At 38.3% G+C, this 115,343-nt stretch carries 105 protein-coding genes and 1 riboswitch (2 of these 106 only partly in view); of the genes, 47 read left to right on the top strand and 58 right to left on the bottom strand.

Annotated features, from left to right (window positions below; translation table 11 throughout):
• The 6 genes from QF042_RS01990 to QF042_RS01965 form a co-directional block, all read right to left on the bottom strand.
• Positions 1 to 935, bottom strand: partial view of a RagB/SusD family nutrient uptake outer membrane protein gene (locus tag QF042_RS01990; protein WP_307524823.1) — the 5' portion only. Its footprint begins 547 nt before the window's first position; 935 of the gene's 1,482 nt are visible here — the first part of the coding sequence; the start codon lies at positions 933 to 935; the stop codon falls past the left edge of the window.
• 16 nt (positions 936 to 951) lie between these two features.
• Positions 952 to 4,221, bottom strand: a complete 3,270-nt coding sequence (locus QF042_RS01985; RefSeq protein WP_307524822.1) for a SusC/RagA family TonB-linked outer membrane protein — start codon at positions 4,219 to 4,221, stop codon at positions 952 to 954.
• 355 nt (positions 4,222 to 4,576) lie between these two features.
• Positions 4,577 to 5,065, bottom strand: a complete 489-nt coding sequence (locus tag QF042_RS01980) for a lipid-binding protein (protein ID WP_307524820.1) — start codon at positions 5,063 to 5,065, stop codon at positions 4,577 to 4,579.
• A 24-nt stretch (positions 5,066 to 5,089) separates the two neighbouring features.
• Entirely contained in the window at positions 5,090 to 6,586 is a 1,497-nt protein-coding gene (locus QF042_RS01975; protein WP_307524818.1) for a SusD/RagB family nutrient-binding outer membrane lipoprotein, read from the bottom strand.
• A 12-nt stretch (positions 6,587 to 6,598) separates the two neighbouring features.
• Entirely contained in the window at positions 6,599 to 9,811 is a 3,213-nt protein-coding gene (locus QF042_RS01970; RefSeq protein ID WP_307524816.1) for a SusC/RagA family TonB-linked outer membrane protein, read from the bottom strand.
• Between the two features lie 175 nt (positions 9,812 to 9,986).
• Positions 9,987 to 12,482: a M14 metallopeptidase family protein gene (locus tag QF042_RS01965; RefSeq protein WP_307524814.1), complete on the bottom strand. Its 2,496-nt coding sequence runs from the start codon at positions 12,480 to 12,482 to the stop codon at positions 9,987 to 9,989.
• Between the two features lie 84 nt (positions 12,483 to 12,566).
• Here QF042_RS01965 and murF point away from each other — a divergent pair, with 84 nt between their 5' ends.
• The gene (gene murF, locus QF042_RS01960; RefSeq protein ID WP_307524811.1) at positions 12,567 to 13,868 is read left to right on the top strand and encodes a UDP-N-acetylmuramoyl-tripeptide--D-alanyl-D-alanine ligase; all 1,302 of its coding nucleotides are present in this window, start codon (positions 12,567 to 12,569) and stop codon (positions 13,866 to 13,868) included.
• Positions 13,869 to 14,148: 280 nt separating this feature from the next.
• Here murF and QF042_RS01955 read toward each other — a convergent pair whose 3' ends face one another.
• The 5 genes from QF042_RS01955 to QF042_RS01935 all read right to left on the bottom strand — a co-directional run bounded on the left by QF042_RS01955 (position 14,149) and on the right by QF042_RS01935 (position 20,286).
• Positions 14,149 to 17,007, bottom strand: coding sequence for a TonB-dependent receptor (locus QF042_RS01955; protein WP_307524809.1), 2,859 nt, complete (start codon positions 17,005 to 17,007; stop codon positions 14,149 to 14,151).
• Between the two features lie 165 nt (positions 17,008 to 17,172).
• Entirely contained in the window at positions 17,173 to 17,664 is a 492-nt protein-coding gene (locus tag QF042_RS01950; protein WP_307524806.1) for a gliding motility lipoprotein GldH, read from the bottom strand.
• Positions 17,633 to 19,135: a regulatory iron-sulfur-containing complex subunit RicT gene (locus tag QF042_RS01945; protein WP_307524804.1), complete on the bottom strand. Its 1,503-nt coding sequence runs from the start codon at positions 19,133 to 19,135 to the stop codon at positions 17,633 to 17,635. Before QF042_RS01945 ends, QF042_RS01950 begins: the two co-directional genes overlap by 32 nt.
• Position 19,136: 1 nt before the next feature.
• Positions 19,137 to 19,928, bottom strand: a complete 792-nt coding sequence (locus QF042_RS01940) for a hypothetical protein (protein ID WP_307524802.1) — start codon at positions 19,926 to 19,928, stop codon at positions 19,137 to 19,139.
• Complete coding sequence (locus QF042_RS01935; protein WP_307524800.1) at positions 19,873 to 20,286, bottom strand: hypothetical protein; 414 nt, start codon at positions 20,284 to 20,286, stop codon at positions 19,873 to 19,875. Before QF042_RS01935 ends, QF042_RS01940 begins: the two co-directional genes overlap by 56 nt.
• A 575-nt stretch (positions 20,287 to 20,861) precedes the next feature.
• Here QF042_RS01935 and ruvX point away from each other — a divergent pair.
• From ruvX to QF042_RS01900, 7 genes are all read left to right on the top strand, one after another.
• Positions 20,862 to 21,278 carry a Holliday junction resolvase RuvX gene (ruvX, locus tag QF042_RS01930; protein WP_025141594.1) on the top strand — a complete coding sequence of 139 codons (417 nt, stop codon included), beginning with the start codon at positions 20,862 to 20,864 and terminating at the stop codon, positions 21,276 to 21,278.
• Positions 21,279 to 21,285: 7 nt separating this feature from the next.
• Complete coding sequence (locus tag QF042_RS01925) at positions 21,286 to 21,924, top strand: O-methyltransferase (protein ID WP_307524796.1); 639 nt, start codon at positions 21,286 to 21,288, stop codon at positions 21,922 to 21,924.
• 78 nt (positions 21,925 to 22,002) lie between these two features.
• Positions 22,003 to 22,680, top strand: coding sequence for a glucosaminidase domain-containing protein (locus QF042_RS01920; protein ID WP_307524794.1), 678 nt, complete (start codon positions 22,003 to 22,005; stop codon positions 22,678 to 22,680).
• Between the two features lie 187 nt (positions 22,681 to 22,867).
• Positions 22,868 to 23,710: a glucosaminidase domain-containing protein gene (locus QF042_RS01915; protein WP_307524791.1), complete on the top strand. Its 843-nt coding sequence runs from the start codon at positions 22,868 to 22,870 to the stop codon at positions 23,708 to 23,710.
• A 48-nt stretch (positions 23,711 to 23,758) separates the two neighbouring features.
• Positions 23,759 to 24,511 carry a hypothetical protein gene (locus tag QF042_RS01910; RefSeq protein ID WP_307524789.1) on the top strand — a complete coding sequence of 251 codons (753 nt, stop codon included), beginning with the start codon at positions 23,759 to 23,761 and terminating at the stop codon, positions 24,509 to 24,511.
• Positions 24,508 to 24,831, top strand: coding sequence for a hypothetical protein (locus QF042_RS01905; protein WP_307524787.1), 324 nt, complete (start codon positions 24,508 to 24,510; stop codon positions 24,829 to 24,831). The genes QF042_RS01910 and QF042_RS01905 overlap by 4 nt, the downstream gene beginning before the upstream one ends.
• Positions 24,832 to 24,925: 94 nt before the next feature.
• A complete protein-coding gene (locus QF042_RS01900; RefSeq protein WP_307524784.1) occupies positions 24,926 to 25,930 on the top strand; it encodes a DUF3078 domain-containing protein in 1,005 nt (334 codons plus the stop codon).
• A gap of 1 nt (position 25,931) precedes the next feature.
• On the opposite strand, the gene QF042_RS01895 is transcribed toward QF042_RS01900, so the two are convergent.
• Complete coding sequence (locus QF042_RS01895; protein ID WP_307524782.1) at positions 25,932 to 26,663, bottom strand: hypothetical protein; 732 nt, start codon at positions 26,661 to 26,663, stop codon at positions 25,932 to 25,934.
• A gap of 231 nt (positions 26,664 to 26,894) precedes the next feature.
• Between QF042_RS01895 and QF042_RS01890 the strand changes: the two genes are divergently transcribed.
• On the top strand, positions 26,895 to 27,746 hold the full coding sequence (locus tag QF042_RS01890) for a helix-turn-helix transcriptional regulator (protein ID WP_307524780.1): 852 nt from the start codon (positions 26,895 to 26,897) through the stop codon (positions 27,744 to 27,746).
• A gap of 89 nt (positions 27,747 to 27,835) precedes the next feature.
• Here the strand turns inward: QF042_RS01890 and QF042_RS01885 are convergent, their stop codons facing one another.
• Positions 27,836 to 30,286, bottom strand: coding sequence for a DUF5916 domain-containing protein (locus QF042_RS01885; RefSeq protein WP_307524778.1), 2,451 nt, complete (start codon positions 30,284 to 30,286; stop codon positions 27,836 to 27,838).
• 191 nt (positions 30,287 to 30,477) lie between these two features.
• On the opposite strand from QF042_RS01885, the gene ffh reads away from it, so the two are divergent.
• The 5 genes from ffh (at position 30,478) to QF042_RS01860 (ending at position 35,869) form a co-directional block, all read left to right on the top strand.
• Positions 30,478 to 31,815, top strand: coding sequence for a signal recognition particle protein (ffh, locus tag QF042_RS01880; RefSeq protein ID WP_307524776.1), 1,338 nt, complete (start codon positions 30,478 to 30,480; stop codon positions 31,813 to 31,815).
• A gap of 383 nt (positions 31,816 to 32,198) precedes the next feature.
• Positions 32,199 to 33,737 (top strand): YifB family Mg chelatase-like AAA ATPase, encoded by a 1,539-nt coding sequence (locus tag QF042_RS01875; protein ID WP_307524773.1) that lies wholly within the window; start codon positions 32,199 to 32,201, stop codon positions 33,735 to 33,737.
• A 79-nt stretch (positions 33,738 to 33,816) separates the two neighbouring features.
• Complete coding sequence (locus QF042_RS01870) at positions 33,817 to 34,542, top strand: hypothetical protein (RefSeq protein ID WP_307524771.1); 726 nt, start codon at positions 33,817 to 33,819, stop codon at positions 34,540 to 34,542.
• 54 nt (positions 34,543 to 34,596) lie between these two features.
• Positions 34,597 to 35,214, top strand: coding sequence for a hypothetical protein (locus QF042_RS01865; protein WP_307524769.1), 618 nt, complete (start codon positions 34,597 to 34,599; stop codon positions 35,212 to 35,214).
• A 283-nt stretch (positions 35,215 to 35,497) separates the two neighbouring features.
• Positions 35,498 to 35,869, top strand: a complete 372-nt coding sequence (locus tag QF042_RS01860) for a hypothetical protein (RefSeq protein WP_307524767.1) — start codon at positions 35,498 to 35,500, stop codon at positions 35,867 to 35,869.
• A gap of 55 nt (positions 35,870 to 35,924) precedes the next feature.
• On the opposite strand, the gene QF042_RS01855 is transcribed toward QF042_RS01860, so the two are convergent.
• Positions 35,925 to 36,179, bottom strand: coding sequence for a hypothetical protein (locus tag QF042_RS01855; RefSeq protein WP_307524765.1), 255 nt, complete (start codon positions 36,177 to 36,179; stop codon positions 35,925 to 35,927).
• 94 nt (positions 36,180 to 36,273) lie between these two features.
• Here QF042_RS01855 and QF042_RS01850 point away from each other — a divergent pair, with 94 nt between their 5' ends.
• Positions 36,274 to 36,624 carry a hypothetical protein gene (locus QF042_RS01850; protein WP_307524763.1) on the top strand — a complete coding sequence of 117 codons (351 nt, stop codon included), beginning with the start codon at positions 36,274 to 36,276 and terminating at the stop codon, positions 36,622 to 36,624.
• Positions 36,625 to 36,706: 82 nt separating this feature from the next.
• Positions 36,707 to 38,089, top strand: a complete 1,383-nt coding sequence (locus QF042_RS01845) for an MBL fold metallo-hydrolase RNA specificity domain-containing protein (RefSeq protein WP_307524761.1) — start codon at positions 36,707 to 36,709, stop codon at positions 38,087 to 38,089.
• A 244-nt stretch (positions 38,090 to 38,333) separates the two neighbouring features.
• Here QF042_RS01845 and QF042_RS01840 read toward each other — a convergent pair whose 3' ends face one another.
• Positions 38,334 to 39,581, bottom strand: coding sequence for a glutamate-5-semialdehyde dehydrogenase (locus QF042_RS01840; RefSeq protein ID WP_307524759.1), 1,248 nt, complete (start codon positions 39,579 to 39,581; stop codon positions 38,334 to 38,336).
• Positions 39,582 to 39,708: 127 nt separating this feature from the next.
• On the bottom strand, positions 39,709 to 40,788 hold the full coding sequence (proB, locus tag QF042_RS01835; protein WP_307524757.1) for a glutamate 5-kinase: 1,080 nt from the start codon (positions 40,786 to 40,788) through the stop codon (positions 39,709 to 39,711).
• 292 nt (positions 40,789 to 41,080) lie between these two features.
• Here proB and QF042_RS01830 point away from each other — a divergent pair, with 292 nt between their 5' ends.
• The 4 genes from QF042_RS01830 (at position 41,081) to def (ending at position 45,785) form a co-directional block, all read left to right on the top strand.
• Complete coding sequence (locus QF042_RS01830; protein ID WP_307524756.1) at positions 41,081 to 43,231, top strand: S9 family peptidase; 2,151 nt, start codon at positions 41,081 to 41,083, stop codon at positions 43,229 to 43,231.
• 137 nt (positions 43,232 to 43,368) lie between these two features.
• On the top strand, positions 43,369 to 43,821 hold the full coding sequence (locus QF042_RS01825; protein ID WP_307524754.1) for a hypothetical protein: 453 nt from the start codon (positions 43,369 to 43,371) through the stop codon (positions 43,819 to 43,821).
• A 26-nt stretch (positions 43,822 to 43,847) separates the two neighbouring features.
• Entirely contained in the window at positions 43,848 to 45,080 is a 1,233-nt protein-coding gene (locus QF042_RS01820) for a pitrilysin family protein (protein ID WP_307524752.1), read from the top strand.
• Positions 45,081 to 45,224: 144 nt separating this feature from the next.
• The gene (def, locus tag QF042_RS01815; RefSeq protein WP_307524750.1) at positions 45,225 to 45,785 is read left to right on the top strand and encodes a peptide deformylase; all 561 of its coding nucleotides are present in this window, start codon (positions 45,225 to 45,227) and stop codon (positions 45,783 to 45,785) included.
• A 234-nt stretch (positions 45,786 to 46,019) separates the two neighbouring features.
• On the opposite strand, the gene QF042_RS01810 is transcribed toward def, so the two are convergent.
• From QF042_RS01810 to QF042_RS01800, 3 genes are read right to left on the bottom strand one after another with little or no spacing between them, the layout of a single operon-like run.
• Complete coding sequence (locus tag QF042_RS01810) at positions 46,020 to 46,655, bottom strand: hypothetical protein (protein WP_029274883.1); 636 nt, start codon at positions 46,653 to 46,655, stop codon at positions 46,020 to 46,022.
• A gap of 53 nt (positions 46,656 to 46,708) precedes the next feature.
• Positions 46,709 to 46,954 (bottom strand): NifU family protein, encoded by a 246-nt coding sequence (locus QF042_RS01805; RefSeq protein WP_307524747.1) that lies wholly within the window; start codon positions 46,952 to 46,954, stop codon positions 46,709 to 46,711.
• A gap of 34 nt (positions 46,955 to 46,988) precedes the next feature.
• Complete coding sequence (locus QF042_RS01800) at positions 46,989 to 48,065, bottom strand: Mrp/NBP35 family ATP-binding protein (RefSeq protein WP_307524745.1); 1,077 nt, start codon at positions 48,063 to 48,065, stop codon at positions 46,989 to 46,991.
• 131 nt (positions 48,066 to 48,196) lie between these two features.
• Here QF042_RS01800 and QF042_RS01795 point away from each other — a divergent pair, with 131 nt between their 5' ends.
• From QF042_RS01795 to QF042_RS01785, 3 genes are all read left to right on the top strand, one after another.
• Positions 48,197 to 50,356, top strand: a complete 2,160-nt coding sequence (locus tag QF042_RS01795; RefSeq protein WP_307524743.1) for a transglycosylase domain-containing protein — start codon at positions 48,197 to 48,199, stop codon at positions 50,354 to 50,356.
• Positions 50,357 to 50,600: 244 nt separating this feature from the next.
• Positions 50,601 to 51,143, top strand: coding sequence for a hypoxanthine phosphoribosyltransferase (gene hpt, locus QF042_RS01790; RefSeq protein ID WP_307524741.1), 543 nt, complete (start codon positions 50,601 to 50,603; stop codon positions 51,141 to 51,143).
• Between the two features lie 55 nt (positions 51,144 to 51,198).
• The gene (locus QF042_RS01785) at positions 51,199 to 51,858 is read left to right on the top strand and encodes a phosphatidylserine decarboxylase family protein (RefSeq protein WP_307524739.1); all 660 of its coding nucleotides are present in this window, start codon (positions 51,199 to 51,201) and stop codon (positions 51,856 to 51,858) included.
• A 515-nt stretch (positions 51,859 to 52,373) separates the two neighbouring features.
• Here QF042_RS01785 and QF042_RS01780 read toward each other — a convergent pair.
• The 13 genes from QF042_RS01780 to QF042_RS01720 all read right to left on the bottom strand — a co-directional run bounded on the left by QF042_RS01780 (position 52,374) and on the right by QF042_RS01720 (position 61,978).
• Positions 52,374 to 53,546: a mechanosensitive ion channel family protein gene (locus tag QF042_RS01780; protein ID WP_307524736.1), complete on the bottom strand. Its 1,173-nt coding sequence runs from the start codon at positions 53,544 to 53,546 to the stop codon at positions 52,374 to 52,376.
• A gap of 70 nt (positions 53,547 to 53,616) precedes the next feature.
• Positions 53,617 to 53,964 (bottom strand): 50S ribosomal protein L19, encoded by a 348-nt coding sequence (gene rplS / locus QF042_RS01775; protein WP_025141628.1) that lies wholly within the window; start codon positions 53,962 to 53,964, stop codon positions 53,617 to 53,619.
• Positions 53,965 to 54,195: 231 nt separating this feature from the next.
• Positions 54,196 to 54,684 carry a hypothetical protein gene (locus QF042_RS01770; protein ID WP_307524734.1) on the bottom strand — a complete coding sequence of 163 codons (489 nt, stop codon included), beginning with the start codon at positions 54,682 to 54,684 and terminating at the stop codon, positions 54,196 to 54,198.
• Between the two features lie 37 nt (positions 54,685 to 54,721).
• Positions 54,722 to 55,195, bottom strand: coding sequence for a hypothetical protein (locus QF042_RS01765; protein ID WP_307524732.1), 474 nt, complete (start codon positions 55,193 to 55,195; stop codon positions 54,722 to 54,724).
• A 12-nt stretch (positions 55,196 to 55,207) separates the two neighbouring features.
• Positions 55,208 to 56,056 carry a WG repeat-containing protein gene (locus QF042_RS01760; protein WP_307524730.1) on the bottom strand — a complete coding sequence of 283 codons (849 nt, stop codon included), beginning with the start codon at positions 56,054 to 56,056 and terminating at the stop codon, positions 55,208 to 55,210.
• Between the two features lie 121 nt (positions 56,057 to 56,177).
• Positions 56,178 to 57,959 carry a 7TM diverse intracellular signaling domain-containing protein gene (locus tag QF042_RS01755; protein ID WP_307524728.1) on the bottom strand — a complete coding sequence of 594 codons (1,782 nt, stop codon included), beginning with the start codon at positions 57,957 to 57,959 and terminating at the stop codon, positions 56,178 to 56,180.
• Positions 57,937 to 58,572 (bottom strand): response regulator transcription factor, encoded by a 636-nt coding sequence (locus tag QF042_RS01750; protein WP_307524727.1) that lies wholly within the window; start codon positions 58,570 to 58,572, stop codon positions 57,937 to 57,939. Before QF042_RS01750 ends, QF042_RS01755 begins: the two co-directional genes overlap by 23 nt.
• 63 nt (positions 58,573 to 58,635) lie before the next feature.
• On the bottom strand, positions 58,636 to 59,310 hold the full coding sequence (gene trmD, locus QF042_RS01745; RefSeq protein ID WP_056850557.1) for a tRNA (guanosine(37)-N1)-methyltransferase TrmD: 675 nt from the start codon (positions 59,308 to 59,310) through the stop codon (positions 58,636 to 58,638).
• 102 nt (positions 59,311 to 59,412) lie between these two features.
• The gene (locus QF042_RS01740) at positions 59,413 to 59,847 is read right to left on the bottom strand and encodes a hypothetical protein (RefSeq protein WP_307524722.1); all 435 of its coding nucleotides are present in this window, start codon (positions 59,845 to 59,847) and stop codon (positions 59,413 to 59,415) included.
• Between the two features lie 59 nt (positions 59,848 to 59,906).
• On the bottom strand, positions 59,907 to 60,107 hold the full coding sequence (locus QF042_RS01735) for a helix-turn-helix transcriptional regulator (protein ID WP_307524720.1): 201 nt from the start codon (positions 60,105 to 60,107) through the stop codon (positions 59,907 to 59,909).
• Positions 60,097 to 60,549 carry a hypothetical protein gene (locus QF042_RS01730; RefSeq protein WP_307524718.1) on the bottom strand — a complete coding sequence of 151 codons (453 nt, stop codon included), beginning with the start codon at positions 60,547 to 60,549 and terminating at the stop codon, positions 60,097 to 60,099. Before QF042_RS01730 ends, QF042_RS01735 begins: the two co-directional genes overlap by 11 nt.
• Before the next feature lie 129 nt (positions 60,550 to 60,678).
• Complete coding sequence (gene rimM / locus QF042_RS01725) at positions 60,679 to 61,206, bottom strand: ribosome maturation factor RimM (RefSeq protein ID WP_307524716.1); 528 nt, start codon at positions 61,204 to 61,206, stop codon at positions 60,679 to 60,681.
• A gap of 199 nt (positions 61,207 to 61,405) precedes the next feature.
• On the bottom strand, positions 61,406 to 61,978 hold the full coding sequence (locus tag QF042_RS01720) for a 30S ribosomal protein S16 (RefSeq protein WP_307524714.1): 573 nt from the start codon (positions 61,976 to 61,978) through the stop codon (positions 61,406 to 61,408).
• A gap of 144 nt (positions 61,979 to 62,122) precedes the next feature.
• On the opposite strand from QF042_RS01720, the gene QF042_RS01715 reads away from it, so the two are divergent.
• Entirely contained in the window at positions 62,123 to 62,644 is a 522-nt protein-coding gene (locus QF042_RS01715) for a 5'(3')-deoxyribonucleotidase (RefSeq protein ID WP_307524713.1), read from the top strand.
• 60 nt (positions 62,645 to 62,704) lie between these two features.
• On the opposite strand, the gene QF042_RS01710 is transcribed toward QF042_RS01715, so the two are convergent.
• Entirely contained in the window at positions 62,705 to 65,770 is a 3,066-nt protein-coding gene (locus QF042_RS01710; protein WP_307524711.1) for a VIT domain-containing protein, read from the bottom strand.
• Positions 65,771 to 65,946: 176 nt separating this feature from the next.
• On the opposite strand from QF042_RS01710, the gene QF042_RS01705 reads away from it, so the two are divergent.
• Positions 65,947 to 66,270, top strand: coding sequence for a heavy metal-binding domain-containing protein (locus QF042_RS01705; protein ID WP_025141635.1), 324 nt, complete (start codon positions 65,947 to 65,949; stop codon positions 66,268 to 66,270).
• Positions 66,271 to 66,355: 85 nt separating this feature from the next.
• Here the strand turns inward: QF042_RS01705 and pfkA are convergent, their stop codons facing one another.
• From pfkA to QF042_RS01685, 4 genes are all read right to left on the bottom strand, one after another.
• Entirely contained in the window at positions 66,356 to 67,339 is a 984-nt protein-coding gene (gene pfkA, locus QF042_RS01700) for a 6-phosphofructokinase (protein WP_307524707.1), read from the bottom strand.
• Complete coding sequence (locus QF042_RS01695; protein WP_307524705.1) at positions 67,332 to 69,011, bottom strand: protein-disulfide reductase DsbD; 1,680 nt, start codon at positions 69,009 to 69,011, stop codon at positions 67,332 to 67,334. Before QF042_RS01695 ends, pfkA begins: the two co-directional genes overlap by 8 nt.
• 148 nt (positions 69,012 to 69,159) lie before the next feature.
• On the bottom strand, positions 69,160 to 69,609 hold the full coding sequence (locus QF042_RS01690) for a protein-disulfide reductase DsbD domain-containing protein (RefSeq protein WP_307524703.1): 450 nt from the start codon (positions 69,607 to 69,609) through the stop codon (positions 69,160 to 69,162).
• A 7-nt stretch (positions 69,610 to 69,616) separates the two neighbouring features.
• Entirely contained in the window at positions 69,617 to 70,393 is a 777-nt protein-coding gene (locus tag QF042_RS01685) for a biotin--[acetyl-CoA-carboxylase] ligase (RefSeq protein ID WP_307524701.1), read from the bottom strand.
• A 44-nt stretch (positions 70,394 to 70,437) separates the two neighbouring features.
• Here QF042_RS01685 and rsfS point away from each other — a divergent pair, with 44 nt between their 5' ends.
• The 3 genes from rsfS to QF042_RS01670 all read left to right on the top strand — a co-directional run bounded on the left by rsfS (position 70,438) and on the right by QF042_RS01670 (position 73,567).
• Positions 70,438 to 70,812 carry a ribosome silencing factor gene (rsfS, locus tag QF042_RS01680; RefSeq protein WP_307524699.1) on the top strand — a complete coding sequence of 125 codons (375 nt, stop codon included), beginning with the start codon at positions 70,438 to 70,440 and terminating at the stop codon, positions 70,810 to 70,812.
• Positions 70,813 to 70,840: 28 nt separating this feature from the next.
• Positions 70,841 to 72,856, top strand: coding sequence for an ATP-dependent zinc metalloprotease FtsH (gene ftsH / locus QF042_RS01675; RefSeq protein WP_307524697.1), 2,016 nt, complete (start codon positions 70,841 to 70,843; stop codon positions 72,854 to 72,856).
• 66 nt (positions 72,857 to 72,922) lie between these two features.
• Positions 72,923 to 73,567, top strand: coding sequence for an LUD domain-containing protein (locus tag QF042_RS01670; RefSeq protein WP_029274908.1), 645 nt, complete (start codon positions 72,923 to 72,925; stop codon positions 73,565 to 73,567).
• A 1-nt stretch (position 73,568) separates the two neighbouring features.
• On the opposite strand, the gene QF042_RS01665 is transcribed toward QF042_RS01670, so the two are convergent.
• The 5 genes from QF042_RS01665 to QF042_RS01645 form a co-directional block, all read right to left on the bottom strand.
• On the bottom strand, positions 73,569 to 74,657 hold the full coding sequence (locus QF042_RS01665) for a lipid A-modifier LpxR family protein (RefSeq protein WP_307524694.1): 1,089 nt from the start codon (positions 74,655 to 74,657) through the stop codon (positions 73,569 to 73,571).
• Between the two features lie 41 nt (positions 74,658 to 74,698).
• Positions 74,699 to 75,625, bottom strand: coding sequence for a hypothetical protein (locus QF042_RS01660; protein ID WP_307524692.1), 927 nt, complete (start codon positions 75,623 to 75,625; stop codon positions 74,699 to 74,701).
• Positions 75,626 to 75,669: 44 nt separating this feature from the next.
• Positions 75,670 to 76,449 (bottom strand): serine protease, encoded by a 780-nt coding sequence (locus tag QF042_RS01655; RefSeq protein ID WP_307524691.1) that lies wholly within the window; start codon positions 76,447 to 76,449, stop codon positions 75,670 to 75,672.
• Between the two features lie 89 nt (positions 76,450 to 76,538).
• On the bottom strand, positions 76,539 to 77,105 hold the full coding sequence (locus QF042_RS01650) for a hypothetical protein (protein WP_307524689.1): 567 nt from the start codon (positions 77,103 to 77,105) through the stop codon (positions 76,539 to 76,541).
• Between the two features lie 53 nt (positions 77,106 to 77,158).
• The gene (locus QF042_RS01645; RefSeq protein ID WP_307524687.1) at positions 77,159 to 77,530 is read right to left on the bottom strand and encodes a hypothetical protein; all 372 of its coding nucleotides are present in this window, start codon (positions 77,528 to 77,530) and stop codon (positions 77,159 to 77,161) included.
• Positions 77,531 to 77,679: 149 nt separating this feature from the next.
• Here QF042_RS01645 and QF042_RS01640 point away from each other — a divergent pair, with 149 nt between their 5' ends.
• From QF042_RS01640 to QF042_RS01630, 3 genes are all read left to right on the top strand, one after another.
• Positions 77,680 to 79,557, top strand: a complete 1,878-nt coding sequence (locus QF042_RS01640) for a 7TM diverse intracellular signaling domain-containing protein (RefSeq protein ID WP_307524685.1) — start codon at positions 77,680 to 77,682, stop codon at positions 79,555 to 79,557.
• The gene (locus tag QF042_RS01635; protein WP_307524683.1) at positions 79,557 to 80,210 is read left to right on the top strand and encodes a response regulator; all 654 of its coding nucleotides are present in this window, start codon (positions 79,557 to 79,559) and stop codon (positions 80,208 to 80,210) included. The genes QF042_RS01640 and QF042_RS01635 overlap by 1 nt, the downstream gene beginning before the upstream one ends.
• A gap of 78 nt (positions 80,211 to 80,288) precedes the next feature.
• Entirely contained in the window at positions 80,289 to 81,365 is a 1,077-nt protein-coding gene (locus QF042_RS01630; RefSeq protein WP_307524681.1) for a 3-oxoacyl-ACP synthase III family protein, read from the top strand.
• Here the strand turns inward: QF042_RS01630 and QF042_RS01625 are convergent.
• From QF042_RS01625 to QF042_RS01615, 3 genes are all read right to left on the bottom strand, one after another.
• Positions 81,362 to 82,849, bottom strand: a complete 1,488-nt coding sequence (locus QF042_RS01625) for a tetratricopeptide repeat protein (RefSeq protein WP_307524679.1) — start codon at positions 82,847 to 82,849, stop codon at positions 81,362 to 81,364. The genes QF042_RS01630 and QF042_RS01625 overlap by 4 nt on opposite strands.
• A 174-nt stretch (positions 82,850 to 83,023) precedes the next feature.
• Positions 83,024 to 83,767 (bottom strand): zinc ribbon domain-containing protein, encoded by a 744-nt coding sequence (locus QF042_RS01620; RefSeq protein ID WP_307524678.1) that lies wholly within the window; start codon positions 83,765 to 83,767, stop codon positions 83,024 to 83,026.
• Positions 83,767 to 84,864, bottom strand: coding sequence for a Nif3-like dinuclear metal center hexameric protein (locus QF042_RS01615; RefSeq protein ID WP_307524676.1), 1,098 nt, complete (start codon positions 84,862 to 84,864; stop codon positions 83,767 to 83,769). Before QF042_RS01615 ends, QF042_RS01620 begins: the two co-directional genes overlap by 1 nt.
• A 348-nt stretch (positions 84,865 to 85,212) precedes the next feature.
• Here QF042_RS01615 and QF042_RS01610 point away from each other — a divergent pair, with 348 nt between their 5' ends.
• Entirely contained in the window at positions 85,213 to 85,353 is a 141-nt protein-coding gene (locus tag QF042_RS01610; RefSeq protein WP_307524674.1) for a hypothetical protein, read from the top strand.
• Between the two features lie 295 nt (positions 85,354 to 85,648).
• On the opposite strand, the gene QF042_RS01605 is transcribed toward QF042_RS01610, so the two are convergent.
• Both QF042_RS01605 and QF042_RS01600 read right to left on the bottom strand, forming a co-directional pair.
• Positions 85,649 to 86,017 (bottom strand): TM2 domain-containing protein, encoded by a 369-nt coding sequence (locus QF042_RS01605; protein WP_029274914.1) that lies wholly within the window; start codon positions 86,015 to 86,017, stop codon positions 85,649 to 85,651.
• A gap of 5 nt (positions 86,018 to 86,022) precedes the next feature.
• Positions 86,023 to 86,325, bottom strand: coding sequence for a DUF2752 domain-containing protein (locus QF042_RS01600; protein ID WP_307524671.1), 303 nt, complete (start codon positions 86,323 to 86,325; stop codon positions 86,023 to 86,025).
• A gap of 230 nt (positions 86,326 to 86,555) precedes the next feature.
• On the opposite strand from QF042_RS01600, the gene mfd reads away from it, so the two are divergent.
• The 3 genes from mfd to QF042_RS01585 all read left to right on the top strand — a co-directional run bounded on the left by mfd (position 86,556) and on the right by QF042_RS01585 (position 91,339).
• On the top strand, positions 86,556 to 89,894 hold the full coding sequence (gene mfd / locus QF042_RS01595) for a transcription-repair coupling factor (protein ID WP_307524669.1): 3,339 nt from the start codon (positions 86,556 to 86,558) through the stop codon (positions 89,892 to 89,894).
• Between the two features lie 90 nt (positions 89,895 to 89,984).
• Entirely contained in the window at positions 89,985 to 91,121 is a 1,137-nt protein-coding gene (locus tag QF042_RS01590) for an ATP-binding protein (protein ID WP_307524667.1), read from the top strand.
• Positions 91,121 to 91,339 (top strand): DUF3820 family protein, encoded by a 219-nt coding sequence (locus QF042_RS01585; protein ID WP_025141651.1) that lies wholly within the window; start codon positions 91,121 to 91,123, stop codon positions 91,337 to 91,339. Before QF042_RS01590 ends, QF042_RS01585 begins: the two co-directional genes overlap by 1 nt.
• A gap of 234 nt (positions 91,340 to 91,573) precedes the next feature.
• On the opposite strand, the gene QF042_RS01580 is transcribed toward QF042_RS01585, so the two are convergent.
• Together QF042_RS01580 and QF042_RS01575 are read right to left on the bottom strand one after the other, a co-directional pair.
• On the bottom strand, positions 91,574 to 92,290 hold the full coding sequence (locus QF042_RS01580; RefSeq protein WP_307524664.1) for a DsbA family oxidoreductase: 717 nt from the start codon (positions 92,288 to 92,290) through the stop codon (positions 91,574 to 91,576).
• Positions 92,291 to 92,554: 264 nt separating this feature from the next.
• A complete protein-coding gene (locus QF042_RS01575) occupies positions 92,555 to 95,251 on the bottom strand; it encodes a M14 metallopeptidase family protein (RefSeq protein WP_307524663.1) in 2,697 nt (898 codons plus the stop codon).
• A 113-nt stretch (positions 95,252 to 95,364) separates the two neighbouring features.
• On the opposite strand from QF042_RS01575, the gene QF042_RS01570 reads away from it, so the two are divergent.
• The 7 genes from QF042_RS01570 (at position 95,365) to QF042_RS01545 (ending at position 101,692) form a co-directional block, all read left to right on the top strand.
• A complete protein-coding gene (locus tag QF042_RS01570) occupies positions 95,365 to 95,637 on the top strand; it encodes a hypothetical protein (RefSeq protein ID WP_307524661.1) in 273 nt (90 codons plus the stop codon).
• A gap of 237 nt (positions 95,638 to 95,874) precedes the next feature.
• Positions 95,875 to 96,083: riboswitch (cobalamin riboswitch) on the top strand.
• A gap of 197 nt (positions 96,084 to 96,280) precedes the next feature.
• On the top strand, positions 96,281 to 97,894 hold the full coding sequence (gene metE, locus QF042_RS01565; RefSeq protein WP_373459056.1) for a 5-methyltetrahydropteroyltriglutamate--homocysteine S-methyltransferase: 1,614 nt from the start codon (positions 96,281 to 96,283) through the stop codon (positions 97,892 to 97,894).
• Positions 97,895 to 97,913: 19 nt separating this feature from the next.
• Positions 97,914 to 98,615, top strand: coding sequence for a hypothetical protein (locus tag QF042_RS26305; RefSeq protein WP_373459055.1), 702 nt, complete (start codon positions 97,914 to 97,916; stop codon positions 98,613 to 98,615).
• Between the two features lie 296 nt (positions 98,616 to 98,911).
• The gene (locus tag QF042_RS01560) at positions 98,912 to 99,298 is read left to right on the top strand and encodes an acyl-CoA thioesterase (protein ID WP_116250396.1); all 387 of its coding nucleotides are present in this window, start codon (positions 98,912 to 98,914) and stop codon (positions 99,296 to 99,298) included.
• Positions 99,299 to 99,358: 60 nt separating this feature from the next.
• Complete coding sequence (locus QF042_RS01555) at positions 99,359 to 99,778, top strand: class I SAM-dependent methyltransferase (protein WP_307524657.1); 420 nt, start codon at positions 99,359 to 99,361, stop codon at positions 99,776 to 99,778.
• A 44-nt stretch (positions 99,779 to 99,822) separates the two neighbouring features.
• A complete protein-coding gene (locus tag QF042_RS01550; RefSeq protein ID WP_307524655.1) occupies positions 99,823 to 100,002 on the top strand; it encodes a hypothetical protein in 180 nt (59 codons plus the stop codon).
• Between the two features lie 373 nt (positions 100,003 to 100,375).
• Entirely contained in the window at positions 100,376 to 101,692 is a 1,317-nt protein-coding gene (locus QF042_RS01545) for an IS4 family transposase (RefSeq protein WP_307524653.1), read from the top strand.
• Between the two features lie 45 nt (positions 101,693 to 101,737).
• Here QF042_RS01545 and QF042_RS01540 read toward each other — a convergent pair whose 3' ends face one another.
• The 3 genes from QF042_RS01540 to QF042_RS01530 are packed head-to-tail and all read right to left on the bottom strand — an operon-like array spanning position 101,738 to position 103,704.
• Entirely contained in the window at positions 101,738 to 102,547 is an 810-nt protein-coding gene (locus tag QF042_RS01540) for a phosphatidate cytidylyltransferase (protein ID WP_307524650.1), read from the bottom strand.
• A gap of 43 nt (positions 102,548 to 102,590) precedes the next feature.
• Positions 102,591 to 102,797, bottom strand: a complete 207-nt coding sequence (locus tag QF042_RS01535) for a putative signal transducing protein (protein WP_029274925.1) — start codon at positions 102,795 to 102,797, stop codon at positions 102,591 to 102,593.
• Positions 102,778 to 103,704 carry a CPBP family intramembrane glutamic endopeptidase gene (locus QF042_RS01530; RefSeq protein ID WP_307524647.1) on the bottom strand — a complete coding sequence of 309 codons (927 nt, stop codon included), beginning with the start codon at positions 103,702 to 103,704 and terminating at the stop codon, positions 102,778 to 102,780. The genes QF042_RS01535 and QF042_RS01530 overlap by 20 nt, the downstream gene beginning before the upstream one ends.
• 43 nt (positions 103,705 to 103,747) lie before the next feature.
• On the opposite strand from QF042_RS01530, the gene dusB reads away from it, so the two are divergent.
• Together dusB and apaG are read left to right on the top strand one after the other, a co-directional pair.
• A complete protein-coding gene (gene dusB / locus QF042_RS01525; RefSeq protein WP_307524645.1) occupies positions 103,748 to 104,755 on the top strand; it encodes a tRNA dihydrouridine synthase DusB in 1,008 nt (335 codons plus the stop codon).
• A 35-nt stretch (positions 104,756 to 104,790) separates the two neighbouring features.
• Entirely contained in the window at positions 104,791 to 105,177 is a 387-nt protein-coding gene (gene apaG / locus QF042_RS01520; protein ID WP_029274928.1) for a Co2+/Mg2+ efflux protein ApaG, read from the top strand.
• 754 nt (positions 105,178 to 105,931) lie between these two features.
• Here apaG and QF042_RS01515 read toward each other — a convergent pair.
• Complete coding sequence (locus QF042_RS01515) at positions 105,932 to 106,627, bottom strand: zinc metallopeptidase (RefSeq protein ID WP_307524640.1); 696 nt, start codon at positions 106,625 to 106,627, stop codon at positions 105,932 to 105,934.
• 83 nt (positions 106,628 to 106,710) lie between these two features.
• Between QF042_RS01515 and QF042_RS01510 the strand changes: the two genes are divergently transcribed.
• A complete protein-coding gene (locus tag QF042_RS01510; RefSeq protein ID WP_307524638.1) occupies positions 106,711 to 107,847 on the top strand; it encodes an FAD-binding oxidoreductase in 1,137 nt (378 codons plus the stop codon).
• Positions 107,848 to 108,031: 184 nt separating this feature from the next.
• Here QF042_RS01510 and QF042_RS01505 read toward each other — a convergent pair whose 3' ends face one another.
• Both QF042_RS01505 and QF042_RS01500 read right to left on the bottom strand, forming a co-directional pair.
• Complete coding sequence (locus QF042_RS01505; protein ID WP_307524636.1) at positions 108,032 to 108,370, bottom strand: formyltransferase family protein; 339 nt, start codon at positions 108,368 to 108,370, stop codon at positions 108,032 to 108,034.
• Positions 108,327 to 108,872 carry an ACT domain-containing protein gene (locus QF042_RS01500; RefSeq protein WP_307524634.1) on the bottom strand — a complete coding sequence of 182 codons (546 nt, stop codon included), beginning with the start codon at positions 108,870 to 108,872 and terminating at the stop codon, positions 108,327 to 108,329. The genes QF042_RS01505 and QF042_RS01500 overlap by 44 nt, the downstream gene beginning before the upstream one ends.
• A 118-nt stretch (positions 108,873 to 108,990) precedes the next feature.
• Here QF042_RS01500 and QF042_RS01495 point away from each other — a divergent pair, with 118 nt between their 5' ends.
• The gene (locus tag QF042_RS01495; RefSeq protein ID WP_307524632.1) at positions 108,991 to 110,376 is read left to right on the top strand and encodes a DNA recombination protein RmuC; all 1,386 of its coding nucleotides are present in this window, start codon (positions 108,991 to 108,993) and stop codon (positions 110,374 to 110,376) included.
• A gap of 191 nt (positions 110,377 to 110,567) precedes the next feature.
• Here QF042_RS01495 and thiL read toward each other — a convergent pair whose 3' ends face one another.
• The 3 genes from thiL to nadA all read right to left on the bottom strand — a co-directional run bounded on the left by thiL (position 110,568) and on the right by nadA (position 114,047).
• A complete protein-coding gene (gene thiL / locus QF042_RS01490; protein ID WP_307524629.1) occupies positions 110,568 to 111,608 on the bottom strand; it encodes a thiamine-phosphate kinase in 1,041 nt (346 codons plus the stop codon).
• Positions 111,609 to 111,708: 100 nt separating this feature from the next.
• Positions 111,709 to 112,938: a dicarboxylate/amino acid:cation symporter gene (locus tag QF042_RS01485; RefSeq protein ID WP_307524627.1), complete on the bottom strand. Its 1,230-nt coding sequence runs from the start codon at positions 112,936 to 112,938 to the stop codon at positions 111,709 to 111,711.
• 110 nt (positions 112,939 to 113,048) lie between these two features.
• Positions 113,049 to 114,047 (bottom strand): quinolinate synthase NadA, encoded by a 999-nt coding sequence (nadA, locus tag QF042_RS01480; protein WP_307524626.1) that lies wholly within the window; start codon positions 114,045 to 114,047, stop codon positions 113,049 to 113,051.
• A 450-nt stretch (positions 114,048 to 114,497) separates the two neighbouring features.
• Between nadA and nadB the strand changes: the two genes are divergently transcribed.
• Positions 114,498 to 115,343, top strand: partial view of an L-aspartate oxidase gene (nadB, locus tag QF042_RS01475; RefSeq protein ID WP_307524624.1) — the 5' portion only. It continues 741 nt past the right edge of the window; only the first 846 of its 1,587 coding nucleotides appear in the window; the start codon lies at positions 114,498 to 114,500; its stop codon lies off the right edge, out of view.

Here is a 115,343-nt window from a genome sequence, read left to right as displayed (position 1 = left end):
AAGATATCAATTTGGCCCCACCAGGAAACAAGATCAAGGTTACTAGAAATCTGAAGATCAGCTCCCCACATCCAGTTAGCACTATTTGGTAGATTGTTAAATCCATCAGTAGTTACATTTGCCTTCGCCAAAACCGGGAATTTAGGAATAATCTGGTCTGTTAACGATACCACTTGTGCTAAGTCTGATGTTGTTCCTCTTGCTGCATAAACATAAGCCAATAAGCCTTTGGCAACATCTGCATTTATTTCACCTTTACTGCTTCTGCCATAATCAGCTAACAATGTGGCTGCATCCGTTAAATCTTTAATCATCTGATCAAAAATTACTGCAGAAGTAACTAGTGGTTGATTAGTTGTTTTAGCGTCGGTATAAAGGGGTAGAATCTTTTCAGATCCTGTTCCAAAACCTTGTGGTGCATAAAACTGAGTTAGATAAAAGTAGGCATACGCTCTCATGGCTTTTGCCTGCCCCATACTATATGCTAAGGTTTTATTGGTAAATGTTGCATTGTTACCACCCAATACATCTATTAAAGAGTTTGCTCCAAAAATGATTTTATAATAATAACGCCATGGAATATACGCAGCATTCTGAGTAAAATCTTTTGTAGCCTGATACCTGACCACTGTGCTATACCAACCGTAATTAAGTGATCCAAGTGCCATATCTGAAGCTAACATATCAGAAAAGATATCATATCCCTTTTGACCAAAATCATCATGACCAGTTGTACCACCTGTTCCGGTATTATACATACTGGAGTATAAACCCCTTGTATATGCATTTAATACTGATGGATCTCTTAAGGCTTCTTCACTAATTTGTTCTGGAGAAACTTTTTCACTTGGTCTTTCATCCAAGAAACTTTTTTTACATCCACTTGCAAACACCAGAAGTGCAAATGCGATATATATATATTTAGTATTTTTCATTTTGATAAGTTTAATATTAAAGCTTAACTCTTAAACCAGCAGAAACGGTAGACAAAGGCGAATATCTGTACGTATCACTACCTCCGGTTTCGGTACTGTTTGCAGGTTCTGCAGTCATTGGATTTAATCCTGCACGGGCTGTACCTAAATAAAGATTATCTCCCGAAACCCATAAACTTAAACCTGCCAAACCTAATTTGTCGGTTATTTTTTTAGTGAACGTATACCCTAAACGTACATTATTAAGCGAGAAATAATCAGCTTTTGTAATAAAACGTGATGATGCAGAGCTTACGTTTGCATCCTGATTGTTCGAAATTCTTGGAACAATTCCATCACCTGGCTGACTTGGAGACTGCCATCTGTTCAAAATATCTTTGTGCCAGTTGTTATTTGCAATTAATCCATTACCCATCAAACCTGCATATGCACCGTCGTAAACATAGCCACCTAAACTGTACAGCATCTGAATGCTTAAATCAAAACCTTTGTAACCCGTACTTAAATTAATTGCACCTCTTACATCAGGAATGGCAGAACGCCCATCATATTGCTGAGTAGCATTTTGATAAGTTTTTGTAGTGGTTTTCTTTAATTGACCTTCTTTGTCTGGATTCGCAGCTAAATATGACCCTAATGAACCAATGTATTCGCCTGCTTGATTTTCTAATAAACCGCCGTCAGGAACACCGTTATTATTTGCATCCAAATAATAAGCTTCCCAGGTAGATTTACCATCAGCAGCGTCTACGCCAGTATATTTGCGAACATAGAAATCGTAAATAGAATGACCAACAGACCATGCATAGTTTCCTTGAACATCAATTGGCTTTGCCAAACCTGTTGATGGATCAATTGGCATGGCTGTCATTTTATTAGAGAAGATTTCACCATTAATTCCTAAATCAAGATAAAAATCCTTCTTTTTAAAGATGTGACCTGTAAAATCAAACTCAACCCCTTGGTTTCTTAATGAACCACCGTTTACTTTAACAATAGCATATCCGCTAGATGGACCAATTCTTCTGTCAAAAATTAGATCATCAGTATTTTTTAAGTAATAATCAACAGATCCTGTTAGATAAGTACCTAAGTTAAACTCAATACCCGTTTGAAACATTTTAGAAGTTTCCCAGGTTAAATCCGGGTTACCCACTAAATCAATGGAAAGTCCCGGTTGATCATTTACGTTATCAATATTAAACGTATTGTATCCTGGATAATATCCAACGCCACCCTGATCGCCGATTAAACCATAACTGGCCTTCAACTTTAATGAACTGAAGATATTTTGAGACTTCATGAATTCCTCGCTTGAAACTAACCATCCGGCACCTACAGATCCGAAAGTTCCCCATCTGTTAGTTTTGAATCTAGACGAGCCGTCTCTTCTCAAACTTCCTGATAAAAAATATTTCTTCTGATAATCGTAGTTGATTTGTCCAAAATAACTTTCCAGTTTATATTGCTCACTGTATGAGTTGCTTGGGTTTGTTACTGTACCGTTATTTAAATCTTCAGAATCATTTAGAATCAAATTGTATCTTGAAGCTTGTAAAGTTTTCAGTTTCCAATCTGTTACCTCATGCGCTGCTAAGGCTTCGAAACTATTTTCTCCAAAAGTTTTCTTATATCTTAATAAGTTTAAAAGATTATAAGACATTAAGCTTGTATTTTCTAAATAGATAGCACCGCCCTGAGAAGCTGCAGATCCATAATATTTGTTATTTCTGGTTACGCTCTCATTGTTATAGTATTGTAAGCCAAAAGTATTTTCGAAAGTTAAACCGGGAATAATTTTAGCTGTTAGAGATACATTTCCATTTAACTCATTTCTGTCATCTCTGTCTGTGTTATATTGAGTATCAGCGATTGCATTAGTTAATGAACCAAATCTTCTACCCGCATTTCCATAATCGTATTGATTTCCACCAAAAATTGGATCTTGAACAAATGCACCTTTAGCATCTCTTAAGAACAAAGGATAAATTGGGGGAATGTTATCTACAAACCAGAAAACGCTACCTGAATCAGAGGTTTGACCACCAAAGTTTCTTTTTGAATTGGTGTAGCCTAAATTCATGCCACCAACTAACCATGGCTTAACTTCATGCGTTAAGTTTAATCTGGCATTTAAACGCTTGTAATTAGATTTAATGGAATAACCAATATCATCCAAATAACCTAACGAAGTAAAATAACTTGTTTTATCTGAGCTACCACCAATTCTTACATTTGCCTCGGTACGTGCCGAATTTTGAAATGCATAATCTTCCCAGTTTTCAGGATCAAATTTTCTGGTTACACCAGATCTTACTTGTCTAGTAGCTGGATCAATCAAATTAGCACCTGTAGAGTTCCAAATGTTAGATGCAGCTGGTAGGCCACCACCGGTTGGGCCGAAAATTCTATTGTTGGCATATGTTATCGCCGCAGCATCATTTAATGGAGTGGCTAAACCTCTGCCTTGGTTATATAGACCTTCCCAAGCTAAACCAATAAATTCTTCTGGAGATTTGATTACATCATAACGTGGCAATAATGCCATGTTCGTTCCAAAATTTACATCTCCTTCAATGAATGAACTTTTACCTTTTCCTGATCTGGTTGTGATTAAAATTACACCGTTTGAACCACGCGATCCATAAATAGCAGTTGCAGCAGCATCTTTTAACACAGTTGTCGACTCGATATCGTTGATATTAACAGAATTTAAACTTCCGTAAAATGGAACACCATCAACAACATATAAAGGATCGCGATTTCCTGATACTGAACCAATACCTCTAATACGAACTTTTGCTTCGGTACCTGGTTGTCCACTTTGTGTAATTACACGAACACCAGAAACCTCTCCTGCTAATGCCTGAGATAGATTTGAAACTCTTTTATTTCCCAATTGTTCTGCACTAATTGTTTTTGCCGAACCTGTAAAAGCTTGTTTTGTTGTTGTGCCATAGCCCACTACAACTACATCAGTTAACGTTGTCGCATCTGCTGTTAGCACAACATTGATTACATTACCTGAAGAAATAATTTGCTCTTTAGTTACGTACCCAACGTAACTGAATTCTAATGTGTTAGATCCGGAAGGGACATTTACAGAATATTTACCATTTGAGTCTGTTACGGTGCCAGCTGAAGCACCTTTAACCTTTACAGTTACACCAGGAATTGGTAATTTGTCATCCTGTGAAGTAACTGTACCAGTAATTGTTCTGTCTTGTGCCATCGCTGATAAAGCAATAAACAAAAGTACGAACAAACTTTGTAGAAGTTTTTTCATGAAATTTAAGTTAGATAATGATATAATTATTTGAAGCACTAAATATAATGGAGATAACTAACATTTTAACAAAATTTAACAAACCCACCCCGCATAATGACTTTGTTTTGACAATATGCCTGTCTGATTAAAAAGGCGGTTGGGGAGATTTTCCACAAAAAGAAATGCTTAAACCATATTTTACCTCGATATAGGTAAAAATTAGCGTTCATGAGCTAAAAAATAGCATTGTATAAAATAAAAAACTGTGCCAAACTGTTTTTTTTAAAATCTTACTAACAGCGCTTACTACAAACAAAAAGAGATCTCTGTGTGGGAGATCTCTTTTTTAACAACGAGTTTTATAATAACCTATTTAAGGAAGGTCTTCCAAAAATCCGGTTTTATGATAACCGCCTACTTTATATACTGCTCCATCAACATTTAACTCAAAATAAATCGAATCTGTTGGGCTTTTAGAAACAGGACCTTTTGTACCATTTGGAATAATCTTTCCGTTCGCTATGGAAAAACTTGCTGGCCTCCCGGCAGCTGTAGATACATTAGCAATGTTTGTGGCAGAGAAAAGCTTATTTGGATAATCTACCCCTGTTTTTCCTTTAATGGCTAGAACTGTTGCTCCAGATTTTAATCCCGTACCCTGCACCCACATCACATTAGGTGTGTTTTCTGAAGTATTAAAGGTTAACAAGGTAGAATAAGCACCTGCCTCATTTACTTTAACGTACCAGTCGCCAGCCATATCCTGAACTGCAGTACCTCCCGGTTCGGGATCTTTTTTACAAGCACTTATCGCAACTGTAATAAGTGCAATAAAAATGAATATTATATTAATCTTTTTCATGATATCAATTTATTGTTAAAACAATTATTTAGCCCACCAAACCTTAGTATAAATAGGAACCTGTGCAGGTGTATTGGAATTTCGGCTTCTCTCAAAATCAGGATACACAAATCTCCTTGGAAAATTGCCTGCACCTGTTACGCCATTTGGGGTATAAACCAATTGACCTGGGGTATAGCCTGCTTCTGTTGAATAGAGTGTGGTGGTTTTAGGATATCCTGTTCTGTTTTGCTCAAAGAAAGCCTCTAAAGCATGTGAACCAAATAAGGATGCCCATTTCTGAACGATAATCGCTTCCAGATTTTCTTTTTCATCAGCTGATCCCGGATATTTATATGTTGTCGATAGTAAAGTAGTTCCATCTAAACCAAGTTTACTAAATGCTGTTTCAACCCCATCGCTATAAAGCACTTCGGCTCCGGCACCACCAAAATAGCGCAAACGTGCTTCTGCCTGCATGAAATAAGCTTCATCCAGAGAGATAAGCGGGACTGCGTCTGTTGCATTAACGACTACATTAACGGCATTGTTATATTCTGGATGAGCTGAACCACCAAGATAATCCCCTTGATTAATCGAAGGAACAGGGTTAGGTTTTCCATAATATACTTCAGCGCGTGGATCTTGATTCTGATTTAACCAAGAAGTAAATGTACTACTGGCCTTTAAGTTATCAGGGGTATTTAACCTTCTGAAATTATACTCGTAAAAAGGGTTGCTTTTATTTGGTACATCTACAAATATATCAACTTTCGCATCTTCATCGAGAAATTTAGCCCCATCCTGGTAAAGCTTTAATATGCCGGCTTGTGCTTCAGCAGGTTTAGCATTAACCATCCTTAAATACATTTTCAGTTTTAAGGTATTTGCAAACTTTTCCCAGCTTGCCATAACAGCTGCTGATGTACCTTTTTTACCAAATACAAAATCAGTTTTGATTTGAGCTGCCGTAAGTGGATTCGTTTTATAATCTTTGGCTAAAGCAGCATCAATTTCAGCAATTAGTGAGGTATAAATGGTATAACCGTCATCAAATTTTGGCTGAAGGTTTGCACCAGCTTTAAGTGCTTCTGAATAGGGTACTTTATCAAATAAATCAACTAAAACCTGATAAGTATAGGCTTTCATAACTGTATTCATCAAATTGTATCTCCAATCCTGTGCCGCCACTGATTTGGTAATACCCAACTGATAATCGGTTAAAGCGCCTGAAAACAATTCAGCATATGGCCCGTTAATAAAGTTTGATGTAGCTTGTACATCATAAGAATCGACAGTACGGAATTGACTTGAATTATTATTTTGGGTCCAATATTGCGCCCATATACCTCCAATAATTGAAAGGTCTCCACCTGTTCTGGAAACAGTTGAAATGACTGCAGAGGGAAACAAAGTCTCAACCGTAGCAGATTCAACAGGGGGGTTGTTCGGACTTTGGTTAATGTCGAGCTTCTTACAACTCGCAACAATCAACAAAGTCGAAAAAGCTAAAACTTGCGTTTTTCTAATTATATTTTTCATACTTAGATGCGATTAAAAGGTTAAGTTTAAAGAGAGACCAACATTACGAACAGATGGCCCTGTTCTGAATTCTCCAAACTCACTGGTTAAATCATTACCAAAGTTAGAAACCTCTGGATCGATAGTCCGGTTTTCTTTTGGCAACCAGGTAATCAGGTTACGGCCATAAACGGTTATGGTAGCCCTATCTGCCCTAATTTTTTGAGCTATCGATTTTGGTAATGAATAAGATAAAGTAATATCCCTTACTTTTAAGAAGGTTTTATCTAAAATTCTATTTTGATACGCAACCGCTTTACCATTATTGGTATAATATAATGCATTTACGTTTCCTTCAGAAATAGGGGTTGTATTTTCTACATAACTTACTCCACCACCAGGGTTATTAACCTGTACAACTGAATTAGGAATAATAAAGGTTCTTCTGTCATTGTATAAGGTTTTGATGTCATTACCCACAAAGTTTAGCAAATCTGCTGTTCCTGAATAAAACACACCGCCTTTACGATAATCCAAAGTAAAACCTAAGGTAAATTCTTTAAATTTAAAAGAGTTGGTTAAACCCATAATGAAGTCACGTTGCGAAGTTCCATAACTTCCGTTATTGTCTGCAAGCAATGGAAATCCATTACTACCTACAACAATTCTTCCTTGTGGATCGTATTTTGCAACAGGAGCTTCTAAAACGCCCAATGGCTGGCCAACCCTTGCCACAAACTGAGCATCATACGCCGTGTTCAATACCAATTTATCCAATCCATCAGGAAGTTCCAATACCAGGTTACGGTTTCTCGTAAAGGTATAGCCAATATCCCAGGTAAAGTTTTCGTTTTTAACTGGTGTACCTGTTAATGCAATCTCCACACCGCGGTTACGGATCTTACCAAAATTTACAATCCTAGAGGTCACACCTGATGATGGTGCAGTGACAACCGGAATAATCTGATCTTTAGTTACACGGTTATAATAAGAAACATCCAGACCTAAACGGTTGTTGAAGAATCTGATCTCTCCACCAAACTCTGTTTCAGTACTGATTTCAGGTTTAAGATCCGGGTTATTTAAGATGTCAGAAACGGAGTAACCCGGAACACCGGCAATAGGGAAGATGATATTACCAAAGCCCAATGCAGCACTTGTTCTGGATAAAGTATTGAAAATACGGTATGGATCTGTATCACTACCTGTTTGACCTACTGCAGCTCTAACTTTCAAAAAGCTAATTTTAGCACTAGATAAATCCAATGCATCTGAAAGAACTACAGCTAAGTTAGCGCCTGGATAAAAGAAGCTTCTGTTATCCGCCGGAAGTGTAGAGCTCCAATCATTTCTGGCATTTAATGTTAAGAAGGCATAATTTTTATAGCCCAATGTTGCAGAAGCATATGCGCCGAACAATCTTCTTTCGTTCTCTGCACTTGTACTGGTTGGATCGTTTGCACTATTGTTAATCTGGTAAAACCCTGGGATAGCTAAATTTTCTACACCAGTATATACTGAACGGTACCCTCTGTCATTATAGTTAACACCGATTAGGCCATTGATATCGAAATCTGTTCCGAACTTTTTGGTAAAAAGGGCATTTAATTTCGAATCGTATTCAAAATATCTTTCCGATCCTTCAATTACATTACCCACACTTTCTTGTCTGGTGTAACCCTCATCGTTTCCGCCACCGGCCCAGCTGCCAATAGCTGGATTGTTTTTGGCATTCCAAAACTTACTGGCATTATTTGTTAAATCTGCTCCTTGTTGGAATTGGAACGATAACCATTCTGTTGCTTTATATTTTAAATCTACGTTTCCATAAAAGCGGTCGCTTTTGAAACGGGAACCATTCTCGTAAACGGAGTAATATGGATTTTGAGAGAAAGGAGAAAAATAATTATCTACATTGTAGAATTTATTATTGTAATCTTTAAAGTTGGTAAATGGATAATCTACCGGAATCTGTAATAAATCTTCATAAAATGATGATCCGATGCCAGATACGGCTTGCCCTGTTTGAACTGCTCTTGTATTTTTACCTACGTAATTGGCCGAAGCAGCTACAGTAAGCCCTTTGTATTTAGTTGATCCGCTAAGCGATAAATTATTACGCTTATACGTATCATTTGCCCCGGGAAGAATACCGTTGCTATAGATATTACCATAAGAAAGGTGGAAAGTTGAGGTTTCGTTACCACCGCTAAGCGCTAAACTGTTATTAAATTCCTGGCCGGTATCAAATGCATCACGGAAGTTATCCTTAACGGCTACAAAAGGTTTTGTTTCCTGATCGCCATTAACGATTGGCCCCCAAGGCCTCGTCATACCATCTAACTTCGGACCCCAGCTTCCGTTTTCCGCTAGCCAGTTCTCTTTACTCCAGCCTTGACCATATTGATCCTGGATACTTGGAACAATAGCAACATTGGTAAAAGAAGCTGATGAACTCAGATCAATTTTCAAAGCTCCAGCTTTACCCTTTTTAGTGGTGATTAAGATTACACCGTTTGATGCCCTGGAACCATACAAAGAACTCGCTGCAGCTCCTTTAAGGATACTGATGGTTTCGATATCATTTGGATTGATATCATTGGCACCATTTCCAAAATCGTAGTTCTCAGAGATATCTCCAACTGTACCTGGTGCAGAAGTTCCGCCTGGCCTTGAGTTATTGATTGGAACCCCATCAATCACATAAAGCGGCTGGTTGTTTCCGCCAACCGAAGAAAAACCCCTTAAAATTACCTTGCTAGATCCACCCGGAGAACCTGAAGTAGTAGAGATATCAACCCCCGCTACTTTACCTTGTAAGCCTGCAACTGCATTAGTTGGTGCTCCTCGGTTAATTTCATCGGTTCCTACTTGTGTAGAAGAGTAACCTAAGGTTTTCTTTTCTCTGGAAACACCTAATGCAGTAACCACTACTTCTCCAAGTTGTTTGGAATCTGATAATAAAGCTGCATTAATGACAGTTTGAGAGCCGATCTCCCGTGTTTGAGTTGTAAAACCAATAGATGAAAATTCTAATGATTTTGCTGTAGATGGAACTTTTAATGTGTACTTTCCACTAGGATCAGTTGATGTTCCTAATGTTGTTCCTAGTACTTTGATGCTGACACCAGGAATCGGCAATTTGTCATCTTGTGCCGTAACCGTCCCGGTGATTGTTCGTTCCTGTGCCATTGCGGAAATTGCGCACAGCATCAGCATGAACAAACTCTGTAGAAGTTTTTTCATTGTTTTAAATAGGTTAGTTAATGTGCTCCAAATTTAGGCTTTGCCATTACTCAAGCCAAGAAATTTTTAACATTTTTTAACAAAACCTATTTATCGCAAGCATATCTCATTAATAATCATAAAGATACAATTGTATTATTTTAGTTGTTATAATTAGTAATTTTGATTAAGAATCCTAATACTTGCAAAAAATTATATTCCCAAATAAGGTTTTTCCTCCCTCCCAGAAGTTTCTAAACAGGGGGTCGTTAGCCAAATAAACTACCTGGCCATGGCCGAAATCTTGTACACCGATTAAAAGTCCGGTTTTAAGCTCTTCCCTTGCTTTTTTGCCAACAACACCAGCCATTAAGCTTTTCTCGTTAATTAAACCCACGTTCCAGCCTTTAACAAGAGGCTCGTAAATTTTACGGTCTGTTTTTAAACTGTAATAGCTTTTACCCAAGCCATAAGAAAAGGGGTGGCTGGCATCAAGATTGATCCGGTAAATTGCACCGGGTATGGTGGTTTCAAAATCGTCTCTGTCTTTATCCTTGAAAAGAAGTTTGTTTGCCGCTGGCTTTTCATCTTTTTTCATAACAGCTTCCTTCTTTTTAATATCAAATCCTTTTTTCTCGAATACACTTTCGATGGCATCTTCCATTAAAATTAATCTTCCTCCTTTATTTAGCCATGCGGTTAAACCATCACCTATAAAAGCGCTATAACTTCCATCGGGCAAAATCAAGGTGTTTACCTTATTAATATCCAGGTTATTCAGGTCTTTAGCATTAATAATGCTTGGAGATAGATTCAGATCATGTTCAAGAAAAAACCAGGCTTCGCCAAAAGCGAGAGAAGAAACCTCCATACCGGATACAATGGCAATTTTAGGTTGTTTTAACAATGGATAAACGTTAGAGCCAAAGTCTTTCCCCTTTTCTACAAAACCACTGCTAATGGCCTGGATTGGCCTGTTTAAGATTTTTGTGATTGATGTAACCTTCTCTTTCATGCCTTTTATCAGTCTTTCGTTTTCCGCCCTCAACACAATTAGGGTTCCGGCAGGATAGTCTTTACCATTCACAGCAAATGGCTGATCGGCCTGTCTAACTTTTATATTTTCTTTTTGCAGCGCCGTTAATACCTGAACATCTTCGCTTGTTCCCCAGCTAAACAACCAGGCAAGAGGCTTCTCCAACTCATTATCGATTATTTTGGGCTCTTCAATTGCCGAATATTTCCCTTTAATACTTTCTTTACTGGCATAACCCTTTAATCCGTACACATAGGGTAGGGCCCATGCTGTAATATCATAAGTATTAGAATCGGTTACAAGGGTTTGAGGTTCTAATAAAACGTTGGCCAAAACTGCCCGCGGCTGCTGGATATTAACAATCAAATCGTTGCGGGCAATGCTAAAATTTTCTTCCTTTTGGGTATCATAGTCATAACCTCTTCCCGTTTTATCGCCACCAAAAGCAAATTCGATTTTATTTTTGGTCAACAGTTCAGCTAATTTTTTTAAGCGTGACAAATTAGTCGCTTTTATAATATAACTTTTATAAATACCAAGGCTATTGGTTAATTCCTGCTGGAAATATTTTTTATACTCTTCTAATAATTTCTGATGGTTTAAGGAAGTGACTTCAAGGGTCGACATTCCTGTTGTAAAGTGATGCGCGATACGGTCTTTTAAGGTTAAGGTATCACCATCGTTGGTTACCACTGATAATCCAGCCCTGATTCCGCCCTGCTCATAGGTCATGCCGATTGACCCATTATATAAGGGATAAGTATCGCCATAAGAGGGATACAGCAAATCAAAACGTTCTTTGGTGAAGTATTGCCAACCTTCTGCATCAAAATACCTGGCATTGTTTTTACCTACAATCACCTGAAAACTTCTTTGCCAGGGCGTAATGTCCTGGTGAACTGGCTCCGCCGCCGGTGCAAAATAGTAAGGCTCATTATAACTTTGCTCATGAAAATCGACATGTACCTGCGGCATCCATTGGTTGTATAGCGCCAATCGTTGCTGACTTTCAATCTGGGTTTGCCAGGCCCAATCGCGGTTTAAATCGAAATAGTAATGATTTGGCCTACCACCTGGCCATGGCTCTATGTGTTCTCTAGATAATGGATCAGCATTGGGTGTTTTACCTACCACGCTATTAAAATAATTTACATAACGGTCTCTTCCATCGGGATTTAAACAAGGGTCAATCACTACAACGGTATTTTTTAACCAATCTGTTGCAGGTTTATTATTGCCTGAAACTAAGGTATATAACATCTTCATTGAAGTTTCAGTCGAATTTGCTTCATTACCATGTACATTATAACTTAACCAAAGTATAGCAGGTTGATTTGTTAAATCAACACTATTATTCGTACCCGTTGCCAAAACCAGATTGTTGTTCCTAATCTGCTCGAGTTTGGTTATGTTTTCTGCTGAGGAAACAATTGCCACCATTAACGGTCTGCCTTCATGCGTTTTGCCATATTCTACAAGCTTCATATTTTTAGGAGAAGCCGTAGCAGTTTGCCTAAAATAATCGGCTACTTTATGATGGGGAGTAAAGTGCGAGCCTAACTCGTAGCCCAAAAAATCATCGGGAGATTTTAGCTGTGCTTGCACAAACAGAACAGAACTAAGGGAGATTAGGCAGAACGTTAAGAGTCTTTTCATAGAGAAATAATTTTACCTAATGTACTAATTTTGTTTTTTGTTGATGCGAAAGCTTAATTTTACATCATATTTTTTACCATAGGCATGATTACAACCGAAAGATTATACGATTACTACCTAGAAAACCCTGTTATTTCTACCGATACAAGAAATATTACTCCCGGTTGTATCTTTTTTGCGCTTAAAGGAGATCTTTTTAATGCCAACGAATTTGCCGCTCAGGCGATTGAAAAGGGCGCAGCTTATGCAGTTATTGATGAAGAAAAATACGCAATAAACAGTCAGTGCCTGTTAGTAGAAAATGTATTAAACACTTTGCAGGATCTGGCGCGCCATCACCGTAAACAACTTAGCATTCCCGTTATTGGCTTAACAGGCAGTAATGGTAAAACAACCAGTAAAGAATTGATAAATGCTGTTCTGGCTGAGCGATATAAAACCTTTGCCACCTTTGGCAATTTAAATAACCACATTGGCGTTCCTTTATCAATCTTATCCATTACTGATGATGTGCAGATTGCGGTAATTGAAATGGGGGCAAACCACCAAAAGGAAATAGAGTTGCTTTGCACCATTGCCCAGCCCACACATGGCATTATTACCAATGTTGGCATGGCACATTTAGATGGGTTCGGTGGGTTTGAAGGTGTAAAAAAGGGTAAAGCAGAACTTTATGCCTATTTAAGAGAAACCCATGGCTATACTTTTATCAATAGAGACAATCCTTACTTAATAGAAATGAGTACTGCCGCAGGTTTAAATAAACTCATTTATTATGGAACAGAAAATGGTAATACCATTAAAGGCGCATTAAAAAGCAGCGATCCTTTTATTGAGGTGGATTGGACAAACCATGAAGTTTCATCATCGGTAAAAACCAATTTAACAGGAAGCTATAATTTCGAAAATATTCTTGCAGCCATCTGTATTGGCGATTTCTTTGATATGAACCCTGAAGAAATCAATGCTGGCTTATCGAACTACCAGCCCAGGAACAACCGTTCGCAACTCACCAAAACAGAAAAAAATACGGTCATCTGCGATTTTTATAATGCCAATCCAAGTAGTATGACGGCAGCATTGAAGAATATTGCCGTGCTATCGGCCGATAAAAAAACCGCTATTTTGGGCGACATGTTCGAATTAGGACCAGAATCTCACGGCCAGCATCAACTCATTGCCAAACAAGCCAGCGAAAGTGGTTTAAGCCAGATCATTTTTATTGGAAAAGATTTTTATGCCTTTAGAGATACGATTAAAGGGGTGTTTTTCGAAACGCCAACAGCGGCAGCCCAATATTTACAAGAAAACCCTGTTCAAAATCATTTAGTCTTGTTAAAAGGATCGAGAGGAATGAAGCTGGAAAGTTTGCTGCAATACTTGTAGTTTCAATCTTTTAGAACAATGCTAACAGTTTAAAAATAGATGCTGTCAGTCTGAGCCTGTCGAAGACATCTTGATAATTGAAAAAAAACCATTTTTCCTTTGACGGGCCACCATTGACAGACTCCATAGAACGGTCGTCATTTCGACTGAAGCGCAGCGAATGGAGAAATCTTTAAACTATGTTAAGATTTCTCCACTGCGGTCGAAATGACGATTCTAGAGACCTTTCATCACAACTCCTTTACTCTTCTTCTTTGAGAATGACGATATATCGATATTCTTAAAAAGTACAGGCAATTTTACCATAAACATAGCGCCCGTTAAAACCGAACTGACTTACTGCCCTGGGATATAAAAATCTGCCGTTGGAAGTATTGTCTAATCCACCTGAATAGTTGGTACTGGCATCTCCGCTTAAGTTATTTGCATTATTACGTGGATCGATGTATAATTTATCTGGATAAACATCAAAAATATTGTTCGCGCCAACCGTTACCGACCAGGTTTTATTTGCTGTATAACTAACCGAAAAATCGGTTACCCATTTCGGGGCAAAAGTTTGATCCAACTGTGTTGGCAAACCATTGGCAGGAATGTTCGGGTCGATGGCATTTAAATAAGTAACCTCACCAAACCTAACTGTTCTGGCCACGAACGACAATTTATTCACATTATAAGTTGCAGTGATATTCAGCTTGTTTTTTGGCACAGAGCTTTCGAAACGGGAGCGCTCTAAGCGATCGAATAATTTCGCTTTCAATGTTGGATCGCTTTCAATTTTATCAGATCCCCGGATGCTTCTCACCACGGTTTTATTTACATTCCCGGCAACGCTTAAAATTAAGCTACTTTTAGCACCCAAGTTGAACCGATTGGTTAAAACCACATCGATCCCTGCAGTATTGGTGGTAATGGCATTGGTAAAAAATTGTACACTGTTAATTTGTGCGGAAGGATCTACCGTATTCAAAATCTGGTTCACCACACCTGTTGGCACTAAAACGCCACCAGAACGTTCGCGGGCATATTGACTGGAGAAAACAATCCGGTCGCTGATATCAATGTTATAAGCATCGATGGTGAAGGTAAAGGTTTTGGCAACCTTACCCGCTAAACCCAAACTGCCTGATTTAGAAATTTCAGGTTTTAATGCCCCTACACCAAATTGGGCAACAATAGGATTTGCATTATTTACTGTTAAAACCTGCGTTGCATTTGTGCCCACAAATTGTGTACTCTCATTATTAAAATATTGTTGGTGTAAAGATGGCGCCCTGAAGCCTGTGGCATAAGCTCCACGTAAGGAAACATCACCAAAAAGTTTAATCTTACCTGTAAATTTATAAGAAAAGTTCGATCCGAAATCGCTGTAGTTTTCATACCGGCCAGCAGCTTCTAAAGTCACCCTTGGGCCAAATTCAGCTTCTAAATCAGCATAAGCGCCAAGGTTATGCCTCGATTTATCCAAAGCATTGCTCGGTTTAAATCCTGGGAATACCTGTGCGCCAGAGGCAGTGGGAGATGTTCCGATCAATCTTCCACCGTTTGAATAGGATAACAACTCGCCCTCTTTAATCTGATAATTGTCTACCCTAAACTCTGCACCGAATGCAGTGTTCAATGAAGTTAGAAAACCACCGTCAAAAGTATGTTTTTTGCTTAAATCAAGATTACTTGTGTTTTGTCTGAACAGCAATTCGCCAGCATAAAACGAAGTAGGACTTGTCCCGGTAGGTAAAGAGGCATTTACGGTGTTATTGATATTAAATGCAATGGTATTCTCTCCACTGGTATTGCTCAGATCATAATCCCATGTCCCTATTTTACCTCTTAATCCTGCAGAAAATGAATAATCATTGATTTTGGTATCGATGAAAGGCAAAAATCCGTTAGGATAGATGGATAAATCAATCTGTGTAGTTTGTGTGGGCAGGCGATAAAACCCCGCTGCACTTCCGGTTTTATGGGTAAAACCAGCGGCATAATACAATTGGGTGGTTTTACCAAAATTAAACTGTCCGTTTAAGAAACCACCTCCATTTTTAGAATCGGAATTACCCACACGCATGTTGTTTCTATTCAAGCCGTTCGCGGCTGCTCTGGCATCATCTGCAGCCTTTAAGCTTGCAAAACGGGCCTGAAAAGCAGCTTCTGTTTCTGTTGACCCTTTAGTTGGGCTTGCAGCATATAATAATGGGCGGGTATCTAAGCCCCCTCTGTTGGTATAACCCCTTTGGAGGTACTGTGCAGCAAAATTGATAAAACCCTTTTCATTTTTAAATGCCCAGCCCTTGCTAAAATCAACCTGAAAGGTTCTGCCATCGCTAAAATCGCGACCTAAGGCACTGGATGAGGATTGCCCGAAAGAAGTAGAGAAACTATAGGGTGTTACTTTTTTTAATACAATATTGATTACACCAGCAATGGCATCCGACCCGTATTGTGCTGCAGCACCGTCACGTAAAACTTCGATCCTTTCTATTGCCGAAACCGGAATAGAGTTTAAATCCGTACCAACAGAACCCCGTCCAAATGTACCGTTAATGTTTACCAGGGCTGTGGTATGCCTGCGTTTTCCGTTTACCAGAACCAAAACCTGATCGGGCCCTAAACCACGTAAAGAAGCAGGATCGATGTGATCGGTTCCATCAGAAACAGTTTGCCGGTTAGAGCTAAAAGATGGCGCCACAAAGTTTAAAATCTGAGTTAAATCCGTTTGGGCAAATACCTTAACATCTTTAGTTGAAATCAGATCGACGGGAACAACACTCTCTATATTGGTTCTCGGTGTTGATCTTGATCCAATGACAACTACGTCACTCAACAGTTCTTTTGCATCCTGTAATGCAAAATCCATTGTTTTTACGGTATTGTCAATATCCACAGCTACTTCGGCTGTTTGATAGCCTGTAAATGAAATGCGGATTTTATAAGCCCCGGCAGCCGGAAATTTTAAAGCGTAAAGTCCATTGCCATCAGAAGATGTTCCAACTTTTGAGCCAAGTACCTGAACGGTAGCACCTGGAATAGCCAGACCGGCAGAATCAGTAACCTTACCCTTTAAGCCTTGCGCAAATAGCTGGGTAGAAATTAAAAGGAAGAGAATGGACAGCGAGTTTTTGAGTAATATTTTTATCATAGTTCATAGGTTTATAAACAATAATAACAATTTTATTACAAAGTTTTATGTAGCAGCGAACAATTACAAAATAAAATTCTGAAAAACACTTGTTTTAGCAAACAATCCGTATAATTCTTGAAGAAAAATAGATAAAATTTGAAAAGAGGATAAGTGAACCTGCTATTATTGAACTAAATCGACCAGAACACCAACATCACTTACTTCCAATAGCGGGTTATCGCGCATATTCTGCTCAATTTCGATTTCAAACTTACCATTTCTTGGAAAACGATAATTGGTTAGCAGGGGTAAGGTATAACTAAACACGTTTCCGGAGCCGCTGCCCAGCCATTCGCCATCATTTTTGGCCAGTTTATATTGATAACGCTTGGTTACCATCTTTTTACCATCCTTAAAATGGGCCAGAATAAATATATTGGCGTATTTATAATCTGCAGTATGCCGAAGCTTGAAGTAAATATTATAAGCTTTGGCATTGTCTTTAATTTCAAATGTTGTCGAAATATGGTTGCGGTAGGTCCATCGGCGATCGGCAATCTCTACATTGCTATCGATTACGCTGGCCGTACAGCCCACAAATAGTGTAACCATTAATAAAAAGCCAAGCAAAATTATTTGCTTTTTATTCAGCAGCAGGTTTATTGTCTGAGCCATTATTGTTGTTTCGGCGGTTATTATTTTTCCTACGGTTATTTCTATTCTTGTTTTTACTCTGTTCTGGTTTAATACCCTCTCCCGCTACATTTCCTTCGGCTTTTACTACAGGTTTTTGTGCTTGCGGCGGCTGTTGTTTTGGCTTATTGCTTTGAGGTTTTGGTCCATTAACATGCTGTGGTTTAGGTACCGCTTGTTGCTGTGGTTTTCCAACTTGCTGATCCTTTTGGTCACCTTGTTGAGCCTGCTGTTGCTTATTATTAGGCGCAGCATTCTTCTCTCCGGCAGGCGCTCTTTCTCTTCTATTTTGGCTATTGCTGCGGTTATTTTTCTGATTACTGTTTTTGTTCTGGTTGTTTTTACCCCGCGAACGTTCATCCAAACGGGTTAAACTATCCTGACCAACTACATTTTCATAATCGAAAGATTTTTCTATCACTACAGGGGCAGCAATCAGCACCGCTTCTTCTTTTAAATTAGGTGCTTTTTTACCGGCCTTGTTCATGGCCATGATTTCTTTTACCCGGACAGCTTTAACCGGAATCCAGTTTTCATCGCCCTGGTAACTAAACCACATGATTTTTTTGAAAATATCTGTTTTTTGATGACGGGCATAACCCGCTTCGGTATCGAGGTTTTCAATCCTATCGGGAATATCCTTTAAAGCATCTAAATAAGTATCTAGTTCATAGTTTAAACAACATTTTAGTTTACCACATTGGCCGGCAAGCTTTAATGTATTTAAAGATAAATTTTGATATCGCGCCGCAGCTGTAGAAACCGTTTTAAAATTGGTTAACCAGGTAGAACAGCATAACTCTCTACCGCAGGAGCCAATTCCACCTAAACGGCCGGCTTCCTGGCGCATCCCAATCTGCCGCATTTCGATCCTGATGCGGAAACTTTCTGCCATTTTTTTAATCAGCTCGCGGAAATCGACACGTCCATCGGCAGTATAAAAGAAGGTCGCTTTGGTTTTATCGGCCTGGTAATCTACATCGCTGATTTTCATCTGTAAACGGAGATCTAAGGCCAGCTTACGGGCTTTGTGCATGGTTTCCCATTCCATTCCTTTGGCGGCATTCCATTTCTCCACATCAGCCTCTGTAGCCTTACGGTATATTTTTTTGGTTACCTGATCGAGCGCAGTTTTACGGCGTTTCATCTGGATCCGCACCAATTCGCCGGTAAGCGAAACGTGCCCTACATCAAAGCCCCCGGTTGGTCCTTCAACGGCAACAAGCTCTCCAATTTCGAGGTAAATGTTGTCGTTATTAAGGAAAAACTCTTTACGTGAGCCTTTAAACTTGATCTCTGTAACCTGAAAAGGTTTATAATTAGAAGGCATATCCAAATTAGACAGCCAATCGTGAACTTCCATTGTTTGGCAACCACCGGTGCCGCATGAGCCATTACTTTTGCATCCATTAGGGGTGCAACCACCACCTGTTGAACAACTTCCACATCCCATATTAATTGTATATATATTGAGTCCCCGCAGGGAGCGTTTTAAACTTGATAATTTTTACCAATTGTAAAGATACATCTAAAAACAGAATTTTTGGGTTTGCGTTTCTTTCAATGTGGTAATGTGCCTTTTCCAGTTCGCCAATTATGGCCTCTGCCATAGGCAAGGTAAGTACATGTGTGCTGAGTTTTTTTGCAGTTTCGAAGGTTAGCGGGGGTAATTTCACCAATTCTTCAGCTCCGCTTAAAATTAAACAGCATTCGCGTAAATAATTTACGCCATATTTTAAAAAATTCTTCTGGTTTTCTCTTCCCCACTTCGCGGCTTCATCTGTAAACTCGATGAGATCGGGAACTTTGTTACCGAAACCCATCCTTAACCAGGCCGTAAATGTACCCGAACTGTCGCTTTGCGTATCTGCTGCCAGGGCTTTTGCCTCAATTAAATTTCCATCAGCCAAAAATGAATAATCGATGGCCTGATGCTCCGTTAATCCACTTGCATTTAATAAAAATCCGGTTACCTCTTCTGATGAAAGCTTTGGAATTTTCACAATTTGCGTTCTGGATAAAATGGTAGTCAAAATCTGATCCTGACTTTGTGCGATTAAAATAAATAAAGTATTTGCAGGTGGCTCTTCAATTAATTTCAACAAAGCATTTCCAGCCTTATCCAAATATTCGGGCAGCCACATAATTAAAACCTTCGTTTCGGCTTCGAAGGCTTTATAACTTAGTTTTTTAAATAATATCGTGGCATTCGGCAATGTTAATATTGGCTTGTTTATTGGCTGCATCGAGTTTGGAACGCCAGATATCCATATCGAAATAAGGATCCTGCATTAACATGGCCCGCCATTCTTCCAATACATCTACAGCGGTTTTTACACTTGCCGAGGCAAAAAAAGGATAGGAGAAATGCAGGTCGGGATGAATTAAACGTTCGTATTTTCTACAACTCGAACATTCGCCGCAACTATCATTTTCGCTTTTATTAAGGCAATTAATGTATTGTGCATAGGCAATAGCAAGCGGTACAGCACCAGAACCAGCAGGCGACAAAAATAGTTGCGCATGGCTAATTCGGTTTTCTTTAACCGTTTGCACCAATTGTTGCTTCACTCTTTCCTGTCCGATGATTTCTTTAAACTGCATTTGGTGCAAAATAAGAAATAGATATGAGATTCACACATTCGACATCATGATCTTACTTTTTAAACACACATTTAACATTAATAGATCCCTAAGCCATGGAGTTTAGACTGGCAGAGTCTCATTAGTCCTGCGGTTAATTTATGTGTTTATACATTTTGAAAAGCAAAGCATCGTGCGTTTCGGTTCCGAAAGTCCTGCTATCGCTTCAAGTCCTCGCTACGCTGTGGGCTTTACGCTTTATCAGGTTTAGTTAACTAAGTCAGTAATTCTTCGGAAATATCAAATAGTACGCCTGCAGCTTCACCCAATCCATACCGGCCTGCGTTAATTAAACCTGATGGAAGCGGCAGCCCCGAAGCATGAGAGCTAAAGCATACAGCAGGACTGGACATACCTAAGTACTACAGGTTTTGCTTTCCAAAAAATGAACAAATCATTTTTTTTAGCCAATAACGTATACGTTACCAACGCATTACCTCTTAGATTTACCGATTATTCCAAAAACCTTACCTTTGGGCTTTTTAAAAATTTAAAAATGGGCCAACGCTTTGCGCCAGGCGCCCAACGCTTAACTTATGGCACGGATCCTCGCATTTGATTACGGAACAAAACGCATCGGCATTGCGGTAACCGATCCTTTGCAGATTATTGCAACAGGGCTGGACACAGTGCACCCAAAAGACGTGATTGAATATGTTAAAAAATACATGCTTACCGAGCAGGTTGAGGCTTTTGTGCTTGGCGACCCAAAACAAATGGATGGTTCTCCGTCTGATTCGGCACAACACGTAAAGGGTTTTGCTACATTGTTAAAAAAATCATTTCCTGATATCCCAAGGCACTGGGTCGACGAGCGTTTTACCTCTAAACTCGCCCATCAGGCCATTATGCAAAGTGGCCTAAAAAAAATGGACAGAAGAGATAAAGATCGGGTTGATACCATTGCCGCAACCATCATTTTACAATATTTTATGGAAAGTAACCGTTTATAACCAACAAATGAGCCTAATAAACGACGATTTACAAGATTTACTAATTGCCTATTGCGAACCTGAAAGCGAACTGCTTCAACAGATAGATCGCGAGACCAACCTTAAAGTTTTAATGCCCCGTATGTTATCTGGCCACTATCAGGGCCGGGTTTTGAGCATGCTCAGCAAAATGATTTCCCCTAAAAGGATTTTAGAAATCGGCACTTTTACCGGTTATGCCACTTTATGCCTTGCTGAAGGCTTAACAAAAGATGGTCTACTGTATACGCTGGATATTAATGAGGAATTGGAAGATATGGTTCGCCGTAACTTTGCCCAATCTGCATTTAACAATCAGATCAACTACATCTTAGGTGATGCCACCACCACAATAGCGGGTTTAGACGAAGTTTTCGACATTGTTTTTATAGATGCAGATAAGAAAAACAATGGCACCTATTACGATCTCATTTTTGATCGCGTTCGCCCAGGTGGGATTATCATTGTGGATAATGTACTATGGGGTGGAAAAGTACTTCAGGAGAAACAGGATAAAGACACCAGAAATATTACTAGTTTTAATGATAAAATAGCTGCAGATGAACGGGTTGAGAAATTGATATTACCTGTTCGCGATGGTTTGTTTGTGATTAGGAAGAAAGCTTAACATATAGTGGTTAATCGGTTAATTATTTTAATCGGTTAATCGTGCATTTAACCCATTAAACAATTTGTACAGTTAACCATGACTAAGAAAATCTTTACTTTTTGTCTGCTCCTTTTAACGGGAATTGTTACAAAAGCACAAGACACAGAAGAATATATTGCGGAGCATTTAGAATATGCACAGGGTTTAATGCACGACCATAAAATCCCAGCCAGTATTATCCTGGCTGTTGCCATCCATGAATCGGGCTCAGGAAACAGTAGAATTGCACAGCACCTTAACAATCATTTTGGGGTAAAAGGTTCGAATAACAATACCGAAATCCATTCATCCTATCGCGATTATTTAAATGCAGATGAATCTTATAGTCATTTTGTAGAAATTATGGAAACCCGCCAGCCTTTTAATAATCTTTTTGAAAAATACGGTCAATACGATTACAAAGGCTGGGCTTACGGCATCCGCCGCTGTGGTTATGCCAGCAGTAGAAGCTGGGCCAGCCAGGTAATTGGGTTAATTAAAAAATATGAACTCTATCAATACGACGAGCGGCCAGAGGGGTATGAAGAGCCCGTGTATGCAGCACCAGTTCGCCACCGCACAAAAAGCAGAAGAACAACAAAAACTTATACCATAAAATCTGGAGATAACCTGAGTATAATTGCCAAAAAGAAAGGTACCACCGTTAAGGCCCTCATGCAAAAAAACGGTATAAAAAAAGCTACCTTAAAACCAGGACAGAAGTTGAAGTTTTGAGTTAGGAGCTTGGGGTTGAGAGTTTCAAGCTAAGAGTCCTAAGTTCAAAGTCGAATTTTACAACTAACCTTATCTGGTTTGCAATTTTTAATTCACAGCTAACCAATTAACCGATTTAAACAATTAACCCATATCCAGTTTGCAATTTTCAGTTCACAGTTAACCAATTAACCCCATATATCCACCAATGCGTTCATACAATCATTATATTCTATTAGCGGCAATTCTTGTTATTTTTAGCTCGTGCTGTTCGCGGAAATTTTCTAAAAACAACAAACAGATCGAAAAAGCAGCCAACAAAGCCAATAACAATTCGTACAAAAGCTACAATACCTTAAGTTATATTGATGAGTTTAAAGGCGTAGCGGTAGAAGAGATGAATGCAAACGGTATCCCTGCAAGTATTACTTTGGCGCAGGGAATTTTAGAATCGGGTAGTGGAAACAGTGATCTGGCTAAATACGCAAACAACCACTTTGGCATCAAATGCACATCAGATTGGAAAGGAAAAAATTATTTCCGCGATGACGACCAGAAAAACGATTGCTTTAGGGTGTATAAAGATGCCCGCGAATCTTTTAGAGATCATTCTGAATTTTTAAAACGCAAGCGTTATAGTTTTCTTTTCCAGCTGGATAAAAACGATTACAAAAGTTGGGCACAGGGATTAAAAACAGCAGGTTATGCAACCAATCCCAAATATCCTGATTTGTTAATCAACACCATCGAAAAATACCAGCTTTACCAATACGATCAATCGGAAAGCGAAAAGCAAAAGATTGCCCGTGAAGATCGTGTTTTTTCAGAGATCAATCAAAATATCCCCCAGGAAAAGGCTAAATTTACACCAGTCGAAACCCCACCTGCAGGCGCTAAACCCATTCTTGCTGATGGCACTTATACCGTTGTTAAAGGAGATACGCTTTATAACATAGCAAAACGTTTTAATTTAACGGTTGATCAGTTAAAAATGCTGAACGAAATGAGTACAGATGCCATTAAACTAGGTCAAATACTTAAGGTTAAATAATGTTAAGTACAAACATAGCCTGCCAGATATTTGTAGTTTTGTAGCTTAATGAAATTTTTTATTCCCTTTATATTTTTTTGTGGCTTCTCTACATGGCTTCATGCACAGAATAAACCTGTGCAGGGAATTGTTATTGATAAAGAAACCAAGCAGCGTTTGGCCAAGGTTTATATCTATAATATCCGCACGGGCGACGGTTTATACAACAATACGAAAGGCGAGTTTAGCACCTTTGCGCTACCAGGCGATACTTTGGTTGCGGCTTTATCAGGCTACGGAGTAGATACTATTGTTTTTAAGGGACAAACTGCCGCATACTTTCAACTCAGATCGCTGGGTATAAGACTGCGCGATGTACTTATTCAACAAAAAAGATTGAGCCCGCAACAGCAATACGAAAAAAACGTTCAGGAATATCGTTACCAAACCATGAAAGGAAGTAGTAAAGATTTATTGAATTTAGGTAATGGAGGTGTTGGTTTAGGGATCGATGCGATCTATAACCTGTTAAGCAAACAAGGAAGAAATGCCCGTCACCTCCAAAAAATCCTGGAAAAAGATTATCGTGAAGATTTGATCGATTATCGTTTCAATGCCAGTCTGGTTAGTCAGGTATTAGGGATAAAAGATGCTGAATTGACCGATTTTATGCAGCAGTATCGCCCTACCTATCAATTTGTATTGGATGCAACAGATTATTCCTTTAATCTTTTCATCCGGAATGCCTATAAAAGCTACCGGTTAAATCCTAAAGCCTTACAATTGCCAACCTTGCCCAAAATAACGATCGATAAGTTGTGAAAGCGCCCATCCTGATCGTTAAAAAACTCCCGGCAGCCGGCATGGCTATATTTCCGTTTATCCTTTTAAAAACGGCAAAGCTTAAAAACGATCCGGAGATTATTAATCACGAGAAAATCCATTTGCGCCAGCAGTTGGAATTACTGGTATTCCCATTTTATATCTTATACCTGCTCAACTATCTGATCAACCTTATCAGATACAAAAAACACGATCTGGCCTATCGGAACATTGTTTTTGAGAAAGAGGCCTACGACTATGAAACTGACCTAAATTATCTAAAAAATGGTAATTGGTATGGTTGGATCAAAAAGATATGAAACTGCCACTTTCACTTTAGCTTCAATTGTCAATCCGACAATCATTTTGTTAAATGCTTTTTATCTATAAAATTTTTCTTTTTCTTTGTAGGTAATGAAGAACTGTTTAGCTGCCATAATCCTGATTCTAAGTTTCTGCTCTACAAAATTATATGCACAGGAAATTGATACTATTCCGATCAATACAAAAGACCTGAATATAAAGTTAAAACGTAGTCCGTTGCCAAGCAGACAAGGGCCATTAAACTTTGAACCTGTAAAAATTAAGCCCTTGGTTGTAAATGCCAAGATTAATTACTGGAAAACAAGGACCAACATCGGCATTAATGTTAATCAGGCCCAATTCAGTAACAACTGGAAAGGTGGGGGTACCAACTCTGTGGCGGTTGGCGGTTTGTTAAACTGGAAGGCAGAATACAACAAAAACAGCTATAGCTATGTAAGTGAGCTTGTTTTGCAATATGGCAAAATCAAAAATAAAGATCAATTACAAAAGAAAACCAACGACCGTATTTTTTGGGATAATAAAGCTTCGTTTCAATTGTCTAAAAGCTGGTATTTTTTCGGATCGGTAAGCTTTGAATCTCAGTTTGATAAAGGTTTTAGATATTACAGAGATGGTAACGGAGACGAGCAACAGGTTTTGATTTCAAAATTTATGGCACCAGGGTATTTAACAGAATCTATCGGTTTTGAATATAAACCTGTTAAATATTTCTCAACCAGGATAGGTACAGGTACAGCCAGGCAGACCTTTGTACTCGACACTGCTGTATACGACAACAAAAACGAGGTTTATGCAGTTGAAAAAGGAAAAAAGTTTAAAAACGAGCTCGCTTTCCAGATTGTGAGTGCTTTTGACAAAGATATTTTCACCAATACAAACTTAAAAGCCCGGTATGCCATGTTCATTCCATACAAGGATTTTAGGGCTAGTAAAATTGATCACAGGTTAGATATTGCTTTAACGGCAAAGATCAACCGTTTTATGAACACCAGTTTAACAGGCGTGTTGCTATTTGATGATGATACAGGTACGAACAAAATACAGGCGAATCAAACATTGGCTCTTGGCTTCGGTTTTACCTTCCCGAGGTAGGTTATCCGCCACCAATTTTACCGATTTCCCAGTAGGACATCGTAACAATCTGCTTAAAGCTTACACCTCTTTGTTTAAGGTATTTTTTGAATTCCTGTACCGATTTGGCCCTGCCAGTTAAATAAAACGTGGCATTTTGCCACATTTCCCAGCACATCGGGTGCATGTTTTCCATCCAGTTGATGGCATTTTTAGCCGGAGTATCCACATCAGAAGGTACCACATCGATCAACAAATTTAGTTGTTCAACAGCGCAGAGGTTTTCTTCCTGTAGCTCTAAAATGCCAAAATATTCCACATCCTCGTCTACCACTTTTTTCCCTAGCGATTCATACAAACCCAGGCTGGTTTCATCACCAAAAAAGAAATGCTGATTAGATTCTTCGTTGTATTTTACTTTGGCACGATCTACAATAAGCTTCAAATGATCTCCTTTTTGGATGTTCACCGCTAAGCGATGGCCCGGACCTTGTCTGTTTAGGTAAAATATAACTTCGCAGGTTTCGTGCGCTTCATCAAAGCCAGATAAAGTATAATGCCTGTATTCATTGGCATTAACCCTTAAAAGCACTTCGTTTCCCGGTACAAATTTAGCATCGCAAAAATCTCCTTTAAATGTAATGCACTTTAAGTTGCTGCTTAACATTTTAGTTGCTACAACTTCTACTTGATATATTTTATTGCTGATCACTTTTTCCATCGTGTTGGCCAGCCATGAAGGTAATTTAGGCATCGTATTCTTTTGTTTAGTAACTTTGAACAAAAGTAATTGTCTAACAAACGGATCTTTTATACCAAAAGGATTAAAGTTTATATCAAAAGGATTTTATGGCGTTAAACATTTACGATGGCGACGATAGATATTATATTGTAGGGAACAAAATCGACAATACTGCCCTTAATCAGGCATTGGTAACCGAGCGGAGGGATAAATACAGCTTTCCGTTTTGGCGATGCAGAGATTGTGGAGATCGCTTTTTCGGGTATTTACATTGTTTACGGCGATATGCTGGTGAAAAAGAACCGTCTGCGCATTAAATCTTTTGACGAACCTGATATGGTTGAGCTTCATTTTTCAATCACGGGCGGTGGGATCATGGAAAATTACCTCACTAACAAACGCCTGGATATTAAAGCCAATCAGCACAATATTATCTATAGCCCTGATTTTGATGGGATGGCAGAGTTTACGGTAGGTGGTCCGCATAAATTTTTTGAGGTAAATTTCGAAAGATCACGTTTTGTTGATTTAACCTGCGAGAGCAGTGTACTATTAAAGAATTTTGCCGAAAATATCATGAATAACCGTTCAGTAGAAATTTCCTCAGAAAACCTACCGATCAGTCTGGCGATGCACAGCTGTATCAACGATATTATGAATTGCCATTTTACAGGAGGATTAAAATTGTTGTTCCTTCAATCTAAATGCTTGGAGCTTTTGGCACTACAGGCTCAAGCTTTCGAGATGGCGGCAAAGAAAACAGAAAGTCCAGCCTTTAAATCATATGATAAAGAAAGGATTTATTATGCCAGAGAATATCTGTTGGCCAATGCGAACCATCCGCCATGTTTAACTGAACTGGCCAAAATTGCAGGGATAAACGAGTTTAAGCTTAAACAAGGCTTTAAAGAAGTGTTTAAAAATACCGTTTTTGGCTATTTAAGCGATTACAAACTGATGCGGGCTAAAGAACTCCTGGCCGATAGCAGCAAAAACATTAAACATATTTCAGATGAATTAGGCTATTCTTCTGTACAGCATTTCAGCAGTGCCTTTAGTAAAAAATTCGGCATAAGCCCCGGGAAAGCGAGGTAGGTTAGTTTGGAGTTTTTAGTTGGGAGTTTGGAGTCAAAAGTCCTTAGTCTTGGATGTATATTTTTTCCTAGCTTGGGTTTAAACCCAAGCTAGGAAATGTCCAGACTAAATCTTTCTAAACCTTTTTCCTTTTTTTTCTTGAGGTCCAGATAATCAACATAGTACAATACCTTTACCGAAAGGCTGTTGTTCTGCGGCGCATTTAAAATTCCACTCAGGTTTTTATTGTACCGTTGCGTATAATAGGTATCATTAGTTTCTGCTGCATCCTTGTACGAAACAGAAAGGGTGCTACCCGGCGCAAACTGCCAGGTGTAGATTAAATCGATGTTGAACACATTATAGTTTCTGTCCAGTCCGTTTAAAGGCGCTCCAACATAATCGGTTAAATTCCCATCCGGTTTAAGCAAGAAAAATTCTTTATTTCTCCTGTCGCTCCAATAATGCCTCAATACTACAGTCAAACCCATTAAATTAGTAAAGGTATATTTGGCATCAAAGGAGTTTTCTACGGTTCTACGGTCGTATTTAGAAAAAATAGCTTGATCACCCTGTGCGGTTACCCAGTTTACATAATTGTAATTTGGGTTAAAATTCAAATCTAAACCAAAGGCGATTTTATCATTTATCCTCAGGTTCTGGAAAAAGTAAAAGTTGTACTCTTTTCCCTTAAAAAGCTCTTGTTCTCTGTAGCGGATGTTTCCGCCAAAATTATACGCTTTTGCACGGTTAGGGTTAATGTATAAAACTGCACTATAACTTTCGGGAGCCTTATATACCTGCCCGTTTCTCGATTCGTAGAAATCGTTTTTTGCCGCGGTATAAATACCATTTACTTCTGCCGACCAAAGATTTTTGAATTGGACGTAAGGTCCGCCTTCTACAGAAAACGTTTGAAAGCTACCCGGCATAGCTCTCCGCGAGTATAAAATATTAAGGTAGCTTAGTAATTGATTGTACCAACTGCTTGGTTTATAAATATTGTAATGGAAATCCGCCACCTGATCTAAAAAATTGTTATTGGTAAAAAAGCCTAAATCAGAAGGGTCGAATTTGTGATCAGCGTATTGCTGCGAATAGCTCCAGAGAAAATTACCACTCTGTTTACCAAATTTAAGCCCATAACTATATCCGGTACTGGTTTCTTTGCCCCGTAAATAGCTCATTTTACCTGCACCGTTTACAAAATATTTATTGCCTTTATTGTTCAGGTTAAACAGTAAAGCAGTTACATTGGCATCGTAAGCAGAGCCTTGCCTCAGCACATTTGTATTGATAAACGTAGCCGAACTGTTATTTTTTAAAGATTGATCGAAAACCAGAATATTATAGTTGGTAAGCGGTTGGGTTTCTACCTCACGAAGGTTGCCCTGTACATCTTCAACTTCGGTCTGCATGCTATTCGTAACTGCGTTAAAAATGCCTATACCCAAACCTTTTGCCGTTCGTCCTGAAATTTTTGTGGCGTTGAGCACCTTAGCCTCGGTTTGATCTTTTATAATTTTATCACTGCTGCCCACCTCACTGTAATTGTAATAAGATGGTATAGAGCCGATCCGCTTCGAATAAAACAGATCGCCTTTGTTAAACAGTTCTGTTCCTTCCGTAAAAAACTGTCGGTTTTCATTAAATTTCACTTCAAAAGGAGTGAGGTTTAAGATCCGGTTATCAGATTGTACCTGCCCAAAATCGGGTACTAAGGTCATATCCAGTGTGAAACTGTTGTTGATTCCATATTTAACATCCATACCCCCATTAAACCGCGAGGTTGTGTTTTTTACCCCGGGCAAATTAACCGGATAATGGTTTACATAGGCCGAAATATATGGCGAAAAAGATAATCTTAACGGAGGTTTAACATCTTTTATTCCCATCCACAACCCTTCCTGATTGATAAAACCATTTACTTTAGGATCTACAAAATTCCAAAAGGTCTGTGTGTTGCTCCGCTGTATCCTGCGGCTAAAGTTTAAACCCCAGTTCTGGATATCCTTACTAGAGAAACGCAGGGCCGAGTAAGGAATTCTCATTTCACATGTCCAGCCTTTATCATCAATTTTAACGGCACTTTCCCATACCGCATTCCAGTTGGCGTCTTCATCACCAACCTGCGAATATTTTGCATCAAACTGAACACCTGCAGCCGTAACGAAAAAGCCATTTCCATTCATCTTATCATAAAAGGGGTCTACAATAATTGAAATGAAATCGGCATTGCCAATATTATCCCTCGAAACCAATTCATGAGAAACACTGTCAGGGTGATCGTACATTCGGGCATAAACATATATCGCAACATCATCGTAAAGCACCTTCATTTCGGTGCGCCGATCTTGAGCTTCTACCTTTCCCGGATTTGGCCTGATCTGAATAAAATCAGTAGCTAGAGGAACATTATTCCAACATTCATCATCTAAAATACCATCTATTTTAGGGCTTAGCAAGGTTCTTTTTGCTTCCAGCTGACGCTGTTTCGAAATATCCTGGGCTTGAGAAAAAGCACAAATAAGTATAAAAAAAAGGAGGATGCAGCGTTTCATTCGTTTAGGTTAGTTAGCTATAAGACCACGCCTTAATCAAAATGTTGCACCAAAAGAAATTTAATATTCATCTTCCTAAAGTTTTGACTTTGAGTTGCAAAGATTTACAAGCAAAATTTGATACATTTGCCTTTTATTAAAAACAAGTAGCTTTTTGCCTTCTGGCATGAAGCCTTTAGCTTAAAAAAAAGATGTTTGATAATTTACAGGACAAGCTAGACAGAGCATTTAAAGTACTAAAAGGACAAGGCAGCATTACGGAAATCAACGTGGCAGAAACCATGAAAGAGATCCGTAAAGCATTATTAGATGCCGATGTTAACTATAAAACAGCAAAAGCATTTACCGATGATGTGAGGCAAAAAGCGTTGGGGCAAAACGTGCTTACTGCCGTTTCTCCAGGTCAATTGCTTACCAAAATAATGAACGATGAACTTGCAGCCTTAATGGGTGGTGAAGTTACAGAGTTAGATACTAAAGCAAACCCTACTATTATTTTAATTGCAGGTTTAAACGGTGCGGGTAAAACTACTTTTGCAGGCAAACTGGCTTTACATTTAAAAGGTAAGGGTAAAAAACCATTGTTGGTTGCTGGCGATATGTACCGCCCGGCGGCTGTAGATCAATTGGAGGTTTTAGGAACCTCGGTTGGTGTTTCGGTTTATGCAAACCGCGCATCAAACGATCCTGTTGGCATTGCTTTAGAAGGTATTGCACACGGTAAAGAAAATGGAAATAACGTAATCATTATCGATACCGCAGGTCGCTTAGCGATCGACGAATCTTTAATGAACGAAATATCTGAAGTCAAAGCCAAAACACAGCCGCACGAAATTTTATTCGTGGTGGATTCGATGACTGGTCAGGATGCGGTAAATACAGCCAAAATATTTAACGACAGGCTTGATTTTACAGGCGTTGTTTTAACTAAATTAGATGGCGATACCCGCGGTGGGGCAGCACTTTCCATTAAATCGGTGGTAAACAAGCCTATTAAATTTATCGGTACCGGCGAGAAAATGGAAGCACTTGATGTTTTCTATCCTGATCGTATGGCATCGCGTATCTTGGGCATGGGTGATGTGGTTTCGCTTGTTGAACGTGCACAGATGCAGTTTGATGAGAAAGAGGCAGCAGAACTTCAGAAGAAAATCCGCAAGAATAAATTCGATTTCAACGATTTCTACAACCAGATTCAGCAGATCAAGAAAATGGGTAACATGAAAGATCTGATGGGCATGATTCCTGGTGTAGGCAAAATGATGAAGAATGTGGATATCCAGGACGATGCTTTTAAATCAATCGAAGCGATTATCAATTCGATGACCCCATTTGAAAAAGAAAACCCGGATAGCATCCAGCAAAGCCGCCGTTTACGTATTGCAAAAGGATCGGGCAGCAAGGTAGAAGAAGTTACTAAGCTGATTAAGCAATTTGAAGATATGCGTAAAATGATGAAGCAGTTTTCGAACCCGGCAGCCGCAGCAGCTATGATGAAAGGTATGCCTAAAATGCCATTTGGCAGATAGTTTAGAAGGTTTAAGGTAGAGGGTTTAGGGCGTAAGGTCTTATTTACGTGAGAAAATACAAATCCTGATCGCAACTTGCAGCGTCATGCTGAACTTGTTTCAGTATCTTTAAAATGATATAAATCCCGATCGGTAATGGTTGGGATTTTTTGTTTTATAGGTTTTGGAAATGGGCGCTTAGTATTCCATAGGGGGTTTCAGCCCTGCTTTCCCTGCTGCCGATAGAAGGAATCGGCATTCGTCCAATCAGGTTTATTAACAGCGTTAGTGAAACCAACTCGCTTATCAATACTAAAACTTGATCTTTGTTTAAACAATCTGTATATTAGAATCAATATTCATCCCGAATAATTTACATCCGAATTTATTTTTAATTAAAATTAATGCTTGTAAAAACATACGGGAGTGCTGTTTATGGCGTAAATGCACTAACCATAACAATCGAAGTGAATATTAGCGCGGGTACCAAATACTATATGGTAGGCCTGCCCGATAATGCGGTAAAAGAAAGTTTGCAAAGGGTGGCTAGTGCCATTAATGTCTCAGGTTTTCGCATGCCCAAGCAAAAAATCGTGGTAAACCTGGCACCTGCCGACATGAAAAAAGAAGGTTCATCCTACGATCTGCCCATTGCCATCGGCATTTTAGCAGCATCAGGGCAAATTCCTGCAGACGAACTGGAAGATTATTTCATCATGGGCGAACTTTCTTTAGATGGAAGTATACAGCCCATAAAAGGCGCTTTACCAATTGCCATACAAGCACAACAAGAAGGTTTTAAAGGATTTATCTTACCCAAACAAAACGTTCGCGAAGCAGCCATTGTAAACGATTTAGTTGCATATGGGGTAGAAAACCTGGCTCAGGTGCTTGCTTTTTTCAATAAAAGTGAAACACTGGAACCGGTTAAAGTGGATACTAAAGAAGAATTTTTAAAGAACATCAATAATTATGAGCACGATTTTGCAGATGTTAAAGGTCAGGAAAATATAAAAAGAGCACTGGAAATTGCTGCAGCTGGTGGTCATAATGTTATTTTAATCGGTCCGCCAGGAGCAGGCAAAACTATGCTGGCCAAGCGCCTGCCCACTATTTTACCACCCTTAAATTTAAATGAAGCTTTAGAAACCACAAAAATCCACTCGGTTGCCGGAAAACTCTCAGCAGCCGATGCATTAATGACTATCCGTCCCTACCGCTCTCCACACCACACCATTAGCGATGTAGCCCTGGTAGGTGGCGGGATGAATCCACAACCTGGAGAAATATCACTGGCGCATAATGGCGTTTTATTTTTAGATGAACTGCCCGAATTTAAACGAACTGTTTTAGAGGTAATGCGCCAACCTTTAGAAGACCGTAAAGTGGCCATTTCAAGGGCCAGGTTTTCGGTAGAATATCCAGCCAGCTTTATGTTGGTGGCCTCAATGAATCCATGCCCGTGTGGTTTTTATAATCACCCGGAGAAAGATTGTGTTTGTGCACCTGGTGTGGTTCAAAAATACCTGAGTAAAATATCAGGACCGCTTTTAGATCGGATTGATCTTCATGTAGAAGTTACCCCTGTTGATTTTACCGAACTTGCCTCTTCGCAGGAAGCAGAAAAAAGCAACCACATCAGGGCACGTGTCATTCAGGCCCGGGAAATTCAGGATAAACGTTTTGCAGATAAAAAGGAGATATACTGCAACGCGCAGATGAGCCCTAAAATGGTTCGAAAAGTATGTGAAATTAGTGAGGCTGGCACCGGCCTTTTAAAAACAGCGATGGAAAGATTAGGATTATCTGCACGTGCTTACGATAGGATTTTGAAAGTAGCACGTACCATTGCCGATTTAGCTGGCAGTGAAAATATAGAGCTCGAACATTTAGCAGAATCGATTAATTACAGGAGTTTGGATAGAGAGGGTTGGGCAGGGTAAATCATTTACTAAAAGAAGCGGTTTAATTTATTTGTTATCTTGATAAAGATTAAGTTTATTGGTTAGCAAATACCCATATATGAAAAAATTTATCTTCTTGTTTTTAGGCTCATTCATAATTTCTGTTCAGTTATTTGCCCAAAGCGATCATCCGAAAATCCCCGAAAAAGGCATAAACACCAATGCTTTTATTCCGAAAGGATGGAAAATGATTTATCAGGCCAAAGGTGATTTAAATAAAGATAATTTACCTGATGAAGCGATCATTATCCAGAACACCAATCCAAAAAATATCATCAAAAACGATCGTATGGGCGGAGACAAACTGAATGTAAACCCCCGTATGCTTTTGGTACTTTTTAAAACGTCCGGCAAATACAGTTTACAGGCTCAAAACAATAAATTTATCCCAACTGAAAATGATACAGTTAGCACTTGCCTCGCCGATCCTTTACAAGAAACCGGAGCCATCAGCATAAAAAACGGAGTCCTTACTTTAAGTTATCAATATTGGTTGAGCTGTGGTTCTTACGAAGTAAGCAATCTTGATTATACCTTCAGGTTCCAAAACCAGAAAATGGAACTGATTGGCTTTCACATAGGGAGCTATAGCCGTTCTTCGGGAGAGGAAACCATTACCAGCCTCAATTTCTCTACACGTAAAAAAAGTGAAACTTCTGGCGGCAACATGTTTAGCGACAAAAGCAATAAACCGAAAACCGTATGGAAGAAATTTAATTGGGGCAGATTGTTTACACTTGATGAAATGGCAGAAGAACTTGCTAATAAAATTTCAGAAATCTAAGCATTTTAAAAAAATCAACCAATCATTTTTGATGGTTAGTACAAACTTCTAAACATGAATAGAATATCGTTTTTATGTCTTACCTTCATTACCAGCCATACGTTTGCGCAAAAAATATTCCATCAAGCTCATGCAAAAGGTACGTGGCAATATGTTTATCCATTTAAAAACAAAAGTTATGTACTGGCCATACAGCACCTCATAACGAACAGAGCTCCTGTTGAGGAACTCGGCAATGCCAATATTTATTTCGGTAAAAGCGGGCCAAAAACCGACGAAATTTTCTGGAAAGAAAATATCGAAATGCGCCAGATCGCGAACAATATTAGCTACGAAGATTATAACAGTGATGGAGTAAAAGATCTCTTAATTTTCAAAGATACCGGAGCAAGAGGGGGAAATTCGTTTTACAACCTTTATCTCATTAATCCCAAAAAACACACCTTAACCAAGGTAAAAGATTTCGATAAAATTGTTAACCCCAGCTATAATAAAAAATATAAGGTAATTGTTAGTTATGGCTTAACAGGAACCAATTATTATCAATTGTATAGGCTTGATAAAAACCGCGTACCATATTCAATTGGCGCATCTTTTAATGATACTGAAGATTTAGACCTGGATAAAAAAATCGCCACGATTTTAAAGACAAATCATAACACTAAAAGATAAATTAAATAAATGATGAAGCCAAGTTCTTCCTATTCAATTAAACTGAACAGTTTTATCATTTTATATCTTTAGCTTAAACCTCTAACATAACATTTAGAAGATTTTCATCTTTTGCTCTCTTAAAATCAATCAAACTACTGAATTACAGATATTTAAAATAAAATAATAATTTCATTTTACTTGAATTTAAATACTTATTTAAGTAATGCCGCAATGCTTTGGCACAGTCGTTGTCATAGCCCTGTTACATTTATTACCTATTTAAAATTAAAAAGTGAAAGAGATGAAAAAGACAGTTCAAATTTTCAGCATGCTTTTAATAGCATTAACCGTAATGGTATCGTGTAAAAAAGATACCGATCCAGCAGATCGAGATTTCTTTGTGGGTACTTATTCTGGTACAATTACTTACAATGACGGCTCTAAAAGCATTAGTGATGATGATGGAAAAGTAAGGGTAGTTAAAGCTGGCGATACCTATAACTTTATTTTTGGTACAGGCATTCCTGATATTACAGGAGTAAAATTTCAAGGTTCAGGTGATACCTATATTAGCATTGGCGATGGACTAACTGGTATAAGTGTTAATGCCAGCAAATTAAAAATTGCGGTTAGTAATTCAAAGGGTACTTGGTCAGCAGACTGTACAAGATAAACCCAGTAATTTTAACTTAAAAGGCCCGATTTTAAAAAATCGGGCCTTTTTAATATTATAATTCTTCTTCTTCCTCATCATCTTCTTCAGGCACATATTTTTCAATAGCCTGCCCAATAGCATTTACTTCTTCATCTTCCTCAAAAATCGGAAGTTCGGTTTTATAATCCATTTTCAACCAGATAGATGAAGTATCTTTTTGAATCTGAATGTATTCTTTTCCATCTTTAAAAATGGTATACGAATCATCTCCTTCTGGAAAAACTGAATAATTAATTGGTCCTATTTCTATATCAAAAGGTTCTTGCATGTCGGATATTTTTCTTCAAAGATAAAAAATCTTTTCTTTGGGTTAAGCAAGGTTACAGATAAGACATTCTTATCTTTATGGTATAATTTACATTATGGATTTTTCAAAAGCAGACAACAAAGTTGCCCGAAAGTTATTCGAGGTAGCTTTACAACGGGAACTAAAAAAAGAAATGCAGGCATTTTCCAAAATTTTAGACCAATGGAAAACACAACAACCGGAAGACAACAGAGAAGATTATTATAAAATTTTTACGGCGATAAAAGATTTCGATAAACACATCGCCAGAAGATACGATGGCCTGAGAAATTCGTGGTTTTTTGATACCATTATAGGCATGCTCTTAGACCAAACACTCACACAGTCTGATTTAGAAGATTTTTCTGAGGAGGCTAAAAGTGAAATATTAAGGATACTAAAGTTTAGGCAAGAAGATGAACTATAATTAAAAAATTACGTCTTATTGTTTAAAAATCCCATCAATTATATTACTTTACGAGCAAAGAATTTACCGTACAGATAAGAAGATGAAGTTAACGTTTTGGGGAGCAGCACAGCAGGTAACAGGAAGTATGCACCTGCTCGAAGTGGGGCACTATAAAATACTGATAGATTGCGGATTAGATTATGAGAAGGAAACTTATCAGGAAGAAAACCAACAATTCCCATTCGATCCGGCAAGCATTAACCTCGTAGTTTTAACGCATGCGCATATCGATCATTCCGGTAATTTACCTACACTGGTTCGATTGGGTTTTGAGGGCCAGGTGCTCTGTACACCACCAACAGCCGATTTAACTTCGATATTATTATTCGATTCTGTTGAGCTTTTTTTAAGAAAAGCCAGCCGAAAACCCAGAACCAAACGTGGTAACTTCAGCGGACCAAAACCTTTATATCTGCACAAACATGTGATGGATACAATCGATCGTTTTGTAACCATTGCCTTTAACAAACCTTTTAAGGTTAATGGGGATATTAACCTGACCTTTGTGCCTGTTGGCCACCTACTTGGTGCTGCGGCAGCTATTTTAACCATAAATGATAATGGTATAGAGAAGAAAATTGCTTTTACAGGCGATATCGGCAGAGAGAACTACCCGGTGTTGGTTAATCCAGCGCCGTTGCCTGAGGTTGACTACCTGGTAAGCGAAGCAACTTATGGCGGAAGGATGCACACCAAAGATCAAACCTTAGAGGAAAGATTAGTTCAGGAAATTACGGATGCCTGTATTAAAAGTCCTGGTCGATTGATTATTCCCGCATTTAGTATTGGCCGTACGCAATCGCTGGTATTTGCCTTAAACCAGATTTTCACCAAAAAACTGTTGCCACCCATTCAGATTTTTGTTGATAGCCCTATGGCGATCCAGGCTACAGAGGTTTACCGCAAACACCATAACCTGGTAAATCAGGAAGCGAAAGATTTTTACCAAACCATGGGCGATGAGTTTGAATTTGAGCATCTGGCTTACGTTCAAACGATGAAAGAAAGTAAAGATGTTTCCAATTATTTCGATCCTTGTATTATCATTTCTTCTGCAGGTATGTTAGAGGGCGGGCGGATTCAGGATCACTTATATTATAACATTCAAAACTATTATTGTACCATTCTTTTTATCGGCTACTGCGCCAAAGGAACGCTTGGATATAAGTTACTAAGTGGAGCACCAATTGTGCGCATTAAAGACCGGGAAATGATGGTTTACGCCACGATACACCAAACCGATCTGCTCAGCGGTCATGGAGATCATAACGATTTAGTGAAAACAATTAAACAAACTGGCCAACCCAAAAAAGTTTTCTTGGTTCATGGTGAAGATAAAAGCCTGCAAAGTTTATCACTGGCACTGCAGGAAGATGGCTTTAATGTTGCCGTGCCAGAAAGGGGAGAGGTTTTTGAATTATAATATTATGCTGTCATTCTTCACTGCACTATCAATGACAGATCGCTATAGAAAGGTCGTCATCTCGACTGGAGTGTAACGGAATGGAGAGATCTTTTAAGCAAATTATTGAAATGATATTTAAAAGATTTCTCCACTACGGTCGAAATGACGATACGTCAAGACCGTTTATCTCCTTAAAAATCAACTGTTATTTATATTGATTTTTATACAATAAATTAAGCTTCAGAATTGACAATAAAATCGATCAGTCCCTCACTTGCCCGTCACCCCTAACCACCCATTTATAGCTGGTTAATTCTTCTAAGCCCATCGGGCCACGGGCATGAAGTTTTTGCGTACTAATGCCAATTTCGGCACCAAGGCCAAACTGTGCACCATCTGTAAATCCGGTAGAGGCATTGGCATAAACTGCAGCCGCATCTACTTCATTTAAAAATTGGGCAATGTTAGCGGCATCTTCAGAAATAATGGCTTCACTATGTTTAGAGCTATAATTGGCAATATGGTTCAATGCTTCATCTAAATCAGCTACTACTTTAACGGCTAGCTTTAACGATAAAAACTCTATACCAAAATGTTCAGATTTAGCCTGGTTTAACAGTTGCGCAGGATAAGAAGCCTTTAATACTTCATAACTTTTTTCATCAGCAAATAATTCTACATTACCAGCAGCCAAAGGAGATAAAAGCGCAGATAGATCATTAAGCCGGTTTTGATTAATCAGCACACAATCCAGCGAATTACAAACGCTTACCCTCCTGGTTTTGGCGTTAAAAATAATTGCCTTCCCTTTTTCTAAATCTCCAGATTCGTCAAAATAAGTGTGTACAATTCCGGCTCCGGTTTCAATAACCGGGATTTTACTGTTTTCGCGGACATAACTAATTAACGATTGACTACCTCTTGGGATTAAAACGTCAACAAAACCTCTTGCATTTAATAAAGCTTCAGTTGCAGCTCTTTCGGCTGGCAAAAGTGTTAAAACATCAGTACTGATTCCATGTGAATTTAACACGTTGTGTATCACTTTGGCAATGGCCAGGTTCGAAAACTCAGCATCACTGCCTCCTTTGAGCACAGCAACGTTTCCGGTTTTAAAACAAAGCGAAAATACATCGGCAGTAACATTCGGGCGGGCTTCGTAAATTACACCTACCACACCCAATGGCACGCTCACTTTTTGAATATGGAGTTTGTTCTCCAATGTTTTATCTGAAATAATTTTACCCAACGGACTACTTAAGCCTGCAACATTTATAAGGTCATTCGCAATATCTGCAATACGTGCTGCACTTAGTTTTAGCCTGTCATATTTGGGATCTTCGATGGGCATTTTGGCTAAATCCTTAGCATTTTCAACAAGAATATCGCCTGTATTTGCCACTAAAGCAGTAGCCAGATCGGTTAGCACCACATCAGTTGTTTCTTTGCTTAGGCTAATCATGGTACGACTGGCCTGCCTTGCTTTTTCGAAGTATTGTTTGTAATTCATTTTGTTAATTATTAACCGCAAAGAGCGCTAAGTTTTCGCAGAGAAACGCAAAGCTACTTGCTTTCATTTATTCATATTGCCTCTGCGTTCTTTTGCGTCTTCTCTTTGTGTCCTTTGCGGTAAACCTTTAAATAGCCGAGTAAAAATAATCGTAATGCACCAAAGCTTTTTGCTTCTTCTGGCCAATCCGCTCTCTGGCTTTATCTGATCCGTATTCAGCGATTCCCAACCCAATCAGGTTATCTTTTTCGTCTACGATTTTAATAATATCACCTTTTAAAAAGTCAGTTTGGATTTCGATAATCCCTATGGGCAATAAACTGGTTGCTCTCCCAGAGGTTAATACCGCTTTTGCACCATCATTCAATTTCACAATCCCTGTTGCGGCAGTTTCAGAATGGGCAATCCATTTTTTCTTGCCAGATTTACTTTTTTCGGGAACAAAGCGTGTATGCACCAATTCTTTATTTAATAAAGAAGTCAGCACATCATCTTTCGTTCCGTTGGCAATATGAACGGTTATGCCCAGTTTAGCCACCTTTTGTGCCATGGTCGATTTGGTGATCATCCCGCCGCGGCCAAACTGCGATTTACCCGTTTGGATAAAAGAGGCCAGGTTAGCAACCGAACCATTAATTTCCTCAATAACAGCAGATCCTTCAATTTTCGGATCACCATTGTAGATGCCATTTACATTCGATAAAATAATCAACGCATCGGCATTTAACATCGAGGCAATTAGCCCTGCCAGTTCATCATTATCAGTAAACATCAGCTCGGTAACCGAAACTACATCGTTTTCATTCACTACAGGTATTACCTCGTTCTGAAGCAAAATCTGCAGGCAGTTTTTCATGTTTAAATAATGTGCCCGATCGCGGAAATCTTCTTTCGTAACCAAAACCTGTGCACATTGTATAGCATGTGCTGCAAAGAAATTAGCGTAGGTATTAATCAGCTTTACCTGTCCAATGGCTGCCAATAGTTGTCGGGTAGTTACGGCGTCTTGTTTTTCAGATACCTTGATCAAACTTCTGCCTGATGCTACCGCACCCGAAGAAACCAGAATAACTTCAATACCAAGTTTTTTTATATCCGCCAGTTGATTCACAAGATGTTTAATCCTTGCTTCATCTGGCAAACCATTCGTCTGTGTAATTACATTCGAACCAACTTTAACAACTATTTTTTTGTACCCTAATTTCATTATTATTTTCAAGCAATTTGATGTGGCAATTTACCATCAATTTTTCTAAATCAGATGATTATCTATAGGCATAATGGATTTTTGTTAAAATGGTAATTAGTTTGGCGTTTAGAGTCAATTAACCGATTAACCACTAATGAACCAATGGCTAATGAACTATTAAACTATTGAGTTTGGAGCCAATTAACCGATTTAAACAGTAACCAGTTAACCGCAACGCCACTAATGAACTAATAGCAACTGAACTATTGAACTAAATTATTAAATTGCATTCAACCTAATTCAAACCACTATGAAACGTATCTTACCTGGCTTAATTGTACTTAGTACCGTTATGGCTTGCAATAACCCTCAAAAGAAAGAAATGAAAGCGATTAAGTGGCCAGATGCCAAAGCTCCGGTAGCAGAAATTATTCCGCACCAAAGAGTTATACACGGCGATACCGTTGTAGATAATTATTATTGGATGATCGATTATTTTAAAAAAGGTCCTGACAGCACAAAAGTTGTCGATTATTTAAAAGCCGAAAACACCTATCTCAACACGATGATGAAAAGTACAGATCAATTTCAGGCTGATCTGTTTAAAGAAATGAAAGGTAGAATTAAAGAAAAAGACGAATCTGTCCCTGTTTTCAGGAATGGTTATTTCTATTACACCAGAACCGAAGACGGGCAGCAATATTTTAAATATTGCCGTAAAAAAGGGAGCTTATCGGCCGCGGAAGAAATACTCTTAGACGTAGATCAACTGGCAAAAGGCCATACCTATTACAGCGCAACCGGATTTAGCGTTAGTCCCGACAATAAGCTTTTGGCCTTTGGCGTTGATCAGGTTTCGCGTCGCCAGTACACCATCAATGTTAAAAATTTAGAAACCGGCGAAATGCTAAAAGATGCTATTACCAATACCGAAGGTGGGGTAGCATGGGCGAATGATAATAAAACGCTTTTTTATACCTCAAAAAATCCAGTTACACTATTAAGCGAAAAAATCAAAAAACACACGCTTGGTACAGATGCTAAAACAGATGTGGTTGTTTATGATGAAAAAGACAACAGTAACTATATCGGTGTAATGAAATCGAAAAATGGTCGTTTTATTTTTATTGCATCACAAGGAACATTAACTGCTGAATATAGAATGATTGATGCCGATCATCCTGAAGCTGCCTTTAAAGTATTTTCTCCCCGCTCAAAAGATGTTTTATACGACATTTTGCCGGTGGATGATAAGTTTTACATCATAACCAACTGGAATGCTAAAAATTTCCGTTTGATGGAATGCCCATTAGATAAAACAGAAAAAGAAAACTGGAAAGAGGTTATCCCGAACCGTAAATATGTATTATTGGAATACGGAGAAGAGTTTAAAGACCACCTGGTTCTTTCTGAACGTAAAAATGGCTTGACCGAACTGCGTGTACTGAAAAAAGATGGCAGCGACTATTATATTAAATTCGATGAACCGGTTTATGCGGCGGGTGTTGGTGCGAACCCTGAATACAACAGTAAAACATTACGTTACTCCTATACTTCTTTAACGACGCCAAATTCTGTTTACGATTACGACCTGGAGAAAAAGGATAAAAAACTGATGAAACAACAGGAAGTTGTTGGTGGTTACGATCCGAAAGATTATGCAACTGAACGGGTTTTCGCAACAGCAAAAGATGGCACAAAAATCCCTATCGCACTGGTTTACAAAAAGGGTTTTAAAAAGAACGGCAATGCGCCTTTACTGCTTTATGCATATGGATCTTATGGATCGAGCACAGATGCAAACTTTTCTTCACCAAGGTTGAGTTTGTTAAACCGTGGCTTTGTTTTCGCTATTGCCAATATTCGTGGCGGACAAGAAATGGGCCGCCAATGGTATGAAGACGGTAAACTAATGAAAAAGAAAAACACTTTTACCGATTTTATTTCGGCAGGAGAATATCTTGTTGATCAGAAGTACACATCAAAAGGCCATTTATACGCACACGGCGGTAGTGCTGGCGGTTTATTGATGGGTGCTGTGGCTAATATGGCACCCGATTTATGGAACGGTATTATTGCTGATGTTCCTTTCGTAGATGTAATTAACACCATGCTGGATGAAAGTATTCCGCTAACCACCAATGAGTTTGATGAATGGGGCAATCCGAAAGAAAAAGCAGCCTACGATTATATGAAAAGCTATTCTCCTTATGAAAATGTAGAGAAAAAAGCTTACCCAAATATGTTAGTTACTACAGGCTTACACGATAGCCAGGTGCAGTATTTCGAACCTGCCAAATGGGTAGCCAAATTAAGGGCCACAAAAACCGACAAAAATGTTTTACTGCTCAAAACCAATATGGAATTTGGCCATGGCGGTGCGTCTGGCCGTTTCGATTATTTAAAAGACGTTTCATTGCGCTGGGCATTTTTATTCTCGCTGGAGGGGATAACGAAATAAATTTCCCTAAATCCGTCATTTCGAGCGGAGTGCAACGCAGTCGAGAAATCTAACTATACAGATCTCTCCATTTCGCTGCGCTTCGGTCGAGATGACGGATCTTTTTAAACCATTAATAAATTATATTTCACCTCACAATGAACACCAAACTAAAAACACTCCAAATTATCCATCTTGCTTTATGCTCTGGCGTTTTTCTCTTTGCACTGGTAACCATATTTCTTAACCGTGACATGATGTTTTTTGATGCGAACCCTAAAACCACTTCGCCTTTTAATCCAATATTTCCGATAATGGGATTGATTACCATCTCGGCGAGTATCTTTTTTTACAGAAATTTAATCGCTAAAATTGATAAAGCTGCTCCTGCTGATGTAAAAATCAATATGTACCAAAGTGCATTTATCATTACTTCAGCTTTACTGGAAGGAGGGGCGCTTTTCAATGTGGTAGGTTTTTTTATAACACATAATTCATTCTTTTTAATATTCGGTGCTGCTAATTTTATTTTTTTGATACTCAAAAGGCCAACCAGAGATAAATTGATTTCCGCTTTACAATTGCAATACCCGGATACCGAGGCTTTGTAAGCAATTAGCCTTATCTTTGCCCCTCAATGGAATACAATGTTCACACTTTGCCAAACGGTATACGCTTACTGCATGTGCCTTCGGCCTCTGCCATATCTCACGCTTGCATCATCGTTAACACAGGATCGCGCGACGAACCTGAAAACAAAGCGGGTTTAGCACACTTTATTGAGCATTTGATTTTTAAGCGTACCGAAAAACGGAGCACCAATCAGATTTTAAATCGCTTAGAGAGTGTTGGGGCAGATTTAAATGCCTACACCACCAAAGAATATACCTGCGTGCACGCTTCTTTTTTAAATCCATATTTAGATAGAACACTAGATCTTTTCAACGATATTCTGTTCCACTCCACTTTCCCTGAAGAGGAAATGGATAAAGAAAAAAGTGTAATCTTGGATGAGATTTCTTCTTATTTAGATCAGCCTGAGGAAGCCATTAATGATGATTTTGAAGACATGCTTTTCGCTGGTCATGCTTTGGGCAACAATATTTTGGGCACAACCGAATCCGTGCAGCATTTTACCAGAGAGGATGTAATCAATTTCAGGAAGGCCAATTATCGCACCAACGAAATTGTAGTTGCTGTGCTGGGAAATTATACCTTAAATAGTGTTGTAAATAAAGGGAGCAAGCATTTTGCTGATGTTGAAGAGAATAATCCAAACAAAGAAAGGGTTAAACCAGGTATACTTCCACAAAGCAATACTACTATTTATAAGCCAATCATGCAGGCACATTGCATTGTAGGCACACAGGCATATTCTACGCACCAATCGCAAAAGGTGGCTTTAATGCTGTTGAATAATTACTTTGGCGGCAATGGGATGAGTTCGGTATTAAATCTGCAGATCAGAGAGAAATATGGGATTGCCTATACCATCGAATCCAATTTTTCGCCCTTAAGCGATACGGGTATTTTTTCCATTTATTTCGGAACTGATAAAGAAAAACAGGCCAAAGCGCTTTCTTTAATTTTTAAGGAGATCAAAAAGCTCAGGGAACATCCTTTAAATGACTTACAGCTTCAAAAAGCCAAAAACAAATTTATCGGACAGATTGCTTTGGGAGAAGAAAACAGGATTGGTTTAATCATTTCAATGGCTAAAAGCCTGATCGATCACAACAAAATCGATTCGCTGGAAACTGTTTTTGAGAAGATAAATGCCGTTACCACCAAGCAAATGGCAGAAGTTACCGATGAGATTTTAAATATCGGGCAACTGAATATCTTTACTTTCTGCCCAATAGAGGAATAATTCTTATTTTTGTAAGTCAAAACCACTCGTTTTGTCATCCTGAGCTTGTCGAAGGACTTAACCATAGGTCTTCGACAAGCTCAGACTGACAGCGATTTATAATAATTAATAAGCTCAGATCTACATCTGAAAAAATATAATACAATGAAATTACCAATAGTAGCTTACGGCGATCCTGTTTTAAAAAAGGTAGGGACCGATATTGATAAAGATTATCCAGGATTAGAACAATTAATCAGCGACATGTTCGACACCATGTATTATGCAAACGGTGTGGGCTTAGCTGCTCCTCAAATTGGTTTGCCTATTCGTTTGTTTATTGTAGATACAGGCGAAGATGAAGATGGCAAACCAGGTTATAAAAAAGTATTTATTAATGCACAAATTTTGGAAGAAACTGGAGAGGCCTGGAGTTTTAACGAAGGCTGCTTAAGCATTCCTGATATCCGCGAAAACATTATGCGTAAACCCAACATCAAGATCACTTACTTTGATGAAAACTGGGTAGAGCATACAGATGATGTAGATGGAATGCCCGCACGCGTAATCCAACATGAATATGATCATATCGAAGGAAAATTGTTTACCGATAAAGTGAGTGTGCTCCGTAAAACGATGCTTAAAAGTAAACTGGATGCGATTTCGAAAGGTAACATCAAAACAGATTACAAAATGAAATTCCCGAATAAAAGTAAGAAACGATAAGTTTTGATTTAAGATGTTAGAGGGAAAATGGAAACGTTTTCCCTTTTTTATTCGCCTAATCCGACATCAATTACCTTACGATCCGTCCTCCTGAACTGTTTCAGGATCTTTATAGCAGCATAGATCCCGAAACAAGTTCAGGATAATGACTAACTAAATAAAATTAGGGTAATGATTAAATAGTGCTTGGTCTTCTGCACCCAGGACTAAAGACTCCGAACTCAAGACTCCAGACTAATTCGTCCGGCTCTTATCGCCATCAAAAATCTGCTGCATCAGCTTACCCCATGCGAAAGGGTTGAGCAGCGGATTGGTTTGAACCATATTCTTATTGATCATCCTATCGAAATTATACCGATAGTTTTGGCTACCTATTTCTTGTCCGTCACGTGGCAAAGTTTGGATTAAACCATCAATTGAGGAGCGAGAAAGGTTTTTTTTGGCTATGGCCATATCATCATCCGCCAGTTTCATTGATAAAAACTCGCGGGTAAATTCTTCTGTTGTTGCCCAAGGAAAAACACGCACCGATGGTAAATCGATTACATTGGCTTTCAGTTTAACCATAATGGTATACTTGCTATCCGGTGTGCTTTCAGGAATTACCGTAGAAAACTTCTTGTAACCAATGGCGGTGAACAAGATGGTATCGCCAGGATTAACAATAAAGGTAAAGTAGCCTCTGTAATCGGCACCAACCCTTTTACTCTTGGCAGAAAGATTGGTGATGGTAACATAAGGAATCACGTTTGAGCTATCGATATCGGTAATAATCCCTGAAAATTGGATGAGTTTATCCTGTGCCGGCTTTTGTTGTGCAAAAGCGGTTACAGAAAAAATAAGGCAAATTAGGGCAACACAATATCTCATTAAGACAAAAGTAATTTTATTAATAAAACTTCCTTGTTAAATAGTGTTAAAGCTTAATCTTGCTCAGCCAGGTTAACTGCAACTACTGAAGTGATTTGCGGAACAGCTTTCATAATGGCTTGTTCGATACCAGATTTCATAGTCATAAAACTCATTGGGCAAGAACCGCAGTTGCCTAAAAGCTTAAGCTTTACCGTTCCTTCAGATGTAATTTCTTCAACAGAAACATCACCTCCATCAGCCTTTAAATACGGCCTGATAGTTTCCAATGCCTGTTCTACTTGTTCTGTTAAATTCATTATATATATTTTAATTTATAAAAATAGTAATTTTTTAGCAATTCACCATTTGCGCATTGTTGATGGATATTTGTTGTGCAATTTTACTTGCAATATCTCCAAATATAACATCCAGTAAAGGATTTTGGTTTAATGCCACCGGTTTCCCTTTATCTCCAGCTTCCGAAATACTCTGGATAATTGGAATTTCGCCCAAAAAAGGCACATCAAAACGTGCTGCAAGTTCTGTTCCGCCACCCTTTCCGAAGATATAATACTTATTCTCCGGCAATTCTGCTGGTGTAAAATACGACATGTTTTCTATGACACCTAAAACCGGGATATTAATTCCAGGCATTCTGAACATGGCCAAACCTTTATGCGTATCGGCCAGTGCAACCTGTTGCGGTGTAGTAACTACAACCGCTCCTGAAATTGGGAAACTCTGCGTAATGGTGATGTGGATATCGCCTGTTCCCGGTGGAAGATCTACAATCAGATAATCCAATTCTCCCCAGTTGGTATCGTTAAACAATTGTTTTACTGCATTCGACGCCATTGGTCCACGCCATGGCACTGGTTGACCTGGATCAGCAAAAAAACCTAAGGATAATAATTTTATCCCGTATTTTTCGATGGGTAAAATTTTAGTTTTACCATCAGCGGTTTCTTCCGCCCCTGGCTTGGCATCAACCAAATCGAACATGGTTGGTACTGACGGGCCATAAATATCGGCATCGATAAGGCCAACTTTGGCGCCATCTTTAGCCAATACAACTGCCAGATTACTCGCTACAGTAGATTTACCAACTCCTCCTTTTCCTGACGAAACCAAAATAATGTTTTTGATGTTATCCAGTGATGATGAATTGCTTGGTTGGGTAACCCTCGAAGTTACATTGATTACGACTTCTGCCGTTGGCGACACAAAATGCCTGATGGCATTTGTACAGGCATTTTTTAGCATTTCCTTCATCGGACATGCCGGTGTAGTAAGCTCTAATGTAAAATTGACCTGGTTATCTGTAATCTGTAAATCTTTAATCATGTTTAAGGTAACCAGATCTTTTTTAAGATCGGGATCTTCAACATTTTTAAGCGCATCTAAAACTTGTTGCGGGCTAATCTGCATGGTATTAATTTAAATTCAAAATTAACAAAACATAGCCACAAATACTTTTATTTAGGCTTTTTAACTGTAATTTTAACACGAAATAAACATTTAATTGTTACGTTTAAGCAATTAACCATTTTAACGACTATATGCGAATACCAAAAATTAAGATCCCAAAAAAATATTTAAAAATCGGAGCCTGGGTTTTAGGTGTTTTTTTAGTTGTTTGTATGGCTTTAGGTGCAGTAGCCTATAGCAAAAGGGAAGCACTTCTTAAAAAAATGGTGGCCAAAGCAATTGCCAAGGCAGATAAGGATTATGACTTGGAGGTTAAAATCGGATCAGCAGGTTTTACAGGGCTAAGCACCGTTAAAATGACCAACATTTCTGTCGTTCCTAAAGATCGAGATACACTTTCAAACATCGGCGAACTCAGTGTAGGTGTAAAACTTTTTCCGCTCATTTTTGGCAAAGTAAAACTCTCAGAAGTAAAATTGAACAACGGTTTTGTGAGTGTGGTACTTAAAGATTCGACCACAAATATCGATTTCATCTTAAAACGTAAGAAAAAAGACAGCACTCAAACCAATCGAAAAGCCAACTTACCAGAAATAGCCAGCAACATCTTAAATCAGGTTTTATATAAAATCCCTGACGATATGGATGTGAAAAACATGGTTTTTAAACTAAACGATCACGATACGGCCAAATTGAGTTTTGCAACCACTGCCACAATTGATGGCGGTGATTTAAAATCAACCATTGATGTGAACAATAACGAATCTACCTGGCATGTAGATGGCTATGTAAACCCTGGTAGCAAAGAATTACGTTTTATGGCTTATGCAGACGGAAAGAAACTCGAATTACCTTACCTGAATAATAAGCTCCATGCAAAAATAAGCTTCGACACCTTACAAACCGAACTTAAAAATGCAAAATACAGCGGCGATGATTATAAGATCTCTGGTTCCTGGTCAGTTAAAAACATGTTGATTAATCAACCCCGCATTGCTTCAAACGATATTATTATACAAAGCGCGAAACTGGATGCTGATATTTTGGTTGGGCCAAATTATGTTGCCTTAGACAGCACCTCAACAGCCTATTTAAAAAACGCACAGATCCACCCCTTTGTTAAATATACTTTAGGAAAGAATAAAATATATGAGCTAAAGCTAAATGCCGAAGAACAGGATGCGCAAGGGGTTTTAGATGCTTTTCCACAAGGCCTGTTCGAATCGCTGGAAGGATTAAAAGTACATGGTAAGATTAAATACAATCTTAATTTTTATTTAGACACTAAAATACCAGACAGTGTCCGCTTCAGTTCTACGTTAACCCCCGTTGATTTCAAAATTGTACAATGGGGTAAAACCAATCTGCAAAAAATCAACAGTCCGTTTGTTTATACGCCTTATGAGTATGGCAAACCAATGCGTAATATTACCATAGGTCCATCAAACCCTAATTTTACCCCTTTATCTTCAATATCTAAAAACTTTATCAATGCGGTTTTAACAGCAGAAGATCCTTCATTTTTTACACATAATGGTTTTGTTGAAGAATCGATCCGTAAATCTATTGCCGTAAACTTTAAAGAAAAGAAATTTAAACGCGGTGGCAGTACCATCAGCATGCAGCTGGTTAAAAACGTTTATTTAAGCCGTCAAAAAACACTGGCCCGTAAGGCTGAAGAAATTTTAATTGTTTGGCTGATCGAACATAATCACCTGGTAAGCAAACAGCGGATGCTAGAGGTGTATTTTAACATTATGGAGCTCGGCCAGAATATTTATGGAATAGGAGAGGCTTCACGCTATTATTTCGGAAAACAACCTGCCGATTTAACCATTGGTGATGGTTTGTTTCTGGCGAGTATTGTACCTAAGCCAAAAGCATCTATGTACAAATTTATGGCCGATGGCAGCTTGAAACCTTATATGTTCAACTACTTTAGGTTTATGGGAAATATTATGGCAAGAAGAGGGCTGGTAGCAAGCGATACTTCTGGCTATGGCTTTTACAATGTACGTTTAAGAGAAGGTTTACGCCAGTATTTAGCACCTGATACTGCTGTTATTGACACAACCGCATTCGACGATGATGAAGATGGATTGCCACCTATCATTGTTCAGGATAAAAACAAAAGTTTATTCGACCGTATTTTTGGCGGAGGATCTAAAAAAGATACTTCGAGCAAACAGATAACCAGCCCTGCCGATACTGGTAAAACCAAAAAACAGCTGAGACAGGAGCGAAGGGAAGAACGAAGAAGACAAAAGGAATTGGAAAAGGCTCAGCAGTAATCAGTTTGTAGTTGCCAATTGGCAGTTTACAGTTGAGTCAAACGATAAAACAATTAACTAAAATTAGTTTGGAATTTAGAGTTGGGCGCTTGGAGATGATTAGCAGATTTAAACAATTAACCAGGGCCAAGTTTTCAATTCGCAGTTTACAGTTCTTAGTTAAATCAACAATTAACCGGTTAACCGATTTAAACAATTAACCAACATTACAACGTTCCAACATTTAAACTATTTTAACAGCAGCATGCACAAAATAAAAGTAGAGGATAAAGAGTTCGAGATATTTTTAGAAAATGATACACTAAATAAAAGGATTCGTTTGCTGGGCATCCAGATGAATGTTGACTATGAGGGCAGGTGCCCTCTGTTTATCGGCGTGCTAAACGGCAGTTTCTTGTTTCTGGCCGACTTGATCAAAGAAATTAACATACCCTGCGAAGTTTCTTTTATGCGTGTGGCTTCTTACGAAGGAACAGCAAGCTCTGGAAATGTAAAAGAATTAATCGGACTGCCCGATAACATCGAAGGCAGAGATATTATCATTGTGGAAGATATTGTTGATACAGGCTTAACCTTAACACATATTTTAAAAACGATAAAAGAAAAAAATCCGGCTTCAATTAAAGTAGCGTCTCTTTTACTTAAGCCAGGTGCGCTAAAACATGAAATTGAAGAACTGGAATACGTTGGTTTTGAAATACCTAATGAGTTTGTGGTGGGTTATGGACTAGATTATAATGGGCTTGGCAGAAACTTAACCGATATTTATAGAGCAACTGAGGCATAATTTTTAGATTGGATTAATTTATTTTTCGCACCTTTGCCCAATAATTCCGAACACAATGACCATACATAAAGAAGGCTACACCACAATTGCCTTAAGCATATTGTTTATTTTCGTAATCAACGCAGTAGTCGATTATAAATATCACGACATCACCTGGTTGCGCTGGTTCATTTACATCTTTTCGGCTGTATTATTTATCATTGTACTGCAGTTTTTCCGTAACCCAAGCCGCAGCTTTTCTTCAGGCGAGAACCTGGTCATTTGCCCGGCGGATGGTAAAGTGGTGGTAATCGAGGAAACAGAAGAAGGCGAATACTTTAAAGATAAACGTTTACAGGTTTCGATTTTTATGTCGCCGGTAAATGTTCACATTAACCGTAATCCGATTTCGGGAGTGGTGAAGTTCTTTAAATATCACCCGGGGAAATATCTGGCGGCATGGAATCCAAAATCATCAACAGAGAACGAACGTACCACAACTGTTGTGGAGCATAAAAATGGCACTCCTGTATTGTTCCGTCAAATTGCAGGTGCTTTAGCACGTAGAATTGTATGGTATGTAAAAGAAGGCGATCAGGTGATACAAGCCGAGCAGTTCGGTTTCATCAAATTCGGCTCGAGGGTTGATGTATTTTTGCCCGTAGGTACAAAGGTTAACGTAGAGCTTAATCAGGTTGTAAAAGGTGGAATAACTACGCTAGCGACTTTAAGTTAAAACAACATTTGACCATAAAAGAAGCCGATTTAGTTTATGCTAAGTCGGCTTTTTTGTTTTTACTACCATTTAGATTAACGTGGTGGTCCGTGAGGATACAGACCACGGGAACTGAAAGGATTTTGAAACACTGAAGAATCCACCTAAACCTGATAGCAACGGAAAGCCCGGATCCCGATTTTTCATCGGGAGCGGACTTGTAGTGAATAGCAGGAACACACCTCAATAGTACCGCTGCCCTTGCTTTCCAAAAAAAGAACAGCGTCTCTTTGTTTATCAAATGCCGTCTAACGCACCAGCAAATTGTCTCAGCAAACTATGTTTTGTGATCTGCGAGACGCCAATGTTATCAAATTAAACATCTCGTTGTCAGTCTGAGCTTGTCGAAGACCTTAAATGCGAAAAATCTAAAAAAGGTTGTCCTTCGACAGGCTCAGGATGACATCTTTTTGTTTTTCTACTAAATAAAAACATTGAGTGAGACACAGACGACGGAAGTCAGCAACAGAATCTATCTAATCCATAGCATCATTACCTACCTCTTCTTTATCACTCGCGGCTGGCCTATCACTAATTAAACGCTGCGTAGGATAAGCAAAATCTGATTTATTCCGGATAACGATATCCATAATTTCCAGATTGATTTCCTGCCTGATTTTAAGGAACTCGACATAATTAAGTACGGTTACAAAATAATTAACCTCTACGTTCAAGCCAGAATCGCCAAAGCTTTTAAAAGAAGCATTTCCATCATCGCTGGTACCTTCATGATTGTTGACATAACTTTCTATTTCGCTAATGATTTTTCTTAGCGATGCCGAATTGGTTTCGTAGGTAAGTCCGATCACAAAAGATACTTTCCGGGAATTCCTCAGAGAGAGGTTTTCTAAAACACCATCAATCATCCCTCTATTGGGTATGGTAGCCATGGTTTTTTCAGAAGTCCTGATCCTTGTACTCCTGAAACCAACCTTTTCAACTGTGCCTTCTACACCGTCAACCTTTACAAGGTCGCCAACGGTAAAAGGTTTATCTAAAAAGATGGTGAATGAACCTATTAAGTTCTCTAAGCTCTCTTTAGCGGCTAAAGCAATGGCAATACCACCAATACCCAATCCGGTAATCAGCGTTAATACATTTACCTCGAAAACAAAACCCAGAAGGGTGAAAAAACCGATAAAGATTACAACGGTTTTAAAAAGCTCCTTTAAGAAAGGTACCAGTTGATCGTCAGCCTTATTGTCCGTAAGCGATGCTTTATATAACAAAACATGGGTAATGAAGTCGATTATTCTTAAAATAATCCAAAAAACAGATAGGATGATCCCAAATAAAAATATCCGGTCAATACAATCGCCAATGGTTACAGGTATTAATTCTTTAACCTTGCCAATTAATTTACTGTAATGAAATACAGCCACCTCTAAAGGGTGTTTTAACTGGTTTATGGAAAGATAAAGTGTAGTTAACAGAATAAAAACCTCAATAGGCTTTACCAATAAGGCAACGAAAGCATCGTTATGCGATTGGTTTGAAAAGTTTCTGAAAAGCTTAAACAGCAGCCCGCTTAACAGCTTAGAAACAATTTTTTTGAAAACTAAGCCTAAAAAAAGTATTCCCCCGAAAAGAAAATAGGCCTTAACGGTGTTGCCCCAAAAAACCTGGTCGAAAAAAGCAGAATCTAACATTTAACAAAGGTATAAACAAAAAAACCTCCACGAAATTAATCGTGAAGGCTATATCGTATAATAAAGAATATTATTTTCTCAAAGATTTGATACGGGCAGCTTTACCAGTTAAAGCACGTAAATAGAACAATTTCGCTCTACGAACTTTACCATAGCTATTTACTTCTACCTTCTCAATGTTTGGAGAATTGATAGGGAAAATACGCTCAACCCCAATACTGTTGCTCATTTTACGAACTGTGAAAGTTTCGTTAGCGCCAGCACTGTTACGTTGTATCACAACACCTTGGTAAATTTGGATACGTTCCTTATTACCTTCGCGAATTTTATAGTGCACGCTCACTGTATCGCCAGACTTGAACGCAGGAAAATCTTTTTTTGCGATGGCCTGCTCTTCAACAAATTTTACTAAATCCATGATTTTAAGCTATTAAATCGATATTTCATCCCGTGAAAATCGGATTGCAATATTAGGGATTATTTCTGAGAAAAAAAAACCTATTTTAATTTTTTCCACAATCTTTATGAATTCCACATTCGATTGTGTTAAATGCTTCTATTCCAAAAGGTCAGGATGGCACTATTCGCGAACATATCACTAAATTTAGCATTCAATATTCTGATTTAAATTATTTAACCATTGATGATCTCAGGTGTGAATAATACAATTGGGCAACGTTTCTTCCGCTTTAATTATCTTTTCTAAAATAGTGTCCCGGCTTTCTTCTACACCTTCATCGTGAGGCGAGATATGCAGCTCTTTAAGATTTTTTAAATCTTTTAAAACCGTTATATCTTCTAAGCGGATTTTAGTCCGCCAGATATCGAGGTATTCCAAATCGGTCAGTTTGTTAAGATACGGCAAACACGCTTTAGTAATATTTTCATGCTTCATGAGCGTTAAATGCTTAAGTTGCTTAACATCGCTGATCAACTTCACTCCCTCATCGGTTACCCGTGTTTCTTTCAAATAAACGCTCTCCATAACCGAAACTTTTGCCAAAAGCATGGCCAAATACTCATCATCAACCATCGAATCGATACTGGCAAAACCAGGCAATTCTGTAGGGATGTTTTTAGCTTCGGTGATATGTCCAAAACGCCACCAGAACTGTTTTTCTGCGCCTTTGAGTTTCATTTTATTAAAGTAAACCGGCCCGGATTAACGACCAGTTCTAATACACACCATAGCCTAAAACACCAATTTTTTCCTTTTCATCGGCATAGGTAATAAAATTGTACTTCGTTCCGGATTTGCTCCAAATATTTTTATTAACCGGCTGCCCATCTATAGATTGTTTAACCATTTTAGCTGTATATCCCTTGTTCTTTAGCTCCATATCGATAAATGCCACATTAATTGCACCAGAAAAAATGCAAACTATAGTAGAAATTTTATCATTTTTCGTGTAAGACACCTCTATCATATCAAATTTGGAGTCGAAGGCCAATATCTCTTTAACATCGCCTTCGCCTTCTTCAACATCGCCTTTTTCAAAGCCTTTATCCTTCATAAAGGAGTTAATGTTTTGCCTTGTGGTATTATAAAAAACATCGTTAATAAGCGCTAATTTTTTGTTCTCGTAAGTAGTCTGGCCAAAGGCGAAAGACCCATAAAGTAAGAAAAGTAATACTGTTAATTTTTTCATGTCCATGTTTGTTTATCGTGTAATTTCTTTACCTGTTTTATCCATTGCTCCCCATCTGCCATTTAATCTAAACCGGGCCACTCCATTCTCAAAGCTGCCAACCGCATCGTATTTAATCGGGATAACTTCTTCGCCTGTTGTGTTTATAAAACCCTCTCTACCGTTAAGCCCAACTTTAGCTAAACCTTCCTCAAAATCAGCGATGAACCTATACTTGAAAGGGATGATTTCGTTTCCGTTTTTATCAATGGCGCCATAGAGTTTATTCTTTTCAACAGGAGCAACCCCATCATTAAAATCTTTTGCATAGTCATATTTAAACTTTGTAAACTCTTTGCCTGTTTTATCAATAAAACCCCATTTATTTTTTAGTTTCACACTGGCATAACCATTTTTAAAGTTATTCCCATCCTCGTACTTTAAAGGCGTAATTTCTCTACCTGTAGCGTCAATAAAACCATACTTCTCGTCTAGCCTCACCTTGGCAATACCTTCATAAAAATCAAATGCAACATCGTATTTTAAGGCCGTGATTTCCTTACCTGTTTTATCAATATAACCCGATTTTCCATTTAACTCAACCTGCGCAAATCCATCCTTAAAATAAATGGCATCATCATATCTGAAGGGAATAACCACTTTCCCTGTCTGATCTATAAAGCCATATTTTCCGTCTAGTTTAACAGCAATCAATCCTTCGTGGAAACTATATCCAGCCTTTTCGTACTTAAAAGGGATCACTTCTTTCCCTGCTTTATCTACAAATCCATATTTTCCACTTTCATTCTTTTTTGGACTTAAATCTTGCGCATAACCCGCAATAGCCAGCACACTTAGTACTGCTGTAAATAGTTGTTTCATTTCCATTAATTTAAAGGATGTATTGCTTTTATTAAGCTAAAGTATACTAAAGATACGCCGACAGAAATACCCAATAAAGGGTATATTTACAGATACAGAACTCACAAAAAACGGTTGTATATTAATTATTGGAAGGGATATCGATCTGGATAATAGTGCCTTCGTTTTTAACACTACTGATTTCGAAATTACCTTTGTAGTAATTTACTCTCTTTTCGATATTTTCGAGCCCAAAGCCCTTGATTGTTTTCTGCAGATCGAAGCCGAACCCATCATCAGTAAATTGAAAATGGTAGTTTTTGGGATACTTATAAAGCTCGATGGTGATTAACTCCGCGTTACCATGTTTTAACGCGTTATTTATTATCTCAAGAGCGATAAGATATAAATCATAAATCCATTTTTCATCAATTTTGTCAGGGAAATCATAACAGAAAAGCTCAATTTTTGCATCTGTTAAACCCGCGTTTAGGCTTGAGATCTGACTTTTTAAACTAGATATCAAAGCGCCTTCATCAAGTGCTTTCGGCAGTATTTTATGAGATATCTCTCTGATGTCTTCAGCCAGTTCGTTTATTGTTTGCTTGGCAAGCTCGGCATTCTTCATGTCGAAAAGATGAATAATATGGGCAATCTTACTCCCTACATTGTCGTGAATAATGTTAGCGATGTTTCTCCGCTCACGCAGCTGAACTTCACTAATGGCCCTCAACGAACTCTCTTTTTCAAAAATAACCTGTTGCATCAGTTCGTTGTTCTTAAAAAAAATATCGATGTAATTTCTAGATAAAACGTATCCGAACAAAAACACCTCATAAAGACTGATAAACAACATCCAATTATCGCCCAGTGATTTTGGAATAATTTCAAATGTCTTTAAAATTAAACAAGCACCCCATACAAACTGCGGAGCAAAAGCAAGAAGCGCATAAGTAGCCTGGGTTTTTTCAATTTTTAGATGCGTTAATGCCGACCAGAAAAGTATGACGATAGACGCCAGGAATATGATGTAGCCAAACACAAAAAAGTGCCGGAATTCAAAGTCCTTATAAAACACCAATAACGAAATCGAAATTAAAATCAGTAAAAAGTTTATGCTACCAAGTACTATGATCAGTTTATGTTTAACAGGCTGATTTTCTTTTAGCTTTAAAAAATGCCCAAGAAAAATACTCAGGGCAATGTACCAAAGTGCTCCGGTGTAAACCCGGCCCTCGCTAAAAAACCTAAACGCTGGAAATAAAACATGCTTGGCGAAGTTGGTTGTAATTGCTGTATAAAACACAGTTAGTATAGAATAACCAATGTAATAAACATATAACCTGTTTTTGGTCATCAAAAACAATATTCCATTGATCATGAGCAGCAAAAACACCATACCGATAAAAAAGGAAGTCAACGCTGTTTTTTGAGATGATTTGCTTTCTAAATAAGCCTGATCTTCTAAACTATAAGAAAAATCTAAAAAGGAAGTTTCTTTTTTAACCCGCACCCAAAGCAATCGTTCTTCGCCTGGCTGCAGGTTAATTTCAAATGCCAGGGTTTCGATAAACGGACTCCGGCCAACCGTTCTGTCACCTATGGTTTTAATTACGCTACCATCATAAAGGCTAAGGCTATCGATATGGTTATTGTTAAAACATAGCCATGTTTTATTGCTTTGTGAAGCGCTTGCATTTTTTACAGTAAATCTGCACCATACCGCGGCATCTTTGTTGTAGCCGATGTTAACTTTGCTGCCCTGCTTAAACGGCTGAAATTTTTGTTGTTGGAGCATTCCGCTCGTCCACGATGAGTTTTGGTCTATAGCGTAGCCGGATACTACCGATATTGATTGGTTTGCGGTTTGTGCACAAGAGAATAGCGGGAATAGCAGAAAGCTAATCAAGTAGATTATTCTCATGAGCAAATTTAATGAGCGAACTGCTATTATTGATTTCCAACTTCCGGTGGATATTCTTGCGATGAGTAGTTACGGTGGTTATGCTGATAAACAGCACTTCAGCAATCTCTTTACTGGTTAATCCTTTAATGATTAGTTTAATGATCGCTTTTTCCTGTTTAGATATCCGGAATTTATTGACAATTGAACCATCAATGGCACTATACACACTCTCGCCTTTTTTATAACTCTTATTGGTATAAAACGTTGTGTCTTTATTTGATTCGATAATACTGATAAGTTCTTCGGCAGGTGTTTCTTTTTTGAGGAAAGCATTAACCCCCAGTTTCTTTGCTTTTTGAATCAGAAAATCTTCGTAATAAGCAGTAAGAACAATTATTTTGGTGTTTTTTAGTTGGGATCTGAGTTCTTCAATCAATACAAACCCATCAAAGTGGTTAATATTTAAATCACAGATGAAAACATCAGCAATGTTATGCATTAAATGGTTTCTACAGGAATGTACATCGCTGAATTTAAAAATGCCATAGTTGTTCCCGGTATTTTTAAGCAATTCGGAAATGCCGTTTAAAAAAAGTAAATGGTCATCACAAATAACGATCTGTTTGGGCATATTATCGGGAACTAGAAGCGTTTCTCTAAAATAGAATTTACCTTTATAATTTACAAGGAAATTTTATTCTAAAAGGTCAGGACGGCGGGTTTTAGTCCGTTCTAAGGCCTGTTCGTGTCTCCACTCGTTCACCTTTGCCTCGTGTCCGCTTAATAAAACATCAGGCACTTTATGTCCACGCCAGTCTGCGGGACGGGTATATACAGGTGCATCAAGCAATTCTCCCTGAAAACTATCAGATAGTGCAGAAGTTTCATCATTTAAAACACCAGGAATTAAACGCACAACAGCATCTACCACAATTGCAGCAGGGAGCTCTCCGCCACTTAAAACATAATCACCTACCGATATCTCCCTGGTAACAAAGATATCCCGTATACGCTGATCTATGCCCTTATAGTGGCCACACAAAATGATGATGTTCTTTTTAATAGAGAGTTCGTTGGCTGTGCTCTGGTTTAAAGTAACACCGTCTGGGCTCATGAAAATGATCTCATCATATTCCCTTTCTGCCTGAAGTTTTTCGATACAGGCCGCAAAAGGCTCAATACTCATTACCATACCGCTACCTCCGCCATATTGGTAATCGTCTACACTTTTTTGTTTGTTGGTGGCATAATCCCTCAGGTTATGCACAACAATTTCGGCTATACCTTTTTTTTGTGCTCGCTGCAAAATAGAATGAGCAAACGGACTTTCTAATAAAGCAGGCAAGACTGTTATAATATCAAAACGCATGATGCAAAGGTAAGTCTTTAGGCTGAAGTCTTTAGGCTGAAGTCAAATTTTGCTAAGCTCAGTATCAATTTTGGCCCTTACCGAAACCCATTGTGTTAAATACTAATCGAGCGTATTAACCTTTACCAGATCGCTTGCCCATTGCAACGGTTTTCTACCGTTCCGTCCGTCGACAACACCGCTTACTTTCATGGTTTTTTGATCGTTGCTTAAGGTGTAATAGTTTGCATATTGCCTGCCTTTAAGATCGTAAGAAGCATCGGCCCTTGCATCCGAAATATTTAGCACATACATGTTGTTCGATAAAATTTTAAATGTGCCGCTATGGGTAACGATCTGCACACCACCTTCTTTGGCAAGATTGTAAAAACTTCCATCCGCTTTAAAAACAATTTTACATCCGGGATTTGTAGTATCGTTCCAAATGCCTACAAATGGTTTGATTTCTTTTAAATTAGCTTGTTGTACGGTTTTACAAGAAAAGATGGTTAGCACTGTAAGAAAAATTACTGCAATTTTTGATATTCTTTTGAGCATGTTAATTTTGGTTAGAATGAGATCTAAATTAACAATTTTTCCTTAAAAAACATGATCTGTTAATCGCCATCCTCCAGCTCAAATATTTCCTCAACGGGCTTATCAAAAACCCGGGCCATTTTTAGCGCCAATACGGTTGATGGAACATACTTTCCTGATTCGATGGTATTTATGGTCTGCCTGGAAACCTGAATTAAATCAGCAAGTTCGGCCTGTGTTATATTTTTGATTGCCCGTTGTACACGAAGGTTATTTTTCATTTTTAACGCCCTCTCTTTTTAACTGATACAAGTTCCAATAAAATTTAAGTATAAAAACTAAAAGTAAGGTCCATATATTATAAGTGATAATAAAAATATAGCCCAATCCATAAAAAGAGAAGTTGATTATAATTAGAATAATATAATTAATGAGTACGGCCCATTGTAAACTTTTCAGCCTAAGTATCGAGATATACTCATCTTCAATTCTTTCCTTTGCGAAAACAATCATCAAAAGACCTAACGTAATCCCCAACATTGCAAATTCATTTGTGAGATTATAATCATTTCCCATCGCTCCGCCATTAGAAGGATAATAGAGTTGAAAACCGGGAATCCTGAACTCTGCTATTACGCAAGACGATCCTAAAATGCCGAATGCTACAAAAATTACCCAGCCAATTGCTTTGTACTTGTTTGGGATTAAAAGTGAATTTCTCATATATCAAATATTTTTTACTAAATGTAAAGTATTTTTGATATTAATGTCAAGTATTTTTTACTAAAAGATTGTTTTATTTTACAAAACAGGCTTAAGAATAGCAAAAACCAGGAAAATATTTTTTTATTTTTAGCTTTCCAGATAAATATCGAGCAAACCTTCTGGTAAATCGAGGGTTAATGTTTTTTCATCCTCGTCGTATTCTACAATAAAATCTTCATTTAGCGGGAACAAAATTTCGGTTTCTTTATACATCACCGTAGCCACAAATTGTTGTGGGTATTCGTTTACTTCCAGTATTTCTCCTAGTTCACCAAGCGTTTCATCAATGGCCATGAAACCTTTAAAATCGGTATATAAAAATTCGCCTTCTTCGCGTTCAGGCATTTGCGATAGGGGTAGGTATAATTTCTTTTTTAATAAGGGCTGCACTTTATCGATATGATCGGCATCATCAAAGTTAAAATAGCCTGTTTTATTGGCTTGTAGTTTTGCCGAAGCCACAAAATATGGAACAAGTTTACCATTCATATCGGCAAATACCACATCAAATTCGAGTTGTTCGTATTCATCAAATTCGAAAAATACCTGAACTTCTCCTTTTAAACCCCTCGTTTTAGTAACGTAACCTATATAAAATGCTTCTTCGTGTTTCATACCCCAAATTAAACGTCACCCTGACCTTTAGCATAGCGGAAAGCTACGCTGTAAACCGAGCCTTAGGCGAGTTCACCGAAGGTAATTTATTTCAGGGTCTTCCCAGAAAGATGCTGAAACAAGTTCAGCATGACGAACTGTAAATAAAAATAGCGTTCCGAAATTCGGAACGCTATTTTATGAGACAAAATAATTAAAATTATTCAGCTCCTTCTTCTTTAGTAGGTTCTGCTGCAGGAGCTTCTTCAGTTGCTTCAGCTTCAACAGCTGGTGCTTCTTCAGTAACTTCTTCTTCAACAACCTCTTCTGCAACCGGTGCATTTTTAGCTGCGATAGCTGCTGCTTTATCTTCTTTTTTCTTAGCTTCTGCCGCTAATGCTGCTTTACGCACATCTGCTTTAGAAGTAGCTAAACCTTCTGTTTTACCAGAAATTTTACCTGCTTTAGCATCTAACCAAGCAGCAAATTTCTCATCTGCCTGTTCTTGAGTTAAAGCTCCTTTTTTTACACCACCTTCTAAGTGTTTTTTGTATAAAACACCTTTGTAAGAAAGGATGGCACGAGCTGTATCAGTTGGTTGTGCACCACTGTTTACCCAAGCTAAAGTTTTTTCGAAGTTAATTTCGATGGTAGCAGGATTGGTGTTTGGGTTATAAGAACCTAAACGCTCAATAAATTTACCATCACGTGGAGAGCGGGAATCTGCTACCACAACGTGGAAAAAAGGTTTTCCTTTTTTACCGAATCTTTGCAATCTGATTTTAGTTGCCATTTCTTTTTGTATTTATGTATTCAACATAGTTCCCGGAGCTTCATGCTGCGGGGCTGCAAAGATAACTAAAATACTGTAAATTAAAAACATAGTTTAATTTCATTGTTTTCAGGATATTTGCGCTCAAATATTTGAGGATCCAAAATGGAGAGAATTGCGATTGATATGGACGAGGTGATTGCCGATGCCCTTGGAAAATTTATTAAACTGTATAACCGGGACTTTAACGTTCCCTTAGATTTAAAAATTGATGCCGGAAACGAAATTTACCACCACGTTCCGCAAGAAGTTAATCAAAAATGGTTTGAATATATAAATGAACCCGGTTTTTTCCGCGATCTTGAAGTTATTGCAGATAGCCAACGGGTAATTAAAGCTTTACAAGAGAAATATGATGTTTACATTGTTTCGGCGGCGATGGAGTTCCGTAATTCATTGGTTGATAAGTACGACTGGATGGCCGAACATTTTCCTTTCGTTGATTGGCAACACATTATGTTCTGCGGAAATAAAATTGTGAATGTTGACATTATTATCGACGATCGCATTAAAAACTTTGCAAATTTTGCCGGCAGGCCATTGTTATTTACCTCTCCACATAATTTATTGATCACCGAATACGAGCGCGTAAATACCTGGGAGGAAGTAGCGAGTTTGTTGCTATAATATTAATTCATAGGGGTCGACTTAAGTCGACGCCCATGAATGAAATTAATCAATATAATCCTAAAAATTAAATTCGCCGACAAGGTTACCACCGCTACTTCCAGCTGCCATAGGCAATACAATTACTTTTCTCTGCTGTTTGCCTGTTGCGTATCGGGTATAAATCTCAGCGGTTACAGTTGTTGGTCCACTGATGTTAATCTGCCTATCGCCATAATAGTTAACTTCAATTTTATATCTTCCCTTTACTGCTTTTTTGATCATAAATTGTTCAGGGCCATAACCTGAAGTAAAATCGTTGCTGATCCTACCGCCTATTTTTGTTCGGGAGTTTCCGTAGAATCCTTTTTCACCTGTTGGGTCGGTTAGCCATAAGTCGATATCAGTATCATTTTTATTCCAGTTGAGCACTACGCGCACATCCACCGGCAAAGGCTGGATTAATCGCTTATCAATCCCTTTTGTACTTAAGTTATTGCCATGTTTGGCAATCAGGTTATTGATTTCGGATATTACAATCTCTTCAATTCCTTGATCTCTATCCGCAATCTGGCTGTTATAACTTTGAGTTAGCACTTTATACAAATTATCAAGTGCAGCTTGGTATTGCCCATTATCTGCCAGGGCCAGCGCATAATCGCGGTAACTTTGAGCATCCATTGGCCGCCATTGTAAAATCTTCTGGGTAATAAAAATCTCATCCTTATAATTACCTGTTTGTTTTAATTTATAAGCTAAAGTTTTATATAAATCGGCATTTTCGAGATCCAGATCAGCAATATTACTTAAAATCGTCAGTGCCCTAACACTATCTTTCTGCTGGTAAAACCAATTGGCCACATCAAAATAAAACATCGGCGTTGAAATGTATTTCGGACGTATTTTCAAATAAGCCTGATAAGCGCTATCTGGTTTTCCAACCAGGTTTTTCATATAATCCTTATCACTTTTAAATTCAGGGATAACAATAGCAGGTTGTGGAGGAGCAAGTGTGGTTTTTGCTACTTGAACCCCGGCAACTTTGCCCTCAAGAAAACCACTTGACGAGGTCTCATTAATGGTTGTGACAGACCCCGTAAGGTCACTCCTTTTCTGCTGAGTAGCATATCCTACAACCACCACTTCATTTAATTGATTCGTTTCTCTATCTCTTCTGGCAGCTCCAGTGGCTGGGGCAAGAGCTATAGCTTGTGGCCTAGGCGGAACCACCATCTCCGCGGCTTTGGCAACTTCTCCTCTTCTGCCCTCTCTAACAGGTTCAGCCATTACAATATTAGCACTAGGATCTCCATGTACGTCCCTTTGCTCCGGATCAGGGTATCTCTCCTTCTTCTTTTCTGGTTCTTTATAGTAAAAATCGGTATTCCACCAGGTTTTCAGTTCTTTGGTCATGGCTACCGCAGCGTTGATCAAATCTTGTTTTCGTTCTAAAATAGCCGTTCTGCGTTGCTTTAAAACCGCGTTATAGGCCTGTTGCAATTCAACTGGTGGCACAATATCATAACGCAGGTAATCATCAAGGTTTTCTAAAACAATAAGACTGGTATTGCGGGTAACAATACCAAACTGTTTGCTCAAAACACTAATATCATCCTTATTATCTTCATACTGAATATCCATTTCAGCAATTTTCTTCTGTGCCCAAACATGGCTTACATCTATACTACTTAAGGTATGTTCGGTTGCATTTAAACGGACAACCTGTTCTGAAATAACGGTATTTCCAAAACCGAACTGCAACGTAAATTCCGTATTAAACTCATTCATTATACCAGCCAAAGAGAAATGTCCATTTACATTTACTTTCATTGACGGATAAGTCTGCCTTACATTGGCTCCGTTTTTAATCCCTAAAAACTGAAGATTTTGCTGGTTCAATTGTTTAAAAGCCTCAGTAACGGAAGTGGAATTGAGGTTTACGAATTGTCCGCCAGTTTTCATACTGATAAATTTCAACGTGCTATAATCAGCTTTAAGGACTGAATTGATGCAATGAACTGGTTTATTCAAGCTAACCGTATTTTTCCCGAATGTAGATAACCCATCGGTAAATAAAATATATTCGTCGGCCTGTAGACTTTTAGGGTTGATCGCACTGAAATTAGTACCTCCATCATATACAAGATTCTTCAGTTTATCTTTTAATTGTGTCCAGTTACCATTCGAGATGACAAAAGTTCCTGCGTTTTTAAAGCCATTATTAACTATGCCTAACTGTATGGTTAAGTTTTGTTTTTGTTTGATAATCAAATCCAACAGTTCTATCTCCTTCTCGGTATTACGCTGAAGACCACTTAAAGAAACATCCCATATTAAACCGATTTGATTACTCCACTGTTTTATGCGACTTTCGGTTTTATGGAAAACATTCACCAGAAAGTAATAACCTGTTGACGCTTTTTGCATTTGCACTTCGGTCAGATCATTTCGTTTTGGCAGATGAATAGTCAGACCATTTTTTGGCTGATAGTTGGTTTTATTGATCTCTCCAACATAGGTATTCCCGTTGGCCTTTAAATCAAAGCTGCCATCGGGCTGTTCGCCAAGCTCTGGCTTAATGATACTTTCGAAAACAGTGGTTTTTAGTGTAAAACTTTCGATGGTCTGGTTGTAATCAAGCGGCAAATGATACTTTAAAACGTGATTACTGTTAAATCCTAACTCTTCTTCATAACCAACAATTATGGTTCTGCTACCATTAGCTGGTAACGGATAAATCCTGGTGCGGAAATTATTTCCTTCTACCTTCTCCAATAAACCCGGATCAACTCTTCTCCGCTCAATACTTTCAAAAACCTCAGTGGCTTTAGCTTTTTCTACCGGAACAGCTTCGCGCATTTTCCCATTAATATCTAAAGCGTAACGGCTTATGCTAACCCCTTCTGGCATTGGAAAGGTAAGTTCGCCTTCCAAAATTCGATTACTGCTATTGTGGAAGGTCATTGTCATTACCGTGCTAGCCACATTTCCAGTAATCTGCACATCAATATTTAACTTTTTAAGTTTAACGGCATCTTTTTGCTCGTCGGTTACCGCCTGTTGTACTTTTAACACAGGCATTTGTGCCCGAACAAAAAACACAATCAATAGTAAGGGAAGCAGGAGTAAGGTTTTAGATGGTCTCATAACAGTAATTTTAAATAGTGATGCAAAAGCATTAGCGATTACATAAATTTATTTTAGGCAAAATTTATTTACCCGACCTGGCATTGACCATTGATTAGCCTAAAAGTGAAAACTGACTTTTCGAAAAAAATGTAACATTTCGAAAAAATTTTATTCTAATTATTAAAACTGAAGCTATGTTAGTAACTACAACGCCCACGGTTGAGGGCAGAAAAATTGTAAAATATATTGGTCTTGTTACTGGAGAAACTATCATTGGAGCAAATATTTTTAAAGATTTATTTGCCGGAATAACAGATATAGTAGGAGGTAGATCGAGTTCTTACGAACGCGTTTTAAGAGAGGGGAAAGATACTGCAGTTAATGAAATGCAGCAATATGCGGCCGCACTTGGTGCAAATGCAATTGTTGGTGTTGATTTAGATTACGAAACTGTAGGGAGTGGGGGAAGCATGCTCATGGTAAGCGCCAACGGCACAGCTGTAATTTTAGAAGATTAAGAAATTTGCTTATTGCGAAACTAAGCAAAAACAAGAAAGTCTTTCCGGTGCGGGAAAGACTTTTCTTTTTATATGTTACTTTCGTTTAAAACGACAGGATGTCGATTAGTTTTAACCATTTAGAACTCACCTTCTCGGCATTAATGTGCTTTATCGCGTGATCAAAAGGAGTAAAAACGATTTCCCGGTTAATTTGGCCAACCATTACGCCACTTTCGCCATTAATTAAACCTTCTACCGCTGCCACGCCTAAGCGGCTGGCCAGTACACGGTCCATACAGGTTGGTTTACCACCACGTTGAATATGCCCCAGAACTGAAACCTTTGTATCGTAATGTGGGTATTTTTCCTGCAAAATTTCGCCAACTTTAAATGCACCACCAGTATCATCACCTTCGGCAACGATAATAATTTTTGATGCCTTATCCTTACGGCTATGCTCCAACTTATGCAAAATATCGTTTGCATTCATATTTGCTTCTGGAATCATGATGGCTTCGGCCCCAACACCAATTCCACTTCTTAAAGCAATTAACCCAGAGTCACGACCCATTACCTCTACAATAAAAAGCCTGTCGTGCGATTCGGCTGTATCTCTAATTTTATCTACGGCATCAATAACCGTATTAATAGCCGAATCGTATCCAATGGTAAAATCGGTACCCGCTAAATCATTATCAATAGTGCCTGGTAGGCCCACAATCGGAAAATCGAATTCTTTAGAAAAAATATTGGCGCCCGTAAATGTTCCATCACCACCAATTACAACCAGGGCATCAATTCCATTAGCTTTCAGATTTTCGTAAGCTGTTTTTCTGCCTTCTACGGTTTTAAATGCTTCGCTACGGGCTGTTTTTAAAATAGTACCTCCGCGTTGAATAATGTTCGCTACAGATTTGCGGTCCATAGGGATAAAATCATTGTTGATTAACCCTTCGTAGCCACGGATAATTCCGGTTACTTCAATATCATAATAAATAGAGCCCCTAACTACGGCCCTGATGGCGGCGTTCATGCCTGGCGAATCTCCGCCAGAGGTTAAAACACCAATATGCTTAATCTTATTCATTTGTTTGTTTCTTAGCAAATTCTGATAATCCATTATCCAGATATTGCAAATATTTATCTATATCAAATTCTACTCCAATAGGAGGCGAAACTAATTCTTTTTCATCAGTACCCAAAAGTACATAATATGGTTGCGAAATAGTATTAAATCTTTCGGCCTGCAAATGTTTGAATTTTTTACCAACGGTGTTCACTTTTGTGCCTAAAATTTTAGAGTCAAATTGTTCTGCGACAGGTAAACTTGTTTTATCATCTGTATAAAGCGATACCACAATATAATCTTCTTTCAATTTTTTAAGCACTCTTGGGTCAGACCAAACCCTGGCTTCCATTTCTCTGCAATTTACACATCCATGACCAGTGAAATCTAAAAACAATGGCTTTTTTACCTCTTTAGCATAAGCAAGTGCTTCCTGGTAATCGAAGAACCCATCAATATTATGCGGAATGTGCAAGAATTCTGAATATTTCCGCTTTGCATGGCCAGGAGTATTGGCCTGACTGGCTCCACTATCTTGCCCGATTACAAAATCCTGGGTTGATAAAGGTGGCACTAATGCACTCACTGCTTTTAAAGGTGCGCCCCAGAGGCCTGGGATTAAGTAGATGGCAAATACAAAAGTTGCTGTTGCAATAAATAATCTTGGTACAGAAACATAAGGAAGATCGCTATCATGAGAAAACTTGATTTTCCCCAGTAAATAAACGCCTAAAATTAAAGCTAAGACGATCCAGATTGCCAGGAAAATTTCACGGTCTAATATCCCCCAATGATATGCCAAATCGGCTGTTGAAAGAAACTTTAATGATAACCCCAACTCTAAAAAGCCAAGGAAAACTTTAATTGAGTTTAACCATCCGCCAGATTTTGGCAAGCCCGTCATTAAACTAGGAAAAATGGCAAACATGGTGAAAATTACAGCTAACGACAAGGAGAAGCCAAACATTACCACCACTGGTGTGAGCAAGTCGGTATTGATGGCAACCAATGATGTTCCAATTAGTGGTCCGGTACACGAGAAGGACACAACTGCTAAAGTTGCAGCCATAAAAAATATACCACTTAAGCCTTTGGCATCCGATTTTGCATCAAGTTTATTTACAAATGAACTTGGCAGGGTAATTTCGAAAGCACCCAAAAATGATACCCCGAATACAATAAGGATAAGGAAGATAAAAATATTAAAAAATCCATCTGTTGATATTTCATTTAATGCACTTGCGCCCCAGATTAAGGTAATAATTACACCTAAACCAACATAAATTACAATGATGGATAGGCCATAAATAATAGCACTCCTGATTCCTTTTGCCCTGCTTTCAGCCCTTTTGGTAAAAAAACCAACGGTAAGTGGAACCATTGGGAAAATACATGGAAGGAAAAAAGCGGCTATACCAGCCAAAAGACCCAAGCCAAAGGTTACCCAAAGCGATTGCTTTGGAGCAGCATTCGAAGCAACCGTGGCTTTTTCTACTTTGGCTGTATCTTTTTTTACCGAATCCTTAATTGCGCTATTCGCAGCACTATCTTGTGCAGACCCGACTTCGGTAAAAACAATATCATCAGGCGGAGCGGTTGCTGTGGTATCTTGTGTTACAATAGCGTAACTCTTAACAGCGGGCAATGCTATAAACATTGTAGCCATTAACAACAATAATAAGACCTTTTTCATTTGTGTGCTTTGTGTGTGTGTTTTGAAGCCGTGAAATTAAGAATAATTTTAGAAACGATTTTTTCTTAACCACTCCACCACGTAGATTTTACTTTAAAAAGAAACAGTCCCGAAAATTCGAGACTGTTTGTAAATATTTTTGTTTCAACTATTTAACGGGAATGCTAAACTCAACTTCTTCTGGTGGAAGACATTGTTTATCGTTACAAACCATAAACTCTACCACGCCTTTAACTACTGTAGTTGCTTTGTTTAGCTTAATTTTTTGTTGAAAAATTACGGCTTTTTCAAAGTAACTCACATTCATTTTAAAGGTGCTCTCATATTTAACAATTGCTTTTGGTTCAACTGTTTTACCTACAAGGCTAAAATCTTTAGAGGGAGCAAAAGTAAAAGTGGTTTTTACCGGTCCGCCGTCTTTTACATTCTGAGAATAAATATGCCATCTGTCATCAATTGTAGCTTTTAAGTAGATTATAGCTTCAGTTTTACTTACTTTCTTTGCAGAGTAGGCCCAGGTAACAGGTTTTTCGATCTGAGCAAATGCGCCAGCGATGGTAAAAAGTACCATCGAAAGCACCAAGGTGATTTTTTTCATTATGTGTTTATTTTGTGTGTGTAAATTCTATTTCTTTAAAGTTAAAGACTTTTAAACCATTTTTTGTCTCAACAGTTAGCTTACCGTCATCTCCAACTCCTTTAATAGTTCCTTCAAAAAACGCTCCATTTTGTATATACAAGGCTGGAATGTTAAAGTTATAAAGCCTTGAAAGGTAATCGTTTTGTAAAATACTATATTTTCCGGCTCTCAAAATTAAGTAGTATTTCTCCATAAATATGAATATTTTCTCCATAATATCCATTAAAGGCACATCTCTTTGTAAAATTTGAATGACGGAAGTGGCGCGTTGATTAATACTATCCGAAAATTCTGATTGATTTATATTTAAACCAATGCCAATTACTGATGATTTAATAGAACTGCCTGTCAGTGTATTTTCGATTAATATTCCTCCTAATTTCTTATTCAGGTAATACATATCATTAGGCCATTTTACTTTTATCCCTTCGGGCACAAAACAAGATAAAGCATCACTAACGGCTAAACTAACGGCTATATTTAAATAAAACTGTTTATTAAGAGGCAAAAAAGAAGGTTTTAAATAAATGCTTGTGCTTATATTTTTTCCTGCCTGGGTTTGCCAAACGCTTTCCTGCTGTCCTCTTCCGGCAAACTGATTATCTGCCATAATTACAGTCCCTTCGGCTAATGGCTCGGATTTTGACACCAAATCTTTTAAAAAGTTATTAGTAGAATCAACCTCTTTTAATTTGATTAAATTTTGACCAACAAATAGTGTCGAAAAAGTGTTATTTTGCAAGTGTTGAATTTATAATATTGTAATTCCAAAATTAAAGCATTTTAATGGTAAAAAAGAAAATAGTAGCCCTTTCTACATACCTTTCTGAGTTGGCTGTTCACGGCATACAGGAAAAAAAAGGAGAAGATATAGTGCGGTTAGATCTTAGAAATATTCATACTTCAGTAGCTGATTACTTTATCATAGCGAGCGCCAACTCTGGTACTCAGGTAAAAGCTATTGCCGATAGTGTAGAAAAAGAAATATATAAAATCACTCAGGCCGATCCAAGACATAAAGAAGGTTTCGAATCAGCAGATTGGATTATTCTTGATTATTTCGATGTGGTTGTGCACATTTTTAAAACCGAAAAGCGCCACTTTTATGGCATAGAAGAACTTTGGGGAGATGCAGAAAGCACAAATTATCAAAGCGCATAACCTAACAGAACCATTTTGACAAAGACAAATGAACGACAATCAAAATACTAACGAAAAACAGGGGAAGAGAATTCCAAACATCCCTAAAAAACCACAAAAAGGATCAAAATTTAATATTTTCTGGGTGTATGCGGCCATTATTATAGCCATTATTGCAGCACAGTTTTTATTTACTACTGATGGCGGTAAAGAGGTTACGTACCAAAAGTTTGAACAACAGATGTTACTTAAAGGTGATGTTCAAAAAGTTGTTGCTTATAAATCAGACGATTTAGTCCGTGTAGAGGTTTATATCAAAAAAGATAGCCTAAAAAAACCATTATATGATGCTTATAAAAGCAACAGCACTTTTAATGTAAATACCACAGCTAGTCCTGTTGTATATTTCAATGCAGGCACAATGGATGGGCTTGATAAACAACTTGCCGATTCGCAAAAAGATCTTCCTGCTAACCAACCAAGGGTACTGGCAGAAAAAACCAGTCGCAGCAATCCATTAGCTAGCTGGTTCTTAAGCATTATTTTACCTGTATTGCTTTTAATCGGTTTCTGGATTTTTATGATGCGCAGAATGGGCGGTGGTGCTGGTGGTGGCGGTCAGATTTTCAGTATCGGAAAATCAAAAGCAACTTTATTCGATAAAGAGAGCCAGGTAAACATTACTTTCAATGATGTTGCAGGCTTAGAAGAAGCAAAAACAGAGGTAATGGAAATTGTTGATTTCCTTAAAAATCCTAAAAAATATACTGATCTGGGCGGAAAAATTCCTAAAGGGGCTTTACTAGTGGGTTCGCCAGGTACCGGCAAAACCTTATTGGCTAAAGCTGTTGCGGGCGAGGCTCAGGTTCCCTTCTTCTCATTGTCAGGATCTGATTTTGTAGAGATGTTTGTTGGGGTAGGCGCGTCACGTGTCCGCGACTTATTTAAACAGGCAAAAGATAAATCGCCTTGTATCATCTTTATTGATGAGATTGATGCTATTGGCCGTGCCCGTGGTAAAAACGGTGTAATGGGTGGAAATGATGAACGCGAAAACACCTTAAACCAGCTTTTGGTTGAAATGGATGGTTTTGGCACCAATACACATGTTATTATTTTAGCCGCTACGAATCGTGCTGATGTTTTAGATAAGGCATTATTAAGAGCAGGTAGGTTCGACAGACAGATTTATGTTGATTTACCGGATGTTATCGAGCGTAAACAAATTTTCGAAGTACACATTACGCCCCTTAAAAAATCAGAAGAACTTGATACCGAATTTTTAGCAAAACAAACGCCGGGATTCTCAGGAGCAGATATTGCAAATGTTTGTAACGAAGCGGCATTAATTGCAGCGCGTAAAAATAAATCGGCAGTTGATAAGCAAGATTTCTTAGATGCTGTGGATAGAATTGTAGGTGGATTAGAAAAGAAAAACAAAATCATCACACCAAGCGAAAAACGCGCTATTGCTGTTCACGAGGCTGGTCACGCCACAGTAAGCTGGTTGTTAGAGCATGCGGCGCCTTTGGTTAAGGTTACTATTGTTCCACGCGGACAGAGCTTAGGTGCTGCCTGGTATTTGCCAGAAGAGCGTTTAATTGTTCGTCCTCACCAAATGCTCGACGAAATGTGTGCAACCATGGGCGGTAGGGCAGCTGAAAAAGTGATGTTCGATACCATTTCCACTGGTGCACTGAGCGATTTAGAGAAAGTGAATAAACAAGCCAGAGCAATGGTTACCATTTATGGTTTAAATGAGAAATTAGGAAACATCACTTATTACGATTCATCTGGTCAGAACGAGTATAATTTCTCTAAACCATATTCAGAGGATACCGCTTTAACCATCGACAAAGAAATTTCTGCATTAATTGAAGGCCAATACCAAAGGGCAATTAGTTTATTAGAAGAAAATAAAGATAAATTGATCCAATTGGCCGATATCTTGATTGAAAAAGAAGTTTTATTTAAAGACGATTTAGAAGTGATTTTTGGTAAACGATTATTCGATAACCAAGGAGAAAGCGGAACTCCCGGACATATAACTCCGGTAGAAGCATAAATAAATAATTTCTATTATTACATTTGCTACCCTGGTTTAATTATTAGGGTAGCTTTTTTTTTTATAATGAAGGATAATACGACAGCAAAAGAACAAATACTAAAAAAGATAAGGAAAGCACTATTAGAGAAGCGCGAAAACCCTTATCCTAATTTAGAAGAGAGTCAATTGTATAAAAAAAATACAGATGAGCTGGAGGTATTATTTGCCGAACAGCTTACGGCTATATCAGGGAACTTTATCTTCTGTGAGGATGGGATCGATTTTTTTGAAAACATGTTGCAGCTGGCCGATAAATTTAAATGGCGGAAAATATACTGCTGGGAACCAGAACTTCAGCAGTTCTTAAGCAAATACGAATTTCCTTTTTACCAAACCGATAAAGATTTTGAACAGGCAGAGGTAGGCATTACCCTTTGCGAAGCCTTAATTGCCCGAAATGGAAGTGTAATGGTAACTAACCAGGGCGCCGCAGGCAGAAGGCTCAGCATCTTTCCACATCATCATATTGTAATTGCCAAAACCAGTCAGTTGGTTTTAGATCTTAAAGATGCTTTTCTGTTATTGAAGAACAAATATGGTAATCAAATCCCATCCATGATCAGCAACATTACAGGCCCAAGCAGAACTGCGGATATCGAAAAAACATTGGTTTTAGGTGCGCATGGACCTAAAGAGCTTTTTGTTTTTCTGATTGACGATTTTAGTTAAACTACCATTCGTAATAGGCCTGCAGGCTTGCCCATGTATGCCATCGGTTAAACTCGCTTACGGTATTAAATTCTGGCGATCGTCCAACAGCCACTGCCGATACCCTGATTGCTTTTTTTCTACATACAGGTATTCTGGCACCAAAACCTAAATTCCAATCAAGGGTGGCTTTATTTAGTTGTTTAAAGCTCATGGTGTAAGGGCTATCTCTAAACTGCCCCATTAACAAAGCATTGTACAACCAACCATTACCCTTAACACCTCCTAAGAGATATACCTCTCCCAAATTTTTATTTTCACTGGTTAAACCCGTTAAATTAGCCATTGGCAAAGTATTTACAGCCCAGTTTTTCTTATCAAGCAAACCCAATCGGGCATTAAAGCCCAAGCCTGTACTTACATAATAGCCTAAACGCACTTCGGCATTAGTACTTAATTGAAACAGGCCTACATCATTTGCTCCACGCTTGCCGATAAGCAGCCAATCCTTTTTGGCCGTAAGCAATAGCGTTGGCTCTCCACCCTTCGAAATCTGACCTTCCCATCCATAAGGAATGTCGGCTGTATTTCCGAACCAATGATCTCGATGAATGGTTGTTTGTACTGCTTTAGACACATTTAAACCTATTGCTCCTATGTTAATACCTAAGGTGATAAGCTCATTTCCCACATTATCCTGCAAACCAAAACTAGTACCAATTATATTCAGACTCGCGAATGGCCTATCGTTTTCTCGTTTAAACTCACTAACCGGATCGTGCAGATTGCCTAAATATTCGGGTGTAAATGTGGTGTTGGCAAGCATTAAGGTTGCATCATAAACCTGATAATCCTTTAAGCTTTTGCTAACAAGTTTTTTTAATAAAAACCTATGCGGAGCAAAAACCCATGTTCCTCCAAGCTTTTGATCCTGATAAATTAAACCCAGCCCCATGGTATAATTTTTATCTGTGGCATAGGAAGGTTTTACAAATTTTAAAAAGTAATCCTGATCAACAACAATTCCCGCACGATGCAATGGCCTTAATGTTTCCTGAGCTGAAGAACCATAAATACAAAATGAAAATAATAGCAGAAAGAGATTTTTCATAAGAGCTGTTATAAATGATAATAAAGTTACGTATTTAGTATTTACTGTGTCTGATCAGTAGATGCTGATGTTTTATTTTCTCCAAACAAACTGAACCCTATGGCAAATCCCAGCCAGGGTTTGCCCTGATAACCCCAGTTTACAGTACCCGACTTATCTATAAAATCAAGCCCGGTAAATAATCCAATCTGAAATTTATCATATTGGTACATATATCCAACAGACAATGAAATTGCTGAAGCAGAATTATCTTTATCTACTTTAACACTGCCTACAGATATCCCACCTAACAAATTACTAGCAGAATATACCGTATTAACATGCTGCCATTTAACCCCGGCTGATATTCCAAAATTTATTTTTTCTTCAAATGTAAAAGGCGCTTTAGAATTTCCAAATCTCGCCTTAATAGGCAGCGTTAAAAAACCCCACGTAAACCCTCTTTTATGTGGGTAGATGGATTCGCACTTACCGTTAAAATCTTTGAGTGGAATAAAAAACTGCATGTCGTTTCCCCATGAATCTACGTAAGCCAAATTCTTGTATTTATTTAAGGCCGATGATTTAGCAGAATCAACAGTATTAATTCCAAGCGCTGCCTTAAATATATTATAATAAGATTTAGTACCGGTCTTTTCCCCGCTTATGGGCAAACTATCCGACTTTCTTTCTTTCAAACCAGGTAACATTTTGTAAAAATCATTTTTTTCGGGAGTAGATTTATAATTCCAAACAGAAACAATATATCCGCTATCAACAACTTCGTATATATAAAACTTAGTTCCGTCGTTAAGCAAAAAAGAAAAGTCTTTGTCTATTTTTTTGCTCAAAGGATTGTAAACCTTTACAGGAATACTGGTTTTGGTTACAAATGATTGTCCGATAATGTCGGTACCTTTCGTGGTTGTTTGCCCAAAAGACTGGCCAACAACAAAAAGGAAAAATAATATACTCAGGATGTTTTTCATGATTGCGTGTTTAGATATAAATTAATGTTTGGTTCTTTATGGTTTTAAAGTTCTATTCCCGATTTCTTACACCATTCAACCACCTGATTATAGGTTTCGTTGTTAATTAAAACTGCACCATTACAATTGGTGAAACCCCTTGAATGTACGCCAGCCAGCCTTATCATATCATCTTTTTTGACCCACACCGGCGAGCCGCTATTTCTAACTACAGTGAACAGATCGTACCTTAAGGAGGAATCAATAATGGAAAAATTCTTTGTTTCCTGTGTCCACATTTCAAATAAGTCTTTATCTCCAGGCGAACCCGTAAGGTGCAAATCAGCGCCAGGTAACTCATCTGGCTTAAGGGGCATAAATTTGTAACAGCCACCTGCTTTTTTGAAAAGGGAAGAATCGGGTAAAATTATTATCGAAAAGTCGCGGTTAATTTTAGCATTTATCCAATATGCAGATTTGAAGAATTTGTTCTTTCCGGTCTTTAATTTTAAAGATGTTTGAGCTTTATAAGTCTTATTATCTATGGATCCAAAATATAAATCAACTTTCCTTGTGCCTCTAAAAAGAAAGAATGGCAACCGTTTTACAAAAGGAAAATAGGCCAGGTTATGCCCTGCGGTAATAATTACCCTGGGATGGATTAACGCACCAGAGCCATAATATTTATGCCAGCCCCTGGTCATTTCCATATAACACGAATAATCGTTTGGAACATTAGCAGTTGTTATGCGTTCTCTTTTAGAAGAATCTGGCTTACAATCTTGTGCCCTTACATTGGTAATTAACACGATAGAAATAAGCAATAAAATAATTCGATGTTTCATTTTCATTTGTAATTATCCAATTTTGTACGTTTTGTCTTATAGGTTGGAGAAAAAGGGCTTTATAGATAGCATTTTCGCCTTATCGTCGGCTACCGGTCTGCTTTTAGTATTTTCTTAACCACCATTTCCCTGTTTGCATTAAGGCAATACACATCTTCATCATAATTGATATATACACGCGAAAGAAAAGGTGTAAGATCAGGTTCGCCGGGCATTTTTCTGCCACCAACATAGATGGATATGCTTACAAAGCGGCCTGCATCTTTATCCAGTTTTATACTTTTCCTGGTTTTTAGGTTGTAAATTTCAACATTTTCATAACCCGTATAATTATTTCCATAAGAGCGCCATTCGGGAAGTGTTGGACTTTTACACACTACAAAATAATCATCCGCAAGGTGGAAAATGGTACTAATGGTATTGTCGTTGAAATGCCTTTTCCCTTTAAGGTCAATTATATCGGCAACATTCTGTTCTCTGCCATTTGATATTTTATTGGTTTCATTTAAAAGCACTATACCAATGTTCTTTGGAAAATTATTCTTGTTTTCGCGCCATACAGCGTAGGTTTCTAAATAGTCGTTACTCTTTAACACTGTATCTTTATTCTCGTTTAAAAAGAAATTTGTCCGACTATTGTGGGTAAACATGCCCATTCCCCAACCAGCATATAGCTCTATATCTTTAGCTAGTTTAACCGGCCCCTTCTTTACAGGCGGTTCAGTTTTTTTGTTCTCTGTTGCAGTTGTTTGGGCATAGTGACATGCACTTCGGTTACCTTATTTCTAGCGGTAACTTCAGCCTGTTTCTTTTTAAAAGCAATTGCATTATCCGTTTTAAGCTTTTCATTTTTAATTTTATTAGCGTCAGAAGCTGCTTTATCATCAGCTATTTTCTTTTTCCTTACGTCTTCCTTTTCTTTGTCACAAGCGGGGCACATCAGTTTTCCTTCCGAGTTGTTCCAGCCCTTAGGGGCAAACCTGCAATTATAGCGCGCATATTCGCTCTTCGAAACATGCGATTGGGCATTGGCTGCCTGTATCATAAACAGCAGCACAACAGTGGTCAAGAAACTTTTCATTTTAAGTTCGTTTAATTCACTGTAAAAATACCCGATCAACTAAACGATTTATATACCCTTTACTCGGTATATTTAGTACATGGTTTATACACTATATTTATAAAATATTGATTGGTAGTTTAAAGTGTGCCACTAATTCTCTCAAAAAAATGAATAAACTTTTCCTGCTATTTTTGTTTTTCCTACATCCATTCCGGGTGTGTTTTGCGCAACAGGGCCACCCAATTTTGATCGATACGGCCAAAAAATTCAACATCAGTGAGCACGGGTATTTTTATGAGGATAAAGATTTAAACCTCAGCATCGATTCTATTATAAAATATAAGCAGGCCCGCAAACTCACGCCACTGATACCCGGAAAGGTTTTCAGTAAAGGTTATACCCAATCTTATTACTGGGTTGCTTTTGATATCGAAAACACCCTAAATCAATCTGTGCACCTCATGTTTAAGGAGCAGAGCTCAAGTATTAACCAGCTCCAGCTGTTTAAAGTAGATCAGCAGGGAAAGATTTACCCGTTAGGCTTAACAGGCGATCATTTTCCTTTCAAGCAGCGCCCTTATCGCAATAGAAGCTTTATTTACCCAATGGTTCTTTCACCTCATGAAAAAGCCACTTTTTATTTGTGGGCCGATAAACGTGGGCAGAACATGTACATGCCAATGTCTATCGGACGTGATGTTGACATTATTCAGGCCGAAATTCCGCAGCATACTTTGTTTGGATTTTACACCGGAATCTTTGTTTTTGCGGTGATATTTAACCTGTTATTGTATGCTTCAGTAAGGGATAACATCCACTTATATTATGCGATTTACATTTTTTGTACGCTAATTTTTATCCTGGAAGAAGAAGGATTGGCTTTTCAATGGTTCTACCCAAACTTACCTGGTCTCCAGGATTATATGCGGTTAATTATGGCATCACTGAGCTGTGGCCTGCTAATCCAGGTGATGCAGCTGTTTGTGAATCAAAATAGCACCAATAGTAGATTATACCGCTTTACAAACTATTATAAAAGATTCTGCTGGGCCATGTCCATCATTCCGGTGTTTATGCTATTCAAATCGTTTATTATTTTAGAAAAAACAGTTTTTTACATCAACAATTTTCTTGCACTCCTTACGGTAATTATCATTATTATTTGTGTAGTAGAAAGAATAAAAGCTGGTTACAAGTTGGGCTGGTATTATTTTATTGCAACCGTGATGTTGCTATTTGGGGTTTTTAATTATGTTTTTAATACGTTAGGGTTCACCAACTTTAATTTATTAAAGCCAAATGGTTTAGTGGTAGGTTTAACAGCCGAAATCATTTTCCTTTCATTTGCATTAACACAGCGTTATAATTTTCTAAAAAAAGAAAAAGAAATCCTGCTGGAAGAAAAAAGTAAACATCAGGTAGACCTCGCCGATGGCATTTTTAATGCGCAGGAAGATGAACGGACACGTTTGGCCCGCGATTTACATGATGACCTTGGCGGTACACTATCCATTATAAAACTAAATATCACCGCTTTTCAGCAAAAAGTTTTAAAACTTACTGAAAATGACCGCATATTTTACGATCAAACGATTGGCATGATTGAAAAGGCATGTGCCGATTTAAGGGAAATATCGCACAATTTAATGCCAAAAAACTTTGAACAGTTTGGTCTGATTGAAACACTAAATGAGCATTTTAAAACCCTGAACCATTCCGGTAAAATTGCATTCGAATTTGTTTTTCAGGTTGAACACCCTATTGAACGTGGGATGGAGATTACCATATACCGGATTGTTAACGAACTGGTAAATAATATCATCAGGCATTCTTTCGCCTCAAAGGCGACTATACAGATTTTATCATTCGACGAAAGAATTAGCATTATGGCCGAAGATAATGGCATTGGTTTTAATCCCGATAAAGATAAAAAGGGTTTAGGTATCCAAAATATTCTATCAAGGGTAAATTACCTTAACGGTAAAATCCAGGTAGACAGTAATCAAAACGGTACAACAACAACTATTGATATTCCGCTAAAATAATGGACACGATTCAACAGAGACCCATAACGATTATGATTGCCGATGATCATAAACTATTTGCTGAAGGGCTGTCAGCAATCCTTTCTGAACAGTCGAACTTTAAGGTAATAGGAATGGCCGCAAATGGAAAAGAAATTTTGCACCTGCTTAATCATCAGCAGCCAGATGTGCTAATCCTCGACTTAAACATGCCCGTTCTGGATGGAGAAATTGCCGCTGAAAAAGTGGGCCAGCTATTTCCTTCGGTGAAAATAATGGTATTATCCATGTACTATACAACCAAATTATCTGCCAGGCTCGAGAACATAGGCGTAAAGGCTTTTATCCAGAAAGATACCAATGCAGAAACACTATTTAAAATTATAACGGGCATACAACAGGGAGAAAAATATTTCCAAAAAATAAAATCTGATCCCCTCGCATCATCGGCATTTAACGATGGCGATCATTTTCAAAAAAGCCATAATTTAACCGCCCGGGAAATGGAAATACTAAAATTGATAAGCGAAGATTATTCGTCACAGCAAATTGCTCAAAAATTATTTATAGCTTTAAATACCGTTGATACACACCGTAAAAATATGGTACAGAAGCTAAATGTAACCGGAAAAGCAGGATTATTAAAATTTGCACTTGAAAATAAGCTGCGCTAAAATTTAATTTATTTTCCATTCTCGAATATAATTGATATTTTTATACTACATACCGTTTTAGTATGCGGTATTATAATTATGAGCAGAGCAATAAATACGGTAATAACCAGTACGGGAAGTTATATTCCAAAAAATATTATTTCTGGTAGTGAATTCTTAAATTCGACTTTTTTTGAGAATGGAAATCTATTGGAGAAAGAGAATTCGGAGATCATTAATAAATTCTCTGAAATTACGGAAATCGTGGAGCGGCGCTACGCCTGCCCTGAGCAGTTAAGCAATCATATTGGCGCAATGGCTGCAGAAAAAGCCATTGAAAATGCGGGTATTGATAAAGAAACCTTAGACTATATTATATTTTGTCATAATTTTGGTGATATCCCTTTGGGTAGCAACCGCATTGACATTTTGCCGTCTTTAGCTTCAAAGGTAAAACAACAACTGGGCATTCAAAATCCAGACTGCGTTGCCTACGACATCATTTTTGGTTGCCCGGGATGGGTTCAAGGCGCAATACAGGCAGATTACTATATTAAAAGCGGAGACGCAAAACGTGTTATGGTTATTGGTGCAGAAACCTTAAGCCGTATCATCGATCCACATGACCGTGATAGCATGATCTTTTCGGACGGTGCCGGAGCTGTAATTTTCGAAGCAGAGGAATCAGAAGAAAAAAGAGGAATACTAGCACATAAAACAGAAACGCACGCTGTTAATCATGGTAATTTACTTACCATGGGCAAGGGATTTCATCCTGATGAAACCAATGGAAACTTATACCTAAAAATGAACGGTCGTAAACTGTATGAATTTGCAGTCATTCAGGTACCCCAGGTAATTAAAAAAGCCATTGATAAAGCAGGCTTAAGTATTGAAGATGTAAATATAGTATTCGTTCACCAGGCCAACGGCAAAATGGATACCGCTATCATGAAACGTTTGTTCAAACTTTATGGCAAAGATACAGTGCCTGAAAACTTAGTCCCAATGACGATTTCATGGTTAGGAAACAGTTCGGTTGCCACTGTACCAACCTTGTTGGACCTGGTATTAAAAGGTGAAGTTAAAGGCTATACAGTTAAGCCTGGCGATGTAGCTGTTTTTGCTTCAGTAGGAGCAGGGATGCACATTAATGCTTTTGTACACCGCTTCTAATTTGCTAACCGTTTTAAACCGGCCCTAGCCTGGCTTTCAATACTGCTTTCAAACTCATGATTTTTCATGGCAATGGCAGTATTGAAAGCCTCTTTCGCTTTCGCGTTATTTTTCCTTCTTTCATAAACCTTACCCATCTGCACCGCAGCGTTTGCAGCAAAATAATATTTTAGGTTTTTACCTTCATTAATGGTCTGCTGATAAGCCGCTAATGCCTGATCATCTTTTCCTAAATCATCATAAATTCTACCCAAACGGTAATTTAGTTCCGTTTTGTCTTTAGCGTTAGTGTAATCTGTTGCTTTCTTATCATCAAGTATCTGCAAGGCTCTGCTTAAATAACCCCCATCAAACAGCAGCCTGGCTTTTAAAAGATCAATGGTCGGCGTTCCTGCAACAGCTTCAGCTTTCGCCTGTTTGTCTTTTTCCATGTAGGCATATCCGTTTTTAACAGCCTTGGCTGCAAATGCCGTATAACCCGACTTATCTCCCTTCAGAAGAGAGATCCAACCCAAATGAAGGTAAGCATCCTTCACAAAATTAACGCCCTTAGTTGTCTGCAAAAAGCGGTTAAAGTGAGTTGCCGCATTAAGGTCTAGTTTGTTCAGGTGGGCAATACCCTCCAGATAATCTAAATAAGGAAAAGGCTGATAGACACCTCCCTCAGGCCGCTTTGCCAAAATATTAATGGCTTCTTCGCTATGCCCGTTTTTAATGCACACATAACTCTGCAAATAACTTTTTAATAAGCTGGTATCAGCAATCCGTTCGGTATATTTTATGGTTTTTGCATACGCCTGCGGGCTATGTGCTACATCAGTTAATACATAAGCGTAATAAAACACCACCTCTTCGTAAAAAGGCTCGTAAGAAGATTTCGGCAGATTGTCGGCCAGTTTTTCAAACATATTTAATCCATTCTGAAGGTTGCCTTTGATTCCAAAAGTAGATAGTGCTGTTTTTAAAGCTCCATCCGGAAGATTGCCAAGAACCGCATTAATCAGCCCCAGGCCTTTTAAGTTCAGGTGAAAATTCGGAAACTTTTTATTGTTCTCCTGCAAAAGGCTGTTTGCTTTTTTAACTTCCATTGCAGCATTAAAATATTCACCAAAACGGCCACGGATCAAAGCCCATTGCAGATTGATCTCTGCCTGTGCATACAGATAATAAGGCGAATTTTTATCATCATCACTGATTTGATCCAATCGACTAGATTTATTGCCTTTCAGACGGTCAAAATCAGCCTTGCTCTCTGAAGTTAAAACGGTAAAATAATCTACGTAATTTTCTAAAAGGGGGATAATGGAATTATTGGGATGTTGTTTTTTTTCGGTAGAGATATAAGCTCTGGCATTACCTAACTTAAGTTCGAATATACTTTTATAAGCATTTAAGCAATTGTTGTTAAAGTCGAAATTTGCAAATAAGGATGCGGGAAGCAGGAGAAGAGCAGAAAATGCAAAAGCAGGGAAGATTTTAGTCATTCGGGAATATATTTCAGTTTGATCCTGCGCCAAAGCAACAGTAGTTCACATTAAACAAATATCTACATTAAACGCTAAAATTATATTCTTGTTTTGTGTAAACGACAGAAAAATAGGTCTAAACAAAAAACGTCCCGATTAAATCGAGACGTTCTAATAATTTTATGAAGCGGATTAAGCTTCTGCTACTTCGTGAGTTAAAGCTTCATCAACCAAAATACGTCCACAGTGTTCGCAAACGATAATTTTTTTACGTTGGCGGATATCTAACTGACGTTGAGGCGGAATCTGGTTAAAACAACCTGAACAAGAATCGCGATCGATTGTTACTACTGCCAAACCATTTACAGCATTTTTGCGTAAACGTTTGTAGGCAACCAATAAACGCTCATCAATCTGAGGCTCAGCTTTATCAGCTTTCTTTTGTAAATCTTGCTCTTCCTTTTCAGTTTCAGCAGTAATTACATCAAGTTCGCCTTTTTTAACCTCTAAATCTTTCTTTCTGCCATCTAACTCAGCTTTAGCAGCTTCGTAGATTTCAGTTTTAGAAGTGATTTCGAAACCGTGTTCTTTAATTTTCTTTTCAGAAACCTGAATATCTAAACCTTGAATCTCAATTTCTTTCGTTAAAGCATCGTATTCACGGTTGTTTTTAACTTCTTTTAATTGAGTCTCGTATCTTTTGATGGCAGCCTGCGCATCTTTAATTGTATTTTTACGGGTTACGATTGAATCCTCAAGATCATCAAGTTCACCTTTGATTTTTGCAATTCTAGTTTCTAATCCTAAAACGTCATCCTCAAGATCGGCAACTTCCATTGGTAATTCACCACGTACCTGGCGGATCTTATCAATTTTTGTGTGGATATTTTGTAATTCGTATAAAGCCTTTAGCTTTTGTTCTACGGTTTGTTCCATTAAAACAAGTAATTTATGGGGTTTGTATTTTGCTCCGTTAAACGGATTGCAAAGTTAGTAAATTTTTTCTGAATAATTTCAAGCAATAAATTTGAGGTAAATTGTTCAGTTTCAAAGTGTCCGATGTCGGCAATGATCAATTTTTCCTCTGCATCAAAAAACTCGTGATATTTAAAATCTGCGGTAATAAAAGCATCCGCCCCGGCAGCAATGGCCTCTTTTAACAGGAAGCTTCCTGAGCCGCCGCAAACCGCTACTTTTTTAATTCTTTTGCCGATTACCTCCGTATGCCTAACCACTTTGGCCTGCATCCTGTCTTTTACCAAATGTAAAAAATCGTAGGCGTCCATATCATATTCCAGCCAGCCTACCATACCCGAACCGACCAATTGGTGTTTATTTTCGAGTTTGTAAATATCGTATGCTACTTCTTCGTAAGGGTGGTTTTCGAATAAGGCCACCAAAATTTTGCGCTCTGACTGCGTTGGATAAACCATTTCAATGCGGACTTCTGATTCGCGATGACGAACACCTTTTTCGCCCACAAGAGGATCTGAATCTTCATTACCTTTAAATGTACCAAAACCATCGGCATTGAAACTACATTCGCTGTAATTACCAATATTGCCTGCTCCCGCATAAAATAATGCTGAGCGCAATTGCTCTGCCTGAGCCTGCGGGCAATAAGTAACCAGTTTTTTTAAAAGACCTGTTTTAGGCAAAAGCACTTTGGTTCCGGTTAAGCCTAACCGCTCACAAATTCTCGCATTTACACCGGTATGGATACTATCAAGATTGGTATGGATGGCATAAAGCGCAATGTTATTCCTGATCGCCTTTAATACCACACGCTCTACATAATTTTTGCCGTTGAGTTTTTTTAAGCCTTTAAAAACGATTGGATGGTGGGTAATAATCAGATTGCAGCCTGTCGAAATCGCTTCATCCACAATCTTTTCTACACAATCTAAAGCCACCAAAGCACCGTGGATTTCCATATTCGGATCGCCAACAATTAAACCAGAGTTGTCGTAATCTTCCTGGTAATTAAGTGGTGCTATGCTTTCTAAATAATTGGTAATTTCAGCTAATTTCATTTGATAAATATAGAAAATTTGGGGTTTTGTTGATAAGAGAAATAATTAATGTTTTAGTTTTGAAAATGTACAGGCCCACTTAAAGTTCAACAAAACCATTCCCAATGTAATCAGTTCAAGTATAATTGTTGTCAGTCTGAACTTGTCGAAGACCGCTTAATATCCAAAACAAAAAATATTTGTCCTTCGAGAGGCTACCATCGATGTATTTTTTAATTATTTAAATATGAGTGGTTTATGCTCCCGGCGTATTTCCGCCCAACTAGGCCGTAGCACCGTATCTCCGTTCTACTTAAATCCGGCCTAACAAATTTTTCGGGCTCCACCTACATAGCCAACCCACCAACTTTGAAAGAAAAATTTTCAGCCGGTGTTTTTTGTTTTTTCATGAGCCTTTATATTTTCAACGGCATTCAAGCTAGCTCTGCTGGTCTTTTTGACACCAAAAAGAAAGAGCCCATCGGCGGCGGTGAGCCGAGGAAAGCATGAGCTGCAGGGTAAAAAAATCAACTATATACGTCATTAATATTGATTTTTATAGAAAAAATTATCCCTCAGGACGACACTATTTTTTGTTTATCCTTAAGTTAATCACATGGGAAAGGACTGGTAAAAACTAACCTAAGCACCAAAAAAACCCAGGTTTATAAACCCGACAGAAACAAAAAGCCCGCAAACCCGGTTTTTCATCGGGTGCGGACTTGTCGTGTATGGCGGGACGAACATTAAAAATTGCTCTGTCTTTGCTTTCCAAAAAATATTAATCCTATTAAAAATGAAAGGCTTACTGAAACCCGCCCATTCTTACCATCTGTAAACTTTCAAAAACCATTTTCTGGTTATGCTCAAAAGCCAGGGTTTTGTGGTTTACCACATCGATGATCGATCCGATAAAACATAAGCCTGCGGTTAAGAGATATAAAATACCCATTCCGATCTGCCCGATGATAAACCTTTGCAATCCGGGAACAGCAAATAAACCGATTAAACAGAATATAAGCATATCTGATGGGTTTTTCCTTTTGCTGCTGTAAACCATTAAGAAGTTACGCAACTGCTGCTCGGTTAATCCGGTGGTGGCCTGTTGTAAATATGAGAATTCTTCTGGCGTTATGCCTGGTAACGACATTAGAGGTGATTGAAATATATCCATGGTTTCTATGTATTTGTGGTTGAAATTTTAAACTTATTTTTATTTTTTATCAATGTGTAAATTCTATAAACTATTATCAAAAGCGCCGGAAACCCAAACCAATGTTCGGAAAAGCTTTCGGTAAACTCGCCATGTAAAATATGACTGATTGACCTGCCTATACCACATCCCGGACACCAGTCTTCAAAGCCTAAATTGGCTAAGGGACAAAGTGTAAAGTGATGCTCGTGGCTATTCGCTGTTCCCAGTAATACTAAAGCCGCTACCCAGAAAAAAAGTTCTAGTGGAAAGCTTTTAATGTATTTCATTGTTTCACTTTTTATATAATTTAGAGGTTATAGGGATCCCTTTGTTACATCAATTTGCCCTTAATCGACGAAAGGGGGATATATTTCGACAAAACGAGTAATGGAATCTAAGAATAAGACTTATTTCTTTCCTCAATTTAATTTTCACATCGCCACCCAGCCAAAAATAGTTAAAAAAACCTTTACACAAATTGCGGGTTAATATTAAAAGATAAGCTTATTTTTGTGCCTTGAACATCCGCGATTTAATAAACAGATACAAAACCGACGACAGGGTAACCCTATTTACCAAAGCGTTGAACAGCAGCAAAAACCCAAAGATACAATTAAAGGGATTGGTGGGTTCGGCTGACGCTATCGTTGCACTTTCTTCTTATTTCATATTACACAAGCCCATCCTGTTCGTTTTGCCAGACAGGGAAGAAGCCGCTTATTTTCAATCTGACCTTGAAAGTGTATTGGATAAGCAGGTTTTATTGTTCCCTTCTTCGTACCGCAAATCTTTCGATTTTACACAGGTAGATACTGCTAATGTGCTGGCCCGTGCAGAGGTATTGAATGAGCTGAACCACGATTCGGAGTACGGCAAAATTGTGGTTTCTTACCCCGAAGCCATTGCTGAAAAGGTAATTGACCGCTCTGCATTAGAAAAAAACACATTAGAAATTAGTTTAGGCGCCAAGTTGGGCATTGATTTTATTAATGAATTTTTAATTGATTACGATTTCGACAGAAGAGACTTTGTTTACGAACCAGGGCAGTTTTCTATCCGCGGTGGCATTGTAGATATATTTTCATTCTCGTCTGACCTTCCTTATCGCATCGAATTTTTTGGCGATGAAGTAGAAAGTATCAGAAGTTTTGAGATCGAAAGTCAATTATCTGTAGAAGATGTTAAATCGTTAACCATTGTACCGAATGTTCAGGCGAAGTTTCTAACCGAAAGCAATATCAGCATTCTTGATTATATTGATCAGGATACGCAACTTTGGTTTAAGGATGTTGAGTTTACCCTTGATATCATTAAAGCCGGTTTTAAGAAAGCGGTTGAACTTTGGAAAGCTTTATCTGTGACAGATAAAACCCAAAACCCTGAATGGATTGATCCGAAGTTTGCCTTTACAGACGAAAAATTACTGGGCGATCATCTACAGGATTTTCCTATTATCGAATTCGGCAAGCAGTTTTTTTATAAAACGGATAACCGTTTTGAGTTTGAAACCAAACCGCAACCTTCATTCAACAAAGATTTCAATCTCCTGATCCATAATTTAAAGGAGAACGAAAAGGCCGGAATCGTTAATTTTATTTTTACCGATTCGCCAAAACAGATCGAACGGTTATATGCTATTTTAGAGGATATTGATAAAACGGCCAAGTTTACGCCGATCAATAGCATGCTGCGTGAGGGTTTTATAGATCCGCAGATTCAGACTGCATTTTATACCGATCACCAAATTTTTGATCGTTACTATAAGTACAAGCTTAAAAAAGGTTATCAGAAAAGCCAGGCCATTACCCTAAAAGATTTAAGAGAGCTGAAATCTGGCGATTATGTTACTCATATTGATCACGGGATTGGTAAATATGCCGGGCTCGAAAAAGTTGAGGTAAATGGAAAAACCCAGGAGATGATCCGTTTAATTTATGCTGATAACGACCTGCTTTATGTAAACATCAACTCGCTAAACCGCATTGCCAAATACAGTGGCAAAGAAAGCGGTGTGCCTAAGATGAACAAACTGGGTACTGATGCCTGGGACAAGCTAAAAAAAACTACTAAAAAAAAAGTTAAAGACATCGCCCGGGACTTGATCAAACTTTATGCTTTGCGTAAAACCCAGGCCGGAACTGCATTCTCGCCAGATAGCTATTTACAAACCGAACTGGAGGCTTCTTTTATTTACGAAGATACCCCCGATCAGTTAAAAGCTACCCAGGATGTGAAAAAGGATATGGAATCGCCACATCCAATGGATCGATTGGTGTGTGGTGATGTTGGCTTCGGAAAAACAGAGATTGCGGTACGTGCTGCATTTAAGGCAGTAGCAGAAGGCAAACAGGCGGCGATCCTGGTACCAACAACCATTCTGGCTTTACAGCATTTTAAAACCTTCTCATCACGTTTAAAAGATTTCCCAGTTACGGTAGACTATATCAACCGTTTTAAAACCAGTAAACAGATTAAAGATACACTGGCCGAAGCTGCTTCAGGCAAAGTTGATATTTTAATCGGCACACATCGTTTATTAAGTAAGGACGTGAAGTTTAAAGATCTCGGCATCATGATTATAGATGAAGAGCAGAAATTTGGTGTTACCGCAAAAGAAAGGTTAAAAGCAGTACGTGTAAATGTTGATACTTTAACGCTTACAGCAACCCCGATTCCTAGAACATTGCATTTTTCTTTAATGGGTGCCAGGGATTTATCGATCATCAGTACACCGCCGCCAAACCGGCAGCCGGTGAGTACCGAGTTACATGTTTTTAACGACAAGCTGATTCAGGAGGCCGTTCAGTTTGAATTAGACCGCGGCGGACAGGTTTTCTTTATCCATAACCGGGTAAACGACCTGATGCAACTAGGTGGACTAATCCAGAAACTGATTCCAAAAGCCAGGATTGGTATTGCGCATGGAAAATTAGATGGAGATCAACTGGAAGATGTAATGCTGGATTTCATTAATGGAGAAAAAGATGTTTTGGTGGCAACCACAATTATCGAGGCTGGTTTAGATATCCCCAATGCCAATACCATTATCATCAACCATGCGCATATGTTTGGTTTGAGCGATCTGCACCAGATGCGTGGCAGGGTAGGCCGAAGCAATAAAAAGGCATTCTGTTATTTGCTTTCACCACCTTTATCTACCTTAACTTCCGAAGCACGTAAACGCTTAAGCGCCATTGAAGAGTTTTCTGATCTGGGCAGTGGCTTTAATGTGGCCATGCGCGATTTGGATATCCGTGGAAGCGGAAACTTACTGGGTGCCGAGCAGAGTGGTTTCATTGCCGAAATCGGTTTCGAAATGTACCATAAAATATTGGATGAAGCCATTCAGGAACTAAAAGAGGCAGAGTTTAAAGGCTTATTCGAAAATGAACCTGCCCGTCCGTTTGTAGGCTTTACACAGGTAGATACCGATCTTGAATTGTATATTCCAGATGCTTACATTACCAATATTACCGAGCGGTATAATTTATATACAGAACTTTCTAAACTCAATAACGAGGCTGAATTAGCCATTTTTGAAAAACATTTAGCTGATCGTTTCGGCCCGGTTCCACCACAGGTAAAAACCATGCTCAGTGTGGTGCGTTTACAGTGGCTGGGCAAAAAATTGGGTTTTGAGAAAATCAGCTTTAAGAAAAATAGTTTACGCGGATATTTCTTGAGTGATAAACAATCAGCTTATTTTGATTCGAATACTTTTACCAGGATTTTAACCTTTGCGCAAAATCATCCACGTATGTGCAATTTAAAAGAGGTAAAAAACACGTTGAGGATCGCTTTCGATAATGTAAGTACCGTTGAAGAAGCGATCCAAACTTTGGAGCTAATTGATTAAAAACGTTAATTCAGTCAATGGACTGACTGAATTAACGTTAATTCAGTCAGTCCATTGACTGAATTAACGTTTTTTGCTATATTTGGCTAAATGGAAAGTCAAATTATTAGATCTTTACAACCAATTATTCTCGACAAATTAGGGAAGAATAAGGTAATCCTGATCTTTGGTACCAGAAGAGTAGGGAAAACCTGGCTTGTAGAAAATATCATCAAAGATGCCAACATTGACTATCTATCCTTAAATGGGGAAGATCAGGATGTACAGGTATTATTATCTACACGAACTGCGGCCAACTATAAAAGAGTTTTAGGAAGTGCCAAATTACTTGTGATTGATGAAGCTCAGGTAATCCCTGAAATTGGAAAAATATTAAAGTTGCTGATCGATACTTTCAAAGATCTGACCATCATTGCAAGTGGATCATCTACTTTTGATCTTTCGAACCAAACAGGAGAGCCACTAACGGGAAGAAGTTTAACCTATTATCTTTATCCTATAGCACAGGTTGAATTGGACAAACAGGAAAATGCTTTACAAACTGCGCAGAACCTCGAAGAACGCTTAATTTTTGGATCGTACCCAGAATTATTCCATTTAAGTTCTTTGGCTGAAAAAGCACAATATTTAATAGAACTGGTAAAATCATATCTGCTAAAAGATATCTTGATGTACGAGAACATCCAGAACAGTGCTAAATTATTGGAGTTATTAAAACTTATTGCATACCAAGTGGGGTCAGAAGTTTCAATTGATGAGATTTCGCGCACTTTGGGCATCAGCAAAAATACGGTAGATCGCTATCTTGATTTACTTTCGAAAGTCTTTATCATTTACAAAGTTGGCGGATACAGTAATAACTTACGTAAGGAGGTTACAAAATCTTCTAAATGGTATTTCTATGATAACGGCATTCGGAACGCTATTATTAATGATTTTAGATTAATTGCGCTCCGGAATGATCAAGGACTTTTATGGGAAAATTATTGTTTTAGCGAGCGCATCAAAAAAATGGAATATGAACAGCAAAGTGCTATCTATTATTTTTGGAGAACTTATGATCAACAGGAAATTGACCTAATAGAGGTTAAAAATGGAGAAATTTTAGCTGCTGATTTTAAATGGGGCAATCAAAAAAAGAAAATACCCGGATTTTTTGCTAAAAATTACCCACAAGCCACGTTTGCTGTAATAAACAAAGAAAATTATTTAGATTTTATATTATAATGTTAGACCCCACCTTGTTGCTCGATTTAGTTAAAATGCAAATGCCCTATGGAAAATACAAAGGTTACCTGATCTGCAATATCCCCGAAAGTTATCTGCTGTGGTATAAGGATAAAGGCTTCCCGAAAGGAAAATTGGGCGATTTAATGGCTACGATGTTCGAAATACGGGTAAATGGTTTAGAGTATCTGTTAACGCCGTTGAAAAATCAGCGGTGATGCATCACTAAAGGAGATAAACCTCTAAATATACCGTCATTTCGAGCGGAGTGCAACGAAGCCGAGAACCCGAAGGCTCAGCGAAGCTAAATCTATTTAAACAGATCTCTCCATTGCGCTGCGCTTCAGTCGAGATGACGGTTTTCTATGGATTTTCATATTAAAGTCCCTCAGATCTAAATGAACTTTGCAGAAAAAATCTGCGTTGATCAGCGTAATCTGCGGGAAACAAATCTATATCTCACAACCATTTTCATCACAAACCGCATCATCATTTTTATTTAATGAAGTCAGCCTGGTTTTGGGTTGAGATTCCTTCCACTCTGTAAAACTTTTAGTAAGCGCATCAGTAAAAGCCTGAACAGGTTGAGCACCCGAAACACCGTATTTGCGGTCCATTACAAAATAAGGAACCCCTCTAATGCCCAGGTTCTGGCTTTCATAAATATCATAACGAACAGCCTCAGCAAACTCATTTCCATTCAAAACTGATTCCGCCTCATCTTTATCCAAACCAATTTCTACGGCAAGATCAATCAAGACATTCGTTTCACCAATATTTTTACTGTTTACGAAATGGGCTTCGAATAACTTTTCTTCTGCTAAATCCTGAAGGTTATGCTTTGCCGCCAAATGGATTAAACGGTGAGCGTTAAAGGTATTGGCAGGAATATTGGCGTCAAAATCCATAGTTAAACCTGCACTTGCAGCCATATCAACTACCTGCTTGGTCATTTGTTTAGCCTGCTCGATTGGCATTCCCTTGCTTCGAGAAAGATAATCGTAAACGGTTTCGTTATTGGTATTGTGGTACTCAGGGTTGAGCTGATAACTCTTCCAATCCACTTCAATTTCGTTTTTGAAAGGCAATTTTTCTATCGCCTGTTCAAAATGTCTTTTTCCGATATAGCAAAACGGACACATTACGTCCGACCAGATTTCTACTTTCATAATACAAAATTAGGATGATTATAATTGGCTATGGTAAGCTCAAAGTAAAAAGCCACTATCGTTCAGGATAGTGGCTCTCACGTCTCAATAGAGTTTTTATCTTGAGATATCGTCATTTCGACCGCAGTGGAGAAATCTTTGAGCTATCTTAAAAGATTTCTCCATTTCGCTACGCTTCAGTCGAAATGACGCCCTTAATATTATTAGATTTTTCAGTAGCAGTCGGCTGAAGAAATAGCATAAATGCGACAGACTTGATTGTCATTACTTATACAACTGATTAAATATCAGTTTAAAAGTACCATGCGTTTGCGCCCTAAAAGCAATTTCCGGCCCGAAGGCAAGCAATTTTCCTTTGCCAACTTTTGCTTCAAAAGCGGTTACACCATCTTGCAAATAAGCCTGGCCCCAGGCCCAGCCACTGCGCAGCGGTGTGGTGTTTTCGAACCACATTAATGGTTTAATCTTTCCAGCTGCAATGGCGTCGCCTGTGAGCTTAAAAACAGGACTATTATCGAAATAAACGTCGGCCTCTTTCTCCATTCCCCAATTTGTTGGCAAGCTGGTATCTACGCCAACATTCAAAACACTTCCCGGAACATAATATTTTTCAGCTGGTAACCGTTTTTCCTCTCCGTTTACAATTTCTACCATTGCATTACGCACAGGAAGATTTAAATGATAGGCTAAATTAGTACTGCTACCAATGGTTACAATATTGCCACCTGCTTCTAAGAATTTCTTTAATTCAGGAATCGATTTATCTGCAGTAATCCTACCTAAACGATTCCTAAATTCCTGAGGAATTTCTTCTGCTTTTGGCCCAAAAGACCTGTTTCCAAACCCTCCTCCTTGTACCGATGGTATTGCTCCTCCCACAAAAATAATTACATCATACTTAGATTTTAAGTTTCCGGCATCAATATCCTGCGGATAAATTACCGTTGCGTTATAATGATATTGCTCCATTAAAAAGCGCACCCAACCCGATGCCATTGAGCCTCCATAGGTATCCCAAAGGGCAATTCTTCTGGCGGAAATTTTAATTTTATCTTTTGGCGCATTTGCGCTTTTTAATTTGATATTGGCTTTTTCCAGTATTGATTTCCCTGCTGATGAAACATAAAAATCGCCATTCCCGGTAGAGCGGTAAACCTCAACTTTATTTTTTAATAGATCGTTTACTGCAGTGTAAGAATCGTTTTGCGCCGCACTTAACACATAGCCCGATCCACCTGGCAATTTATGATCAGATTTTAATAATTGCCCATAAGGGTTTTTCTCAAAAGGACCAGAAAAATCGTCGAGAATCCGATCAAATTTAACATCCATCAAATAGGCTAATGTCCATCCAGCCGCATCATATGGTGGTATGGGTGCGCCTCCTTCGTATTTAAAATCATTAGGGTGATCTTGCGGTTCGAACATATCCAAAACGTGTGGACGGAAAGCCTGATCCGTTTTTACTACATAACTTCCGGCAGGATAATTTTTCCCTGCAACGGCAAATGAAGCTGTTGCTTTTTGAACCACGATACCTGTTCTGATCAAAGCATTTAAAAATTTCACTGCAGAATTAAAATCCGGCTGATCTGCAGATAAAATATATCCCCGTGGATCTCTGTTTACAGGAGCTTTCATCACCGTATCAAAAGCTTTCATGCTAATTTGACGTCGGGAGCCAAAATCGGCATCGCCTCCAGCAACCGGAGCACCTTTTTCACCTTTGGCAGCATTATTAATGGCTTCTATTTTTTTAGGAGAAAAAGACCAGGTATCTTTTTTACCACGATCAATAGAATTTCTGCCCATCTGGTAAATGTTGTACAACAATTCGTCGCGGTAACGTTGCGCATAATTTAAAACGGCATAATTTAGCGATACCGAATAGTCGATCGAGTTTTTAAAATACCATTTCCTCGGGGTAATCGGGTTTGGCGAATCGCCGTTTGGTAATAATCTCGAAGGAACCAACGGAATTTCAGAGGGTGTGGGGTTCCCGATAATTTCGGTTAGGAGCCCGATCATGTTATGAAAATAGGTTGTGGTTCTTAACCCTCCATTGTACCAGGTAGAATAAACCGATCCTCCGCGCTGGGTATAACCGGGTTTGTTTTCTACATTCATGCGGTTGTGCATGGCCGCACCTACGGCATCTAAACTGGTTAATAAGGTTGGGTCGAAAACATAATTGAAAGGATCGCGGTAGGGTGGGCCTGCAACAACGGTTCCTGCCGGACCAGCCTGATGGTGGTTATACATAATCTGCGGAATCCACTCTACAAAAAGCTGGCGACCAATATTTTGTGTTTCTTTAAGGTTCAACATAAAGAAATCACGGTTGTTATCATGACCTGCATATTTTTCATACAAAACAGGCAAACCTGAGGTTGTTCTTTTCTTGGGGTCTTTCTCTCTCATATACCAATTGCTCACCAGTTCTTGCCCGTCAGGGTTGGCATGGGTAAACAAGATGATTACGTTATCCAAAATCCGCTGGGTTTCAGGATCTTTTCGGGAAGCAAACTCATAAACGGTTTCGATCAGCTGATGCGCACCCACTACCTCGTTGGCATGCAGGCCGCCATCTATCCAAACAACCGCTTTACCTTCCTGGGCTAATGCTTTTGCCTGCTCGGATGTAATTTCTGCATGTGCCAACTGTTGCGAAATTTCCTTGTAGCGGTCTAATTTCTTGAGGTTTTCTGGTGAAGAAACAATTAACATATACTGACTTCTGCCTTCTTCGGTTTTGCCAATATCAACCAGTTTAATGCGATCAGAGCTTGCCGCCAGTTTTTTAAAATAAGCTTCTGTTTGGGTATAATTGGCCAGTTGATAATCGTCACCGATATCAAAACCAAAATGAGATTTTGGCGTTGGCACTTCCTGGGCCAGTACTGCACAGCTATTTATCATTAAAAAAGCAATAAAAAGCCTTTTAAAGTAGATTTTTATCATAATAAGGTTTAGTTAGGTAATCAAATATAATAGAGAATAAGCTCCAAAAACGGCTTGCTGTAAATTTGTTACAAGTGATTCTATGAGCATACTATTAACCACAGATAAAAAGGATGCACACAGATATAAGTGTTTATGTACGCTCACCTAATTTATTATTTAATGCGGCGTTGAAATTTTCTAAGGCACTATGCTGGCTTGCTTTGAAAAAACGAACAGGTTATACCGAAGAACGTCGTCAATCCCAAGAGCAGGAAATCAAAAAAACAGATGCAGGACAGAACCCCTTAGCACACCCAAACCTTAACGCAGTGGTTTTGTGTTCAAATCTGCAAAAACATTCAATTAGCACCAACGAACAAAACAAAGTGCCGTTGTTTTTTTGATGAGGGAGAGGGCGTGTGGAGGCTCCTTGTTGGATTGACGAAGCGCTTTGGGTACTTTGGCGCTCCAAAGTACCATGCCTCCGCGGCATAGAGCGGAAAAATATTTACTATATATGTCCACATAGTCTCTAACTGATGAGCATTTGTATGGAGGTGGTAAAATCAATGCTTACAAAAATACCTTAATCTTTAAATCCTAATCCATACATTTGTCCTGATGTAAGTTCTTAACTTTATTTTTCATCAACCGATACAGGTTCCCGGAATACAACCGGGATTAATAGGGAATCGTGTGCAAATCACGAGCTGTCGCGCAACTGTAAATTCTGTCTTTTTGTTAAAAAGACAACGGTCTTATCATTCATGCCACTGTGCCGTTTACCGGGATGGGAAGGCGATAAGACCGGGAATAAGTCAGGAGACCTGCCTATATTGAATTGACGGTGCTTTCGCGTTATAAAGTAATTGGTCAGGTCTGATTGTACAACATAAAATTAACCATTTTATATGCTTGCTTTAAGCTTCTGGCTGATGAGTAGGTTGTTTGTGCCCAAACCTTTCCTTTTTTATTTCTAACAAAAAACATTATAAAATATTGCTTTAAGAGCTTTTAAACGATTTATTTACTTAATCTTTAAAAGAGATGCTAACGCAAAATCTGGGCTATCCGCGAATAGGTAGCCAAAGGGAATTAAAGAAAATCTGCGAAAATTACTGGGCAGATAAAACTGGGTACAAAAATGTACTTCAGGTGGGAAAAAACATTCGCCACGAAAACTGGAACCTTCAAAAAGAAGCTGGAATTGATGTTATTCCATCAAACGACTTTTCTTTTTATGATCATGTGCTCGATCATTCTTTAACTTTTGGGGCAATACCGAAAAGGTATAACGAAGTGATCCTGAAAAAAGGAAATTCTGAACTTGATCTCTATTTTGCCATGGCCAGGGGTTATCAAAAAGAAGGTCTGGATGTGGTAGCGATGGAAATGACCAAATGGTTCGATACCAATTATCATTACATTGTTCCTGAATTTTACAAAGATCAGCCGTTTAAACTTTTCTCCACCAAAATTATCGATGAGTTTTATGAGGCAAAACAATTGGGCATTGCGACTAAGCCTGTTTTAATTGGCCCGGTTTCTTACCTTTTATTGGGAAAAGAAAAAGAAGCTGGCTTTGAAAAGATCGATCTGATCAAAAATCTCCTTCCGGTTTATATCGAAATTTTATCCCGATTAGACGCTTTGGATGTAGAGTATGTTCAGTTTGATGAGCCATTTTTGACTTTAGACCTTACCGAAAAAGACAAAAAAGCTTACGAATATGCTTATAAAGAGATCAGAAAGGCTTTCCCAAGGTTAAAAATTGTTTTGGCTACCTATTTCGAAGGCCTGGGCAATAATTTAGCACTAACTACTTCACTCCCGGTAAATATTTTACATATCGACCTGGTACGTGCTGAAGGTCAATTAGCGGATGTTTTAGCTTTGTTAAAAGAAGATACCATCCTTTCGTTAGGTTTGGTAGACGGAAGAAACATCTGGAAAAATGATTTCGAGAAATCTGTTTCAATCATTAATCAAGTTGCAGAAAAAAGAGGCTTGGATAAAGTGTGGATCGCCCCATCTTGTTCCCTAATCCACTCACCGGTAGATTTAGACATTGAAACCAATGAACAAAATCTGTCGGCAGAAATTAAACAGTGGTTGGCTTATGCGAAACAAAAAATTGCGGAGATAGCTACCTTAAAAAAACTGATCACCAACGAAAGCCCTGCATCTACCCTGCAAAAACTTGAGGAAAATAAGATCGCGATTGCTAACCGTAAAGTTTCTAAAATCATCCACAATCCTGAAGTTAAACAACGTGTTTTAGGATTAAAAGAGCAGGATGCAGAACGTTTAAGTCCGTTTTCGAGCAGAAAAATCAAACAACAGGAGCTTAATCTGCCAAGTTATGCCACTACAACCATCGGATCATTTCCGCAAACGGCAGAAGTGAGAAGCTGGAGAGCAAAACTAAAAAACGGAACTTTTACCGTTGAAGAATATGACGATTTAATCGCCAAAGAAACTGCAAAAGCCGTAAACTGGCAGGAAGAAATCGATCTGGATGTTTTGGTTCATGGTGAATTTGAACGTAACGATATGGTTGAATACTTCGGTGAGCAGCTGGATGGTTTTGCTTTCTCTAAAAATGGTTGGGTGCAGAGTTATGGCTCGCGCTGTGTAAAACCCACCTATTATTTTTGGTGATGTTTCGCGCCCAAAACCCATGACCGTAAAGTGGACTGCCTATGCACAGTCGCTTACCTCAAAATACATGAAAGGTATGTTAACTGGTCCGGTAACGATTTTACAATGGTCGTTTGTACGTAATGATCAACCACGATCAGAAACCTGCACTCAAATTGCCCTGGCCATTCGGGATGAGGTTTGCGACCTGGAAAATGCAGGGATAAAAATCATCCAGATTGATGAGCCAGCCATTAGAGAGGGTTTACCATTGCGCAAAGCTGATTGGCAAAACTATTTGAACTGGGCCGTTAAAGCCTTTAAAATTTCGGCGAGCGGCGTGAAAGACGATACGCAGATCCACACGCACATGTGTTACTCGGAGTTTAACGATATCATCCAAAACATTGCCGATATGGATGCTGATGTAATCACTATTGAAACCTCACGTTCGCAGATGGAATTATTAGACGCTTTTGCAGATTTTAAATATCCAAATGAAATTGGCCCAGGTGTATACGATATTCACTCTCCAAGGGTTCCAAAGAGGGAAGAAATGGTTCAATTGCTCAAAAAAGCAAAAGCTGTTATTCCCTCCGGGCAACTCTGGGTAAACCCGGATTGTGGTTTAAAAACCCGCGGATGGGACGAAACCAAAAAGGCCTTAATAGAAATGGTTGAAGCCGCAAAAGAAATGCGTAAAACCGAAGAGGTACTTGCTGCAGATCTTCAGGTGAATTAATTCTATTTTGCCACTGAGAAACCAATACTATTAAGTTAAGAATTCGATTGTTGTCAGTCTGAGCTTGTCGAAGACCCTTATCGTGAAATAATTAAAAAGACTGTCCTTCGACAAGCTCAGGATGACATCTTTTTAGTTATTTCACCCCTTAATTGCATTACCAGAAATACTGAAAGCACATTTATTTTTGCGTTTCCAGTATCCATTTCTCATACGCAAACCTTTTACTTTGGCAACTTTCTACTAAAAATAACCAGAAAGTTGCCAAAGCTTTTTACAGCACCTATATTTAACCCATGACCCTAGAAGAAAGAATAGAAAATTCTAAAACCAGTATTTTTAAAGCCGTTTTCCCAAATACAACAAACCATTACGATACCCTTTTCGGCGGAACAGCCATGCATTTAATGGATGAGGTTGCTTTTATTACTGCAACCCGTTTTAGCCGTCAGATTATGGTTACCGTGAGCAGCGACAGGATAGATTTTAAAAAACCAATCCCAGCAGGCACTATCGTAGAGCTTATCGGCAAGGTAAACCATGTGGGCAATACCAGTTTAAAGGTTAATGTAGAAATTTATATCGAACAGATGTATGCCGAAGGAAGAGAATTGGCCGTACGCGGGGATTTTACTTTTGTGGCCATTGATGAAAATAAAAAGCCGGTTCAAGTGATTAAATAATTTATAAGCCTGTACCAAAAAGATGTAAAAATCATGAGCCCCAAATCATTAAATTTGATCATGGAACAGCAACTTTCAGAAGAAGACTTAAAAAATATTGCCAGGCAGTTGGGCTGTCCTGAAGGCGGGCACGGCATTAAAACAGGTGAGATGATGCATGCCAATAATATTGGTATGACTATTTCTGCAATTGAGGCATTAGATCTTCAAAACAATGAAACTGTTTTAGAAATCGGTCACGGTAACGGCGGGCATATTGCGCAGTTATTGTTACAAGCCGAAAATCTCCATTATTTTGGTGCTGATATTTCTGCAACTATTATTGCTGAAGCCAGGAAGATCAATCAGGATTTCATTACAGAAGGAAAGGTTCACTTCCAGCTAACAGATGGCATTACATTACCATTTGAGGATAATCGGTTTGATAAAATTTTTACGGTTAATACAATCTACTTTTGGACAAATCCAAGCGAACACTAAAACCTGACGGCACTTTGGCTATCTGTTTTGCTGATAAAAATTTCATGAAAAATCTCCCTTTTACTCCTTATGGCTTTACACTTTACGAAGTAGAAACCGTAAAAGAACTATTAGAAAAAGCGAGATTTGCCATTAAAAATACGTTTAAAAAACTAGAGCAGTTACAAAGTAAAACCGGCGAACAGATAGAAAGGGAATATTACATTGTAACGGCTAATGCATAAGAAACAACATTATAGTCCTCGTTTGTAACGAGGATTAGCGAGAATAGCGATTGTATCGCTAGTAGCACAACCACATTGCAAATGTGAATCTCATTCATCCTCGTTACAAACCATAGCCGTTAACTTAATTTTTAAAAGTAGATTTTAAGTTGGGAAATAGACAGGGCTTCGCCACTGTGCGAAGCAATTAGATTTTTCCCATATTTGTTTTTTTATTAGTTAAAAGGCGGTTAGTTCTTGGTGGAAGTACCGCCTTTTTCTATTTTAAAAATACCATTTTTTTTAACGATGTTCGATTTCTTAGGGAAAAAGTGCATTATTTCTATCGTCCGATATTATTTGCGAAAGTTCACTGAATGTTCTTTCCCCAGAGTTGGACCGCCTGCTGGATATTGATGAAGTACGTGCTACCGCACGCAGAACAGGTTTCATGAAACGGTCTTCGAAGCTTGCGCCCGAACATTTCCTGGAGTGCCTGATGTTCGCTGATCTGGAACATGGGCAGCTCAGTATTCAGGATTCCTGCGATGACATGGTGATACACAACGGTATCCGCGTGAGCAAGGTTGCACTGCATAAACGCTTTAACCAGAGCAGTGTGGAGTTTGTCCAGGCTGTTCTTTCCGATCAGATGCTGACCAGGATGGATTTTGCTGACGCCAGGGACTGGTCAGCCTTTTCAGCTGTTATCATCGCTGACTCCTGTAAATTCCATCTTCCAAAGGGGTTTTCGGAAGCCTATCCGCCTATGGGCCGTTTTGCAGCAGGGAATTCACTTATGAATATCCAGTATGCCTTTGACATTAAGAGCGGCTGCTGGAAAACACTTGATTTCACACGGGCAACAGAGAACGACCAAAGATATTCGGGCGCACACATTGACCGTATAGGCAAGGGTGAGCTACACATCAGAGACCTGGGGTATGTTACCCAGAGCTATCTGTTAGGAATTGCCAGGCGGCAGGCTTATTTCTTAAACAGGCTACATCCCTCCTGTAGACCCGTGGAAACAGAAACGGGACAATATATCGACTGGGCAAAAAAATACCAGGCTATGGCTGCTGTAGGACAGAATATAAGTGAGGTCTGCGTAACCATTGGTAAAGGAGATGAAACTGTGGAATGTAGGTTGGTAGCTGTACCTGTACCTCGGGCAGTATGGGAAGAACGGATCAGAAAAGCGAACGTCCAGGCAAAAAGACAGGGTTATGCCCTAACCGATGAATACAAAAACAGGGCAAGGTTCAGTCTGTTCATAACCAATGCAGGAAAAGACAGGCTCGGAACCGAAATGGTGGCCGAGCTATACCGGCTGAGATGGCAGATAGAACTTATGTTCAAGAGCTGGAAATCACTTTTCGGGATCCATAAAGTAAAAGCAGTGAAGAAAGCCCGTCTTGAATGTCAGCTTCTTGCTAAATTGCTCAGGATAGTAGTAAACTGGAAAATATACAAGTGTATCGATTCAATAGCTACCCAAAAGTTTAAAAATCGATCCTGCTCGACATGGAAAGTCTTCAAGCACCTCAGGGTAATCGCACAAGTCATCAGGAAGATGGCAAGAAAAGAAATTAGTGCCCTAAAATGGTATGATCAATACATATACCCAATAATTCAATCACTCTTATTAGAACCTAAAAAAGGAAAAAAAGCAGCATTCCAAATACTAAACGAGATATTCAAAGCTTAGGTTAACGGCTATGGTTACAAACGAGGACGATAGATAAAGTCAATTTTAATACAAAATCAAATACAGATAAGCATAAACCACGGGGGCGGCCAATAACAACCCATCAAAACGATCTAACAAACCACCATGCCCCGGTAATAAACCACCACTATCTTTCGTATCCAAGCTTCGTTTAAGCATCGATTCTACTAAATCGCCCAATGTACCAAAGCTTGCAATTAATATGGCCATACCGATCCAAACCCAGGCTGGACTTTCGGTAAACAGAAAAGATAAACCAAAAGCGACCAAAACACTGGTGAGCATGCCTCCGAAAAAGCCTTCCCAGCTTTTCTTTGGCGAGTGGCGCTCGAACAATTTACGTTTACCGTATTTTACTCCAAAAAGATAAGCACCAGTATCGTTTGCCCAAAGCATCAGTAAAAATGCCAAAGGAAGATGAAAGTTATATTCATTCCAATTTTTCAAAAAACCCAGGGCATGAAAAAAGCAGAAAGGAATGGTTACATAAACAAAACCAACAAAAGTGTAGGAGATGTTGGCGAATGGAATCTTGTTTTTTTTATACAGCTCAGTAATAAAAACCGAAAAAATTAGCGGGATACAAAGCAACAGGTATTTAACATCGTATTTGAGGTAGTGTAAACCTGCAGCCATCAAAAATATTAGTGAGCCAGCTACCAAACCAATATTTCGGTGCGGCCTGATGCCAGAGTTTTTAATCAGCTTGTAAAATTCAAACAAAGCCAAAACACTTAAAACGAGATAAAATATAGTAAAGGTGTAACTCCCCAGTAGGATAGAGCCAAGCATTACTATGGTAAAAAAGAAAGCGGTTATTGCCCTGGTTTTCATTTTAGGTAAGAGGTAAAGGGGTTAAGGTTTAAGGTCATTATCACTATTCAATTTCGTTTTCAACGATGTATTCTATGGCTTTATCAAAATCTACCTTATTCACCAAAACATTTATTTCGCCAATATTATATGCCGAGAGCTGTTTATTTATCGTTACTGCCGGAATTCCGGCTTCTGTTAATCCCTGTTTTAATACCTCGGCCGCAAAGGCATCGCTGGTGGTATATACTTTAACCCAATTTTCGCTCACGTGTTGCGTTATCTTTAAAAATTTTGAACAAAGCTATGGTAATTATTGCACTAATTAAATAGCCATACCATGGAAAACCGATCGGTTCATCAGCTTTATCAAGTGGCATATGGTGTTTTTGCATATAAAAAGCAGCACAAACCGCATAGGCATTGTTTATAAAGTGCGCCAGCATGGCATACCAGATGCTTCCACTAAAATAATACAGGTAGCCAAAACCCGCACCCAATAACATCCGTGGCACGAAACCATAAAACTGCACATGGATGGCACTGAAAATTATGGCCGATAACCAAATAGCTAGATGTGGATTGTTAAAAGCCCTGTTTAACGATCGCTGCACACCTCCACGGAACATTAATTCTTCGCCAATTGCAGGTAAAACCGCAATCATAACGAGGTTTACAATGAAATCGAAGTTGCTGCGTACAGTAATTAATTGAATGGTTATTTTCATTGCAATAGCTTCCTTTTCCTTCATCCACTGTTCTATCTTATGCAAAAAATCAGGTAAAACCATTTTCTGGTTCCATATCACAGTCCATTCCATAAATGGCATGCTCAATATCATAATAGCAAAAACAAGCACAACTAATAAGAATTTTGGTTGCCTGAACAGATAAAATTCCGCTACTTTTTTCCTTTCTGTTAAGGCCAGGGCGATTGGAGGTAAAATAAATGTTCCGATCGAACTTAATATTTGTATCACTTTAAAACCACCAATATATTTAGGATCACCTGCTAAAAGCATGTCCAAATTACTTATTATTCCTAAGCCATACATCATCAAAACGATGACAACAGCCAGAATCCCAAATACAAGCCCGCCTGTAACTGCGTAAAATAAAAGTAAAAGTAATTGTAAGAAAGGATTGATTTCCTCCTTATTAGGTGTTACAAAATTCATTATTTGTACCTTTGTATGTTTTATTAATCGTTGAAGATAGAAAATGTCTGTTAAGATAGGAAATATAGATTTAGGTGAGTTCCCGTTATTGCTGGCTCCAATGGAGGATGTAAGCGATCCGCCATTCCGTTATGTATGCAAAAAAAACGGAGCCGATATGATGTACACCGAATTTATTTCTTCGGAAGGTTTGATCCGTGATGCGGCAAAGAGCTTACAAAAGCTTGATATTTTCGAATACGAAAGACCAATTGGCATCCAGATTTTTGGTGGCGATATTGAGCACATGCGTGAAGCATCAGAAATTGCTTCTGCCGCAGGTCCTGATCTGGTTGATATCAATTATGGTTGCCCGGTTAAAAACGTAGTGTGTAAAGGTGCAGGTTCCAGCTTATTACAGGATATTGATAAGATGGTAAAAATGACGGAGGCCGTTGTTAAAGCTTCGCATTTACCCGTTACTGTTAAAACCCGATTAGGTTGGGATGATAACACCAAAAATGTTTACGAAGTGGCCGAGCGACTTCAGGATGTAGGTATTCAGGCACTTACCATTCATGGCAGAACAAGAGCACAGTTATATAAAGGAGAGGCAGATTGGTCGCTTATCCGCGAGATTAAACGCAATCCACGCATCAAAATTCCGATTTTTGGTAATGGTGATGTAGATAGTCCTGAAAAAGCTGCCAACTGGCGTATGGAATATGAGATAGATGGCATTATGATCGGTCGTGCAGCCATTGGTTACCCATGGATTTTTCGCGAGATAAAACACTTCTTTAAAACAGGCGAACACCTTGCCGGACCAACTATTGAAGAACGCATTGAAGTTTGCCGTACACATTTAGATAAATCGCTGGAATGGAAGGGTCCTAAAACCGGAATTTTCGAAATGCGTCGCCATTATGCAAATTATTTTAAAGGTCTGCCAGATTTTAAACCTTACCGCATGCGTTTGGTGGCCGAACCAGATATCAACAACATTTACAGTATTTTAGAAGAAGTGGCAGAAAAATTTGCTGACTATGATGCTACCAGAGTAATGGCTTGATTTTTGAAAGGATTTTTTATACATTCGTAAATATCATGGTTACAGCTATTACAGACGGAGTTAAAGTTTCAGTTGAGACAGTTTACCAGCCAGAATATTCAAATCCGGCCAACGAGCATTATATGTTCGCTTATCGCGTAGAAATTTCTAATCTTTCTGATTATGCTGTGCAATTAATGCGTCGCCAATGGTTTATTTTCGATTCGAACAGTAGCCGAAGAGAGGTAGAAGGTGAGGGCGTTGTTGGTTTACAGCCCATTATCCAGCCTGGCGAAACACATGTATATGTTTCTGGATGTAATCTAAAAACCGATATGGGCAGCATGAAAGGTGCATACTTAATGAAACGTGATATAGATGGATCTGAGTTCGAGGTTGATATTCCGGAGTTTCAGTTAATCGCTCCTTATAAACTGAATTAATCCTTAATTCCATCCTACCACAAATCGTCATTTCGACCGTAGTGGAGAAATCTATAAAGTTTAATTTGATCCAGAGATCCCTCTCCCGAAAGTTCGGGATTGCAATCCAGTCGAGATGACGAGACCTTTTAGTATAGATGAGGGATAGAAAAGCAATTTCAGTGTTCCATTTTTAGGTTATTCCTGCTTTCCGCTATAGTCCCTCTTTTCAATCGGGAGCTGCCACTGCAATCAGGTTTAAACCGCAGTTTTGCTGCAACTATTAAAGGTTTAACCGCATGATGCAAATAGGAACCTTCTTCTGCAACCTGCAACTCTACCTAGTAGAACGGACTGTGCCACCTAAACCCGATCAAAGCGGGATGCCGATTTTTTCTATCGGCAGAAGCGGGAGCGGGACCGGAGCTGGCCTAAGCACCACAAAACCTGCTTTCCAAAAAATAGACTTTTATAGAAAAGCGACTGCCGTATTTCATTTTGACGTTTACTGCATGATGTGTATAATTAATATACCCACTTATAGCAACCTCATGCTAAAAAGCAGACTGTATCATAATGATAATTTCTCGGTAGATTTTGTCATGTTGAACTTGTCGAAACACATACAAGTGTATTTAACTAAGTCCTTCGACAAGCTCAGGATGACAATTTATATTTATGATACATGCTCGACGGCACAATAATAAATGTATAAATCAAAAACGGCCAGGATTAAATCCCGGCCGCTTTGTGCTTTTCATAATTCGATATGTCTTTAATCTCTATTTCTTCCAAAAAGCATCGATGCATAGTACAATAAATTGGCTAATGCACCAACAGCTGCTACCACATAAGTCATGGCTGCCCACCAAAGTGCATCTTTAGCCTGCGCATTTTCTTCTTGTGTCTGCATTACACCATTATTGTTTTTTAGCCAGGCCAATGCTCGGTTACTGGCATCAAATTCGACTGGTAAAGTAATGATACTAAATATAGTTACCAGCGCTAAACCTACTACACCAATAGCCAAAACGATTGGATTACCGGTAAAGCCTATTAGCAATACACCAATTAATAATACCCATTGTAAAAGATTAGATGATATACTTACCACCGGAACCATGCTGCTTCTTAACTGTAACCAGTTATACGATTTAGCCTGTTGCACGGCATGTCCACATTCGTGGGCCGCTACTGCTGCTGCTGCTACGCTTCGGCTATAGTATACATCTGTACTTAAATTAACGGTTTTATCTGATGGATTGTAATGATCTGTTAGTTGTCCTTCGGTACTCATCACCTTCACGTCGTATATCCCATTATCATGTAGCATTCTTTCTGCTACCTCTTTGCCCGATAAACCTGAGCTAAGTTGCATTTCGGCATACTTAGAAAACTTATTTCTAAACCGCCATTGTACAAACATGCTCAGCAATAATACCGGGATGATTAATATTAAATAAACTCCCATTTTCTTCTGTATGTTTTTCGTTTAGCATATATCAAAAAGCGTTCCCATATTATTTGAAGGTTAAAAAATGGTACATTTATACTATGCCAACAGCGTTTTCATATTGGGAGAAGGAGTCATTTTTTACTTACGATATTATTATTATCGGCAGTGGAATTGTAGGCTTAAATACGGCTATCCAACTTAAAAAAACTGCTCCGACTTTAAAAATTGCCCTACTCGAAAGGGGCTTTTTGCCAGCAGGTGCCAGCACCAAAAATGCGGGTTTTGCATGCTTTGGTAGCATTTCTGAACTCATGGAGCAAGAAGAATGTGCTGGTTTAGATGACCTGGCAGTCCTTATAGAAAAACGCTGGAAGGGCCTGCTTAAACTACGCAGCTTATTGGGCGATAAAACCATTGATTACCAATGTTTAGGCGGCTATGAATTATTTAAAAATGATGCCTTTGTTTTGGCCGACACATGTGTATCCAAAATTGAACATTTTAACCGTCTTATTAACGATGTTGTTGGGGCAAATGCTTTTGGCCTTGCCAATAAGAAAATTAGTTCCTTTGGTTTTGAAGGCATCAGAACTTTAATCGAAAACCAATACGAAGCACAGATTGATAGCGGTAAAATGATGTTTGCTTTAATTCAATACGCACAAAAACTAGGCGTTAGCATATTTAATAATTGTACGGTAGATGGAATTCAACCAGAAATATCCGGTTCGCGGTTACTAACCAAAAATGGAAACTTTTTTTGTAAGCAACTGGCGATCACCACAAATGCATTTATAAAAGATTTATTGCCTGATATTGATATTAGTCCAGGCCGCGGCCAGGGTTTAATTACCAAACCCATTAAAGATTTAAAAATAGCTGGCACCTTCCATTACGATAAGGGTTTTTACTATTTCAGAAATATAAATAACAGAGTTTTATTAGGTGGCGGCAGAAATATCGATTTTAAAGCTGAAGAAACAACCGAATTCGGCCAAACTGAACCGGTTCAGCTGGCACTGGAAGATTTATTAAAAAAGGTAATTCTCCCTAAGGTTAATTATGAAATCGATTATCGCTGGAGCGGTATTATGGCCTTTGGAAAAACACTCGAACCACTTATCGAAGAAGTTAAGCCAAATATCTTTTGCGCTACCAGGTGCAATGGGATGGGTATCGCAATTGGTGCACAAACAGGAGAAGATGTGGCAGAGATGTTGTTGAAGCGTCTATAAATTTTAAACGCAGAGTTCACTGAGTTGGTTTTAATTTAAAAGATCCTTCTAACGGTTACGTCATCTCGACTGAAGCACAGCGGAACGGAGAGATCTGTAAAATAGATTTAGCTTCGCTGAGCCTTCGGGTTCTCGACTTCGTTGCACTCCGCTCGAAATGACGATTTGTGGAATAACGCCTCAGTTATTTAAACACAACCGTTTTATTCCCACTTACAAAAACGCGATCTTCAAAAATCAGCTCTAAGGCTTCTAACAACACTTTTTTCTCTATTTCTTTGCCGGCACGAACCATTTCTTTAACCCCAAAATTATGATCTACGTGATTGGTATGTTGCGTAATAATCGGTCCTTCATCCAGATTATCGGTAACAAAATGGGCAGTAGCGCCAATAATCTTTACACCGCGTTCAAAAGCTTGTCGATATGGGTTTGCTCCAATAAATGCGGGCAAAAAGGAATGGTGGATATTGATAATTTTACCTGCATAATCTTTTACGAAATCGGCAGATAGGATCCGCATAAATTTTAGCCAACACTAAATAGTCTACCTCAAACCGGTTTATAATAGCTTTTACTTCAGCCTCAAATTCATTTTTATTCTTATTGGTATGATCGACGTAAAAATAAGGAATACCCAATTTTTCGGTAAAATCTCTCAGGCTTTCGTAATTACCGATTACACATTGAACATTGGCCCCTAAAGTCTTAAATTGGTTTTTAATCAGTATTTCTGCTAAACAGTGGTACTCTTTTGTTACCAAAACAGCAATCTGTTTTTCCTGTTGGGTAATTAAGTTTACCTCGGCAGCATTTGGTAAGTTTTCTAAAAGTTTTTGCTTTAATTTTTCTGCATCCTCCAGGTTTCCGGTGCAGGCAATGCGGGTAAAAAAAGATTTATTGGCTTCATCTACAAATTCGCGCATGGCAATAATATTCAATTGGTGTGCAGCCAGCACGCGGGTAATATTTGTAACTAAACCAACCTGATCAGGGCAGGATATAAGGACTGTTAATGCATTCATTTATAAAATACTAATGTCCAATTATAGAAATTTTTTTCCGTTATTTTCCGTTCATATTAACTAAAAATTTTTGGTATATCTATTTTAAATCTTCATTTTTGCTAAAATTTTTATCATTATGGAGATCGCTGGTATTGCTTTACTAATCGTTATTTTAATTGTTTTGGTTCTTTTATTCTTAAAGAAACCACAGGCTGCTATTTCTATTATCTCGGTAGAGGATTTCGAAAGAACAAAAAGTGAAAATGAATCGTTAAAAATTAGTTTAGCCAGGGCTGACGAACGTGTTTCTAATTTATCTATAGAAAAAGAGAACATTACGGTTTTGCTTAAACAGGAGCAGCAACGCTTAATTGATGAATTACAGGCCGAACGCGATCGACTTGCAGATGCCAACCGAGAGTTAGAAAGTACCAGATCTTTCTACATCGCTGAAAAAGAAAAACTTGCCGAACAAAAAGTAAGTTTTGAGCAGTCGCAAGAAAAGCTAAATAAAGACTTCGAATTAATTGCCAATAAAATTCTGGAGGAAAAATCGAGCAAATTTATCGAGCAGAACCGGACTAATTTAGATATTATCTTAAATCCTTTGAAAGAAAATATTAAAGCTTTTGAAGATAAGGTAGAAAAAGTTTACAAGGCCGAATCGGATGAAAGAAATACCTTAAAAGGCGTAATTTCTTTATTAATGGATCAAAGTAAACAAATTCAGGAGGATGCCAATAATTTAACCAAAGCTTTAAAAGGCGATAGCAAAAAACAAGGAAATTGGGGAGAGGTGATTCTGGAAAAAGTTTTAGAACGCTCTGGTTTAGTGCGCGACCAGGAGTACCGCATTCAGGCCTCGCATGTCTCCGCCGAAGGCGGCCGCTACCAGCCCGACGTAGTTATTGACCTGCCAGACAACAAACATCTTGTTGTCGACGCTAAGGTGTCGCTGGTGGCTTACGAGCGTTCTGTATCGGCAGAGACAGATGAAGAGCGTGATGGCTTTATAAAAGCTCATTTAGCCTCAATTAAGAATCACATCCAGGAACTATCTTCAAAAAATTACCAGGATTTATATAAAATCAATTCTCCGGATTTTGTTTTGCTCTTTGTTCCGATCGAATCTTCTTTTAGTATTGCCGTCCAAAAAGATGCCGAACTCTTCAATTTTGCATGGGATAGAAGGGTAGTGATTGTGAGCCCATCAACGTTATTAGCCACCTTGCGTACCATTGCCAGCATGTGGAAACAAGAGCGCCAAAACCGGAATGTAATGGAAATTGCCCGTTTAAGCGGTAGTATGTACGATAAGTTTGTTGGCTTTATTTCGGATATGGAAAATATTGGTAAACACATTAAAAACGGACAGGATGCTTACGATAAAGCCATTAATAAATTATCTATCGGCGCCGGAAATTTAACCAATACTTCAGAAAAGATTAAAAAATTAGGTGCAAAAACTACTAAACAGATCGATACAAAATATTTAGATGCTAATGAGGAATCGGATTTATAGCTTTCAAAATTAAAAGCGAAGCCCACAGTTTCCTAAAAAAAATATTCTATAATAAAAAAGTCGTCATCTCGACTGAAACGCAGTGAAATGGAGAGATCTGCCTAGATACATTTAGCTTCGCTGAGCACTTCGTGGTTCTCGACTTCGTTGCTCTCCGCTCGAAATGACGACTTACCGTTTATTGATAAATATTATTTATTAAAAGCATTCCAACCCTGGGCTTTCAATTCGTGTACTTTTTCTGATTTAGAAACCATTTTACAACCCGAATTTTTATCGGTAACATGCCCAATCACCGTGATATCTACATCATGTTTCAGTTTTTTATAATCATCCTGACTAATGGTAAACAGCAACTCATAATCTTCGCCGCCACTTAAAGCACAAACTGTAGGATCTAAACCTAATTCACGGGCAGTTTCATAAGTCATTGGATCTAAAGGAATTTTCTCTTCATAAATGGTCATTCCTTTATCTGATTGCTCTGCCAAATGCAAAATTTCGGAAGCTAAACCATCCGAAACATCGATCATCGAAGTTGGTTTAATATTCATTTCATCTAAAAGTGCAATAATATCCATTCTTGCTTCTGGTTTCAATTGTCTTTCGATGATATAATCTTTACCTTCTAAATCTGGCTGGATCTGTGGATTTTCCAGATAGATTAATTTCTCTCTTTCTAAGATCTGTAAACCTAAATAAGCACCGCCCAAATCGCCAGAAACACATAATAAATCATGCTCTTGAGCGCCATTTCTGTACACTACTTTATCGGCATCGGCATAACCGATACTGGTAATACTAATCACCAGACCTTGCTTGCTCGAAGAGGTATCTCCACCAATTAAATCGATGTTATATTTGTTGCAGGCCAGTTCAATTCCTTTATAAATTTCTTCAACGGCTTCTAATGGAAATTTACTCGACAAACCCAGCGAAACCGTAATCTGACTTGCTTTTCCATTCATGGCATAAATATCACTCAAATTTACCTGAACAGCTTTGTATCCTAAGTGCATTAAAGGCACATAAGCCAAATCAAAATGGATTCCTTCCAGCAATAAATCGGTCGAAACTAAGGTCTGTTTTCCTTTAGCATCTAAAACAGCAGCATCATCGCCAACACCTTTTACCGAATAATCATTTTTAATTTTAAAATTAGTGGTCAGGTGTTTAATTAACCCAAATTCACCTAATTCATTGATATCTGTACGCTCTTTATTTTCAAACATAAATTATATTATAATTATCGTCATGCTGAAATTGTTTCAGCATCTCAATTTAAAAGACCCTGATCCCGATGTAAAATCGGGACAGTGTGACGGATTTTATCTATTTAATATTTTCCATCCAGTTTTTACCCTCTGTAAACCTGGCAATTAACATGGCTGCAACATTATCACCTGTAGCATTTAACAAAGTCGCCATCGGATCAACCAAAGTTCCAATAATCATAGCAGGTGGTAAAGCCTCAGGTGGTAATTGGTAAGCTGAAATCATCAATAACTCACCTATATAACCGCCATTCGGTATTCCTCCCTCTACTATACTCACTAAAACAGTAATACCTAAAGCCAAAATAATGGTATCAACATGCACTAAATCCTTACCGAAAATGGCAAAAACAACAGCAATTTTAACAATAGAACTGATGCTCGAACCATCTTTGTGCAGCGTTGAGCCTAAGGGAATCGTTACATTGGTGATGTATGCCGGCACACCCATTTTTGTTGTACCCTCTAAATTAGCTGGAATAGTAGCAATACTACTACAGGTTCCAATTGAAGTTAAAGACGGCACAATATTATTTTTCCAAAATACCTTTATCGCTTTAAATCCACCCGCAACAAAAGCATATAAGGTGAAAAAGACAATAAAATAAAATGCACCAACTCCATAGTATAAACCTAAAGCTTTAGCATAAGTACCAAAAAGCTGTGGACCGAAAACCCCAACCTGATAAGCAAAATAAGCTCCCAAACCAATTGGTCCAAGTTTCATAATCAAAATGATGAGTTTTTTCATCACTTCATTTCCTGAAACCAGGAAGTTTTTAAAACCATCACCTTCTTTACCAGAATATAGCGTAGAAAAACCAACTAATACCGAAAAAATGATCAGTGCCAGCATATTTTTTCTACTTCCTATTTCAAAAAATTCTCCTACGGTTAAAAGCTGTGTCATTTGTTCGCCAAACGACTGAATTTTTTCAGGTTCAGTGGGTAAAGGAGCATTTCCCAGTTGTTGATGAATTGGAAAAATCCATGTGGCTACCAGCGTTAAAACAGCAGAAATTAATATCGTAGAAAGAAAAACCAAAACCATAATGGTTAATAATCTTCCTAATTTCTTGGTCCGATCTATATTTGCAATTGCCGATGATACCGCAAAAAATACCAATGGAATAACGGCGGTAAACAACAGGTTTAAAAATATATCTCCTAATGGTTTTATACTTTCAACACTTTTCCCAAAAATTAAACCCACAATACTTCCAACAGTTATTCCTGCCAAAAGCCATAATAAGCCTGAGTAATTTTTAAGAATGTTGTTTTTTTCCATATACTTATTTTCCCGTCATTACGAGGCACGAAGTAATCCTACAACGATCGCAGGTAGCGTGCGCTTTAAGATTGCTTCGTCGTACCTCCTCGCAATGACGACTTTATTTATTATAACCCCAATTCCGCTGAAATATCCAACATACGTTGGATCGGTTTACGGGCAAGCTCAATAATATGCTCTGGTACAGTTACTTCTGGCAAACCATTTTTAATACATAAATATAGTTTTTCTAAAGTATTTCTTTTCATGTACGGGCAATCGTTACAAGCACAGCTGTTGTTCGGCGGTGCCGGAATAAATGTTTTTGTTGGATTTGCCTTTTCCATCTGGTGGATAATTCCACTTTCGGTAGCTACAATAAATTCTGTTGCCGGATTGGTAATCGTATATTTTAAAAGTCCGGTTGTTGAGCCAATATAATCAGCCATTTTCAAAACCACTTCTTCACATTCGGGGTGCGCTATAAATTTAGCGTTCGGATGGCGTTCTTTCAGTTTTGTAATTTTCTCCTGTGAAAAAATTTCATGAACCATACAGGCACCATTCCACAATACCAAATCCCTTCCGGTTTTTTTGGCTACATAAGCACCTAAATTGCGATCTGGACCGAATATTATTTTTTGGTCTTTAGGTAAACTCTCTACAATTTGAACCGCATTGGTACTGGTACAAACAATGTCACTTAAAGCTTTTAATTCGGCCGTGCAATTTACATAGGTGATGACCAGGTGATCTGGATATTTTTCTTTAAACTTTCTAAACAAATGCGGCGGACAACTATCTGCTAATGAGCAACCTGCTTTTACATCTGGTAATAAAACAGTTTTATCAGGCGATAAAATCTTTGCCGTTTCGGCCATAAAATGCACGCCTGCAAACACAATTACATCAGCATCTGTTTTTGCAGCTTCCTGAGATAAGCCTAAACTATCGCCAATATAATCTGCAATATCCTGAATGTCAGGTTCTTGATAATAGTGTGCAAGAATAATGGCATTCTTTTCCTTTTTTAATTTCTCAATCTCTGCAAAAAGATCGAGGGTAGGATCAATTTCTTCTTCTACGAAACCTTTTTTATTGATTTCTTCTAAGACATCTATGTTCATTTTAAAATTTTCCTTTTTTGAATTTTGACGTTGGCCAAAGATAAAGCTTTCAACGTCTCAATAATTAATAAGTATTTTTAAATAAATAAATCTTGTTTGTTTATTAGTGTGTTAGTATTGTTGGCAAGTTTCGAAAAAAAGTTCTTTTATATAAGTTGTTAATCGTTTACTAACATTTAGATTACATTTCTTTAATATCATGAGTTTGATTTTCAGCACTATCGAAAAGTCGCCCAAATTTTATCAATACCCGAATGTTAATTGTTTATAAGTAGGTAAAAAGTTAATTACTTGTACAAAGGTGCTCAAAAATTACTTAAAAGATTGTGGCAAATTGTCTTTTTAGAGTAGCTTTAAACATTCAAATTTATTTGTTAGTATAATTTAGACACAGAGTTAACATTTATCAGGTAGTTGTTAACATCGTGGATAAAGTAAATGTTTTTATTAATGAGGAAAGTAGATTTTCTGGTAATTGGTTCAGGTATAGCGGGTTTGAGTTTCGCACTTAAAGCAGCAAAGTTTGGTAAGGTTTTAATTGTTACTAAATCTAACGAAGACGAATCGAATACAAAATACGCTCAGGGCGGTGTTGCGGTGGTGGTAGATAAAGGTGATTCTTTTGAAAAACATATTGATGATACCTTAATTGCAGGCGATGGATTATGTGATGAAAAAATTGTGGAAATCGTTGTAAAAGAGGGGCCTCAGCGTATTCAGGAGATCATTGATTATGGTATTAACTTCGATAAAGATAACTCGGGTTTTTACGATTTAGCTAAGGAAGGTGGGCACTCTGAACACCGTGTTTTACACTATAAAGATATCACCGGATATGAGATTGAAAGGGTGTTACTGAATGAAATTCATGAGAATAACAACATAGAGATATTAACACATTACTTTGCACTCGAGTTAATTACCCAGCATCACCTGGGTGAATTTGTGGATAAACGTACCGAAGATATTAACTGTTATGGCATATATGCCTTTAACACAGAGCTTAACGATGTGGAAAAGATTGTGGCAAAGGTAACAGTAATGGCTTCGGGTGGTGCTGGACATGTGTATTCGGCTACCACAAATCCGGTTATTGCAACAGGCGATGGTATGGCAATGGTTTACCGCGCAAAGGGAAAAGTTAGGAATATGGAGTTTATCCAGTTCCATCCAACGGCTTTATACCACCCTGGCGAGTATCCATCATTCTTAATATCGGAAGCGGTCAGGGGTTTTGGTGGCGTTTTAAGGCGTAAGAATGGCGAAGAATTTATGCATGAGTATGATGAGCGTAAA

The organism is Pedobacter sp. W3I1 (genome assembly GCF_030816015.1).
Classification (GTDB): Bacteria; Bacteroidota; Bacteroidia; order Sphingobacteriales; family Sphingobacteriaceae; genus Pedobacter.
This window is presented reverse-complemented; position numbering and strand designations above follow the sequence as displayed.

Excerpts from the sequence above, each read along its gene's own strand:
- QF042_RS01900 (WP_307524784.1), top strand. The coding sequence starts at position 24,926 with ATGAAGAACTGTTTAGCTGCCATAATCCTGATTCTAAGTTTCTGCTCT.
- QF042_RS01615 (WP_307524676.1), bottom strand. The coding sequence starts at position 84,864 with ATGAAATTAGCTGAAATTACCAATTATTTAGAAAGCATAGCACCACTT.
- QF042_RS01715 (WP_307524713.1), top strand. The coding sequence starts at position 62,123 with ATGGAGAGAATTGCGATTGATATGGACGAGGTGATTGCCGATGCCCTT.
- QF042_RS01850 (WP_307524763.1), top strand. The coding sequence starts at position 36,274 with ATGGATTTTTCAAAAGCAGACAACAAAGTTGCCCGAAAGTTATTCGAG.
- QF042_RS01590 (WP_307524667.1), top strand. The coding sequence starts at position 89,985 with ATGGAAAGTCAAATTATTAGATCTTTACAACCAATTATTCTCGACAAA.
- QF042_RS01740 (WP_307524722.1), bottom strand. The coding sequence starts at position 59,847 with ATGCTCAAAAGAATATCAAAAATTGCAGTAATTTTTCTTACAGTGCTA.
- QF042_RS01830 (WP_307524756.1), top strand. The coding sequence starts at position 41,081 with ATGAAACGTATCTTACCTGGCTTAATTGTACTTAGTACCGTTATGGCT.
- QF042_RS01635 (WP_307524683.1), top strand. The coding sequence starts at position 79,557 with ATGGACACGATTCAACAGAGACCCATAACGATTATGATTGCCGATGAT.
- QF042_RS01505 (WP_307524636.1), bottom strand. The coding sequence starts at position 108,370 with ATGCGGATCCTATCTGCCGATTTCGTAAAAGATTATGCAGGTAAAATT.
- QF042_RS01950 (WP_307524806.1), bottom strand. The coding sequence starts at position 17,664 with ATGGCTCAGACAATAAACCTGCTGCTGAATAAAAAGCAAATAATTTTG.
- QF042_RS01860 (WP_307524767.1), top strand. The coding sequence starts at position 35,498 with ATGAAAAAGACAGTTCAAATTTTCAGCATGCTTTTAATAGCATTAACC.
- QF042_RS01530 (WP_307524647.1), bottom strand. The coding sequence starts at position 103,704 with ATGAATTTTGTAACACCTAATAAGGAGGAAATCAATCCTTTCTTACAA.
- QF042_RS01670 (WP_029274908.1), top strand. The coding sequence starts at position 72,923 with ATGAAGGATAATACGACAGCAAAAGAACAAATACTAAAAAAGATAAGG.
- QF042_RS01975 (WP_307524818.1), bottom strand. The coding sequence starts at position 6,586 with ATGAAAAATATAATTAGAAAAACGCAAGTTTTAGCTTTTTCGACTTTG.
- QF042_RS01865 (WP_307524769.1), top strand. The coding sequence starts at position 34,597 with ATGAATAGAATATCGTTTTTATGTCTTACCTTCATTACCAGCCATACG.
- QF042_RS01500 (WP_307524634.1), bottom strand. The coding sequence starts at position 108,872 with ATGAATGCATTAACAGTCCTTATATCCTGCCCTGATCAGGTTGGTTTA.
- QF042_RS01660 (WP_307524692.1), bottom strand. The coding sequence starts at position 75,625 with ATGAAAAACATCCTGAGTATATTATTTTTCCTTTTTGTTGTTGGCCAG.
- QF042_RS01980 (WP_307524820.1), bottom strand. The coding sequence starts at position 5,065 with ATGAAAAAGATTAATATAATATTCATTTTTATTGCACTTATTACAGTT.
- QF042_RS01985 (WP_307524822.1), bottom strand. The coding sequence starts at position 4,221 with ATGAAAAAACTTCTACAAAGTTTGTTCGTACTTTTGTTTATTGCTTTA.
- QF042_RS01625 (WP_307524679.1), bottom strand. The coding sequence starts at position 82,849 with ATGACTAAAATCTTCCCTGCTTTTGCATTTTCTGCTCTTCTCCTGCTT.
- QF042_RS01805 (WP_307524747.1), bottom strand. The coding sequence starts at position 46,954 with ATGAATTTAACAGAACAAGTAGAACAGGCATTGGAAACTATCAGGCCG.
- QF042_RS01940 (WP_307524802.1), bottom strand. The coding sequence starts at position 19,928 with ATGCAGCCAATAAACAAGCCAATATTAACATTGCCGAATGCCACGATA.
- rsfS (WP_307524699.1), top strand. The coding sequence starts at position 70,438 with ATGGTAAAAAAGAAAATAGTAGCCCTTTCTACATACCTTTCTGAGTTG.
- QF042_RS01550 (WP_307524655.1), top strand. The coding sequence starts at position 99,823 with ATGAAAAATCTCCCTTTTACTCCTTATGGCTTTACACTTTACGAAGTA.
- def (WP_307524750.1), top strand. The coding sequence starts at position 45,225 with ATGAAATTACCAATAGTAGCTTACGGCGATCCTGTTTTAAAAAAGGTA.
- proB (WP_307524757.1), bottom strand. The coding sequence starts at position 40,788 with ATGAAATTAGGGTACAAAAAAATAGTTGTTAAAGTTGGTTCGAATGTA.
- nadA (WP_307524626.1), bottom strand. The coding sequence starts at position 114,047 with ATGAACATAGATGTCTTAGAAGAAATCAATAAAAAAGGTTTCGTAGAA.
- QF042_RS01765 (WP_307524732.1), bottom strand. The coding sequence starts at position 55,195 with ATGAAAAAATTAACAGTATTACTTTTCTTACTTTATGGGTCTTTCGCC.
- QF042_RS01810 (WP_029274883.1), bottom strand. The coding sequence starts at position 46,655 with ATGAGATATTGTGTTGCCCTAATTTGCCTTATTTTTTCTGTAACCGCT.
- pfkA (WP_307524707.1), bottom strand. The coding sequence starts at position 67,339 with ATGAATAAGATTAAGCATATTGGTGTTTTAACCTCTGGCGGAGATTCG.
- ruvX (WP_025141594.1), top strand. The coding sequence starts at position 20,862 with ATGGCACGGATCCTCGCATTTGATTACGGAACAAAACGCATCGGCATT.
- QF042_RS01640 (WP_307524685.1), top strand. The coding sequence starts at position 77,680 with ATGAATAAACTTTTCCTGCTATTTTTGTTTTTCCTACATCCATTCCGG.
- rimM (WP_307524716.1), bottom strand. The coding sequence starts at position 61,206 with ATGAAACACGAAGAAGCATTTTATATAGGTTACGTTACTAAAACGAGG.
- QF042_RS01655 (WP_307524691.1), bottom strand. The coding sequence starts at position 76,449 with ATGAAACATCGAATTATTTTATTGCTTATTTCTATCGTGTTAATTACC.
- trmD (WP_056850557.1), bottom strand. The coding sequence starts at position 59,310 with ATGCGTTTTGATATTATAACAGTCTTGCCTGCTTTATTAGAAAGTCCG.
- QF042_RS01800 (WP_307524745.1), bottom strand. The coding sequence starts at position 48,065 with ATGCAGATTAGCCCGCAACAAGTTTTAGATGCGCTTAAAAATGTTGAA.
- QF042_RS01575 (WP_307524663.1), bottom strand. The coding sequence starts at position 95,251 with ATGATAAAAATCTACTTTAAAAGGCTTTTTATTGCTTTTTTAATGATA.
- QF042_RS01695 (WP_307524705.1), bottom strand. The coding sequence starts at position 69,011 with ATGAAAAAGGTCTTATTATTGTTGTTAATGGCTACAATGTTTATAGCA.
- QF042_RS01760 (WP_307524730.1), bottom strand. The coding sequence starts at position 56,056 with ATGAAACAACTATTTACAGCAGTACTAAGTGTGCTGGCTATTGCGGGT.
- QF042_RS01910 (WP_307524789.1), top strand. The coding sequence starts at position 23,759 with ATGAAATTTTTTATTCCCTTTATATTTTTTTGTGGCTTCTCTACATGG.
- QF042_RS01735 (WP_307524720.1), bottom strand. The coding sequence starts at position 60,107 with ATGAAAAATAACCTTCGTGTACAACGGGCAATCAAAAATATAACACAG.
- QF042_RS01970 (WP_307524816.1), bottom strand. The coding sequence starts at position 9,811 with ATGAAAAAACTTCTACAGAGTTTGTTCATGCTGATGCTGTGCGCAATT.
- QF042_RS01495 (WP_307524632.1), top strand. The coding sequence starts at position 108,991 with ATGGAGATCGCTGGTATTGCTTTACTAATCGTTATTTTAATTGTTTTG.
- QF042_RS01690 (WP_307524703.1), bottom strand. The coding sequence starts at position 69,609 with ATGAAAAAAATCACCTTGGTGCTTTCGATGGTACTTTTTACCATCGCT.
- ftsH (WP_307524697.1), top strand. The coding sequence starts at position 70,841 with ATGAACGACAATCAAAATACTAACGAAAAACAGGGGAAGAGAATTCCA.
- QF042_RS01895 (WP_307524782.1), bottom strand. The coding sequence starts at position 26,663 with ATGCCTAAATTACCTTCATGGCTGGCCAACACGATGGAAAAAGTGATC.
- QF042_RS01915 (WP_307524791.1), top strand. The coding sequence starts at position 22,868 with ATGCGTTCATACAATCATTATATTCTATTAGCGGCAATTCTTGTTATT.
- apaG (WP_029274928.1), top strand. The coding sequence starts at position 104,791 with ATGGTTACAGCTATTACAGACGGAGTTAAAGTTTCAGTTGAGACAGTT.
- QF042_RS01945 (WP_307524804.1), bottom strand. The coding sequence starts at position 19,135 with ATGGGATGTGGAAGTTGTTCAACAGGTGGTGGTTGCACCCCTAATGGA.
- QF042_RS01620 (WP_307524678.1), bottom strand. The coding sequence starts at position 83,767 with ATGGAACAAACCGTAGAACAAAAGCTAAAGGCTTTATACGAATTACAA.
- QF042_RS01920 (WP_307524794.1), top strand. The coding sequence starts at position 22,003 with ATGACTAAGAAAATCTTTACTTTTTGTCTGCTCCTTTTAACGGGAATT.
- dusB (WP_307524645.1), top strand. The coding sequence starts at position 103,748 with ATGTCTGTTAAGATAGGAAATATAGATTTAGGTGAGTTCCCGTTATTG.
- QF042_RS01510 (WP_307524638.1), top strand. The coding sequence starts at position 106,711 with ATGCCAACAGCGTTTTCATATTGGGAGAAGGAGTCATTTTTTACTTAC.
- ffh (WP_307524776.1), top strand. The coding sequence starts at position 30,478 with ATGTTTGATAATTTACAGGACAAGCTAGACAGAGCATTTAAAGTACTA.
- QF042_RS01840 (WP_307524759.1), bottom strand. The coding sequence starts at position 39,581 with ATGAATTACAAACAATACTTCGAAAAAGCAAGGCAGGCCAGTCGTACC.
- QF042_RS01665 (WP_307524694.1), bottom strand. The coding sequence starts at position 74,657 with ATGAAAAATCTCTTTCTGCTATTATTTTCATTTTGTATTTATGGTTCT.
- QF042_RS01875 (WP_307524773.1), top strand. The coding sequence starts at position 32,199 with ATGCTTGTAAAAACATACGGGAGTGCTGTTTATGGCGTAAATGCACTA.
- QF042_RS01605 (WP_029274914.1), bottom strand. The coding sequence starts at position 86,017 with ATGGATATATTTCAATCACCTCTAATGTCGTTACCAGGCATAACGCCA.
- QF042_RS01870 (WP_307524771.1), top strand. The coding sequence starts at position 33,817 with ATGAAAAAATTTATCTTCTTGTTTTTAGGCTCATTCATAATTTCTGTT.
- QF042_RS01555 (WP_307524657.1), top strand. The coding sequence starts at position 99,359 with ATGGAACAGCAACTTTCAGAAGAAGACTTAAAAAATATTGCCAGGCAG.
- QF042_RS01935 (WP_307524800.1), bottom strand. The coding sequence starts at position 20,286 with ATGCAGTTTAAAGAAATCATCGGACAGGAAAGAGTGAAGCAACAATTG.
- QF042_RS01650 (WP_307524689.1), bottom strand. The coding sequence starts at position 77,105 with ATGGGCATGTTTACCCACAATAGTCGGACAAATTTCTTTTTAAACGAG.
- QF042_RS01825 (WP_307524754.1), top strand. The coding sequence starts at position 43,369 with ATGAACACCAAACTAAAAACACTCCAAATTATCCATCTTGCTTTATGC.
- QF042_RS01785 (WP_307524739.1), top strand. The coding sequence starts at position 51,199 with ATGACCATACATAAAGAAGGCTACACCACAATTGCCTTAAGCATATTG.
- QF042_RS01925 (WP_307524796.1), top strand. The coding sequence starts at position 21,286 with ATGAGCCTAATAAACGACGATTTACAAGATTTACTAATTGCCTATTGC.
- QF042_RS01770 (WP_307524734.1), bottom strand. The coding sequence starts at position 54,684 with ATGAAACTCAAAGGCGCAGAAAAACAGTTCTGGTGGCGTTTTGGACAT.
- QF042_RS01645 (WP_307524687.1), bottom strand. The coding sequence starts at position 77,530 with ATGAAAAGTTTCTTGACCACTGTTGTGCTGCTGTTTATGATACAGGCA.
- QF042_RS01630 (WP_307524681.1), top strand. The coding sequence starts at position 80,289 with ATGAGCAGAGCAATAAATACGGTAATAACCAGTACGGGAAGTTATATT.
- QF042_RS01705 (WP_025141635.1), top strand. The coding sequence starts at position 65,947 with ATGTTAGTAACTACAACGCCCACGGTTGAGGGCAGAAAAATTGTAAAA.
- QF042_RS01710 (WP_307524711.1), bottom strand. The coding sequence starts at position 65,770 with ATGAGACCATCTAAAACCTTACTCCTGCTTCCCTTACTATTGATTGTG.
- QF042_RS01855 (WP_307524765.1), bottom strand. The coding sequence starts at position 36,179 with ATGCAAGAACCTTTTGATATAGAAATAGGACCAATTAATTATTCAGTT.
- QF042_RS01560 (WP_116250396.1), top strand. The coding sequence starts at position 98,912 with ATGACCCTAGAAGAAAGAATAGAAAATTCTAAAACCAGTATTTTTAAA.
- QF042_RS01600 (WP_307524671.1), bottom strand. The coding sequence starts at position 86,325 with ATGAAATACATTAAAAGCTTTCCACTAGAACTTTTTTTCTGGGTAGCG.
- QF042_RS01885 (WP_307524778.1), bottom strand. The coding sequence starts at position 30,286 with ATGAAACGCTGCATCCTCCTTTTTTTTATACTTATTTGTGCTTTTTCT.
- metE (WP_373459056.1), top strand. The coding sequence starts at position 96,281 with ATGCTAACGCAAAATCTGGGCTATCCGCGAATAGGTAGCCAAAGGGAA.
- QF042_RS01845 (WP_307524761.1), top strand. The coding sequence starts at position 36,707 with ATGAAGTTAACGTTTTGGGGAGCAGCACAGCAGGTAACAGGAAGTATG.
- thiL (WP_307524629.1), bottom strand. The coding sequence starts at position 111,608 with ATGTTTGAAAATAAAGAGCGTACAGATATCAATGAATTAGGTGAATTT.
- QF042_RS01820 (WP_307524752.1), top strand. The coding sequence starts at position 43,848 with ATGGAATACAATGTTCACACTTTGCCAAACGGTATACGCTTACTGCAT.
- rplS (WP_025141628.1), bottom strand. The coding sequence starts at position 53,964 with ATGGATTTAGTAAAATTTGTTGAAGAGCAGGCCATCGCAAAAAAAGAT.
- QF042_RS01515 (WP_307524640.1), bottom strand. The coding sequence starts at position 106,627 with ATGGGAGTTTATTTAATATTAATCATCCCGGTATTATTGCTGAGCATG.
- QF042_RS01750 (WP_307524727.1), bottom strand. The coding sequence starts at position 58,572 with ATGCCCAAACAGATCGTTATTTGTGATGACCATTTACTTTTTTTAAAC.
- QF042_RS01540 (WP_307524650.1), bottom strand. The coding sequence starts at position 102,547 with ATGAAAACCAGGGCAATAACCGCTTTCTTTTTTACCATAGTAATGCTT.
- QF042_RS01955 (WP_307524809.1), bottom strand. The coding sequence starts at position 17,007 with ATGATAAAAATATTACTCAAAAACTCGCTGTCCATTCTCTTCCTTTTA.
- QF042_RS01965 (WP_307524814.1), bottom strand. The coding sequence starts at position 12,482 with ATGAAAAGACTCTTAACGTTCTGCCTAATCTCCCTTAGTTCTGTTCTG.
- QF042_RS01795 (WP_307524743.1), top strand. The coding sequence starts at position 48,197 with ATGCGAATACCAAAAATTAAGATCCCAAAAAAATATTTAAAAATCGGA.
- QF042_RS01570 (WP_307524661.1), top strand. The coding sequence starts at position 95,365 with ATGCACACAGATATAAGTGTTTATGTACGCTCACCTAATTTATTATTT.
- QF042_RS01720 (WP_307524714.1), bottom strand. The coding sequence starts at position 61,978 with ATGGCAACTAAAATCAGATTGCAAAGATTCGGTAAAAAAGGAAAACCT.
- hpt (WP_307524741.1), top strand. The coding sequence starts at position 50,601 with ATGCACAAAATAAAAGTAGAGGATAAAGAGTTCGAGATATTTTTAGAA.
- murF (WP_307524811.1), top strand. The coding sequence starts at position 12,567 with ATGATTACAACCGAAAGATTATACGATTACTACCTAGAAAACCCTGTT.
- QF042_RS01755 (WP_307524728.1), bottom strand. The coding sequence starts at position 57,959 with ATGAGAATAATCTACTTGATTAGCTTTCTGCTATTCCCGCTATTCTCT.
- QF042_RS01485 (WP_307524627.1), bottom strand. The coding sequence starts at position 112,938 with ATGGAAAAAAACAACATTCTTAAAAATTACTCAGGCTTATTATGGCTT.
- QF042_RS01730 (WP_307524718.1), bottom strand. The coding sequence starts at position 60,549 with ATGAGAAATTCACTTTTAATCCCAAACAAGTACAAAGCAATTGGCTGG.
- QF042_RS26305 (WP_373459055.1), top strand. The coding sequence starts at position 97,914 with ATGACCGTAAAGTGGACTGCCTATGCACAGTCGCTTACCTCAAAATAC.
- QF042_RS01585 (WP_025141651.1), top strand. The coding sequence starts at position 91,121 with ATGTTAGACCCCACCTTGTTGCTCGATTTAGTTAAAATGCAAATGCCC.
- QF042_RS01580 (WP_307524664.1), bottom strand. The coding sequence starts at position 92,290 with ATGAAAGTAGAAATCTGGTCGGACGTAATGTGTCCGTTTTGCTATATC.
- QF042_RS01780 (WP_307524736.1), bottom strand. The coding sequence starts at position 53,546 with ATGTTAGATTCTGCTTTTTTCGACCAGGTTTTTTGGGGCAACACCGTT.